Origin of the sequence: Pseudomonas sp. xss_4 (genome assembly GCF_043104125.1) — a bacterium.
Taxonomy (GTDB): Bacteria; Pseudomonadota; Gammaproteobacteria; order Pseudomonadales; family Pseudomonadaceae; genus Aquipseudomonas; species Aquipseudomonas parafulva_B.
On the sequence record NZ_JBICKJ010000071.1, the window covers coordinates 1 to 112,515 of the forward strand.

At 62.5% G+C, this 112,515-nt stretch carries 102 protein-coding genes and 5 pseudogenes (1 of these 107 only partly in view); 62 read left to right on the forward strand and 45 right to left on the reverse strand.

Features of this window, described 5'->3' with window-relative positions; translation table 11 throughout:
• The first annotated feature begins 200 nt into the window (after positions 1-200).
• Genes recC through recD form a run of 3 tightly spaced genes read left to right on the forward strand, consistent with a single transcriptional unit; the run spans position 201 to position 9,426 of the window.
• Positions 201-3,680, forward strand: coding sequence for an exodeoxyribonuclease V subunit gamma (recC, locus tag ACF8GB_RS14865; protein WP_392527260.1), 3,480 nt, complete (start codon positions 201-203; stop codon positions 3,678-3,680).
• On the forward strand, positions 3,677-7,354 hold the full coding sequence (recB, locus tag ACF8GB_RS14870) for an exodeoxyribonuclease V subunit beta (protein ID WP_392527261.1): 3,678 nt from the start codon (positions 3,677-3,679) through the stop codon (positions 7,352-7,354). The genes recC and recB overlap by 4 nt, the downstream gene beginning before the upstream one ends.
• Positions 7,351-9,426: an exodeoxyribonuclease V subunit alpha gene (recD, locus tag ACF8GB_RS14875; protein WP_392527262.1), complete on the forward strand. Its 2,076-nt coding sequence runs from the start codon at positions 7,351-7,353 to the stop codon at positions 9,424-9,426. Before recB ends, recD begins: the two co-directional genes overlap by 4 nt.
• A 12-nt stretch (positions 9,427-9,438) precedes the next feature.
• Here the strand turns inward: recD and ACF8GB_RS14880 are convergent, their stop codons facing one another.
• Positions 9,439-10,401 (reverse strand): LysR family transcriptional regulator, encoded by a 963-nt coding sequence (locus tag ACF8GB_RS14880; protein WP_392527263.1) that lies wholly within the window; start codon positions 10,399-10,401, stop codon positions 9,439-9,441.
• A gap of 133 nt (positions 10,402-10,534) precedes the next feature.
• Between ACF8GB_RS14880 and ACF8GB_RS14885 the strand changes: the two genes are divergently transcribed.
• Entirely contained in the window at positions 10,535-12,061 is a 1,527-nt protein-coding gene (locus ACF8GB_RS14885; RefSeq protein ID WP_392527264.1) for a CoA-acylating methylmalonate-semialdehyde dehydrogenase, read from the forward strand.
• 10 nt (positions 12,062-12,071) lie between these two features.
• Entirely contained in the window at positions 12,072-12,959 is an 888-nt protein-coding gene (gene mmsB, locus ACF8GB_RS14890; RefSeq protein ID WP_197843727.1) for a 3-hydroxyisobutyrate dehydrogenase, read from the forward strand.
• Positions 12,960-13,019: 60 nt separating this feature from the next.
• On the opposite strand, the gene ACF8GB_RS14895 is transcribed toward mmsB, so the two are convergent.
• The 7 genes from ACF8GB_RS14895 to ACF8GB_RS14925 form a co-directional block, all read right to left on the reverse strand.
• The gene (locus ACF8GB_RS14895; RefSeq protein ID WP_023534343.1) at positions 13,020-13,364 is read right to left on the reverse strand and encodes a cupin domain-containing protein; all 345 of its coding nucleotides are present in this window, start codon (positions 13,362-13,364) and stop codon (positions 13,020-13,022) included.
• Positions 13,365-13,519: 155 nt separating this feature from the next.
• Positions 13,520-14,452 (reverse strand): phosphatidate cytidylyltransferase, encoded by a 933-nt coding sequence (locus ACF8GB_RS14900; protein ID WP_058639891.1) that lies wholly within the window; start codon positions 14,450-14,452, stop codon positions 13,520-13,522.
• Position 14,453: 1 nt separating this feature from the next.
• Positions 14,454-15,077 (reverse strand): lysophospholipid acyltransferase family protein, encoded by a 624-nt coding sequence (locus tag ACF8GB_RS14905; protein WP_196121616.1) that lies wholly within the window; start codon positions 15,075-15,077, stop codon positions 14,454-14,456.
• Positions 15,078-15,087: 10 nt separating this feature from the next.
• The gene (locus ACF8GB_RS14910) at positions 15,088-15,519 is read right to left on the reverse strand and encodes a hypothetical protein (protein WP_078477996.1); all 432 of its coding nucleotides are present in this window, start codon (positions 15,517-15,519) and stop codon (positions 15,088-15,090) included.
• Positions 15,520-17,274, reverse strand: a complete 1,755-nt coding sequence (locus ACF8GB_RS14915; protein ID WP_392527265.1) for a bifunctional alpha/beta hydrolase/class I SAM-dependent methyltransferase — start codon at positions 17,272-17,274, stop codon at positions 15,520-15,522.
• 30 nt (positions 17,275-17,304) lie between these two features.
• On the reverse strand, positions 17,305-17,910 hold the full coding sequence (locus ACF8GB_RS14920) for a CDP-alcohol phosphatidyltransferase family protein (protein WP_392527266.1): 606 nt from the start codon (positions 17,908-17,910) through the stop codon (positions 17,305-17,307).
• Between the two features lie 95 nt (positions 17,911-18,005).
• The gene (locus ACF8GB_RS14925; protein WP_058604853.1) at positions 18,006-18,893 is read right to left on the reverse strand and encodes a LysR substrate-binding domain-containing protein; all 888 of its coding nucleotides are present in this window, start codon (positions 18,891-18,893) and stop codon (positions 18,006-18,008) included.
• 77 nt (positions 18,894-18,970) lie between these two features.
• Between ACF8GB_RS14925 and ACF8GB_RS14930 the strand changes: the two genes are divergently transcribed.
• Complete coding sequence (locus ACF8GB_RS14930) at positions 18,971-19,735, forward strand: sulfite exporter TauE/SafE family protein (RefSeq protein ID WP_197843725.1); 765 nt, start codon at positions 18,971-18,973, stop codon at positions 19,733-19,735.
• On the opposite strand, the gene ACF8GB_RS14935 is transcribed toward ACF8GB_RS14930, so the two are convergent.
• Positions 19,725-20,039: a putative quinol monooxygenase gene (locus tag ACF8GB_RS14935; RefSeq protein ID WP_058604855.1), complete on the reverse strand. Its 315-nt coding sequence runs from the start codon at positions 20,037-20,039 to the stop codon at positions 19,725-19,727. The genes ACF8GB_RS14930 and ACF8GB_RS14935 overlap by 11 nt on opposite strands.
• A 159-nt stretch (positions 20,040-20,198) precedes the next feature.
• Between ACF8GB_RS14935 and ACF8GB_RS14940 the strand changes: the two genes are divergently transcribed.
• From ACF8GB_RS14940 to ggt, 3 genes are all read left to right on the forward strand, one after another.
• Positions 20,199-20,789 (forward strand): NAD(P)H-dependent oxidoreductase, encoded by a 591-nt coding sequence (locus tag ACF8GB_RS14940; RefSeq protein WP_078477999.1) that lies wholly within the window; start codon positions 20,199-20,201, stop codon positions 20,787-20,789.
• An 82-nt stretch (positions 20,790-20,871) separates the two neighbouring features.
• Complete coding sequence (locus ACF8GB_RS14945; protein ID WP_058639884.1) at positions 20,872-21,777, forward strand: LysR family transcriptional regulator; 906 nt, start codon at positions 20,872-20,874, stop codon at positions 21,775-21,777.
• A 110-nt stretch (positions 21,778-21,887) separates the two neighbouring features.
• Entirely contained in the window at positions 21,888-23,555 is a 1,668-nt protein-coding gene (gene ggt / locus ACF8GB_RS14950; RefSeq protein ID WP_058639883.1) for a gamma-glutamyltransferase, read from the forward strand.
• Positions 23,556-23,829: 274 nt separating this feature from the next.
• Here ggt and ACF8GB_RS14955 read toward each other — a convergent pair whose 3' ends face one another.
• The 6 genes and pseudogenes from ACF8GB_RS14955 to ACF8GB_RS14980 all read right to left on the reverse strand — a co-directional run bounded on the left by ACF8GB_RS14955 (position 23,830) and on the right by ACF8GB_RS14980 (position 30,777).
• Complete coding sequence (locus ACF8GB_RS14955; RefSeq protein WP_392475719.1) at positions 23,830-24,693, reverse strand: methyl-accepting chemotaxis protein; 864 nt, start codon at positions 24,691-24,693, stop codon at positions 23,830-23,832.
• Positions 24,685-25,749, reverse strand: a pseudogene (locus ACF8GB_RS14960) (methyl-accepting chemotaxis protein); the annotation flags it as partial. The gene ACF8GB_RS14955 and the pseudogene ACF8GB_RS14960, both read right to left, overlap by 9 nt.
• Before the next feature lie 204 nt (positions 25,750-25,953).
• A complete protein-coding gene (locus ACF8GB_RS14965; RefSeq protein WP_058604860.1) occupies positions 25,954-26,829 on the reverse strand; it encodes a neutral zinc metallopeptidase in 876 nt (291 codons plus the stop codon).
• Positions 26,830-26,977: 148 nt separating this feature from the next.
• A complete protein-coding gene (gene trmA / locus ACF8GB_RS14970) occupies positions 26,978-28,063 on the reverse strand; it encodes a tRNA (uridine(54)-C5)-methyltransferase TrmA (RefSeq protein ID WP_058604861.1) in 1,086 nt (361 codons plus the stop codon).
• Positions 28,060-29,355 (reverse strand): NCS2 family permease, encoded by a 1,296-nt coding sequence (locus tag ACF8GB_RS14975; protein ID WP_023534351.1) that lies wholly within the window; start codon positions 29,353-29,355, stop codon positions 28,060-28,062. The genes trmA and ACF8GB_RS14975 overlap by 4 nt, the downstream gene beginning before the upstream one ends.
• Before the next feature lie 201 nt (positions 29,356-29,556).
• On the reverse strand, positions 29,557-30,777 hold the full coding sequence (locus ACF8GB_RS14980) for an MFS transporter (protein ID WP_196141352.1): 1,221 nt from the start codon (positions 30,775-30,777) through the stop codon (positions 29,557-29,559).
• A gap of 354 nt (positions 30,778-31,131) precedes the next feature.
• Between ACF8GB_RS14980 and ACF8GB_RS14985 the strand changes: the two genes are divergently transcribed.
• The 3 genes from ACF8GB_RS14985 to ACF8GB_RS14995 are packed head-to-tail and all read left to right on the forward strand — an operon-like array spanning position 31,132 to position 33,743.
• Positions 31,132-32,568: a cytochrome ubiquinol oxidase subunit I gene (locus tag ACF8GB_RS14985; RefSeq protein ID WP_078478006.1), complete on the forward strand. Its 1,437-nt coding sequence runs from the start codon at positions 31,132-31,134 to the stop codon at positions 32,566-32,568.
• Positions 32,569-32,571: 3 nt separating this feature from the next.
• Positions 32,572-33,579 (forward strand): cytochrome d ubiquinol oxidase subunit II, encoded by a 1,008-nt coding sequence (gene cydB / locus ACF8GB_RS14990; RefSeq protein ID WP_058604864.1) that lies wholly within the window; start codon positions 32,572-32,574, stop codon positions 33,577-33,579.
• An 11-nt stretch (positions 33,580-33,590) separates the two neighbouring features.
• On the forward strand, positions 33,591-33,743 hold the full coding sequence (locus tag ACF8GB_RS14995) for a DUF2474 domain-containing protein (protein WP_058637221.1): 153 nt from the start codon (positions 33,591-33,593) through the stop codon (positions 33,741-33,743).
• A 76-nt stretch (positions 33,744-33,819) separates the two neighbouring features.
• On the opposite strand, the gene ACF8GB_RS15000 is transcribed toward ACF8GB_RS14995, so the two are convergent.
• Positions 33,820-34,944 carry a methyltransferase gene (locus tag ACF8GB_RS15000; RefSeq protein ID WP_392527267.1) on the reverse strand — a complete coding sequence of 375 codons (1,125 nt, stop codon included), beginning with the start codon at positions 34,942-34,944 and terminating at the stop codon, positions 33,820-33,822.
• A 96-nt stretch (positions 34,945-35,040) separates the two neighbouring features.
• Positions 35,041-35,748, reverse strand: coding sequence for an autoinducer binding domain-containing protein (locus ACF8GB_RS15005; RefSeq protein ID WP_196186422.1), 708 nt, complete (start codon positions 35,746-35,748; stop codon positions 35,041-35,043).
• Between the two features lie 205 nt (positions 35,749-35,953).
• On the opposite strand from ACF8GB_RS15005, the gene ACF8GB_RS15010 reads away from it, so the two are divergent.
• A complete protein-coding gene (locus ACF8GB_RS15010) occupies positions 35,954-36,730 on the forward strand; it encodes a ferredoxin--NADP reductase (protein WP_058637218.1) in 777 nt (258 codons plus the stop codon).
• Positions 36,731-36,808: 78 nt separating this feature from the next.
• Here the strand turns inward: ACF8GB_RS15010 and mscL are convergent, their stop codons facing one another.
• Complete coding sequence (mscL, locus tag ACF8GB_RS15015; protein WP_023534347.1) at positions 36,809-37,219, reverse strand: large-conductance mechanosensitive channel protein MscL; 411 nt, start codon at positions 37,217-37,219, stop codon at positions 36,809-36,811.
• A gap of 178 nt (positions 37,220-37,397) precedes the next feature.
• Here mscL and radA point away from each other — a divergent pair, with 178 nt between their 5' ends.
• Positions 37,398-38,768: a DNA repair protein RadA gene (gene radA, locus ACF8GB_RS15020; RefSeq protein ID WP_023534442.1), complete on the forward strand. Its 1,371-nt coding sequence runs from the start codon at positions 37,398-37,400 to the stop codon at positions 38,766-38,768.
• 62 nt (positions 38,769-38,830) lie between these two features.
• Here radA and ACF8GB_RS15025 read toward each other — a convergent pair whose 3' ends face one another.
• Positions 38,831-40,348 carry a nucleobase:cation symporter-2 family protein gene (locus tag ACF8GB_RS15025; RefSeq protein WP_392527268.1) on the reverse strand — a complete coding sequence of 506 codons (1,518 nt, stop codon included), beginning with the start codon at positions 40,346-40,348 and terminating at the stop codon, positions 38,831-38,833.
• Positions 40,349-40,609: 261 nt separating this feature from the next.
• Entirely contained in the window at positions 40,610-40,975 is a 366-nt protein-coding gene (locus tag ACF8GB_RS15030; protein WP_392527269.1) for a PilZ domain-containing protein, read from the reverse strand.
• Positions 40,976-41,365: 390 nt separating this feature from the next.
• Here ACF8GB_RS15030 and ACF8GB_RS15035 point away from each other — a divergent pair, with 390 nt between their 5' ends.
• The 3 genes from ACF8GB_RS15035 (at position 41,366) to yjiA (ending at position 44,765) form a co-directional block, all read left to right on the forward strand.
• Complete coding sequence (locus tag ACF8GB_RS15035) at positions 41,366-43,432, forward strand: carbon starvation CstA family protein (RefSeq protein ID WP_058637213.1); 2,067 nt, start codon at positions 41,366-41,368, stop codon at positions 43,430-43,432.
• 13 nt (positions 43,433-43,445) lie between these two features.
• On the forward strand, positions 43,446-43,643 hold the full coding sequence (locus tag ACF8GB_RS15040; protein WP_023534469.1) for a YbdD/YjiX family protein: 198 nt from the start codon (positions 43,446-43,448) through the stop codon (positions 43,641-43,643).
• Between the two features lie 144 nt (positions 43,644-43,787).
• Positions 43,788-44,765: a GTPase gene (gene yjiA, locus ACF8GB_RS15045; protein WP_058637236.1), complete on the forward strand. Its 978-nt coding sequence runs from the start codon at positions 43,788-43,790 to the stop codon at positions 44,763-44,765.
• Here the strand turns inward: yjiA and ACF8GB_RS15050 are convergent.
• Positions 44,725-46,209 carry a methylenetetrahydrofolate reductase C-terminal domain-containing protein gene (locus ACF8GB_RS15050; protein WP_392527270.1) on the reverse strand — a complete coding sequence of 495 codons (1,485 nt, stop codon included), beginning with the start codon at positions 46,207-46,209 and terminating at the stop codon, positions 44,725-44,727. The genes yjiA and ACF8GB_RS15050 overlap by 41 nt on opposite strands.
• 228 nt (positions 46,210-46,437) lie before the next feature.
• Between ACF8GB_RS15050 and ACF8GB_RS15055 the strand changes: the two genes are divergently transcribed.
• The gene (locus tag ACF8GB_RS15055) at positions 46,438-47,310 is read left to right on the forward strand and encodes a 5-methyltetrahydropteroyltriglutamate--homocysteine methyltransferase (RefSeq protein WP_392527316.1); all 873 of its coding nucleotides are present in this window, start codon (positions 46,438-46,440) and stop codon (positions 47,308-47,310) included.
• Positions 47,311-47,376: 66 nt separating this feature from the next.
• Here ACF8GB_RS15055 and ACF8GB_RS15060 read toward each other — a convergent pair whose 3' ends face one another.
• Entirely contained in the window at positions 47,377-48,555 is a 1,179-nt protein-coding gene (locus ACF8GB_RS15060; protein WP_058604874.1) for an acetyl-CoA C-acetyltransferase, read from the reverse strand.
• Positions 48,556-48,842: 287 nt separating this feature from the next.
• Here ACF8GB_RS15060 and fabV point away from each other — a divergent pair, with 287 nt between their 5' ends.
• The gene (fabV, locus tag ACF8GB_RS15065; protein WP_196186425.1) at positions 48,843-50,054 is read left to right on the forward strand and encodes an enoyl-ACP reductase FabV; all 1,212 of its coding nucleotides are present in this window, start codon (positions 48,843-48,845) and stop codon (positions 50,052-50,054) included.
• 97 nt (positions 50,055-50,151) lie between these two features.
• Here fabV and ACF8GB_RS15070 read toward each other — a convergent pair whose 3' ends face one another.
• From ACF8GB_RS15070 to ACF8GB_RS15095, 6 genes are all read right to left on the reverse strand, one after another.
• On the reverse strand, positions 50,152-50,493 hold the full coding sequence (locus tag ACF8GB_RS15070) for a HopJ type III effector protein (RefSeq protein WP_058637210.1): 342 nt from the start codon (positions 50,491-50,493) through the stop codon (positions 50,152-50,154).
• Positions 50,486-50,782 carry a DUF1244 domain-containing protein gene (locus tag ACF8GB_RS15075; RefSeq protein ID WP_058637209.1) on the reverse strand — a complete coding sequence of 99 codons (297 nt, stop codon included), beginning with the start codon at positions 50,780-50,782 and terminating at the stop codon, positions 50,486-50,488. The genes ACF8GB_RS15070 and ACF8GB_RS15075 overlap by 8 nt, the downstream gene beginning before the upstream one ends.
• Before the next feature lie 9 nt (positions 50,783-50,791).
• The gene (folM, locus tag ACF8GB_RS15080) at positions 50,792-51,529 is read right to left on the reverse strand and encodes a dihydromonapterin reductase (RefSeq protein ID WP_058637208.1); all 738 of its coding nucleotides are present in this window, start codon (positions 51,527-51,529) and stop codon (positions 50,792-50,794) included.
• 33 nt (positions 51,530-51,562) lie between these two features.
• A complete protein-coding gene (locus ACF8GB_RS15085) occupies positions 51,563-52,123 on the reverse strand; it encodes an antibiotic biosynthesis monooxygenase (RefSeq protein WP_078478012.1) in 561 nt (186 codons plus the stop codon).
• Between the two features lie 173 nt (positions 52,124-52,296).
• The gene (locus ACF8GB_RS15090) at positions 52,297-52,914 is read right to left on the reverse strand and encodes a PilZ domain-containing protein (RefSeq protein ID WP_058637206.1); all 618 of its coding nucleotides are present in this window, start codon (positions 52,912-52,914) and stop codon (positions 52,297-52,299) included.
• A gap of 55 nt (positions 52,915-52,969) precedes the next feature.
• Complete coding sequence (locus ACF8GB_RS15095) at positions 52,970-53,398, reverse strand: PAS domain S-box protein (RefSeq protein WP_058637205.1); 429 nt, start codon at positions 53,396-53,398, stop codon at positions 52,970-52,972.
• Positions 53,399-53,508: 110 nt separating this feature from the next.
• Between ACF8GB_RS15095 and ACF8GB_RS15100 the strand changes: the two genes are divergently transcribed.
• Together ACF8GB_RS15100 and ACF8GB_RS15105 are read left to right on the forward strand one after the other, a co-directional pair.
• Positions 53,509-53,964, forward strand: a complete 456-nt coding sequence (locus tag ACF8GB_RS15100) for a flavodoxin (RefSeq protein WP_058637204.1) — start codon at positions 53,509-53,511, stop codon at positions 53,962-53,964.
• 224 nt (positions 53,965-54,188) lie between these two features.
• Entirely contained in the window at positions 54,189-55,091 is a 903-nt protein-coding gene (locus tag ACF8GB_RS15105; protein ID WP_058604882.1) for an alpha/beta fold hydrolase, read from the forward strand.
• 250 nt (positions 55,092-55,341) lie between these two features.
• Here ACF8GB_RS15105 and ACF8GB_RS15110 read toward each other — a convergent pair whose 3' ends face one another.
• Complete coding sequence (locus ACF8GB_RS15110; RefSeq protein WP_392475677.1) at positions 55,342-56,124, reverse strand: IclR family transcriptional regulator; 783 nt, start codon at positions 56,122-56,124, stop codon at positions 55,342-55,344.
• Between the two features lie 169 nt (positions 56,125-56,293).
• Between ACF8GB_RS15110 and hmgA the strand changes: the two genes are divergently transcribed.
• The 3 genes from hmgA to maiA are packed head-to-tail and all read left to right on the forward strand — an operon-like array spanning position 56,294 to position 59,530.
• Positions 56,294-57,595: a homogentisate 1,2-dioxygenase gene (gene hmgA, locus ACF8GB_RS15115; protein ID WP_392527271.1), complete on the forward strand. Its 1,302-nt coding sequence runs from the start codon at positions 56,294-56,296 to the stop codon at positions 57,593-57,595.
• 3 nt (positions 57,596-57,598) lie between these two features.
• Entirely contained in the window at positions 57,599-58,891 is a 1,293-nt protein-coding gene (gene fahA / locus ACF8GB_RS15120) for a fumarylacetoacetase (protein ID WP_196186414.1), read from the forward strand.
• Positions 58,892-58,903: 12 nt separating this feature from the next.
• A complete protein-coding gene (gene maiA, locus ACF8GB_RS15125; RefSeq protein WP_392527272.1) occupies positions 58,904-59,530 on the forward strand; it encodes a maleylacetoacetate isomerase in 627 nt (208 codons plus the stop codon).
• Between the two features lie 22 nt (positions 59,531-59,552).
• On the opposite strand, the gene ACF8GB_RS15130 is transcribed toward maiA, so the two are convergent.
• Positions 59,553-60,359 (reverse strand): SirB1 family protein, encoded by an 807-nt coding sequence (locus ACF8GB_RS15130; RefSeq protein WP_058604887.1) that lies wholly within the window; start codon positions 60,357-60,359, stop codon positions 59,553-59,555.
• Positions 60,360-60,481: 122 nt separating this feature from the next.
• On the opposite strand from ACF8GB_RS15130, the gene ACF8GB_RS15135 reads away from it, so the two are divergent.
• Positions 60,482-61,501 carry a Glu/Leu/Phe/Val dehydrogenase gene (locus ACF8GB_RS15135; RefSeq protein ID WP_196186412.1) on the forward strand — a complete coding sequence of 340 codons (1,020 nt, stop codon included), beginning with the start codon at positions 60,482-60,484 and terminating at the stop codon, positions 61,499-61,501.
• Between the two features lie 43 nt (positions 61,502-61,544).
• On the opposite strand, the gene ACF8GB_RS15140 is transcribed toward ACF8GB_RS15135, so the two are convergent.
• Positions 61,545-61,808: a YebG family protein gene (locus tag ACF8GB_RS15140; RefSeq protein ID WP_058604888.1), complete on the reverse strand. Its 264-nt coding sequence runs from the start codon at positions 61,806-61,808 to the stop codon at positions 61,545-61,547.
• A gap of 218 nt (positions 61,809-62,026) precedes the next feature.
• Between ACF8GB_RS15140 and ACF8GB_RS15145 the strand changes: the two are divergent.
• The 4 genes and pseudogenes from ACF8GB_RS15145 to ACF8GB_RS15160 form a co-directional block, all read left to right on the forward strand.
• A pseudogene (locus ACF8GB_RS15145) lies at positions 62,027-62,272 on the forward strand (phosphate-starvation-inducible protein PsiE); the annotation flags it as partial.
• Between the two features lie 148 nt (positions 62,273-62,420).
• Entirely contained in the window at positions 62,421-62,858 is a 438-nt protein-coding gene (locus ACF8GB_RS15150; RefSeq protein WP_392527273.1) for a phosphate-starvation-inducible protein PsiE, read from the forward strand.
• Between the two features lie 241 nt (positions 62,859-63,099).
• The gene (locus ACF8GB_RS15155) at positions 63,100-64,944 is read left to right on the forward strand and encodes a UvrD-helicase domain-containing protein (RefSeq protein WP_392527274.1); all 1,845 of its coding nucleotides are present in this window, start codon (positions 63,100-63,102) and stop codon (positions 64,942-64,944) included.
• A 211-nt stretch (positions 64,945-65,155) separates the two neighbouring features.
• Positions 65,156-65,389: pseudogene (locus ACF8GB_RS15160) on the forward strand (phosphate-starvation-inducible PsiE family protein); the annotation flags it as partial.
• 3 nt (positions 65,390-65,392) lie between these two features.
• Here ACF8GB_RS15160 and ACF8GB_RS15165 read toward each other — a convergent pair.
• The 3 genes from ACF8GB_RS15165 to ACF8GB_RS15175 all read right to left on the reverse strand — a co-directional run bounded on the left by ACF8GB_RS15165 (position 65,393) and on the right by ACF8GB_RS15175 (position 66,432).
• A complete protein-coding gene (locus tag ACF8GB_RS15165) occupies positions 65,393-65,683 on the reverse strand; it encodes a DUF3509 domain-containing protein (protein ID WP_058637196.1) in 291 nt (96 codons plus the stop codon).
• Between the two features lie 160 nt (positions 65,684-65,843).
• Entirely contained in the window at positions 65,844-66,191 is a 348-nt protein-coding gene (locus ACF8GB_RS15170) for an HPF/RaiA family ribosome-associated protein (protein WP_058604891.1), read from the reverse strand.
• A gap of 10 nt (positions 66,192-66,201) precedes the next feature.
• Positions 66,202-66,432, reverse strand: a complete 231-nt coding sequence (locus tag ACF8GB_RS15175; protein ID WP_392475682.1) for a hypothetical protein — start codon at positions 66,430-66,432, stop codon at positions 66,202-66,204.
• Here ACF8GB_RS15175 and ACF8GB_RS15180 point away from each other — a divergent pair.
• The 6 genes from ACF8GB_RS15180 to ACF8GB_RS15205 all read left to right on the forward strand — a co-directional run bounded on the left by ACF8GB_RS15180 (position 66,431) and on the right by ACF8GB_RS15205 (position 72,722).
• The gene (locus ACF8GB_RS15180; RefSeq protein ID WP_058604892.1) at positions 66,431-66,736 is read left to right on the forward strand and encodes a DUF3649 domain-containing protein; all 306 of its coding nucleotides are present in this window, start codon (positions 66,431-66,433) and stop codon (positions 66,734-66,736) included. The two genes, ACF8GB_RS15175 and ACF8GB_RS15180, sit on opposite strands and share 2 nt — an antisense overlap.
• Positions 66,733-68,310, forward strand: coding sequence for a PepSY-associated TM helix domain-containing protein (locus tag ACF8GB_RS15185; RefSeq protein ID WP_392527276.1), 1,578 nt, complete (start codon positions 66,733-66,735; stop codon positions 68,308-68,310). The genes ACF8GB_RS15180 and ACF8GB_RS15185 overlap by 4 nt, the downstream gene beginning before the upstream one ends.
• Entirely contained in the window at positions 68,310-68,636 is a 327-nt protein-coding gene (locus ACF8GB_RS15190) for a DUF3325 domain-containing protein (RefSeq protein WP_326383618.1), read from the forward strand. The genes ACF8GB_RS15185 and ACF8GB_RS15190 overlap by 1 nt, the downstream gene beginning before the upstream one ends.
• A 4-nt stretch (positions 68,637-68,640) precedes the next feature.
• On the forward strand, positions 68,641-69,210 hold the full coding sequence (locus ACF8GB_RS15195) for an RNA polymerase sigma factor (RefSeq protein WP_196186409.1): 570 nt from the start codon (positions 68,641-68,643) through the stop codon (positions 69,208-69,210).
• On the forward strand, positions 69,207-70,193 hold the full coding sequence (locus ACF8GB_RS15200) for a FecR family protein (RefSeq protein ID WP_326383619.1): 987 nt from the start codon (positions 69,207-69,209) through the stop codon (positions 70,191-70,193). The genes ACF8GB_RS15195 and ACF8GB_RS15200 overlap by 4 nt, the downstream gene beginning before the upstream one ends.
• Before the next feature lie 138 nt (positions 70,194-70,331).
• Positions 70,332-72,722: a TonB-dependent siderophore receptor gene (locus tag ACF8GB_RS15205; protein WP_392527277.1), complete on the forward strand. Its 2,391-nt coding sequence runs from the start codon at positions 70,332-70,334 to the stop codon at positions 72,720-72,722.
• On the opposite strand, the gene ACF8GB_RS15210 is transcribed toward ACF8GB_RS15205, so the two are convergent.
• Positions 72,719-73,606 carry a helix-turn-helix domain-containing protein gene (locus tag ACF8GB_RS15210; protein ID WP_392527278.1) on the reverse strand — a complete coding sequence of 296 codons (888 nt, stop codon included), beginning with the start codon at positions 73,604-73,606 and terminating at the stop codon, positions 72,719-72,721. The genes ACF8GB_RS15205 and ACF8GB_RS15210 overlap by 4 nt on opposite strands.
• A gap of 182 nt (positions 73,607-73,788) precedes the next feature.
• Between ACF8GB_RS15210 and ACF8GB_RS15215 the strand changes: the two genes are divergently transcribed.
• Positions 73,789-74,691, forward strand: coding sequence for a DMT family transporter (locus ACF8GB_RS15215; RefSeq protein WP_058637189.1), 903 nt, complete (start codon positions 73,789-73,791; stop codon positions 74,689-74,691).
• A gap of 56 nt (positions 74,692-74,747) precedes the next feature.
• Here the strand turns inward: ACF8GB_RS15215 and ACF8GB_RS15220 are convergent, their stop codons facing one another.
• The gene (locus ACF8GB_RS15220) at positions 74,748-75,722 is read right to left on the reverse strand and encodes a D-glycerate dehydrogenase (RefSeq protein ID WP_058637188.1); all 975 of its coding nucleotides are present in this window, start codon (positions 75,720-75,722) and stop codon (positions 74,748-74,750) included.
• A 73-nt stretch (positions 75,723-75,795) separates the two neighbouring features.
• Positions 75,796-76,725 (reverse strand): LysR family transcriptional regulator, encoded by a 930-nt coding sequence (locus ACF8GB_RS15225; protein ID WP_058604901.1) that lies wholly within the window; start codon positions 76,723-76,725, stop codon positions 75,796-75,798.
• A 191-nt stretch (positions 76,726-76,916) separates the two neighbouring features.
• On the opposite strand from ACF8GB_RS15225, the gene ACF8GB_RS15230 reads away from it, so the two are divergent.
• From ACF8GB_RS15230 to ACF8GB_RS15245, 4 genes are read left to right on the forward strand one after another with little or no spacing between them, the layout of a single operon-like run.
• The gene (locus ACF8GB_RS15230; protein WP_392527279.1) at positions 76,917-78,446 is read left to right on the forward strand and encodes an efflux transporter outer membrane subunit; all 1,530 of its coding nucleotides are present in this window, start codon (positions 76,917-76,919) and stop codon (positions 78,444-78,446) included.
• Entirely contained in the window at positions 78,443-80,620 is a 2,178-nt protein-coding gene (locus ACF8GB_RS15235; RefSeq protein ID WP_325942535.1) for an FUSC family protein, read from the forward strand. Before ACF8GB_RS15230 ends, ACF8GB_RS15235 begins: the two co-directional genes overlap by 4 nt.
• Entirely contained in the window at positions 80,610-80,810 is a 201-nt protein-coding gene (locus tag ACF8GB_RS15240; RefSeq protein WP_023534307.1) for a DUF1656 domain-containing protein, read from the forward strand. The genes ACF8GB_RS15235 and ACF8GB_RS15240 overlap by 11 nt, the downstream gene beginning before the upstream one ends.
• Positions 80,811-80,820: 10 nt before the next feature.
• Positions 80,821-81,675 (forward strand): HlyD family secretion protein, encoded by an 855-nt coding sequence (locus ACF8GB_RS15245; protein ID WP_058604904.1) that lies wholly within the window; start codon positions 80,821-80,823, stop codon positions 81,673-81,675.
• Positions 81,676-81,868: 193 nt separating this feature from the next.
• Here the strand turns inward: ACF8GB_RS15245 and ACF8GB_RS15250 are convergent, their stop codons facing one another.
• Positions 81,869-82,315: a universal stress protein gene (locus ACF8GB_RS15250; protein WP_392527280.1), complete on the reverse strand. Its 447-nt coding sequence runs from the start codon at positions 82,313-82,315 to the stop codon at positions 81,869-81,871.
• A 181-nt stretch (positions 82,316-82,496) separates the two neighbouring features.
• Between ACF8GB_RS15250 and ACF8GB_RS15255 the strand changes: the two genes are divergently transcribed.
• From ACF8GB_RS15255 to ACF8GB_RS15270, 4 genes and pseudogenes are all read left to right on the forward strand, one after another.
• A complete protein-coding gene (locus ACF8GB_RS15255; protein WP_392527281.1) occupies positions 82,497-83,402 on the forward strand; it encodes a LysR family transcriptional regulator in 906 nt (301 codons plus the stop codon).
• A 115-nt stretch (positions 83,403-83,517) separates the two neighbouring features.
• On the forward strand, positions 83,518-85,059 hold the full coding sequence (locus tag ACF8GB_RS15260) for an MFS transporter (protein WP_078478026.1): 1,542 nt from the start codon (positions 83,518-83,520) through the stop codon (positions 85,057-85,059).
• A gap of 27 nt (positions 85,060-85,086) precedes the next feature.
• A complete protein-coding gene (locus ACF8GB_RS15265; RefSeq protein ID WP_196135126.1) occupies positions 85,087-86,160 on the forward strand; it encodes an HlyD family secretion protein in 1,074 nt (357 codons plus the stop codon).
• A 98-nt stretch (positions 86,161-86,258) separates the two neighbouring features.
• Positions 86,259-87,664, forward strand: a pseudogene (locus tag ACF8GB_RS15270) (efflux transporter outer membrane subunit).
• 21 nt (positions 87,665-87,685) lie between these two features.
• On the opposite strand, the gene ACF8GB_RS15275 reads toward ACF8GB_RS15270, so the two are convergent.
• On the reverse strand, positions 87,686-88,498 hold the full coding sequence (locus ACF8GB_RS15275; protein ID WP_392527282.1) for an SDR family oxidoreductase: 813 nt from the start codon (positions 88,496-88,498) through the stop codon (positions 87,686-87,688).
• An 87-nt stretch (positions 88,499-88,585) separates the two neighbouring features.
• On the reverse strand, positions 88,586-89,050 hold the full coding sequence (locus tag ACF8GB_RS15280) for a hypothetical protein (RefSeq protein WP_058604910.1): 465 nt from the start codon (positions 89,048-89,050) through the stop codon (positions 88,586-88,588).
• Between the two features lie 355 nt (positions 89,051-89,405).
• Here ACF8GB_RS15280 and ACF8GB_RS15285 point away from each other — a divergent pair, with 355 nt between their 5' ends.
• The 6 genes and pseudogenes from ACF8GB_RS15285 (at position 89,406) to ACF8GB_RS15310 (ending at position 95,170) form a co-directional block, all read left to right on the forward strand.
• Positions 89,406-89,843: a hypothetical protein gene (locus tag ACF8GB_RS15285; RefSeq protein ID WP_196185153.1), complete on the forward strand. Its 438-nt coding sequence runs from the start codon at positions 89,406-89,408 to the stop codon at positions 89,841-89,843.
• A gap of 201 nt (positions 89,844-90,044) precedes the next feature.
• Positions 90,045-90,725: a hypothetical protein gene (locus ACF8GB_RS15290; RefSeq protein ID WP_196185154.1), complete on the forward strand. Its 681-nt coding sequence runs from the start codon at positions 90,045-90,047 to the stop codon at positions 90,723-90,725.
• Positions 90,725-91,213: pseudogene (locus ACF8GB_RS15295) on the forward strand (ABC transporter ATP-binding protein); the annotation flags it as partial. The gene ACF8GB_RS15290 and the pseudogene ACF8GB_RS15295, both read left to right, overlap by 1 nt.
• Positions 91,214-91,379: 166 nt before the next feature.
• Complete coding sequence (locus ACF8GB_RS15300) at positions 91,380-92,549, forward strand: ABC transporter permease (RefSeq protein WP_392527283.1); 1,170 nt, start codon at positions 91,380-91,382, stop codon at positions 92,547-92,549.
• Positions 92,539-93,963, forward strand: a complete 1,425-nt coding sequence (locus ACF8GB_RS15305) for a TolC family protein (protein ID WP_197843699.1) — start codon at positions 92,539-92,541, stop codon at positions 93,961-93,963. The genes ACF8GB_RS15300 and ACF8GB_RS15305 overlap by 11 nt, the downstream gene beginning before the upstream one ends.
• A complete protein-coding gene (locus ACF8GB_RS15310) occupies positions 93,956-95,170 on the forward strand; it encodes an efflux RND transporter periplasmic adaptor subunit (protein WP_197843698.1) in 1,215 nt (404 codons plus the stop codon). The genes ACF8GB_RS15305 and ACF8GB_RS15310 overlap by 8 nt, the downstream gene beginning before the upstream one ends.
• Before the next feature lie 21 nt (positions 95,171-95,191).
• On the opposite strand, the gene yaaA is transcribed toward ACF8GB_RS15310, so the two are convergent.
• Positions 95,192-95,971, reverse strand: coding sequence for a peroxide stress protein YaaA (yaaA, locus tag ACF8GB_RS15315; protein ID WP_058637179.1), 780 nt, complete (start codon positions 95,969-95,971; stop codon positions 95,192-95,194).
• A 136-nt stretch (positions 95,972-96,107) separates the two neighbouring features.
• On the opposite strand from yaaA, the gene ACF8GB_RS15320 reads away from it, so the two are divergent.
• The 5 genes from ACF8GB_RS15320 to moaE all read left to right on the forward strand — a co-directional run bounded on the left by ACF8GB_RS15320 (position 96,108) and on the right by moaE (position 100,198).
• Positions 96,108-97,250 carry a polysaccharide deacetylase family protein gene (locus tag ACF8GB_RS15320; protein WP_196185159.1) on the forward strand — a complete coding sequence of 381 codons (1,143 nt, stop codon included), beginning with the start codon at positions 96,108-96,110 and terminating at the stop codon, positions 97,248-97,250.
• A 264-nt stretch (positions 97,251-97,514) separates the two neighbouring features.
• A complete protein-coding gene (locus ACF8GB_RS15325; RefSeq protein ID WP_023534350.1) occupies positions 97,515-98,909 on the forward strand; it encodes a PhoH family protein in 1,395 nt (464 codons plus the stop codon).
• 121 nt (positions 98,910-99,030) lie between these two features.
• Positions 99,031-99,501: a cyclic pyranopterin monophosphate synthase MoaC gene (gene moaC / locus ACF8GB_RS15330; RefSeq protein WP_023534451.1), complete on the forward strand. Its 471-nt coding sequence runs from the start codon at positions 99,031-99,033 to the stop codon at positions 99,499-99,501.
• On the forward strand, positions 99,501-99,746 hold the full coding sequence (locus ACF8GB_RS15335; RefSeq protein WP_058637177.1) for a MoaD/ThiS family protein: 246 nt from the start codon (positions 99,501-99,503) through the stop codon (positions 99,744-99,746). The genes moaC and ACF8GB_RS15335 overlap by 1 nt, the downstream gene beginning before the upstream one ends.
• 2 nt (positions 99,747-99,748) lie before the next feature.
• Entirely contained in the window at positions 99,749-100,198 is a 450-nt protein-coding gene (gene moaE, locus ACF8GB_RS15340; RefSeq protein ID WP_392527284.1) for a molybdopterin synthase catalytic subunit MoaE, read from the forward strand.
• A gap of 131 nt (positions 100,199-100,329) precedes the next feature.
• Here moaE and rhlB read toward each other — a convergent pair whose 3' ends face one another.
• Together rhlB and ACF8GB_RS15350 are read right to left on the reverse strand one after the other, a co-directional pair.
• Positions 100,330-101,778: an ATP-dependent RNA helicase RhlB gene (gene rhlB / locus ACF8GB_RS15345; protein ID WP_058637232.1), complete on the reverse strand. Its 1,449-nt coding sequence runs from the start codon at positions 101,776-101,778 to the stop codon at positions 100,330-100,332.
• Positions 101,779-101,878: 100 nt separating this feature from the next.
• Entirely contained in the window at positions 101,879-102,535 is a 657-nt protein-coding gene (locus tag ACF8GB_RS15350) for an alpha/beta hydrolase (protein ID WP_058637175.1), read from the reverse strand.
• A 331-nt stretch (positions 102,536-102,866) separates the two neighbouring features.
• Here ACF8GB_RS15350 and ACF8GB_RS15355 point away from each other — a divergent pair, with 331 nt between their 5' ends.
• The 4 genes from ACF8GB_RS15355 (at position 102,867) to ACF8GB_RS15370 (ending at position 107,023) form a co-directional block, all read left to right on the forward strand.
• Positions 102,867-103,895: an amino acid ABC transporter substrate-binding protein gene (locus ACF8GB_RS15355; RefSeq protein WP_058604931.1), complete on the forward strand. Its 1,029-nt coding sequence runs from the start codon at positions 102,867-102,869 to the stop codon at positions 103,893-103,895.
• Positions 103,896-103,961: 66 nt separating this feature from the next.
• Positions 103,962-105,140: an amino acid ABC transporter permease gene (locus ACF8GB_RS15360; protein WP_058637174.1), complete on the forward strand. Its 1,179-nt coding sequence runs from the start codon at positions 103,962-103,964 to the stop codon at positions 105,138-105,140.
• A gap of 10 nt (positions 105,141-105,150) precedes the next feature.
• Entirely contained in the window at positions 105,151-106,248 is a 1,098-nt protein-coding gene (locus ACF8GB_RS15365) for an amino acid ABC transporter permease (protein ID WP_058604933.1), read from the forward strand.
• A 10-nt stretch (positions 106,249-106,258) separates the two neighbouring features.
• Positions 106,259-107,023, forward strand: a complete 765-nt coding sequence (locus ACF8GB_RS15370) for an amino acid ABC transporter ATP-binding protein (RefSeq protein ID WP_058637173.1) — start codon at positions 106,259-106,261, stop codon at positions 107,021-107,023.
• A gap of 72 nt (positions 107,024-107,095) precedes the next feature.
• On the opposite strand, the gene algW is transcribed toward ACF8GB_RS15370, so the two are convergent.
• Positions 107,096-108,256 carry a Do family serine endopeptidase AlgW gene (gene algW / locus ACF8GB_RS15375; protein WP_023534328.1) on the reverse strand — a complete coding sequence of 387 codons (1,161 nt, stop codon included), beginning with the start codon at positions 108,254-108,256 and terminating at the stop codon, positions 107,096-107,098.
• A gap of 169 nt (positions 108,257-108,425) precedes the next feature.
• Between algW and ACF8GB_RS15380 the strand changes: the two genes are divergently transcribed.
• From ACF8GB_RS15380 to cysN, 3 genes are all read left to right on the forward strand, one after another.
• Positions 108,426-109,184, forward strand: coding sequence for a Nif3-like dinuclear metal center hexameric protein (locus ACF8GB_RS15380; RefSeq protein ID WP_049696503.1), 759 nt, complete (start codon positions 108,426-108,428; stop codon positions 109,182-109,184).
• Between the two features lie 193 nt (positions 109,185-109,377).
• Complete coding sequence (cysD, locus tag ACF8GB_RS15385; protein WP_058604935.1) at positions 109,378-110,295, forward strand: sulfate adenylyltransferase subunit CysD; 918 nt, start codon at positions 109,378-109,380, stop codon at positions 110,293-110,295.
• Positions 110,296-110,472: 177 nt separating this feature from the next.
• Positions 110,473-112,374: a sulfate adenylyltransferase subunit CysN gene (gene cysN, locus ACF8GB_RS15390; RefSeq protein ID WP_392527285.1), complete on the forward strand. Its 1,902-nt coding sequence runs from the start codon at positions 110,473-110,475 to the stop codon at positions 112,372-112,374.
• Between the two features lie 91 nt (positions 112,375-112,465).
• On the opposite strand, the gene ACF8GB_RS15395 is transcribed toward cysN, so the two are convergent.
• Positions 112,466-112,515: the end of an Lrp/AsnC family transcriptional regulator gene (locus ACF8GB_RS15395; RefSeq protein WP_196185161.1), read on the reverse strand. Its footprint extends 418 nt past the window's final position; only the last 50 of its 468 coding nucleotides appear in the window; its start codon lies off the right edge, out of view — the gene reads right to left on this strand; its stop codon occupies positions 112,466-112,468.

The window sequence follows — 112,515 nt, forward strand, 5'->3', positions numbered from 1 at the left end:
GCTGAAAAACTTACGTATCAGCGTCGGTGTCGTCAAACGAGCAACCGCCATTGAGCAGCAGGTGTGAGCACGCGACTGCTATGCCTTGGAGCATTAAATACCCCGCATCAACGCTTCCACACCTTGCTACGGCCCCCCCCTTGACCCGCGCCGTGATATCGTTCCTGCCCAAGTCAACTCGCCCTTAAAGAGACCTGCCGATGTCCAGTACTCACCTCCAGCCTGGCTTCATGATCGTCCACGGCAATCGCCCCGACGACCTGCGCAGCCTGGTGGTGAGCTGGATGCGCCGTTACCCCCTGGCGCCTCTAGAGAACGAAATCGCGCTGGTTCAGAGCAATGGTATCGCCCAATGGCTCAAGCTCGCTTTGGCCGAAGACCCCCTAGAGGATGACCAGGGCGGTTGTGGCATTGCCGCTGCCATCGAGATGCAGCTCCCGGGTAGTTTCATGTGGCAGCTGTACCGCACCGTGTTGGGCCGCGATCAGATACCGGAAGTGTCGCTGCTCGACAAGGCACCGCTCACCTGGCGCTTGATGCGCCTATTACCCGAGCTGATTGAGCGGCCGCACTTCGAGCCGTTGCGGCGTTTTCTGACTGACGACAGCGATCTGCGCAAACGCTATCAGCTCGCCGAGCGCCTGGCCGACCTGTTCGACCAATATCAGGTATACCGCGCCGACTGGTTGAAAGAGTGGGCCGCAGGACGGCATGTGCTCAATACTGCACGCAGCGAACGCAAGCCATTGCCTGTGGATAACTGCTGGCAGGCAGAGCTGTGGCGTGCCTTGTTGGAGGACGTAGGCGAGCAGGGCATGGCCCAGAGCCGTGCCGGCGTCCACCAGCGGTTCATGGCCTGTATCGACGACCTGAAGCAGGCCCCGGCAAACCTGCCCGCGCGGGTCATCGTGTTCGGTATCTCCTCGCTGCCGGCCCAGACGCTCGAAGCGCTGGCCGGTCTCGCCCGTTTCAGCCAGGTGTTGTTATGCGTGCACAATCCTTGTCGCCATCACTGGGCCGATATCGTGGCCGACAAGGACTTGCTGCGGCACCAGTACAAGCGTCAGCAACGCCGGCCCGGCATGCCATTGGAACTCGATGACCAGTCACTGCACCAACACGCACATCCCCTGTTGGCAGCCTGGGGCAAGCAAGGCCGCGACTACATCAATCTGCTCGACAGCTACGACGACCCAGGAAGTTACCAGGGTGTCTTCAGCGATGGACGCATCGACCTGTTCACCGAAGGCTCACCCGTAACGCTGCTCAACCAGCTACAGGACGATATCCTTCAATTGCGCCCGCTGGCCGAATCCCGTGAGCAGTGGCCGCCGGTCAATGCACGCCGCGACCGTTCGGTGCGCTTTCACGTTGCGCACAGCCCGCAACGGGAAGTCGAGATTCTCCACGATCAGTTGTTGGCTCGCTTCAGCGCAGATCCCACACTGCGTCCACGCGACGTCATCGTCATGTTGCCCGACGTGGATAGCTACGCACCGCACATACGGGCCGTCTTCGGCCAGGTGCAGCGTAAAGACCCTCGCTACATCCCTTTTACCTTGACCGACCAGGGCCAGCGTGGCCGCGAGCCGCTGCTGATCGCCCTGGAGCACCTGCTCAAACTTCCCGAAAGCCGCTTTGCCGTCAGCGAAGTGCTGGACCTGCTGGACGTGCCGGCAGTACGGGCTCGGTTTGGCATTCGCGAAGGCGACTTGCCCACCCTACACCGCTGGATCGAAGGGGCCGGCATTCGCTGGGGGCTCAATGCCGAGCAACGGGCCAGCCTTGGCTTGCCGGAAGGTCTCGAGCAGAACTCCTGGCGCTTTGGTTTGCGGCGGATGTTGCTGGGGTATGCCGTGGGTGTGGGTGATGCCTGCGATGGCATCGAGCCTTATGACGAGATAGGCGGGCTGGACGCTGCGCTGATTGGCCCGCTTGTCGCGTTGCTCGATGCGCTGGAAGTGGCGTGCCAAACCTTGTCATCCCCGGCCAACGCCGGCGAGTGGAGCGAACGCCTCAATGCCCTGCTGCACGTCTTCTTCCTGGCCGAGGATGAGCAGGACGAGTTCTTGCTGATCCAGTTGCAGGACCTGCGCGAATCGTGGCTGGATGTCTGCGAAACCGTGGACCTGCAAGATCCACTGCCCCTTACGGTGGTGCGCGAGGCCTGGTTGTCGGGCCTGGATCAAGGCAAATTGTCCCAGCGCTTTCTGGCAGGCTCGGTGAATTTCTGTACCCTCATGCCCATGCGGGCCATCCCGTTTCGCGTGGTCTGCCTGCTGGGCATGAACGACGGTGACTATCCTCGCGCGCAGCCACCGCTGGATTTCGACCTGATGGCCACCGACTATCGCCCAGGTGATCGTTCGCGTCGGGAAGATGATCGCTACCTGTTGCTCGAAGCCCTATTGTCGGCCCAGGACCAGCTCTACGTGAGCTGGGTGGGCCACAGTATCCGCGACAACAGCGAGCGTCCTGCCTCGGTACTGATCGGCCAGCTTCGCGATCACATCGCGGCGGGATGGCAACTGGCCGATGCGCAAGCCGACACCAAACACGATCCGGGCCAGCAACTGCTTCACGCCCTGACCCAGGAACACCCGTTGCAGCCGTTCAGCCTGCGCTATTTCGAACAAGGCAGCGTGCTGTTCAGTTACGCGCACGAGTGGCAAGTGCTACACCAGGCCCACAGCGACGACCCTCACGACCTGTCCGAGCTGACGCCCTACCAGGATGATGAGCCGCTGACATTGAACCAGCTGGCCGATTTTCTGAGGCACCCAGTGCGGCACTTCTTCAGTCAGCGGCTCAAGGTCTACTTCGAAGCGCTCGAAGCGCCCACGCCGGACGAAGAGCCTTTCGTACTCGACGCCTTGCAACGTTATGGCGCAAGTGAAGCATTACTCAGCGCAGCCTTGAGCGCACCCGAGGATGCCCAGCGTGCCCTGCATCAGCAAGCACGCCGCCTGCAGGCCCAGGGCCTGTTGCCCTTGGCCGGTTTTGGCGAGCTCTTGCAGCACGACCTCATCGAGCCGCTGCCTGACTTGTTGCAACGCCATGGGCAGTTGCTCGAACGCTGGCCGCGGCAGGTTGAGGGCGCACTGCCCGTGCATTTCGAACACGGTCCTCATCGGCTGGAGGGCTGGCTGGGCCGCGTGTTCCAAGGCGATGACCCGAGCGTGCTGAGCATCACCACGGTCCCCAACACCATCAGTGCAGGGCGCAACAGCCTCAAATGGCATCGCCTCATCGCGCCATGGGTGACACACCTTGCCGCCTGCGCCGCAGGATACGCCTATCACACTGCGCTGGTAGCCAGTGACGTGACCCTGCTACTGGCGCCAGTCGGCCAGCAAGCGGCAGCACAGCTGTTGGGAGAACTGCTGGTGGCACGCCAGGCAGGCATGTGTGCACCGCTGCCAGTGGCGCCTAAGACGGCATTCGCCTGGCTCGCCCAGGACGAGCCGGACAAAGCCATGGCTGCCGCTGCCCGTGCTTACGAAGGCGACGAACGCACGGGTGCCGGCGAGCGCGGTGAAAGCGTTGCCCTGGCCCGGCAGTTCCGCGATTTCGCCGCGCTCACGGCCGACGAAACCTTCGAGGGATGGTGCGAGGCCTTGTACCGCCCCCTGTTCGACGCCCCCTGGCAAACCCTGGGCAACCCGGAGAAAAACGCATGACCCAGGCTCGGCCATTGGCCCTGAATTTCCCCTTGCATGGCAGTCAGCTGATCGAGGCCAGCGCGGGAACCGGCAAGACATTCACCATTTCGGCCTTGTACCTGCGCCTTATCCTCGGCCATGGTGGCGAGCAGGGTTTCGAACGAGAGCTGCTGCCGCCGCAGATTCTGGTGGTCACGTTCACCGACGCTGCCACCAAGGAGTTGCGCGAGCGTATCCGGACTCGGTTGGCCGAGGCGGCGCGGTTTTTCCGCGGTGAACTCGAAGCCGTCGACCCGCTGCTGGCGCAACTGCGTGACGATTATCCAGAGCACGCTTGGCCAAGCAGCGCCGCCCGGCTGGAAACGGCTGTGCAGTGGATGGACGAGGCTGCCGTATCGACCATTCACGGCTGGTGCCAGCGCATGCTGCGTGAGCACGCATTCGACAGCGGTAGCCTGTTCACCCAGAGTCTGGAAACCGATCACAGTGAACTGCTGGGGCAGGTGGTGCGCGATTACTGGCGGCGTTTCTGCTACGGCATGCAAAGCCAGGCCCTGGCGTGGGTACGTAGCCACTGGGTCAGCCCTGCCGCGCTCTTGCCCCGCATTCGCCCGTTGTTTGGCAGGGTGCGTGCCGCCCACCAAGGGCCTGAGCCCGAGACATTGATCCTTGAGGCGTTGCAGGCCCGCGATGAGCAGTTGGCCCGGCTCAAGAGGCCTTGGGCTGCCTGGGCACAGGAGCTGCGACAGCTCTGTCGCGACGCCGTGGCCGCCAAGCACGTGGATGGCAGGAAGATGCAGGCCCGCTACTTCGAACCCTGGTTCGACAAGTTGTGCCTGTGGTGCAACGACGAGCAGTGCGTAGAACTTGACCTGGGCACAGGTTTCACCCGTTTGACCCCTGCGGGCCTGGCCGAGGCCTGGAAAGTCGGCGAGCCGCCAGCGCACCCTGCACTCGATGCCATGCAAACCCTGCAACAGGACCTGCAGGGCCTAGCCAGTCCGGATGCAGCGCTGCTCGAACATGCCGCCAGTTGGGTTTCGGCGCAGTTCGAAGTGGAGAAGCGGCGCCGCGCGGAAATGGGCTTTGATGACATGCTCCTGCGGTTGCAGCAGGCACTGCACAGCGAGGCAGGCGAGCGTCTGGCCGGATTGATTCGCGAGCAGTTCCCGGTGGCGATGATCGATGAATTCCAGGACACCGATCCGATCCAGTACGGCATCTTCGAACGCATCTACCGCATCGGCGAGAACCACGGCGACACCGGCCTGTTCATGATCGGCGACCCCAAGCAAGCGATCTACGCCTTCCGCGGTGCCGATATCTACACCTACCTCGCTGCCCGGCGCGCGACCCAAGGGCGCTTGCACAGCCTGGACACCAACTACCGCTCCAGCGAAGGCATGGTCGCGGCGGTCAACCAGGTGTTCCAGCAAGCCGAGGCGCGTCCCGGCGGGCGTGGCGCCTTCCTCTTTCGGGAGGCGCACGACAACCCTCTGCCCTTCGTTGCCGTGCGCGCCCAGGGCCGCAGCGAGCAATTGATGCTTCAAGGGCAACCCTGCGCCGCACTTCAGTGCTGGCAACTACCCAGCGACGAGCCGGTTTCGGTGGGCGTTTACCGGCAGCAGATGGCCGCCAGTTGCGCGAGCCACATCGTGGGCCTGCTCAACGCCAGTCAACGCGGCGCGGCAGGCTTTGCGCACGCCAATGGCCAATTGCGCCCGTGCCTGCCTTCGGACATCGCCATCCTGGTGCGCGATGGCCACGAGGCGCAACGCATCCGCACGGAGCTCGCTGCCCGAGGCGTGCGCAGCGTCTACCTCTCCGACAAGGACTCGGTGTTCGCCGCCCAGGAAGCCCATGACCTGCTGGCCTGGCTCAAAGCCTGCGCAGAGCCGGACTCCGAGCGTCTGCTCAAGGCGGCGTTGGCCAGCTTGACGCTCGACCTGTCGCTGCCGGCGCTTGATCGCCTGAACCAGGACGAACGGGTGTGGGAAAGCTGGGTGATGCGGTTTCGCGCCTACCGCGACACGTGGCAGCGCCAGGGCGTACTGCCCATGCTGCGCCAGTTACTGCATGACTTCGAACTGCCGCGAACGCTCATTCGCCGCACGGACGGCGAGCGAGTGCTCACCAACCTCTTGCACTTGGCCGAGTTGCTCCAGCAGGCCGCAGGCGAGCTGGACGGTGAACAGGCGCTGATCCGGCACTTGGCCGATCATCTGGCCAGTTCAGGCCAGGCTGGCGAGGAGCAGATCCTGCGCCTGGAGAGTGACGAGCAACTGGTCAAGGTGGTGACCATCCACAAGTCCAAAGGCCTGGAATACCCCTTGGTATATCTCCCGTTCATCTGCTCCAGCAAACCGGTGGACGGTAGCCGCCTGCCGCTCGCCTGGCATGACAGCCAAGGCAATGCGCACTTGACCCTGACGCCGGACGCCACGCAGATCGAGCGCGCCGATGACGAGCGTTTGGCCGAAGACTTGCGCCTTTTGTATGTGGCGCTTACCCGTGCCCAGCACGCCTGCTGGCTGGGGGTGGCCGACCTCAAGCGCGGGAATCACAAGCGCTCGAACCTGCATCGCTCGGCGCTCGGCTACCTGCTGGGCGGCGGCACTGAGCTTGCCGACTCCAAGCAACTGGCAGACTGGTTGCAAGCACTGGCCGATACCAGCGCGCACATTACCTGCCCAGGGCTTCCGGAGGCGGACCGGGCGCCCTACCAGACACCGCAGTTGCAGCATCAGCTGGTTCCAGCCCGTATGCCCCGCCGCGCGGCGGCCGAACAGTGGTGGATCGCCTCTTACAGCGCCCTGCGGATCGGCGAACAGGCGCTGGGCGTCGACAGTTCCCTGGCGCAACAACTGCTCGATGATGAGCGCGTCGATACCCAGGTTCTGCGCGAGGTCCCGGCCGATAGCGGAGACATCCACCGTTTCCCCCGCGGTCCCAACCCCGGCACGTTCCTCCACGGTTTGCTGGAGTGGGCCGGGCGCGAAGGCTTTGCCCAGGTGCGCGACAACCCGCAAGCGCTGGCCCGCACCGTGGGCCAGCGCTGTAACCGGCGCGGCTGGGAGGGCTGGATACCGACGCTGACCCAGTGGCTTACAGGCCTGCTCGACACACCGATGCCAGTGGCGCAAAACGGCCTGACCGTGACCCTCAGCCAGCTCACCCACTATCAGGTCGAGATGGAGTTCTGGTTTGCCAGTCACCAGGTCGATGCCCAGCAGCTCGACCGCCTGGTGGCCCACTACACCCATCCAGGGCTACTGCGCCCAGCCGCGCAGCCGACGTTGCTCAACGGCATGTTCAAGGGCTTCATCGACCTGGCGTTCGAGCTGCAGGGGCGCTACTACGTGACCGATTACAAATCCAACTGGCTGGGCCCGGACATCCAGGCATATGACCCTGCCGCGATGCAGCAAGCCATCCTCGAGCATCGTTACGACCTGCAGTACGTGCTGTACCTGTTGGCCCTGCATCGACAGCTGCGCGCCCGCCTGCCGGACTATGACTATGACCTTCATGTCGGCGGGGCCCTTTTCATTTTCCTGCGAGGGGCCAACGGCAGCGGGCATGGCATTTATCACGCCAAGCCCCCACGCGAGTTGATCGAAACCCTCGATGCGTTGTTTCGCGGCGAGCACGCGCCTGCTGCGCATGACCTGTTTGCCGGAGACGCCCCATGAGCCGAAGCCTCCTCGACCTGCTGCCCAGCCCCCTGCAAGCCGAGCATTTGCTGGCCCTGGCCCCTCAGCACCGCAGCAGTGACCTGTTGCAACTGCTCGATCGCTGGGTCGAACGCGGTTGGTTGCGTGCGCTGGACCGTGCTTTCGTGTCATTTCTGGAGACGCTTGCGCCGGGCAGTGACCCGCTGTTGCTGTTGGCCGCCGCCCTTGCCAGCCATCAGCTGGGGCATGGGCACGTCTGCCTGGACTTGCAGCAGACCTTGGCCGAACCTGACTTCGCGCTCTCGTTACCGCCTGAGGGTGATGCATTGACCGGCCCGCTGCTGTTGCCCTCCCAGCTGCTGGCCGGCCTTGACCTGGACGCCTGGCGCCAGCGCATTGCCGCAAGCCCGCTGGTGGCAGCCGCCGATGCGCCCGGGCAGCACACACGGCCTTTGGTCCTCAGCGGCGAACGCCTCTACCTGCGCCGCTACTGGAGTTATGAACGACGCATCGACAGCACATTGCGCCAACGCCTGACCCAGGCCGACGCCATACCCCCAGACCTGGCGGCGCGTCTGGACGCCCTGTTCGAGGGCGGCAGCCTCGCAGGGCAGGTGGACTGGCAGAAGCTTGCCTGCGCCCTGGCCACGCGCGCCGGGTTCAGCATCATCACCGGTGGGCCTGGCACCGGCAAGACCACCACCGTGGTACGCCTGCTTGCCTTGCTCCAGGCCCCGGCAGTGGAAGCGGGCAGGCCGTTGCGCATCCGCCTGGCGGCGCCCACGGGCAAGGCCGCTGCTCGCCTGACCGAATCCATTGGCCAGCAAGTCGAGCGTCTGCAGGTCAGCAGCGCCGTGCGTGGCCATATCCCCACTGAAGTCAGCACCGTGCACCGCCTGCTCGGCAGCCGTCCAGGCTCGCGACATTTCCGTCACAATGCCGCCAACCCGCTGCCCCTGGACGTACTGGTGGTCGATGAAGCCTCGATGATCGACCTGGAGATGATGGCCAACCTGCTCGATGCCATGCCGCCAAAGGCACGGCTGGTGCTGCTGGGTGACAAGGATCAGCTGGCCTCGGTGGAGGCCGGTGCGGTGCTGGGTGATTTGTGCCGGGATGCCGAGCAGGGCCGCTACTCCCCAGCGACCCAAGCATGGCTGGAGCATATTGGCGGGCAATCGCTGTCTGAAAGCGGTCTTGAGCCAGGTGATGAACAGCGCCACCCACTGGCTCAGCAGGTGGTCATGCTGCGCTTTTCCCGGCGCTTCGGCGAAGGCAGCGGCATCGGCCAGCTCGCCCGGTTGGTCAACCGCCAGCAAAGCCATGCGGCGCGCAACCTGCTGGCCATGCCGCCGCCCGACGTCCACAGCCTGGCCCTGAAACAGGAGCATGACCGCGCCTTCGATCGCCTGCTGCTCGACGGCCTGGACCGCGGCGCAGAAGGCCCCCAGGGCTATCGCAGCTACCTGCGTACACTGGGCAGCCAGCGTCCGGCGCTGGACACTCCCTTTGACGACCCTGCGTGGGAGCGCTGGGCTGCCAAGGTCTTGCACAGTTTCGAGGATTTCCAGCTGTTGTGCGCCGTGCGCCGCGGCGCCTGGGGCGTTGAAGGGTTGAACGAGCGCGTGGCGCGGGTGCTGCACAACGCCCGCCTGATCGACAGCCAGCAGCCTTGGTACGAGGGCCGCCCGGTGTTGGTCACGCGCAACGACTATGGGCTGGGTTTGATGAACGGCGACATCGGCATCGCCCTGTGCCTGCCGGACGAACAGGGCAAGCCATTGCTGCGCGTGGCCTTTCCCCGCAACGATGGCAAGGGTGGCGTACGCTTTGTACTGCCCAGCCGCTTGAACGAGGTGGAAACCGTGTTCGCCATGACCGTGCACAAATCCCAGGGCTCGGAATTCGGCCATACCGCACTGGTCCTGCCCGACGCACTCAATCCGGTGCTGACCAAGGAGCTGATCTACACCGGCATCACCCGTGCCAAGCACTGCTTCAGCCTGGTGGAACCTCGCCAGGGCATCTTCGAGGAAGCCGTGGAGCGCAAGGTTCGACGTATCTCGGGGTTGATGCTCGAGCAGGTGTGAGGGCGAGCGCCGTCAGGGCTGGGTGCAGGCCTCGGCAAAACGCATCACCGTATCCTGCCCCATCATCAGTGGGGCATTGGCTTCGGTCACCTCGCGGATGTAGTCCCACAACAAGGTGATGCGCTTGAGTTTGCGCAGGTCTTCGCGGCAATACATCCAGAATTGCCGCGTCACCTCCACCTGATCGGGCAGCACCGTGACCAGCCGCGGGTCCTGCGCGGCCAGAAAACACGGCAGAATGGCCAGCCCCCGACCTTGAAGCGCCGCGGTGTACTGGGCAATCACGCTGGTACTGCGCAGGTGGGCCGTGGCCCCAGGGATCAGGTTGGCCAGGTACAGCAGCTCGGAGCTGAAAGCCAGGTCGTCGACATAGCTGATGAAGGGATGCCCGGCCAGGTCGGCAACGGCCTGGATCGGCGCGTGGCTGTCCAGGTAGGCCTGGGTGGCGTACAGGCGCAGCCGGTAGTCGCACAGCTTGCAGCATACATAGGGCCCGTGTTCCGGGCGTTCCAGGGCGATGACGATGTCTGCCTCGCGCTTGGACAGGCTGATGAAGTGCGGCAGCGGCAGGATATCCACTGAAATCGCCGGGTATGCATCGACGAAGTGGCTCAGCTGCGGGGTGATGAAGAAGCTGCCGAAGCCTTCGGTGCAGCCCATGCGCACATGCCCCGACAGCGCCACCCCGGAGCCTGACACCTGCTCACACGCCATGTGCAGCGTACTCTCGATGGCCTCGGCATAACCGAGCAGGCGTTGGCCTTCTGCCGTCAGCACAAAACCGCTGGTGCGCGATTTTTCGAACAACAAGGTGCCAAGCGCCCCCTCCAGCGACGTGATGCGCCGCGAGACGGTGGTGTAGTCCACGCTCAGGCGTTTGGCCGCGCTGCTGGCCTTGCGGGTGCGGGCTACTTCAAGAAAGAACTTCAAGTCGTCCCAGTTGAGCGCGCTCAGGGATGTGAGGTCTTTTTGCATGATGATCCGGAATTTTTATGCGTTCTTGTAGGATGTTTGCACATCTATACTCGAAACATGCCCTCTTACGCCACCCCGCGTTAGCGACGGCGCTGGCGATCTCGTCCTGACAATAATTCCAAGGAGAACGCAGATGAACGCACCCCAGTCCCCTGATCAGACCAAGGTCGAGCAGGCCAAGCTGCTGATCGATGGCCAATGGGTGGAGTCCCGAACGAGCGAGTGGCGCGATATCGTCAACCCGGCCACCCAGGCCGTGCTGGCGCGTGTTCCGTTCGCCACCACCGAGGAGGTGGACGCCGCCGTGGCAGCGGCCCAGCGTGCCTTCTCGACCTGGCGGCATACGCCGATTGGCGCGCGCATGCGCATCATGCTCAAGCTCCAGGCGCTGATTCGTGAGCACAGCAAGCGCATCGCCCAGGTGCTGAGCGCCGAGCAGGGTAAAACACTGGCCGACGCCGAGGGCGATATCTTCCGTGGCCTGGAAGTGGTTGAGCACGCGGCTTCCATCGGCACCCTGCAAATGGGCGAATTCGCCGAAAACGTGGCAGGCGGTGTCGATACCTACACCTTGCGCCAGCCGATCGGGGTGTGCGCCGGCATCACACCGTTCAACTTCCCCGCGATGATCCCGCTGTGGATGTTCCCCATGGCCATCGTCTGTGGCAATACGTTCGTGCTCAAGCCCTCCGAGCAGGACCCGTTGTCCACGCTGTTGCTGGTCGAGCTGGCCGTGGAGGCCGGGGTGCCGGCCGGTGTGCTCAACGTCGTCCATGGGGGCAAGGCCGTGGTCGATGCCCTGTGCACGCACCAGGACATCAAGGCGATTTCCTTCGTCGGCTCGACCGAAGTGGGTACCCATGTCTACAACCTGGCCAGCCAGCATGGCAAGCGCGTGCAGTCGATGATGGGCGCCAAGAACCATGCCGTGGTGCTGCCGGACGCCAACCGTACGCAGACCGTGAATGCCCTTGTAGGGGCGGCCTTTGGTGCCGCAGGCCAGCGCTGCATGGCCACCTCGGTCGCGGTGCTGGTGGGCAAGGCCCGCGAATGGCTGCCGGACATCAAGCAGGCGGCGAGCAAGCTCAGCGTCAACGCTGGCTGCGAGCCGGGTACCGATGTGGGGCCGGTGGTGTCCAAGCGGGCCAAGGAGCGTGTACTGAGCCTGATCGAGAGCGGCATCCGAGAAGGCGCCACGTTGGAGCTCGATGGCCGCGACGTCAAGGTGCCGGGCTATGAGCAAGGCAACTTCGTCGGCCCCACCTTGTTCTCGGGCGTGACCACCGACATGCAGGTCTATACCCAGGAAATCTTCGGGCCGGTGCTGGTCACGCTCGAGGTCGATACCCTCGACGAGGCCATCGCACTGGTCAACGCCAACCCGTTCGGCAACGGGACCGGTCTGTTCACCCAGAGCGGCGCGGCGGCGCGCAAGTTCCAGAGCGAGATCGACGTCGGGCAGGTGGGCATCAACATCCCGATCCCGGTACCCGTACCGTTCTTCAGCTTCACCGGCTCGCGCGGCTCCAAGCTGGGAGACCTGGGGCCGTACGGCAAGCAGGTGGTGCAGTTCTACACCCAGACCAAGACGGTTACCGCCCGCTGGTTCGATGACGACAGTATCAACGACGGCGTGAACACCACCATCAGCCTGCGCTAAGGAGCACGACATGCGTATCGCATTCATTGGCTTGGGCAACATGGGCGCCCCCATGGCCCGCAACCTGATCAAGGCCGGTCACCACCTTGCCCTGTTCGACCTGAACAAGGAGGTACTGGCAGAACTCGGCGCCCTGGGTGGGCAGGCCAGCGCCTCACCACGCGAGGCGGTGGCCGAAAGCGACCTGGTCATCACCATGTTGCCGGCCGCCGCGCACGTACGCAGCGTCTACCTCGATGACGATGGGGTATTGGCCGGGATCCGAGCTGGCACGCCTACCGTCGATTGCAGCACCATCGACCCGCAAACCGCCCGCGAGGTGTCCAAGGCGGCGGCCGCCAGGGGCGTGGACATGGGCGATGCACCGGTCTCAGGGGGCACGGGTGGGGCGGCGGCCGGTACGCTGACGTTCATGGTCGGGGCCAGCGACGCACTGTTCGCAGCGCTCAAGCCGGTGCTCGAGCAAATGGGCCGCAACATCGTGCACTGCGGCGAAGTGGGGACGGGGCAGATCGCCAAGATCTGCAACAACCTGCTGCTGGGCATTTCGATGATCGGTGTGTCCGAGGCCATGGCACTGGGCAATGCCTTGGGTATCGACACCCAGGTGCTGGCAGGGATCATCAACAGCTCCACCGGACGCTGTTGGAGCTCCGACACCTATAATCCCTGGCCTGGCGTGATCGAAACGGCGCCGTCTTCGCGTGGCTACACCGGCGGCTTCGGCGCCGAATTGATGCTCAAGGACCTGGGGCTGGCCACTGAAGCTGCGCGTCAGGCCCGCCAGCCTGTGATCCTTGGCGCCGTTGCGCAACAGCTGTACCAGGCCATGAGCCTGCGCGGGGAGGGGGGCAAGGACTTCTCGGCCATCATCGAGGCCTACCGCAAGCCACAGTGAGCAAAGGGGCACGTCATGAACGTGCAGGGGGCGGCTCATTGCGCCCCCTGCGCCTGCGAATCAGGCGAAGACGAAGTACTTGCGCACTGTCTCGACCACTTCCCAGGTGCCCTTCATTCCTGGCTCGATCACGAACACGTCACCTGCCTTGAGGTGCTTCGGTTCCTCGCCTTCCGGGGTGACGATGCAGTAGCCATCGAGGAAGTGGCAGTATTCCCACTTGTCATAGTTGACTTCGAACTTGCCTGGGGTGCAGATCCAGGTGCCCATGATCTTGCTGCCGTCGGCTGACAGGTAGGCGTTCAGGTTCACGGTGTGCGGGTCGCCCCCGATGCGTTTCCACTTGGTAGCGTCCACGACCGGGGTGGGGCAGGTCTCACGCAGCACGGTGATGAAATCGGACATGGCACAACTCCTGTGACTGGTTGAATGACCCGTCACCATAGGTGTTGAAGCGCCCGTGCAGTTGCCTGAAGTCGACGTCCAGGTGCCTGGTCGCGCTGTTCATGCAGGTTCAGCTCAGGCTACAGGCTAGTTCGCTACCAGGCCTTGGCGCCGCTTCAAGCCCACCAGTAACGCACGAAGTGGAAAAATACCGGTGCAGCGAAGCAGACCGAGTCGATGCGGTCGAGCATGCCGCCATGGCCTTCGATCATGTGCCCCCAGTCCTTCACGCCACGGTCGCGCTTGATCGCCGACATCACCAGCCCACCAAAGAAGCCCATGGCATTGACCGCCAGGGCCATCAGGGCAGCCTGCCAGAAGCTGAACGGCGTGATCCAGCACAGCAGCGCGCCGATCAGCGTGGCCAGTGCCACGCCGCCCACCAGGCCCTCGAGGGTTTTGGAGGGCGAGAGGTTTGGCGCCACCTTGCGCTTGCCGAACAGCTTGCCGCACACGTACTGCAGCACATCACTGAGCTGCACCACCACGATCAGCCAGGCGATAAGCAGCAGGTTGCGCCCTTCAAAACCGGGAATCTCCAGGGTCATCAGCGCCGGTACCGCCGACACGCAGTACACCGCGATCATCAAGCCCCACTGCACCTTGGAAGCCCGCTCCAGAAAGCGCGTGGTGTCGCCCCCCAGGCTTGCCAGGATCGGCAGCAACAGGAACAGGTAGACCGGAATGAAGATGCTGAACAGGCCATACCAGTCCATGGCGATCAGCACGTACTGGACGGGCAGCGCAATGTAGAACGCCGCTGCCAGGGCGGGGTAGTCACTGCGCCGGGTGGGGGTGAGGGTCATGAATTCGCGCAAGGCGTAGAACGACACGCCGTAGAACAACACGATCACGCCGTATTTGCCGAAGACGAAGGCGATGCCGATCACCAGCACCATGACCCACCAGGCATTGATGCGGGCGTTGAGGTTGTCGATCACCGCATGGGGCCCGGGGCCTGCGCGCCATTTCAGGACACGGCCGATCACACTGGCGAGCAGCAGCAGGGCGCCGATGCCGGCGAACAGCGCGAAGGTATTGTCGTGCATGTCAAACGTCCTTGGGGGCTAGATCGAGCAGGGCCTGGCCAGCCCGCTCCAGAAAGGCTTGCTTGCTTTCGTCGGCCTGCAGGCGCAAGGGTTCGCCGAAACTCAGGGTGCACAGCAACGGTAACGGCAAGGCGCGTCCCTTGGGCATCACACGATTGAGGTTGGCGATCCACACCGGCACCAGCTCGACCTGTGGGTGGGCCGCCGCCAGGTGATACAGGCCACTTCGCAACGGCAACAAGGGCTCATCGCTGAGGTTGCGTGTGCCTTCGGGAAAGAAGATCAGCGAATCGCCCTGGGCCACGGCATCGAGCACCGGTTGCAAGGGGTGACCCTGGCCTTCGTCGCGTTGTCGCTGGATCAGCACGCCATTGAACACCTTGCGGATGAGAAAATCGCGAATACCCGGCTTGGCCCAGTAGTCGGCGCCAGCTACCGGCCGAGTGCGACGCCGCAGCGTCTGGGGCAGCGATGCCCACAGCAGGACGAAATCGCCGTGGCTGCTGTGGTTGGCAAAGTACAGCCGCTGCACCGGAAGGGGCGTGCACCCCAGCCAGAGGGCTCGCGCCCCGGTAATCAGGCGTGCGGCCGAAGTGATCAGGTAGGCGGTGAGGTTGGCGAGCATGGAGCGTTCATCATCCTTTGATAGACAGTATCAGCACGGTAGCCAAGGCCACCGTGAGTTGCAGGCCCAGGCACAGGGCCTGGCGACGCAGCAGGCCGAGCGCAGCCCGGCTGCGCAGCGGCCAGGTACGCGCATCGGTCGGCTGCGGCTTGAGCCCATGGTCGAACAACGCGCGGTCCAGCGCCTGCATGTCTGCCGCCAGGTCTTGGCTTTGGGCCAGGTGCGCGAACAGCTCGGCATCGAGCGCAACGCGAATGGCCCAGTACTTGTGCAGCATGCCCAGGCCAACGAGCAGCAGGCACGGCACAACCGACCAGGGCGACAGCGCCGCGCCAAGCAACGGCACCAGGCCGAACCCGAGCGCCAGCAGGGTCATGCCGTCCGAGAGCCCTGCCAGTTGCCGGCCCCGGCGCAACAGGCTGGCGACCAACACAAGGTCCACTCAGCGCACCCGTTGAGCGAGGCTGACACTGAAAATCCCCCACTCGTCGATGCGTTGGGTCACCTTGCGAAAGCCCGCTGCTTCAACCAGCTGGTCCATTTCTGCCTGGCTGCGGCGACGCATCACCCAAGCCTGGCCACCCCGGTGGCTGGTCAAGGCGCGCGCAATCATCTCCAGTTGCGGATGCCACGGTTGACCGGTGTAGACCAGGTAACCGCCATCCTCCATCGCCTGGGCCAGGCCAGCCAGTGAATGGCTCACCAGGGTGTTGCTGGCGAACAGTTCATACAGGCCTGATACCACTGCCAGCGTCGGAGGCTGCTCCAGCGTCGCCAGGCTATGACGGTCGAAGGCATCGCCCTGAACGAAACGGGCAATGTCACCCAGGCCCTTTTCCTGGATCAGTGCGGCGCCTTGTTGCACGTTGAGCGGGCTGTAGTCGCGCAGCAGGATTGACTCAGGGCGCTGATCGACCTGTTGCAGGGCTTCGAGAATGTAGCGGCCATGGCCGGCTGCGATATCCACGATGTGCACCGGGCGGCCGGCATCGCGCAGACGATCCATGGCCAGGCGCAGCAGCGCTTCGACATGCACCTTGCGCTGGCGAATGCCACGCCAACCGATGGCATTGAGGTAGTTCTGGTCGACCAGGCGGCCCAGCCCGCCTTTGCCCGCAGGCTGGTTGCGGTACACATAATCCAGTGTGCTGCCCGAATCGAAACCCGTGTCGAAGCCAAGCCGCACGCCGTCCGCTACCTTGCTGCCCAAGCGCAGCCCGGCACGGGTGGCGCGCCAGTAAAGCCCGCGCAGCGAGTGGCGGGGCAAGGGCGCGGCCAGGCTCTCGGCCTCGGCGCAACTGGCGCCGATCTTGTCCGCATCGAGCAGCGAAAGCCGTTCGACCGGGCAGGCGAAGCAATGCTCGACGAATCGCTCAATACGGCGCAAGGCGTGTGTCCGCTCGCGCTCGCCCAAGGTGTCGTGGAAGAACCCTGGCAGCACGTGCATCTCCTTGCGCGCACTGCCCAGCCGGTCGAAGAAGCGCTGCTGAGGTGCGCGCTCGACCACCAGGTCTGCACCGGAGACCAGCAGTTGCGTGGGTAGCTGAATCGCCTGGGCGTCGGCCACCACTCGCTCGGCGGCTTCATACAGGCCTAGCAGCATGGTCACCGAAATGGGCCGGCTGATCAGCGGGTCTGCCTTGTACGACATGACCCGTTCCGGATCATGGGTCAGCAGTTGTGGCTTGACGTAGCTGTTGACGAAGAAATTGCCGCGCACGGCCTTGAGCAGCTTCAGGCCAGGGCGTGCAAAAGGTACATACAGCTTGACCTTGAACGCCGGAGACGCCAGCACCAGGCAACGTACCTTGGGTGCGTAATCATGCGCCCAGGTGGCCACCAGCACCGCGCCGACACTCTGCGCCAGCACCACCAGGTCCTGTTCGGCCAGCCCGTGGCGGGCCTGAATGTGCTCGATGAACGTCTGCACATCGCGCACGCTGGTCGCAAAGCCTGGGCTGTCCCCGCGTGCGCCGGGCGACAGGCCGTGGCCGCGGGCATCCCAGGCAAAAAAGTCATAGCCCGGCATGGCCAGCTCATCGGCCAGGTGGGCCATTCGCCCGCCGTGTTCATGGCCGCGGTGGAACATCACCACCGCCCGACGCGGCTGGTGTTCGTTGCGCGTGGCAGGCCAGTGACGGTAGTGCAGCTCGACACCGTCATGGGTGGAAAAATGCAGGCTTTGCGCTTGGCGCATGGTCGATATCCTTATGCGACGAGCGAAGACTCAGCGGGTTTCAGCCAGCCCGTGACGCACCCGGTTGTAGAGGGTATAGAGGCAGAGCGCCAGGATCACAAGCAGCAATCCATTGACCCAGGTGCCGTCAAGCAAACCCAGGGCGACACCGGTACCCAGTACGCCGAAGGCGAAGGCGCGGTCGCTCTTGCCCATGGGCCCGTCGTAACGGCGCGATGCACCTGCCAAGGGGCCCATTACGCCCGCGTATTCGCTGACCGTCGCCAGCAGCACCACCAGCACCACCAGCGCCGGCCACACGCCCACCAAGAGCGCGAACGGCAGGTACAAGGCGGCATCGGCGATCACGTCGCACAGCTCGTTCAGATAGGCGCCAAGGGTGGATTGCTGGGCAAATTCGCGCGCCAGCATGCCGTCGATGGCATTGAGTGCCATGCGCAGCAGCATCCATATTGGCACCAGGATGAACAAACCGTGGAGGTGAGGCAGGGCCGCTAGCAACAACCCTAGCGCAACGGAGATGACGGCAGCGGCGAGCGTGACTTGGTTGGCCGTGATGCCCCGGTCATACAGGCGCTGCACCAGAGGCCGCAGCAGGGCCTGGAAACGGGGTTTGAGCTGGTAGATCGATGCCACTGGCAAGTCCTTTTTGGTGGGGCGTTGTCGCGCATTCTGGTGCAGTCCTGGTGGCCGGTAAAGCCGCAGGTACCATGACTGCGCTGCAAGAAGTTTCAGGTCCGCTCGGTGAATACCCCCACCAATGCCGCTGCATAGCCTGGCAGGGCCGCGAAGTCCCGCGCGCACAACAGCAACCTCCGGTTAGCCCAGGGTTCCTGCAGTGCCATGGCCCGCAGCGGCAACACCCCTTGCCAGCGCTGCACCGCCGCCAGGGGTACGACGCCGACGCCGGCACCGCCTGCGACCATGCGCAACACACCCTCCAAGCCCTCGGCGCGGACCCTGACGCGCATGCGCTGGCCTGCACGCAGCGCCTGCTCTTCCAGGTAAAGGGCCAGGGCACTGGCCGGCCCGAGACCGACATGACCATGGGCCAGGCTGTCGACGAAGCGCGGCGTGGGAAGGTTGGCGAGCGGGTGATCATTCGGCGTCACCAGTACCAACGGGTCGTCACGAAAGGGTCGTGTCTGTAGATGCTCGCTAGGGGCTGCGCTGGAGATGATACCCAGGTCGGCCATGCCCTGGGTGATGGCCTGCACGATGCGCAAGCTCGGGTGCTCCTGCACATCCACGCTCATCCCAGGGTTCTCGGCCAGATAGGCCGCCAGCAGTTCGGGCAGGTATTGGGTCAGGGCCGCGGTGTTACACAGCAAGCGCACCTGGCCCTGATGCCCTTGCGCGTACTGACCCAGGTCGAATTGCAAGCGCTCGACCTGTTGCGCGATGAGCCGGGCATGTTGCAGCAAGGCCTGCCCCGCAGGCGTGGGGCAGACACCCCGGCGATTGCGCAGCAAGAGTGCAACGCCCAGGGACGCTTCCATGGCACGAATCCGGGCGCTGGCTGCCGGCAGCGAAAGGTGGCTGCGCCCAGCGCCGGCGGTGATATTGCCGCACTCGACGGTGTGCCGGAAAAGCGTCAGGTCAACGAGGTCAAAATGCATGAGGCTCTGTCTGGGCAATAGGCTGACCACGAATATGACAGATGTTCAGCACGTCATGCATTGACCATGATGGGCACATGATGACCTTCACAGCGTTTTACCAAGACCTTGGCCCATTGTTGACTGCGCTGGTATTTGCCACCTTTCTTCTGGCAGGTGCCGTCAAAGGCGTGATCGGGCTCGGCCTGCCAACTGTTGCCATGGGGCTGCTGGGCCTGGCTATGCCACCTGCGCAGGCTGCTGCGTTGCTGATCGTCCCCTCCACGGTGACCAACCTCTGGCAACTGGCGGCAGGGGGGCATTTGCAGGCGTTGCTGCGCAGGCTGGGCCCGATGCTGGCCATGATTTTCATCGGCACCTTGCTGGGCAGTATGTGGCTGGGCATCAGCAGTGGCCCCTGGGCCGCGCATGCACTGGGGGGCGCACTGATGCTCTATGCCGTTTACGGGCTGGCTGGGCCGGCCTTGCGCGTTGCGCGGAAACGGGAAGGGTGGCTAGGTCCTGTCTGCGGCCTGGCTACCGGGGTGATCAGTGCGGCCACGGGCGTGTTCGTGATGCCGGCAGTGCCTTACCTGCAAAGCCTTGGTCTTAACCGTGATGAGATGATTCAGGCCCTTGGGCTGGCATTTACGGTGTCCACCCTGGCGCTGGCCTTCGGCCTTGCCGGGCAGGGCGTACTCGGCGGTCCGGCGCTGGGTGCCTCTTTACTGGTGGTGGTGCCCGCCCTGCTTGGCATGCAGGCGGGCCAGTGGCTGCGTCGACGCGTCAGCGCACAGGTGTTTCGCCGCTGTTTCTTCGTGGGCCTGATGCTGCTGGGCGTGCATTTGCTGATCAACGGTTAGCGGATGAGCCGCTGAGCATGTCGACCCGTTGGATTTCGAAGTCGCGCTCCAGGTAATCCATGCGCCGGTCGAAAAAAGCGGCCATGTGCGGCAGGGCCGAGTGCACATCCAGTGCCGCCTTGTTCGCCCAGACTTCGAAGAACACGAACAGGCTCGGGTCCTGCTGATCGCGCAGCATGTGGTATTCGATACAGCCGGGTTCGCGGCGGCTGGGCTCGACATAGGGCCGGAACAGTTGCTCGAAGGCTTCTGCCATTTCCGGGCGTGTCTTGGCTTTAAGGATGAAGGCGTACTGCTCGTTCATGACGTTCTCCTGCTTCGGGAGTGCTAGAGATTAAAGCAATAATCCCTGCCGATTCGTGATCTTGAGGCAAATGTATTTTGCCTTTTATTGGCTGTTTCCCAACCGGGCCTGACTTTAACCTGCTTGCCTGCAATCAGTGTCCAGGTCCGGGAGGCCCCTATGAAAAACATCCTGCTACTCAACGGCGGCAAACAGTTTGCCCATTCCGCCGGGCAGCTCAATACCACCCTGCACGAGGCCGCACTGGCGCACCTTGACCGTGCAGGTTTCGACGTACGTCAGACCTTTATCGACGGGGGCTATGACGTGCAGGAGGAGGTGGAGAAATTCCTCTGGGCTGACGTGGTGATCTACCAGATGCCAGGCTGGTGGATGGGCGCCCCCTGGACCGTCAAGAAGTACCTCGATGAGGTCTTCACTGCCGGGCATGGCAGCTTGTATGCCAGTGATGGTCGTACTCGCTCGGATCACACGCAAAAATACGGCAGTGGCGGGCTCATTCAAGGCAAGCAGTACATGCTGTCGCTCACGTGGAATGCTCCGCAGCAAGCGTTCGACGAGGCTGACGACTTCTTCGAGGGCAAAGGTGTGGATGCGGTGTACTTCCCTTTCCACAAGGCGCAGCAGTTCCTGGGCATGAGCGGCTTGCCGACCTTCCTGGCCACCGACGTCATGAAGCGCCCGGATGTCCCGGCCGCGTTGGCGGCCTATCAAGCGCACCTGGACCGCGTGTTTGGCAAGGCTCAGTAGGCCTCTGCATTGTGGGCATCGCTGGACTTCCCTCGCGCAAGCGGCTATCTAGACCCTGGCGACTCTATCCACAGGCCTTGATGTGAAAACCCGATCCGAAGAACTCCAGGTGTTCGTCGCCGTCATCGACGGTGGGTCGATCTCAGCAGCGGCCGCGCAGATGGGCCAGACGCCCTCGGCAGTCAGCCGAACCCTGGCGCGCCTGGAGGCCAAGCTGGGCACCACGCTGGTCAACCGCACCACCCGGCGCATGGACCTGACCGAGGAAGGACGGTTCTTTCTCGAACAGGCAAGGCAGGTGCTGCGGCAGATGGACGAGCTGGAAGAGCGCCTGGCGATGAACCGGCAGACGCCCACCGGTCGCCTGCGGGTCAACGCGGCCACGCCATTCATGCTTCACGCCATCGTGCCCTGGATAGGCGAGTTCCGGCAGCAGTACCCTGGCATCGAGTTGGCGCTCAACACCGACGACCTGATCATCGACCTGCTTGAGCACAGTACCGACGTGGCCATTCGCATCGGCGAGCTGGCCGATTCCAGCCTGCACGCGCGCAACCTGGGTTGCAGCCCGGTGCAGGTACTCGCCAGCCCGGCTTATCTGAGGCGTCACGGCACACCGCAGCGGGTCGAGGATCTGGCCGATCACTGCCTGCTTGGCTTCAGCCAACCCGAGACGTTGAACCAATGGCCTCTGCGCCATGCTCAGGGCGAGCACTGGACCATTCGGCCCACGCTGGTCGCGTCCAGCGGCGAGACGCTGCGCCAGCTGGCGCTGGCCGGGGAGGGCATCGTCAGCCTGTCGCACTTCATGACCCACGAAGACATTCGCAGCGGCCGTCTTCAGGTCGTGCTGCCCCAGGCCAGTAACGGCCACCGTCAGCCCATCCATGCGGTGTACTACCGCAATACCCAACTGGCCCTGCGCATTCAATGCTTCCTGGATTTCATCCAGCGCAAGTTGGCGATCTACGCCTGTTCAGTTGCCTGAACGCGACATCTGCTGCCTAGGGGCGGCGCGTGCTGGACGATGAGATTGCACAGGCCTGACGCTTGGGTCTTACTGACGGTCCCACAAGAACAACACCCAAGGAATGTGTCATGCGTAGCGTCCCTTTCCAATACCTGGCTCTGGCAGCCGCGCTGTTGGGCAGCTCATCGGTGTACGCCGTTGCCCTGGAGGGCGGGGCTGTCGCCGCGCCTGATCAGTACGGCGCCCAGGTAGCCGCCGATATCCTGAAAAAAGGCGGCAACGCGGTCGATGCCGCGGTAGCCACCGCATTCACGCTGGCAGTCACTTACCCCGAGGCCGGCAACATTGGCGGTGGTGGTTTCATGACGTTGTTCGTGGACGGCAAGCCCTATTTCCTCGACTACCGTGAAGTGGCGCCCAAGGCGGCCACGCGCAACATGTACCTGGATGACAAGGGCGAAGTGATCGAGAACCTGAGCCTGGTGGGGGCCCGTGCTGCGGGCGTACCAGGCACGGTGATGGGCTTGTGGGAGGCCCATCGCAAGTTCGGCAAGCTACCATGGAGCGAGCTGCTGACGCCGGCCATCGGCTACGCTAAAAACGGCTTCAAGGTCGCGGACAAGCAGTATCAGTACCGCAACGATGCCCAGGGCATGTTCAAGACCGCCACCAACTTCAACGACTACTTCGGCAGCATGAAGGTCGGTGAGCTGTTCAAACAACCCGAGATGGCCCAGACCCTCGAGCGCATCGCCGACAAGGGCGTGAGCGAGTTCTACCAGGGTAAGACCGCCGACCTGCTGGTGGCGCAGATGCAGGCCGATAAGGGGCTGATCACCAAGCAGGACCTGAAGGACTACAAGGCCGTGTGGCGCGAGCCAATGGCCGTCAGCTGGCGCGGCAATGTGGTGTACACCGCGCCTCCGCCCAGTTCCGGTGGGGTTGCCCTGGCCCAGCTGTTGGGCATCAAGGAGGACCGTGCCGCCGATTTCAAGGGTGTGGCGCACAACTCTGCGCAGTACATCCACCTGTTGGCCGAGATTGAAAAGCGCGTCTTCGCCGATCGGGCCGACTACCTTGGCGACCCGGCTTTTACAAAAGTGCCCGTGGACCAGTTGGTGGCCAAGGATTACCTGGCTAAGCGCGCAGCGCAGGTCAATCCCAAGGCCATTTCCGCCACCGATCAGGTCAAGCCAGGGCTGGAGCCGCACCAGACCACGCATTTCTCCATCGTCGACAAGGCCGGCAATGCAGTCAGCAACACCTACACGCTCAACCTCGATTACGGCAGTGGCGTGGTGGTCAAGGGGGCCGGGTTCCTGCTCAATGACGAGATGGACGACTTCAGCGCCAAGCCAGGTGCTGCCAATGCGTTCGGCGTAATCGGTGGCGATGCCAATGCCATCGAGCCGGGCAAGCGCATGCTGTCTTCAATGAGCCCCAGCCTCATGACCCGTGACGGCAAGGTGGAGCTGGTGATCGGCACGCCGGGTGGGTCGCGTATTTTCACCTCGATTTTCCAGGTGATGAACAACCTGTACGACTACGGCATGCCGCTGGACAAGGCAGTGGCTGCGCAGCGGGTGCACCACCAGTTGCTGCCCAAGGACACGATCTATTTCGACAGCTATGCGCCGCTGACCGGGCAGGTGGCCGCTGATCTGAACAAGATGGGTTATGTGTTGGAGGACCAAGGCTGGGAGATGGGCGACATCCAGGCCATTCGGGTCAATGGACAGACGCTTGAGACCGCGTCCGACCCACGTGGTCGTGGGGTAGGGATGGTAGTGAAGTGAAAAGGCTGATGGCGCGCCGGAGTGCTGGCATTCAGCCAATGGCTGGGGACCGCAACAAAAGCTGAGGCCGCTGTGCGGCCTATCGCGGCACAAGGCCGCTCCCACAGGATTCGGGTAGCCTCTGGATACGCAAACCCGTGGGAGCGGCCTTGCCGGGGCGCCGGACCGGCCGCGATGGGCCGCAAAGCGGCCCCATGTAACCAGCTCCACGACAGGCTGCACAAACTGCTGCGGCGCCTCTGCTACGGCCCCCCGTCCAACCCTTTGCTTCAGGTCAAACCCGGAACCGGCTGACCAGCATTTGCAACTCACCCCCAAGCCGCGCCAGCTCAACGCTCGACGCCGCCGTCTCGTCGCTGGCCGAGGCCGTCTGCTCCGACACATCGCGCACATTCAGGATGCTGCGGCTGATCTCTTCAGCCACCGCGCTCTGCTGCTCGGCCGCAGCGGCAATCTGCTGGTTCATCGACTGGATGCTCGACACGGTGCCTGTGATGTTCTCCAGCGACTCACCCGCCTTGCGCGCCAGTTCGACGCTGCTGTCGGTCAAGGCGCGGCTGCCCTGCATGGCATTGGCCACCTGCTGGGTGCCATGCTGCAGGCTGGCGATCAGCTCCTCGATTTCCTCGGTCGACTTCTGCGTACGCTGGGCCAGCCCGCGCACTTCATCTGCCACCACGGCAAAACCGCGCCCGGCTTCACCCGCACGCGCCGCCTCGATGGCCGCGTTGAGGGCTAGCAGGTTGGTCTGCTCGGCCACCGACTTGATCACGTCCATGACGCTGCCGATTTTCTGGCTTTCCTGCTGCAACGCGGTCATGGCCTCGGTGGAGCGGTGCATGTCCTGCGCCAGGCGCTCGATCTGGCAGATTGCCTCGCCCACCACCCGATCCCCGGCCCGCGCTTCGCCATCGGCACCTGTGGCCGCCTGCGAAGCCTGTTCGGCATTGCGCGCCACTTCCTGAACCGTGGCGGCCATCTCGTGCATCGCCGTAGCCACTTGGTCGGTTTCGACTTTCTGGCTGTTGGCACCGGCACTGGTCTGTTCGGTCACGGCTGACAGCTCCTCGGCAGCGCTGGCGATCTGGGTCACGCCATCGCGAATGCCGCCGATCAGCTCGCGCAGGGTCGTGCCCATGCGGGCAATGCCTTGCTGCAGCACCCCCAGCTCGTCGCGGCGGGTGACATGCAACTGCTGGGTCAGGTCACCGCTGGCGATTTTCTCAACCGCGGCCAGGGTGTCCTGCAACGGCCGGGTGATCTGCCGGGTGATCAGGACGGCTGCCACGATGCCCACCAGCAATGCCAGCAGGGTGGCGATGGTCTGCAAGGTGCGCGCCTGGCTGCTTTCGACGTCGCGACGCTCCAGCTGGATCTTGTACAGCGCATCGCTGTGCTTGACGATGTCCGCGCCCTGAACCGTCATCTCGGCGCGCGCACTGGTAATGGTGGCCACGGCATCGCGGAATTGACGCGTAGCTTCACGGTAGTCGGTGACTGCGCGCTCGAGCTGTTGCACCCGCTCGCTTGGGCCGGACAGCTCACGCTTGAGACTATCGACCACCGCAAGCGCCGCATCGAGCTGGCGCAGAGCCGCTTGCTCATTGTCCGCCGTGTTGTCGGCGATGTAGCCGCGTACATCGATACGCACCTGCATCAGTTGCTGGCGGGCCTTGCTGATCAGCTGGTACTGCGCAAGGCGCACGCTGTCGGCCTCTGGGCGAGCCATGACTTCCTGGCTCAATGCCTCCATGGCTTGGTCAGCCTGGTTACCGGCGCGGGTCATGGCGGCGCGGGCGGCACGGCTGGCGTCATAGCCCTGGCGCATCTTGGACAGCGATACCTTGTAGGCGCTGATGATGTCGCCCAGTTCGCCCAGCAACTTGACGTTTTCAGGGCTCTTGAACGTGTGCTCCAGGTAAGCCTGCTGCTTGCTGAAGGTGTCGAGCTTGGCCAAGGTGTTGGCAGCAGCGGCGTCATCGCCGTTGGCGATCATGTATTGCAGGCGGGCGATACGCAGGTCGGTAAGGTCCTTGTTCAACTGGCCGATGTCGCTCATCCAGTTGCTGCGGTCGATGAGACCGCCCAGGCTCGTCCAGCCCACCAGGGCCAGCAGGCCGGTCAGGATCAGCACCAAGCCGAAGCCCAGGCCGAGTTTGAGGTTGACGCTGATATTGGCAAACCAGCTGTTCATGCACGCACTCCAGAAGTTGTTTTCGCTCTTTTGATCTCCGATCGCAAGGCGTTGTTATTCTGGATGCCCGCTCAATCGTGCTGGAGTTATCGGCCGTTGGCGAGGAAGCTGAAACGCTTTTTCAGCCGTAAGGGCGATACGGCGCGTTTCAGCGACCACAGGTGCTGCAATAGTCGAATCAATCAGGTGCAACGCTGAACATGTTCAGAGATTACGCGCGCTGAAGGTGTCGCAGCTGTCGACGTCGCCTTGAGCGAACCCGGCCTTGAACCAGCGTACGCGTTGCGCCGAGGTGCCGTGGGTGAACGAATCCGGCACCACGCGCCCTTGACCTTGTTGCTGCAGCCGGTCGTCACCGATGGCATTGGCGGCATTGAGCGCTTCCTCCACATCGCCAGGTTCCAACCAGTTCAGGCGTTTTTGTGCCTGGTAGGCCCACACGCCAGCAAAACAGTCAGCTTGCAGTTCCTGGCGCACCAGCAGGCCATTGCTGCCTTCCATGCGCTGGCCGCTGCGTCTTGCCGCATCCACCTTGGCCGAGACGCCAAGCAGGGTCTGCACGTGGTGGCCGATTTCATGGGCGATCACGTACGCCTGGGCGAAGTCGCCGGCAGCCGAGAAGCGTGTTTCCATTTCCCGGAAGAACGACATGTCCAGGTACACCTGCTGATCCGCCGGGCAGTAGAACGGCCCGACCGCCGCGGTGGCAAAGCCGCAGGCAGAATTCACCTGACCACTGAACAGCACCAGCTTGGGGTCCCTGTACTGTTTGCCGGACTGGGCGAACAGGGCTTGCCAGGTGTCTTCGGTGTCGCCCAATACGGAGGCGACGAATTCTGCCTGCTGGTCATTGGCCGGTGGCGCCTTGCCATCGGTCACGGCAGGCGCTTGCTGCTGCATCTGGCCAGTCAGTTGACCGAGGATCTGCAAGGGATCCTGGCCCGTCAGCCAGCCGATCCCGACAATCAGCAAGATGGCGCCAAGCCCCAGCCCTTTGCCACCGCCAAAGCGCATGCCACCGCCACCTGCGCCCCGTGCATCGACCACATTGTCGCTACGCCGGCCTTTTCGCCATTCCATGAGTGCTCTCCAGAGCGTGAAACAAGAAGACAAATATTAGTTCAACACAGCCTCAGGTGTCAGAGCACCGGCAGCTGTCTAGCGCATTGGAGATTGCCGGGGCGGCTGAATTCAATTTCATCGGCCCCGACCTGCACAGGGTCCAGGCTCAGCGCCGCACCAGCAGCACACCGCTTTCCATGTGGTGGGTGTAGGGGAACTGATCGAACAACGCGCAACGCTCGATCCGGTGGGTATCGTGGAGCTGGGCAATGTTCGCCGCGAGTGTTTCCGGGTTGCACGAAATGTACAGGATCCGCTCGAAGCGCCGTGTCAGCTCGCAGGTGTCCGGGTCCATGCCGGCGCGCGGCGGATCGACGAAGACCGTGCCGAATGCGTAGCTTTTCAGATCGATGCCTTCCAGGCGGCGGAACGGGCGCACCTCGTTCAGCGCCTGGGTCAGCTCTTCAGCCGACAAGCGCACCAGCCGCACGTTATCCACAGCGTTTTCGGCCAGATTGCTCAGTGCAGCATTGACCGAGGTCTTGCTGATCTCCGTGGCCAGCACCTGGCGCACCCGGGTGGCCAGCGGCAAGGTGAAGTTGCCGTTGCCGCAGTACAGCTCGAGCAGGTCGTCATCGCGCTCGCCAATGGCCTCGAAGGCCCAGCTCAGCATCTTTTGGTTCACGGCGCCGTTAGGCTGGGTGAATGCACCTTCAGGCTGGCGATAGCTGAACACACGGCCGGCCACGTCGAGCTTTTCAACCGCATAGTCACGGCCGATGACCAGGCGCTTGCCCTTGGAGCGGCCGACAAGGCTCACTCCCAGGTCTTCAGCCAGTTGCCGCGCAGCCACTTCCCACGCTTCGTCCAGCGGGCGGTGGTAGCACAGGGTGACCATCGCATCACCGGCCAGGGTGGTGAGGAATTCCACCTGGAACAGGCGATTGCTCAATGCCTCGCTGGCCTGCCAGGCCGCCTTCAGGCGCGGCATCAGGTCGTTGATGCGCTCGCTGGCAATCGGAAAATCGTCGATCAGGATAGCCTTGTGCTTCTCGCCAGGGGCGAACATCGCATAGTGGCGCTGGCCGTCCTCGCGCCACAGGCGGAACTCCGCACGCAGACGATAGTGCGCGCGCGGCGAGTCGAACACGGCAGGCTCTGGCGCACCAAAGGGGGCCAGCAGCGCACGCAAGCGGGCGGCCTTATCCTGCAGTTGCGCGTCGTAGGCGCTAGGGTCGAATGCAGCACTCATGCGTTGAACCAACCCAATTTGATGACGAACAGGATGGAAAGAATCACCAGGGCCGCGTTCAGGTCATGGCGACGCCCGGAAATAAGCTTCACGGCGGTCCAGGCGATGAAGCCGAAGGCAATGCCGTTGGCAATCGAATAGGTCAGCGGCATGGCCAGCGCGGTAACCACCACCGGGGCGGCTTCGGTGACATCGTCCCAGTTGATTTCCGCCAGGCCCGAGGCCATCAGCACGGCAACGAACAGCAACGCTGGCGCAGTGGCGAATGCCGGTACGCTGCCGGCCAGCGGCGCGAAGAACAGGGCCAGCAGGAACAGCACGGCGACCACGATGGCCGTTAGGCCCGTACGGCCCCCGGCGCTTACGCCAGCCGCAGACTCGATGTAGCTGGTGGTGGTCGAGGTGCCCAGCAGCGAGCCGGCCATGGCGGCGGTGCTGTCGGCAATCAGGGCACGGCCCATCTTCGGCATGTGGCCGTCCTTGCCCATCAGCCCGGCGCGCTTGGCTACGCCAATCAGGGTGCCGGAGTTGTCGAACAGGTCGACGAACAGGAAAGCGAAGATGACGCTCACCAGGCCCACATCCAGCGCCCCGGCGATGTCCAGCTGCAGGAAGGTCGGCGCCAGCGAAGGCGGCATGGACACGATGCCCCCGAATGGCGTCACGCCCATGGCAATGGCGGCCACGGTCACGGCCAGGATGCCGATCAACACGGCGCCGCGCACCTTCAGCGCTTCCAGGCCTACGATCAGGAAGAAGCCCAGGGTGGCCAGGATCGGTGCCGGCTGGCGCAGGTCACCCAGGCCAACCAAAGTCGCAGGGTTATCCACGACGATGCCCGCGTTGTGCAGCGCGATCAACGCCAGGAACAACCCGATACCCGCCGCAATGGCCGAGCGCAGGGGCAGGGGAATGCTGTTCACGATCCATTCCCGGATCCGGAAGATCGACAGCAGGAAGAACATCACCGCCGACAGGAATACCGCGCCCAGGGCCACCTGCCAGGTGTGCCCCATGTGCAGCACCACGGTGTAGGTGAAGAATGCGTTCAGGCCCATGCCCGGCGCCAAGGCGATCGGGTAGTTGGCGATCAGGCCCATGGTGGTCGAGCCAATGGCCGCCGCCAGGCAGGTCGCGACGAACAGCGCACCCTTGTCCATGCCCGTCTCGCCGAGGATGCTCGGGTTGACGAAGAGAATGTAGGCCATGGCCAGGAAGGTGGTGACGCCCGCCAGTATCTCGGTGCGCACATTGGTGTTGTGTGCTTTTAGTTGAAACAGCCTTTCCAGCATGCCCGCTCCCCGAGGCGCCCCCGGCGCCATGAATATGTCGACCCCATCAGCAAAGCACAGACCGTACCGGCTGCCGTGATTTCTATGGGGCAGAAAAAAGCCGCGCATCATACCAGCATGCCGTGCAGGGGCCTATGGCCGTCTGGGAATAGACCGGCCCCGCCCGGTGCGCATGGCGTGCAGGGCCGCTGGGGTGGCTTTTCAGCCTTCGTGCAAACGGTCTCGGTTGGCCAAGGTGGGGAACAGTTTTATCCACACCCCCGTCACCACCAGGGTCCCCACCCCACCCATGACGACGGCCGGGACCGTACCAAACCAGTGCGCGGTGACCCCCGATTCGAATTCGCCGAGCTGATTGGAGGCACCGATGAACAGCCCGTTGACGGCGCTGACGCGCCCGCGCATTTCATCCGGGGTATGCAACTGCACGAAGGCGCCTCGAATGACCATGCTGATCATGTCGGCAGCGCCCAGCACCACCAGGACCGCCAGGGAAAACCAGAAGGACGTCGAGAGGCCGAACGCAACAGTGGCCACGCCAAAGACGCCAACTGCCGTGAACATGGTTCGGCCCACCTTGCGCTCGAAGGGAAAGCGCGCCAACCACACCGACATGAGCAACGCGCCCACCGCGGGCGCCGAACGCAGCAGCCCAAGGCCCAGCGGGCCTGTCAGCAGGATGTCCTTGGCAAATACCGGCAGCAGCGCCGTGGCCCCGCCCAGTAGCACGGCGAACAAGTCCAGCGAGATGGCGCCCAGGATATCCGGTCGGCTGCGAATGAAACGAATGCCGGCCAGCAGCGACTCGACGGTGGCACGGCCGCGTTGAACGACCTGTCCTCGCACGTGCAGGCTCAGGGTCAGCCCACAGGCTATGGCATACAGCACCACGGTCGGGCCGTAGACCCAGCCGCTGCCGAAGGCATACAGGAACCCACCCACGGCGGGGGCCACGATGGTGGCCGACTGAGTCGCAGAGGCCGAAGCGGCGACCGCCCGTGGAAACAGGCCCGCGGGCACGACGTTGGGCAACAGCGCCTGGGTCGCCGGCATCTCGAACGAACGGGTGGCGCCGAGCAGAAACGCCAGCACGAAAATCAACTCGCGGCTGACCTGGTCCGTGGCGCTGCCCAGCGCCAGGGCCAGTGCGATCAGCCCTTGCAGGCATTGGCACAGGGCGGCGACCTTGCGCCGGTCATAGCGGTCGGCCACATGGCCGGTATGCAGCATGAACAGCACACGGGGTGCAAATTCCACCAGCCCCACAAGCCCCAGGTCCAGCACGTTGCCGGTCAGCTGATACAGGTGCCAGCCAATCGCCACGGTCAACATCTGGAATCCGCTGGCGGTGAAGACCCGTGCCAGCCAGAACGCCAGAAAAGGGCGATGATGACGCAACAGCAGCGGTTCAGTCTCGGACATCGGACACCTGTGACCTCGATGCAAGGAAGCTCCGCAGCCTATCATCTGTATGTAACAAATAGTTGCTGTTTACCGTGTTCGACACAGTTTCCGTGCCGCTGAACAGGGGGTGGGGCAACCGGTCACGCGGCAAACAACCACACCTCGCACCGGGCTGTTCGGGGCTATGCTTGACTCATATCGTTGACCTGGATCAATCGTTACGTTTGCAACGATCCCCGACGATTTCGGCCTTTGGCCGCAATCCCTGCACATCGAACAGAACAATTCCAACATGCCGTACTCGACTATGTGGGGGCAGTGGGCGAAAGGGCCGAGTGCCCGACCGCCGGATTATCTGATGAGGTAGCACCTATGTTCGGTCTGGAGGCACTGGATCTTGCCCGGATCCAGTTCGCGTTTACCGTATCCTTCCATATCCTGTTTCCTGCCATCACCATCGGCCTGGCCAGTTACCTGGCGGTGCTCGAAGGGCTGTGGCTCAAGACAGACAGGCAGGTCTATCGAGACCTGTACCACTTCTGGTCGAAAATCTTCGCAGTCAACTTCGGCATGGGCGTGGTCTCGGGCCTGGTCATGGCCTATCAGTTCGGCACCAACTGGAGCCGTTTCTCCGAATTTGCAGGTTCGGTCACCGGGCCCTTGTTGACCTACGAGGTGCTGACTGCTTTCTTCCTCGAAGCAGGTTTCTTGGGAGTGATGCTCTTTGGCTGGAACCGCGTGGGCCGTGGGCTGCATTTCTTCGCTACCTGCATGGTGGCGCTCGGAACGCTGGTTTCCACGTTCTGGATCCTGGCCTCGAACAGCTGGATGCATACCCCGCAAGGTCACGAAATCATCGACGGTCGCGTGATTCCGGTCGACTGGTTCGCTGTCATTTTCAACCCTTCGTTCCCGTTCCGCTTGATGCACATGGCCACGGCGGCGTTCGTCGCCACCGCCTTCTTCGTGGGCGCGTCGGCCGCCTGGCACCTGCTGCGGGGGCGCGACAACCCTTCAGTGCGCAAGATGCTCTCCATGGCCATGTGGATGGCGTTGATCGTCGCGCCGATCCAGGCAGTGATCGGCGACTTCCACGGCCTCAATACCCTCAAGCATCAACCGGCGAAGATCGCCGCTATCGAGGGGCATTGGGAGAACCGCCCCGGCGAGCCTACTCCGTTGATCCTCTTCGGCATCCCGGACATGCAAGCTGAAACGACACGGTTCAAGATCGAGATCCCGGTGCTCGGTAGCCTCATCCTCACCCACAGCCTTGACAAGCAGGTGCCGGCCTTGAAGGAGTTCCCGCCTGAAGACCGGCCCAACTCCACCATCATCTTCTGGTCCTTCCGCATCATGGTGGCGCTGGGCATGCTGATGATCGCCGCTGGCGTGTGGAGCCTTGTATTGCGCAAGGGCGGCAAGCTGTACACCTCGCGGCCGTTCCTGCACTTCGTGACCTGGATGGGGCCTTCCGGGTTGCTGGCAATCCTCGCCGGCTGGTTCACCACCGAAATCGGCCGCCAGCCCTGGGTGGTCTACGGGCTGATGCGCACAGCCGACGGCGTTTCCAACCACAGCTATACCCAGCTGGGGTTCACCCTGGTGGCGTTCGTGGTGGTGTACTTCGCGCTGTTCGGCACCGGGTTCGCCTACATGATGCGCCTGGTGCGCAAGGGCCCGCATACCGGCGAAGGCGATCAGCAGCGTCCGGGCGGTCCTGGCCGCAAACGCACGCCGGCGCGGCCATTGTCCGCCGCCGACGAAGGCAGCGATGCCACCACTGCAGACCTGAGCAAGGGGAACTGAGCCATGGGTATCGATCTTCCACTGATCTGGGCCGTCATTATCATCTTCGGCGTCATGATGTACGTGGTGATGGACGGTTTCGACCTGGGCATCGGCATGCTCTTCCCCTTCGTCAAACAAGAGCGTGACCGGGACGTGATGATGAACACAGTCGCACCGGTCTGGGATGGCAACGAGACCTGGCTCGTGCTGGGTGGCGCGGGGCTGTTCGGCGCGTTCCCGATGGCTTACGCGGTCGTGCTCGAAGCGCTCTATCTACCGCTGATCCTGATGCTGATCGGCCTGATCTTCCGTGGCGTGGCCTTCGAATTTCGCTTCAAGGCCACCGATGCTGGCCGCCATCTATGGGACAAGGCGTTCATCTGGGGTTCTCTGGTGGCGACGTTCTTCCAAGGCGTAGCGCTGGGCGCCTTCATCGAAGGCTTCAAGGTGGTGGATCGGCATTACGCCGGCGGCTCGCTGGACTGGCTGACACCTTTCAGCATGTTCTGCGGCCTGGGGCTGATCGTGGCCTATGCACTGCTGGGGTGTACCTGGCTGATCATGAAGACCGAAGGGCCGCTTCAGGAGCAGATGCACAAGCTGGGGCGGCCGCTGGCGCTCGTGTTGCTGGCCGTCATGGGTGTCGTCAGCCTGTGGACGCCAATCGCCTATCCGCAGATTGCCGACCGCTGGTTCAGCATGCCCAACCTTGTGTGGTTCATGCCGGTGCCGATCCTGGTGCTGTTGACCTTCTACAACCTGTTCAAGGCAGTAGCCCGCAGCGCGAACTACACACCGTTTCTGTTGACGCTGGGGCTGATCTTCCTGGGTTACAGTGGCTTGGGCATCAGTCTGTGGCCCAATATCATCCCGCCATCGATCTCGATCTGGGAGGCTGCCGCGCCACCGCAAAGCCAAGGCTTCATGTTGGTGGGAACGCTGTTCATTCTCCCGCTGATCCTGGGTTACACCTTCTGGAGCTACTACGTGTTCCGCGGCAAGGTCACCCATGACCAAGGCTATCACTAGGAGACTGCACCATGACCCGTGATCAGGACGTGGCAAGCAAGAAACCGCTGTGGCAGCGCCTGGGCTGGCTGGTGCTGATCTGGGCGTTGAGTGTGGCCGCGCTGGGTGTAGCGGCATGGTTGATGCGCCTGTTCATGAGCGCAGCCGGCTTGACCACCCACTGAACCCCGGCATCAGCCGGTAGTACGCCGAACGCGCCTGCTCACCCAGGCGCCGTACGCTGTTCCACCTAGTCGACAGTTACTTGCGCGCCTTGAGCACCACGAATTTGGGCGTTGCCGCCACCTGCTCCACGCCCCGGAACAGGCGGGCAAGCTTGCTGTGATAGCCCAGGTGGCGGTTGCCCACGATGTACAAGGCGCCGCTGACCACCAGCGCCTCGCGGGCCTGCTGGAACATACGCCAGGCCAGCACGTCACCCACCACTTGCTGCTGGTGGAAGGGCGGATTGCACAGCACTACATCCAATGACTGTTTTTCGATGCCGGCCAGGCCGTCTGCGGCCAGGAAGTCGGCTGGGCGATCACCCAGCGCACGCTGCCAGTTTTCCCGTGCCGATTGCACGGCCATATACGACTCGTCCACCAAGGTGTACTGGGCGTCTGGATTTTTTAGAGCGCTGGCGATGGCCAGCACGCCATTGCCGCAACCCAGGTCCGCGACCCGGGCGTTGCCCAGGTTATCCGGCAGATGCGGAAGAAATGCCCGTGTGCCAATGTCCAGGCCTTCACGACAGAAGACATTGGCATGGTTGAGCAACTCCAGCGCTGGCGATTCGAGGCGATAGCGGCTGGGGTAGGGCGATGTAAAGGCAGGGCGCGCATCCACCGTGGCGGTCAGTAGCCGGGCTTTTTTACGTGCCAGCGAGGCTTGCACAGGGCCGACATACTTTTCCAGCAAGTCGCCGGCAGCACGGGGAAGGTGCTTGATCATAGCCCCGGCAATCACCTGCGCCTGCGGCGCCAGGTGCCCTTGCAGCCTAATGAGTTGATCTTCGAGCAAGGCAAGCGTCTTGGGCACCCTGACCACTACCCGATCAAAGGGGCCGTTCCAGGTTTGACAGGCAGGCACGAACGAAACGCTGTCGGCAGGCAGGCCGTTACGTGCCAGGTTCTTGGCCAGCGCGAGTTGAGCAAGGTAGGAGTCGCCGCTGCTGGTCACCTGCAGGTGCCTGGCGAGGCTTGCCGCCAGCGCCCCGAAACTGTCGTTGAGCACTAGCACACGGCTGCCGGCTGGCAACGCCTGGGCATGCAATTGTTCGAGCAGGTACTCATCGGCGGCGTCAAAGGCCTGCAAGGGATCGTTGGCCTGGTCCGGCTGGCGGATCAGATCGAGTTCGGCGAAGGGCGTGGTCAACAGGGGCATGGCAATCTGGCTCGGGTACAAAGCTGCCCGCAACCGTTCGCTGCGGGCCTAGTCGAGCGATTCTACAGGGCTTTGGCTGGGCTCGCAGGTCCGGGATCAGATCCAGCCGCGCAACGCGGCGATGGCGACAGCGCCCGCTTTGTTGGCGGCGTTGGTCTTGGCAATCACGCTGCGAATGTGAAAATTCACCGTACTCTGCGACAGTGACAGGATGCAGGCGACATCGGAAGCAGTCTTGCCTGCCGCCGACCACTTCAGCACTTCCAACTCGCGTTCGCTCATTTTGGGCTGGGAGGGGCACAGTGCATCGAGGTGATGCGCGCTCAGCACCGCATGTAAGGTATGGCACAACCACTGGATGGCCCCGGCTTTTTCGAACAGCTCGGCGGTCTCGACGGTGCGCAGCGGCCTGGACACGCTCATCTGGCTTTCGTTGTGCTGCAGATCATGCAAGGTCTGGGTCCAGCCATGACGCAGGCCATGCTCGCAGGCTGCCTCGCGAAAATGCGGTGCCTCGCGGTAGACCTCATCGCTCCATACCACAGGATTGGTCGAGCGGTGGCTGAGCGCAGCCGCTGCGTCCTGCTTGTAGAATTCTTCGCGCTGGTAGCGCTCGATCCATGCCCTGGGGTAATTGCTGTACAAGTAATGCCGTGGTGTCTGGGTAGCAATCTGAATGCGAAGCTTAAGTCCCACATACTCGAAACCCAGATCCTGAACCAGATGCACCGCGATGTCGAACAGCTTCCGAGGATTACGCTCACTCACCAGGGCGTGTAGGTGCTCGGGGTTCCAGTGAAACATGTGAGTCTCCAAGGGCGACGCGGCCCAATCCGTATGGGTTCGAAGGCAGTGTAGATAGCTCCAAACCGGTGTGTCCGTCTTTTTCGCTATAACTGTGCTGTGCTTCTGTATATCTTTGTACAACTTTCGAAGCCGCAAAAATCCAGTGGTTTTTATCGCGGGCGCTTTGCGCGACACTGTAGGGCCCCAAGATATGGAGCCCGACATGACCGCCAGCGACGAAAAATTCACCCGCCAGACCTTGCTCGAGGTTCAGCCGCTCACGCCGAACCTCTTCAGCCTGCGGGTCACCCGTGATGCGGGTTTTCGCTTTCGCTCCGGTCAGTTTGCTCGCCTGGGCGTGACCAAGGCTGATGGCAGTGTGGTTTGGCGCGCCTACTCCATGGTCAGTGCACCCCACGACGAATACCTTGAGTTCTTTTCAATCGTAGTGCCGGGTGGCGAATTCACCAGTGAGCTTAGCCGACTGGGTGAGGGCGATTCGCTCCTGGTGGAGCGGCAAGCCTTTGGCTTTCTCACCCTCGACCGTTTTGTCGACGGACGCGACCTGTGGTTGCTGGCCACGGGTACAGGCATCGCGCCGTTCATGTCGATTTTGCAGGACTTCGAAGCCTGGGAACGCTTCGACAACATCAAGCTGGTGTATTCGGTGCGTGAGGCCAAGGAGTTGGCCTATCTGGACGAGATTGCTGGCTTGGAGCAGCGTGAGTACCTGGCCGAGCATGCCGGCAAGTTGCAGTTCATCCCGGTCGTGACACGTGAGCGACATCCAGGCGCCCTGAATCAGCGCATCACCACCTTGATCGAAAGCGGCGAGTTGGAAAGGGCGGCAGGGCTTGAGCTGTCACCGGAGCATTCGCGAATCATGCTGTGCGGCAACCCTGAAATGATCGATGAAACGCGCAAGGTGCTCAAGGCCCGTGATCTGCAATTGAGCCTTAGCAAACGGCCGGGCCAGGTGGCCGTCGAGACGTACTGGTAGCCGGCGTGCCGCTACAGGCTACAGGGGCGCAGCGGTGCATGAAGCTTTGCCGCTTCCTGCAGCCTGTAACGGTGCACTTCAGGGCCGGTTCTGAGCCTTGAGCAGGTCGCGAATCTCGGTAAGCAGGGTCTGCTCGGGGGACGGCGCGGGCGGTACGCTTGGCGCCACGGCCTCTTCGCGCTTGAGCCGGTTGATGGCCTTGACGCCCATGAAGATCGCAAAGGCGATGATCACGAAATCGATCACGGTCTGGATGAACTTGCCATAGGCCAGCACCACGGCCGGGACGTCGCCTTGCGCCGCCTTCAAGGTGATGGCCAGGTCGCTGAAGTCAACGCCGCCGATCAGCAGGCCCAACGGTGGCATGACCACGTCGCCGACGAAGGACGAGACGATCTTGCCGAAGGCCGCGCCGATGATGATACCTACCGCCATGTCGACGACATTGCCTTTGACCGCGAAGGCCTTGAACTCACTGATCATGCCCATGTTTCGATTCCTTTGTAACAAATGGTGAGGTAAACGCAGTGTAAGCCACTTAAACGCTTCATGCGCTGCATTCAGGGGTAGTGACTTCCGTCGCACCGAATAGTTTTGTCGCATCCCAAGGCATTCGGGGCACGGCCAGCCTCGGGTATCATGCAGGTTTTGCCCGGAGGCACTCCCCATGGCCAAGGCCAAGCGCTTGTATGGCTGCACCGAGTGCGGCGCGACTTTTCCGAAATGGGCTGGCCAGTGCGGCGAGTGTGGCGCCTGGAACACGCTGGTCGAAACCATGATCGAGAGCGGCGGCGCCGCAGCACCCAGCACGGGCCGCGCCGGCTGGACGGGGCAGCAGGCACAGATCAAGACCCTGGCTGAGGTCAGCGTCGAGGAGATCCCGCGCTTCACCACCAGCAGCACCGAGCTCGACCGGGTGCTGGGCGGTGGCCTGGTTGATGGCTCTGTGGTGTTGATCGGTGGCGACCCTGGGATCGGCAAATCGACGATCCTGCTGCAGACCCTGTGCAACATCGCCGTCGGCATGCCGGCGCTGTACGTCACCGGCGAGGAATCCCAGCAGCAGGTGGCCATGCGCTCCAGGCGTCTGGGCCTTCCCCAGGACCAGCTCAAGGTGATGACCGAAACCTGCATCGAGACCATCATCGCCACCGCCCGTCAGGAAAAACCACGGGTAATGGTGATCGATTCCATCCAGACCATTTTCACCGAACAGTTGCAATCGGCCCCAGGCGGGGTCGCGCAGGTGCGTGAAAGTACGGCGCTGCTCGTGCGTTATGCCAAGCAAAGTGGCACGGCGATCTTCCTGGTGGGCCACGTGACCAAGGAAGGCTCGCTGGCAGGCCCGCGGGTACTGGAGCACATGGTCGATACCGTGCTGTATTTCGAAGGCGAATCCGACGGTCGCCTGCGGCTGCTGCGGGCGGTGAAGAACCGCTTCGGCGCGGTCAACGAGCTGGGCGTGTTCGGCATGACCGACCGAGGTTTGAAAGAAGTCTCCAACCCCTCGGCGATCTTTCTCAATCGCACCCAGGAAGAAGTCCCCGGCAGCGTCGTGATGGCCACCTGGGAAGGCACTCGGCCAATGCTGGTCGAGGTCCAGGCACTGGTCGATGACAGCCACCTGGCCAACCCGCGCCGCGTGACCCTGGGCCTGGATCAGAACCGCCTGGCCATGCTGCTGGCCGTTCTGCACCGGCACGGGGGCATCCCGACCCACGATCAGGATGTGTTCCTGAACGTGGTGGGCGGTGTGAAAGTACTGGAAACGGCTTCGGACCTGGCGTTGCTCGCTGCCGTCATGTCCAGCCTGCGCAATCGGCCGCTGGCCCATGGCCTGCTGGTGTTCGGGGAAATCGGCCTGTCTGGTGAGGTGCGGCCTGTGCCCAGTGGCCAGGAGCGGCTGAAGGAAGCTGCCAAGCACGGCTTCAAGCGCGCCATCGTGCCCAAGGGCAATGCACCCAAGGAGGCGCCTGCAGGGTTGCAGGTGATCGCCGTGACGCGCCTTGAGCAGGCGCTGGACGCCTTGTTCGAATAATCCACAAGCGAAAAAAAGGGCCGACGATGCGCATCGGCCCTGTACAACTCCCACGTGATGGGTCAGTGCTCGACGACTGCCGCGCGCTTGACCGGCTCACTGCCGTGCTCGTCCTGGCCCTTCATCGGTACCTCATGGCCTTCGGCATCGAACAGCCTGCCATCCTTGAAATAGTCCCCGTCGCGTAGTGCGGAGATATCCGAGTAGCGAATGGTGCGTTCGTAGCCGGCAGCGAACACCGACTGCTGGTCCGAGTTGCCTGCCGTGAAATGGTTGAAGATCAGGTTCAGCAGGATGGCCATGATCGCCGCCGAGCTGATGCCTGAGTGGAAGATGGTTTCGAACCAGTTGGGGAACTGATGGTAGAAGGCCGGTGCGGCGATCGGGATCATGCCAAAGCCCAGGGAAGCGGCGACGATGATCAGGTTGACGTTGTTCTGGTAGCTGACCTTGGACAAGGTGCGAATGCCGCTGGCTGCCACCGTGCCGAACAACACGATGCCCGCGCCGCCCAGCACGGGGGTAGGCACCGCAGCGATGATGCGCCCCATGATCGGTAGCAGGCCCAGTACCACCAGAATCACACCGCCGGTGGCCACCACGTAGCGGCTGCGCACGCCGGTGACCGCCACCAGGCCGACGTTCTGGGCGAATGCACTTTGCGTGAATGAGCCGAACACCGGCGCGAGGATGCTCGAGGCCATGTCGGCACGCAGGCCATTGCCCAGGCGCTTGGAGTCGACCTTGGTACCGATGATCTCACCCACGGCCAGGATGTCGGCCGAGGTTTCGACCAGCGTCACCATGATGACGATACACATCGACAGGATGGCGGCGATGTGGAATTCCGGCATGCCGAAGTGAAAGGGCGTGGGGAAGGCGAAAACAGGGCCTTCGGTAACCTTGCTGAAGTCGGTCATGCCCAGTGCCCAGGCGATCAGCGTACCGACCACCATCGCCAGCAGGATGGACAACCGGGATATAGTCGCGCTGCCCAGTTTGCTCAACAGCAGCACGATGGCGAAAGTGAGGGCGGCCAGGCCAATGTTGGCCATGCTGCCGAAGTCAGGTGAGGCGCTGTTGCCACCCATCACCCAGCGCGCGGCCACCGGCATCAGCGTCAGGCCGATGGTGGTGATCACGATGCCGGTGACCAGCGGTGGGAAGAACTTGGTGATGCGTGAGAATACCGGGGTGATCAGCAGCCCTATCAGCGAGGCGGCCATCACCGCGCCCAGCACCCCCGGCAGCCCGCCCCCACTCTCACTGCTGAGGATGGCGCCCATGGTGGCGACGCCGGCAAACGACACCCCTTGTACCAGGGGTAGTTGGCAGCCGAAGAACGGCAGGCCGAGGGTTTGCAACAAGGTCGCCAAGCCACCTGCAAACAGCGAAGCGGCGATGAGCATACCGATTTCTGCGCCATTGAGGCCTGCGGCCTGCCCCAGGATCAGGGGTACGGCAACGATTCCCCCATACATGGTCAACACGTGCTGCAGGCCATAGGCCAGATTGGCACCCAGGCCGAGGTTTTCGTCCTCTGGCCGCTGGGCGGGAGACGTGTTTGTGGACGTAGTCATGGCGCAGGCTCTCTGTTTATTGTTGTGGAGCTACTGTAGTCAGTTATTGCCTACAGGTACTACACAAATTGTATACAATTTTTTGATCCAAGCGCCGTCATGGGCAGCCTTGGGGCGTACGCGTCCTCGTTGCAGGAGGCATACCAACCCAAAGCGCTTGTACGAAAGGGTGTATACAACGGTGCCTGAGACAGGCAGGAAGCTGTCTAGATGGACAGGAAAGGGGCGGTGGTCGGGCAGTTAGCCAGCTAATAGATCCTGTTATTCGATCAATTCACGCAGCTCACGCATCATTTCGGTGCTGTCGGCAATGTTCAGTTCCACAAGACGGTGCAGGTGGCTCATGGAGTCGATGTCGATGTACAGGCAAACGAAGCCCAGCCGCGTGAGTTCTTCATGGCGCAGTTCGACTTGCATCTTCACCCAGGTATCGGCGTCAAGTTGGATGACCGCCTCGTAGTTCTGGGTTGGGTCTGGGTTCCAGTCGGTCGGGCGCTCGACCAGAAGGCCTTTGAGGGATAGATCGATGAGCCTGGCAGGCGAGCGCTGCTCGCCTTGGCGAAGTTCGGCAGGTGCGTCGAAATCGATGCGTTGGAAGCGGCGGCGCTCGGAATGTGGCGGGGTCATGGCGAGTCCTCATCTGATGTTCAGACTATAGACCAGCCATATGTACGTCATTGTTTGCCACCCAGGCTATTTGAAGAAGTCCAGGCCCACTGCCTGATGAAAAGCTTTATCGGTTCAAGCAATTTTCCAGAGGCCAAGTAGCACATGGTAGCCTTCGCGCTCCGGCAGTTGCAGGTTATGAACCATAGAATTACCACGCCACATCTCTGCCAGGAGCGCCAGTTGCCAAACCCAGCTGTAGGTTGAAGGGGCGCTGGCACCCGAGGATGAGCCCCGCACTAGAGCGGGTTCTGGCCTGTGGCATCTGGCGTAATTGGAGATGGTAAAGCCGGCAGGCAGGCCCTAGACTCAGAGGGCCATCCATTCCAACCTCTCAGCTGGAAGCCAACTATGAACAATAACAACAGCCTGCTACGCCACCTCCCGTGGCTGGTGCTGGCAGTCCTGGGAGCCTGCGCGCTGGGTGTCGTCGCCCTGCGCCGTGGCGAAGCGATCAATGCCTTGTGGATCGTGGTCGCGGCAGTGGCCATTTATCTGGTCGCCTACCGCTATTACAGTCTGTTCATCGCCACCAAAGTGATGCAACTCGATCCACGCCGCGCCACCCCTGCGGTGCTCAACAATGACGGTCTGGACTATGTTCCAACCAACAAGCACATCCTCTTCGGCCACCACTTCGCGGCCATCGCTGGCGCAGGCCCCTTGGTCGGCCCGGTACTGGCGGCGCAGATGGGCTATCTGCCCGGCACCCTGTGGCTGATTGCCGGTGTGGTACTGGCCGGTGCCGTCCAGGACTTCATGGTCCTGTTCTTGTCCACACGCCGCAACGGCCGCTCGCTGGGCGACATGGTGCGCGAAGAGATGGGCCGCATTCCGGGCACCATCGCCCTGTTCGGCTGTTTCCTGATCATGATCATCATCCTCGCGGTGCTGGCGCTGATCGTGGTCAAGGCCCTGGCCGAGAGCCCCTGGGGCATGTTCACGGTGATGGCGACCATCCCGATCGCCATGTTCATGGGCGTGTACATGCGCTACATCCGCCCCGGCCGCATTGGTGAGATTTCCCTCATCGGCGTGGTGCTGCTGCTGGCTTCCATCTGGCTGGGCGGCCAGATTGCCGCGGATCCGGTTTGGGGCCCAGCCTTCACCTTCACCGGTGTTCAAATCACTTGGATGCTGGTGGGCTACGGCTTCGTCGCAGCCGTGCTGCCGGTCTGGCTGGTGTTGGCCCCGCGTGACTACCTGTCCACCTTCCTCAAGATTGGCACCATCGTGGGCCTTGCCATCGGCATCCTGATCATCGCCCCTGAGCTCAAGATGCCAGCGCTGACCCAGTTCACCGATGGCACCGGCCCGGTCTGGAAAGGCACGCTGTTCCCGTTCCTGTTCATCACCATCGCCTGTGGCGCGGTCTCTGGGTTCCATGCCCTGATCTCGTCGGGCACCACGCCCAAGCTGCTGGACAACGAAACCAACGCCCGCTACATCGGCTACGGCGGCATGCTGATGGAATCGTTCGTGGCGATCATGGCCATGGTCGCGGCCTCGGTGATCGAGCCGGGCGTGTATTTCGCCATGAACAGCCCGGCTGCCGTGGTCGGTGCAGACGCGGTTTCGGTGGCTCAGACAGTCAGTAGCTGGGGCTTCTTGATCACGCCTGAGCAGCTCGAGGCGGTTGCCCGTGACATCGGCGAGCACACCATCCTGGCCCGCGCCGGCGGTGCGCCGACATTGGCCGTGGGTATCGCGCAGATTCTTCACCAAGTACTGCCTGGCGAGAACACCATGGCGTTCTGGTATCACTTCGCTATTTTGTTCGAGGCCTTGTTCATCCTCACCGCCGTGGACGCCGGTACCCGTGCCGGGCGCTTCATGCTGCAGGACCTGCTGGGCAGCTTCGTGCCAGCGCTCAAGCGCACCGAATCGTGGGGCGCGAACCTGCTGGCCACCGCAGGTTGCGTCGCCATGTGGGGCTACTTGCTCTACCAAGGCGTGATCGACCCGCTCGGGGGTATCAATACGCTGTGGCCGCTGTTCGGCATCTCCAACCAGATGCTGGCCGGTATTGCGTTGATGCTGGGCACCGTGGTGCTGATCAAGATGAAGCGCCAGCGCTACATCTGGGTCACGCTGCTGCCAGCCACCTGGTTGCTGATCTGCACCACGGCGGCCGGCCTGATCAAGCTGTTCGATCCCAACCCGGCCGTGGGCTTCCTGGCCTTGGCCAAGAAATACAGCACCGCACTGGACGCTGGTCAGGTGCTGGCACCGGCCAAGGACATCGGGCAGATGCAGCACGTGATCTACAACGCCTACACCAACGCCGGGCTGACCATCCTGTTCCTGCTGGTGGTATTCAGCATTCTGTTCTTCGCGATCAAGGTGGGTTACGCCGCCTGGGGTCGCAAAGAGCGGACCGACAAGGAAACCCCGTTCCAGGCTCTGCCTGACGCTTGAGAGGACTGCTGCGATGTTCAATGACCTGGGTCGGCTGGGCAAATACCTGGGGCAGGCTGCACGCTTGATGGTGGGCATGCCTGACTACGACAATTACGTCGAACACATGAACAAGACGCATCCGGACAAACCGGTCATGACGTACGAAGCGTTCTTCCGAGAGCGCCAGGAAGCACGTTATGGTGGCAAGTCCGGGCCAAAGTGCTGTTAAGCCCAAAGCGTTAAGCTGTACCGGCCCCATCGTCGGCAGCCTGTGGTCATCGACAAGCCCGCTCCTCTTGGGGGCAGGTGCTGGTGATGAGCGCAGGCCTGTCGCGGTGGGGCCTGTGTTTTTTCCGAACAGGAGATGTTCTGCGTGCAGACCCCGATTCCCGTAACCGTACTGACCGGCTTTCTCGGTGCCGGCAAGACCACGCTGCTCAAGCACATGCTCAAGGCCGAGCACGGCCTGCGGCTGGCCGTGATCGAAAACGAGTTCAGCGAAGCAGGCATCGACAGCCAGTTGCTCGGCGACGAGCCGGTGCAGGTCATGACCCTGGCCAACGGCTGTGTGTGCTGCAGCATCCATGGCGACCTTACCCGTGCGCTGTTCCTGCTGCTGGAGCGGCTCGATGCTGGCGAAATTGCCTTTGATCGGCTGGTGATCGAGTGCACAGGGCTGGCCGACCCCGCGCCTGTGGCTCAAACGTTCTTCATCGACGAAGAGCTGCGCGAGCGGTACATCCTGGACGGCATCATCACCCTGGTCGACGCCGCTCACGCCGACGTCCACCTGACCCAGACCATCGCCCAGGCCCAGGTGGGCTTTGCCGATCGCCTGCTGCTGAGCAAGACCGACCTGGTGGAACCGGCCACCGTGCAAGCCTTGCGCGAGCGCCTGGCCCGCATCAATGGGCGGGCCGCCATGCATGTGGTCGAACAAGGCCGCATCGACTTGGGTGCACTGCTCGATGTACGCGGCTTCAACCTCAACCCGGACCTGGGCGCCAACCTCAAACCCACCCTGCGTCCAGTACTCAAAGCCGCCACCCCGGACCGTATCGCCACCTTGGTGTTGCGCACCGACAAGGCGCTGGACATCGACCGCCTCAGCGACTTCATGAATGGCCTGTTGGAAACCCATGGCACGCAACTGTTGCGTTACAAGGGCGTGCTCAATATCGCGGGCGAGGATCGCAAGCTGGTGTTTCAGGGCGTGCTCAAGCTCTACGGGTTCGACTGGGACGCTGAATGGGCTGAGGCCGAACCGCGCGAGAGCGTCATGGTGTTCATTGCCGATGATCTTCCCGAAGCTACGATTCGCGCCGGCTTCGAGGCGCTGACGGCCGAGTGACGGGCTGAACCTTTCCACCGAACCAACCCGGCCAGGAGCTTCGATGGCGGTTGTGCTGCTCCACGCAAGGGATCAAGCGCTGGGCCAGCACATCGGTTTGCCGCACCGCCTTGGCCGTGCGGTACTTGGCACTGTGGATGCACTCACGATCGCCAAACTCGCACCGGTTCAAGGTGGTACCGCCGCAGGGGCCGTTCGCCAGGCCCTTGGGGCAGGTCTCGGGGCAGGTGTACAAGGTGTCTTCCAGGCGGCAACGACCGCAGGTGTCGCAGCCAAGCAGTGGTCGCTTCACGGCCCGCTCCACGCTGTGCAGCACCTGGGCGCCCAGGCCTGTCGTCCACATCGGCTGGCGAACCGCCCACCCGAACAACTGACTCACCGGGTTGCGACGACTGAATAACAGGCCATGCATGCCATGCATGGCGTGGTAGCGGGCTTTCTGGGCAAACGAAGCCACGACACGCGACTCTCCCTCGCGCCATGCCGCCTGCGGTGGGTGAAACGTCACTGCCGGTAGGCTAGGCATTTGCCAGCTGGCCTGCCAGGCAGGCGCCCATTGCTCCAGCGTGGCCACTTGCGTCTGCCAGTGCGCAAGGCGTGCCTCCAAGGCAAGCAGCTGGCTGGGCTCATGGATGCCCGACAGATGCACGCCGGCGTAGCCCATCAGCTTAACCCCAATGACCTGCAGGGCCAGGCGGTCGATGCTGCGAGCCTGGGCAAAGGCCTTGGATTGCGCCGCCTCGGCTTCCAGCATTTGCCGCATCGACGGGGTGACGGTCACGCCTGCGACATGATCGAGCATGCCCGCACGGCCTTGGGTAAGGCTCATAAGACAAGCCAGCATAGGTTTAGGTGCGCGCTGGCGGCGCATCCAGTGCATGGCTTCCTGGTGCTTGGCAGCATCGAAACCTAGCTGCAGGATGAAAAAGTCGGCACCGGCTGCCAATTTCTTTTCAGCCTTCAGGTACTGAGCGGCGCCTTCTTCTTCACGGTATTTAAACGGGTTGAGCGCTGCGCCCAGCCACCAGTGCGGATAAGTTTGCCGGGCGATCTGCAGCGCTGCCACCGATTCCAGGTAGCGCACCGGGCGCTTGCCTGGGGTATGGCCTGGCAGGCGGTCCCCTGTCAGCATCAGCAACTGGTGCTGGCCCGCAGCATCCATGCGCCGCATCTGAGCGAGCAGGTGATGGCGCTCCCGGTCCTTGCCGGAAAAGTGGGGCAGGGCTGGTACCGGATGCTCGAAACAGGCCAAGGCATCCAGGGGTGACATGTCCAGCGGGCTGCTCACCCGGTCGCCAATGGCGAGTGTCATCGGCCAGCCACACAGCTGCCTGCGGGCCATTATGGCGTCCATCGCCGCAAAACGCTCTGCTGACGGCTTGGGGACGAACTCCATGACGCAAGCGAATTGCTGTTGTTGCAGGGCAGTTTTGAGCACGCTCATGACGGAACACCGAGTGTGGGCAGGCTGGCATTGTGCGCCAGCCCTGTGAATGGGTCATGCCCGGTTGCGCAGCGCATTGATCTGATCAAGACACGGCTAGGCGTCACGGGTGCGCCAGCGCGAGTAACATGAGGGAAACTTGAGTTGATCTCAAATTTATTGAGTTTGTTTCAAACGCTCATCGATCTGAAAATGCCCCCATCATTTCTGCACATTGGGGACATACACATGGCACTGGCGCATAACCTGGGCTTTCCACGCACTGGCAACGACCATGCGCTTCGCGCACGTCATTGGCAGATGCAGAAAGACGCCGGTATCGAGCTGTTGCCTGTGGGCGATGTAGACTGGCAGGGCGGGGCAATGCGCGATCCACATGCACCTGTGACGCGGCATTTCACCCTGCTTGCCGATCAGCTGCTACAGGAAGTGGCCCAGGCCAGCGCGCTGGGCCACACCGTCAAACCTGTTCTCGTCGGCCCCCTGACCTATTTGTGGCAAAGCGCGGCGCAAGACGGGCACAGCCTGGCGCTGGAATCTGTCGACGAACTGCTTCCGTACTACGACGCCGTTCTCAATCGCCTGGCCGAACAAGGCGTGCAGTGGGTGCAGATCGATGAGCCGATCCTTGCCCAGGCGCTGCCGCAGGACTGGAAGAACGCCTACGAGCGGGTTTACAACATCCTGCAGCGCGCCCCGTTGAAAAAGCTGATCGCGACGTGGGCCGGTGGCTTGCAGGGCAACCTTGGCCTGGCCGCGCACCTGCCGGTGGACGGCTTGCACATCGACCTGGTGAGCGACCCTGAGCAGCTGACGAGCACCCTGGACCGCCTGCCTGCCTACAAAGTGCTGTCGTTGGGCCTGGTCGACGCAGAAAACGATGCCCAGCATGCCCTGGACAGCAAGTGGCACTGGCTGTGTGAAGCCAATGAGCGTCTGGGGGAGCGACTGTGGATCGGTACGGCGTGCTCACTGCTGCACAGCCCGCTGGGCGTCGCCGTGCAGGCCTGTGAGGAAGTGGTCCGGCTGGTCAAGGCGCTCAATGATCCGATCAAGGTCACGCCACCCGCGTTCCACGCCCTGCAGGTAGCCAACGCCTGATTGTGCATGGCAGATGCCGCCGCTAGGGCGTGCACGGCGGCGTCCAAGTGCCCATGGCTCGGTTGATCAGCGCTCGATCGCCAGGGCCACGCCTTGCCCCCCCCCGATACACAGCGTTGCCAGACCTTTCTTGGCATCGCGCTTGATCATCTCGTGCAGCAGGGTGACCAGCACGCGGCACCCGGATGCACCGATGGGATGACCCAACGCAATCGCCCCACCGTTCACGTTGACCCGCGAAGCATCCCACGCCAGCGCCTTGCCAACGGCCAGCGCCTGGGCCGCGAACGCCTCGTTGGCTTCGATCAGGTCCAGGTCGGCCAGTTGCCAGCCTGCTTTGCCCAGGCAGCGTTCAGTCGCCGAGACAGGGGCGATCCCCATCACGGCGGGGTCGACCCCAGCGCTGGCATAGGCCGCGATCCTGGCCAGCACGGGCAAGCCCAATGCCTGGGCCTTTGCAGCGTTCATCAGCAGCACTGCCGCGGCCCCATCGTTGAGGCTGGAGGCATTGCCTGCCGTCACGCTGCCGTCCTTCTTGAAGGCAGGGCGCAGTTTGGCAAGGGATTGGGCCGTGGTGTCCGAACGTGGCTGTTCGTCCTGGGCGAAAACCTTGGGCTCGCCTTTTTTCTGTGGCAGCACGATCGGGGTGATTTCGGCCTCGAAGCGGCCAGCGGCGATGGCTGCCACCGCCTTGCGCTGCGACTCGGCCGCGAAGGCGTCCTGCTGTTCACGGCTCAGCGCGTACTCCTGCACCAGATTTTCAGCCGTGATGCCCATGTGGTAGTCGTTGAACGCGTCCCATAGGCCGTCGCTGATCATGCTGTCGATCAGCTGGCCATGGCCCATGCGCTGGCCGGTGCGGGCAGAAGGCATTACATAAGGGGCAAGACTCATGTTTTCCTGGCCGCCGGCGATCACCACCTCAGCGTCGCCGCAGCGAATGGCCTGGGCGCCCAGGTGCAGTGCCTTGAGACCGGAGCCGCAGACCTTGTTCAGGGTCAGGGCAGGCACGCTGAACGGCAGGCCTGCCTTGATCGCTGCCTGACGTGCAGGGTTTTGCCCGGCGCCGGCCGTGAGCACCTGGCCCATGATCACCTCGTCGACCTGAGCCGGCTCCAGCCCGGTCTGCTCCAATAGACGCTTGATCACGGCTGCCCCCAGGTCGACGGCCGGGACGCCCGCCAGGGCGCCCTGGAAGCTACCGATGGCGGTGCGGGTCGCGGCGACGATCACCACTTCGTTCATGTTGTTGTTCTCCGTCTGAAGGTGAGGGCAACCAGCATCGGCGCATTTTGCTTATTTGTTAAGTTTGTTTTTATTGCCCATTGATAGGAAAACCGAATCAATGCCTCGGCGTTGGGAGGGTGCGTCCGGACAGCGCGCCGTGTCGCCAACCGCCCACCGATTTTGCATCGCTGCGTTCAACCCTTAAGATGTGTCGCCTAACCTGCGGGGTGAGTCTTACCCCTCAGTCCACATTTGAAAACGCCCTGAGTGGCGTTTTCGTGCATAAACCAGACGAGGTACAGACATTGGCCATCATTCATCCTAAGGTCCGCGGTTTCATCTGCACCACGACTCACCCCAAGGGCTGCGAGCTCAACGTCCGTGACCAGATCGAAGCCACCCGCAAACTGGGCGTGCGCGAGGATGGTCCGAAGAAGGTGTTGGTCATCGGTGCTTCCAGTGGCTACGGCCTGGCCGCGCGCATCACTGCAGCCTTCGGTTTCAAGGCCGACACCCTGGGCGTGTTCTTCGAGAAGCCAGGCACCGAAACCAAGGCCGGCACCGCAGGCTGGTACAACGCGGCGGCGTTCGACAAGTTCGCCAAGGCCGAGGGCCTGTACAGCAAGTCGATCAACGGTGACGCTTTCTCCGACGAAGCGCGGGCCAAGGTTATCGAGCTGATCAAGAACGACATGGGCGGCAAGGTCGACCTGGTCATCTATTCGCTGGCCTCGCCGGTGCGCAAGCTGCCACAGACGGGCGAACTGGTGCGCTCGGCGCTCAAGCCCATCGGCCAGCCGTACAAGTCGACGGCCATCGACACCAACAAGGACGCCATCATCGAGGCCAGCATCGAGCCGGCCACCGAGCAGGAAATCGCCGACACCGTGACCGTCATGGGTGGCCAGGACTGGCAGCTGTGGATCGACGCCCTGGCCGGTGCCGATGTGCTGGCCGAAGGCGCTCGCACCGTCGCCTTCAGCTACATTGGCACCGAAATCACCTGGCCCATCTACTGGCACGGCGCCCTGGGCAAGGCCAAGCAGGACCTGGACGACACTGCCCTGCGCCTGGACCAGAAGCTGGCAGCTGAGGCCAAGGGCGGCGCCAATGTGGCCGTGCTCAAGTCGGTGGTGACCCAGGCCAGTTCGGCCATCCCGGTCATGCCGCTGTACCTGTCGATGGTGTTCAAGATCATGCAGGAGAAGGGTGTCCACGAAGGTACCCAGGATCAGCTCGATCGCATGTTCCGTGACCGTATGTATCGCACCGACGGCGCCCCGGCGCAGGTCGACGAAAAAGGCCGCCTGCGCCTGGACGACTGGGAACTGCGTGATGATGTGCAGGATGCCTGCAAGGCCATGTGGCCACAGGTGACCACCGAGAACCTGTTCGAGCTGACCGACTATGCCGGTTACAAGAAGCAGTTCCTGAACCTGTTCGGCTTCGAGCGCACGGACGTCGATTACGACGAAGATGTGGCGACCGACGTGCAGTTCGATTGCGTGCAGCTGTAACGCTCTGAGGTCAGGTTACTGGGGCTGCCAAGCAGCCCCAGTCTTCATGCTGCCGTGCGCGACTCCAGGGCGCAGACCGCTGGATGGACAACCCCCATCAAGCCTTGCGCGACAGTGGTAATGCCTCGAACTTGACGCCTGCCAGGCCGTACGCGATCAGCGCACGGATATTCCCATGGTCGTGGCCCTCGGGTGTGGCCTGCACATCTCGATAATGCTCGCCAAAGGCCAGCAGCGCCTCACGATCAGTCAATCCCTCTAGCAACGCCAGGCCCAAGGTCTTGCATGAACCTTCGTTCTGCCCGGCCGCGTTTTCGACGCCACCGTTGCTGAAGGCCTGGGGCTGATAGGCATAGTGTTCGGCAATGAATGCCAAGGTGTCGGCGAACACATGTTCACCACTGTCCAGGCTGGCGCGCAGGGTAGTCAGATCAGTCACGGGGTTTTCCTTGTTCGAATGCGGCCTGCTGCTGAGGGCTGGCCTCTTTTTGATACTGGGCCTTCCACTCGCCGTAAGGCATGCCGTAGACGGCTTCGCGGGCGTCATCCAGGCTCAGGTCCACCTGGCGCTCGTCAGCTGCCGCCTTGTACCACTTGGACAGGCAGTTACGGCAGAACCCGGACAGGTTCATCAGGTCGATGTTCTGCACGTCGGTGCGTGAGCGCAGGTGTTCCACGAGCCGGCGGAAAGCGGCGGCTTCCAGTTCGAGCTGTTGCTGTGGGGTCATGGGCTTCTCTCAAATGATGCGGTTTTTCAGGTGGCGGCCACCGTTGATGACCACTTGGCTGCCGGTGCTGTATTGGCTGGCAAGCAGGTACTTGACCGTCTCGATCAGCGGCCCGGCGCCCGGTTCGAATTCCAGCAGTGCCTTCTTCAGCGTCTGCTGGCGATAGGCTTCGTCGCCGCCCTCCTTGAGGATCAGCAGCCCAGGCAGAATACCGTTGACGTGTACCGTGGGTGCGTACTTTTCGGCAAACGACAACACCATGTTCTGCAACGCGGCCTTGGTGGCGGCGTAGCCGATGTGGCTCTTGCTGCCGCGTGAGGACGTTTCGTCGCAGACGTGGATGATGTCGGCCTTGTCGACCTTGGCCAAGAGCTCGCCCAGGGCCAGATTGAGATGATAGGGCGCTTCGACATGAAGGCGGAACATGGTGTCGAGGTTGGCCAGGTCATCGTCGAGCCACAGCGAAGCGTTGTGGATGACGGCGCGCAGGCCATCGTAATGGCTGTAGAGGTAGTCGATCAGTGCCTGGCGATCGGCCGCCTGGCACAAGTCTGCGGTGAACGGAATGATATTGGGGTGTGGCGATTGAGGCTGGACGCTGCGGCTGGCACTGACCACCGTATGGCCGGCCTGGGCCAGTTCCATGGCCAGGGCCAGCCCGACGCGTTGGCTGGCTCCGGTTATCAGGATAGGGCTGTTCATGTTCGGGGCGGTCAACTGTATGAGTCGAAGGTTGTCGCCCAGCATACCCCAACTGCCCAACGCGTGTGTGGCCTGCGCCTACCGGCTACGCCAGGCGTGTTCGCGTGCCGCCGCCCCCTGCAGCCAGCCCGCCAGCAGGTGCGTTGAAAGGGGGATGAACAGGTACACCATCAGGGGGGTGAGCGCCAGGGTGCTGACAAGCACGCGTGGCAACAGGTCCATGCCTGCCAGCCAGTGACCGAACAGCATGTTAAAGGCCAGTGACACCGGAAAGAATGCCAGCCAGATCGCCGTGGCCTGTTTCCAACGGGGTGGTTTACGCACCAAGGCAGTGCCGAACCAGTCGTTTATGCCACTGACCCGTGCCTCCCTGGGGCGCTCGAACAGCCCGTTGCCGCGCTTGAGCCAGGCGCGCCGCGAGGCCGAATGTTCCCAGGCATGCAAGGTCGGCTCATCGCTGAAGCGGAAGATGATCTGGAATTCATCGCCGTCGCGCGGCGGTGCGAGAATCCCTGAGCCCAGGTAGCCGGGGAAATCGGTGGCCAGCTGTTCGCCCTCATGGAGCCAGGCCAGCAGTTCTTCATAGCGGCCATCGGCGGCGCGCCGCGACACCATCAAGGTGACGGGGGATCTAGACATCGTGTATCTCCTGACGACGAGGCTGGCGGGTAGCTGGCCCCTTGGCTGTGTCGGCCGGGGTGGTGGTCGACTCAGTTAGGCATGCAAGAAGTGGGCGCGGATTATGGCGTATCGACCGAGCGGGCGTAAGCCACCGCCGTGGGAGAACACGGTGCGTTCGTCGGGTGTCGTCTTCAGCCGGGCATTTGCGTATGCAACTCAGGGTGAGCAAGCCGGTGCTTGTGGAGGATGAAATCGCGCAGGCGTTCGATGTCTTCCTGGGCAGTGCCACTTAGGTCATAGGCGGCCTTGGAGCCGTCGATACGCCGGCCCAGCTTGCCGTGAAGCTCGATGGGGCAGACACCGTCCGGGGCGAATCGGAGCGTGAAGACATCAGGAGCGTCTAGCAGGTCGCGCACATGCACAAGCACACCTTTGACAGAGATATCGCACACCCAGAGCCCGCTCTCCTCACCGTGGGCGTCGAGCAATGCACAGGGCGGATCAAGGGTCAGCCGCCATGGGCGCAGCCTGGGGCCTATCTCGAAGATATCGGGCGCGCCCAGTTGCAATTGCAGCGTATGAAACTCGTCCTCGATCAGCTGAAGCGGAATGCTGATCTGCTGGTTGTCGACATGGGCCTGCAAGGTAACCTGCTCATGAGCGACCAGGCGCGTGAGCAGACCCTGAATGCGGCTGTCCCCATTGACCAGGAGGCTCGTCATGGCTTCGGTCATGTCAAACTGCGGGGAGTGCTGGACATCCTGGATATAGTCCAGCTCATCCTGGGTCAGAAGTGTGTCGGGGGGCATGTTGAAACTCGATGTGGAGGGTTCTACGGCCCGATTGACTCCAAAGCGCATTGGTTCACGCACCATCACCGGCTTTCTGACGAGCGCGCAGCTCAGCCAGTTCGCGTTCCGTTTCCACTTGCCGGGTAACGTCCCTCTGAATGCCGATGTAGTACAGGCGCTGGTCAGCCGCGTGCCTTAGCGGGGTAATGGACAGCTCGTTCCAGAAAGCGGTGCCGTCCTTGCGGTAGTTACGCAGCACTTCACGGCATGCCCGGCCCTCGGTCAGCGCTTTGCGGATGCGCGCGCGGCCCAATTGGTCACGGTCGTCCCCCTGCAGAAAGCGGCAGTCCTGGTACAGGATTTCATCCCGGCTGTAGCCGGTGAGACGCTCGAAAGCCGCGTTCACGTAGATGAGGATGGTGTCGTCGCCTTCCTGTTCAGCGACCACGATACCGTCGTCCGAGGCATCGACCATCGATTGCAGCAACTGCGCATTGATCATGTCTGGGTCATGCAGTGAGGAATGAGGGCCGCGGGCGTTGCCACGGCCTTGTGCCAGCGCTGGGTGCTAGTATCCTACGATTTCACTCAGTATCGGAATCCTTTTCCCTGATGAAAGTCGTCATTATTTCCGGATCGGTGTACGGCACCGCCGAAGAAGTTGCCCGTCACGCCGAATCGCTGCTCAAGGCCGCTGGCCTGGAAGCCTGGCACGCCAACCGAGCCTCTTTGCAAGACTTGCAGGCGTTCGGCCCGCAGGCCGTACTGGCGGTGACCTCCACCACAGGCATGGGCGAGTTACCCGACAACCTCATGCCCCTCTACAGCGCCCTGCGCGACACCCTGCCGGCCGACTGGCGTGGCCTGCCGGGTGCAGTCATCGCCTTGGGCGATTCCAGTTATGGCGATACCTATTGCGGTGGCGGCGAACAGATGCGCGAACTGTTTGCCGAACTTGGCGTGCAGGAGGTGCTGCCCATGCTGCGGCTTGATGCCAGCGAAACCGTGACACCGGAAACCGATGCCGAGCCGTGGCTGGCTGAACTGGTGCAGGCACTGAGCGCCTGACGTTTTTGCAGGAAGGATACGCAGCCGGCAACCAGTCAGGCTGCGCCTACCGCTGGTGCAGGTGACTCGCTCAGTCATCAAGCTGGCTGGCAACGCAAGTTCAAGCGCCTCGGCCGCTGGCTAGACTGTGTCTCGCACAGAGAGCACATGCAAGTGCCGAGGTGACATGCAATGACAGCAGCCTTGCCTTATCGCGTCCACATCCCTTAACCCGGTGCCTTCCGATGCCCATGGCCGAAATTCCATTGTGCGTCTGGCGTACCCGGGGACAGAGTTTCACATTCCGGGGCCAGAGCATCCGCTACTGGACCGCAGGGCAAGGAACGCCCCTGCTTTTGCTACATGGTTTTCCTACAGGCAGCTGGGACTGGCATTACTTGTGGGGCCCTCTGGCCCAGCGCTATCGGGTGGTGGCCTGCGACATGCTGGGGTTCGGCGATTCGGCCAAGCCAGTTGATCACGCCTATAGCCTGATGGAGCAGGCCGACTTGCAGCAGGCCTTGCTGGCTCACCTGCAGATCGACCAGCCGGTGGATGTGCTGGCTCATGATTACGGAGGTAGCGTGGCCCAGGAGCTGCTGGCTCGGCATCATGAGCAGCGCGCCAATATCGCCAGCTGCGTCTTTCTCAACAGCGGCCTGTTTCCTGAAGGTTGTCGCATGCTGTTACTGCAGAAGCTGCTGCTAAGTCGCCTGGGCTGGCTGGTGGCGCGCTCGTTCAGCCGCGATGACCTGGTGCGTCACCTGACCCGTGTCTATGGGCCATGTACCCACCCGAGCGAAAGCGTGCTCGACGACTTCTGGAGCATGCTGGCTGCCAATCGCGGCACGCGCGTGCTGCACAGGCTTGCCGGCTACGTGCCTGAACGCTTGCAGCACCGTGATCGCTGGACGCAGGCGCTGCAGGGGGCGGTGCCGTTGCGTTTGATCGCCGGCGCAGTCGATCCCCTTTATGGCGCGCACATGGTCGAGCACTACCGTCGACACGTTCCGACCGCCGATGTCGTGCTGTTGCAGGGTATTGGCCACCATCCGCATACCGAGGCGCCGCAACAGGTATTGCGTCATTACCTGGCGTTCAGGGAACCCGCCCAAGGGTTCGGCTCGCTCAAAGTGGCCAGGTTTTGACCCGATGACGTGGCAACCGGGCTCCTGAGGATCAAACGGCAGGCAAAAAAAACCGCTGCCTTTCGCAGCGGTCAATCGAGACGTCAGATCAAGGAGCTTCAAAATCTACGTCGATACACCTGACTGGCACCGCGAGCGGGGGGAGAGCCCTCGGTGCCAGCCAGTGATCCGATAATAAGCAATTGAATCGACTGGAAAAACCGCATACGGCGACATTCACCGTTACATACCAGGCAACAGTCTGCGGTGCTCAAGAGGCTGGGCAGTACCCCATGCGCCAGCTTGCCTCGCGCGTAGCAGCCAAAAGCCGCTGCGCCGCAGGGCCTTGTTCATCGGCATGAAACATCGACGTGGGCCCCACCACCGTCATCACCGCAGCGATCTGCCCCATGGCGTTGAAGATCGGCGCCGACAGCGCATCCACACCCGGCATCAGCAGCCCATGGATGTGGTGCAGGCCGCGTTCACGTATACCTGCCAGCACCGTCTGATAATCCCCAGGCCCTTGCTTGAGCTGGGTCAGCTCGCGCGCCATCAAGTCCACGGTTTCCCGCTCAGGCAAATGGGCCGCGAACACCAGCCCGGTGGACGAGGTCAGCAGCGGCAATACCGAGCCAATCTGCGTCACCACGGTGACGGCGCGTACGGCCGGTTCGATGCTTACCACGGTCGCCCCCTGATTGCCCCACACCGCAATGAAGCAACTCTCGTTCAGTTCATCACGCAGCTGGGAGAGCGGCAGCGCGGCGACTTTCAGCACATCGATGCTGCCCAGCGCGGCCATGCCCACGCGCAAGGCTTCGCGCCCCAGGCCGTAATGATTGGTAGCCGCATTCTGTTCGGCGAACCCGCTGGCAATCAGGGCTTGCAGGTAACGATGCACCTTGCTCGCCGGCATCTGGACATGCTCTGCAAGCCTGGACAGTGACGTGGAGGGTGAGAGTTCGGCCAATGCCTTGAGGATGTCGGTGCCTACCTCGGCTGAGCGGACCTTCTGCTTGCCGTTGTCGGTAGGGGAGCTGGCTTTGGCCATCGGTAGGGTCATCCGCGAGTCATCGAGTCGCGCCTTTATAGCTTGACGCCTGGCGCAGAGCAAATTACGTTATTCGTAATCTGATTACGATAAAAACAATGCAGATGCGCCGCCGTTCCCTCGGGCAGCAGCAACTGCTCCCACAGGCCGCCCCGGCCCGGAGGCATCGATGAATCGCGACCCTGCACCTGACCTTCACTACCTCAGCGGTTTCGGCAACGAATTCACCAGCGAAGCGTTGCCAGGCGCCTTGCCGGTCGGGCAGAACTCGCCACAGAAAACCCCCTATAGGCTCTATGCCGAACTGCTCTCCGGCACGGCGTTCACCATGGCCCGTCATGAGCTGCGCCGCACCTGGATGTACCGCATCCGGCCGTCAGCCGCCCATCCGCGTTTCGAGCGCCTGGCGCGCCAGCCCCTGAACCAGGTGGGGGGCACGATCACGCCCAACCGCCTGCGCTGGAACCCGCAGCCCATCCCGCAAGCGCCAACCGACTTCATCGAGGGTTGGCTGCCCATGGCGGCCAATGGCCCTGCCAACGCGCCTGGCGGTGTGAGCATCTACATCTACAGCGCCAACCGCTCCATGGAGCGCGTGTTCTTCAACGCCGATGGCGAGCTGTTGCTGGTGCCTGAGCAAGGTCGGCTGCGCCTTGCCACCGAGCTGGGTGTGATGCAGGTGGGCCCGCTTGAAATTGCAGTGATTCCCCGCGGCATGAAGTTTCGTGTCGAACTGCTCGATGGCCATGCCCGTGGCTACCTGGCTGAAAACCACGGCGCGCCCTTGCGCCTGCCGGACCTGGGGCCTATTGGCAGCAATGGGCTGGCCAACCCCCGCGATTTCGAAACGCCGGTGGCCGCTTATGAACACACCACTGGGCCGGTACAGCTGGTACAGAAATTTCTGGGAGAGCACTGGGCGTGCGAGCTCCAGCATTCCCCATTGGACGTGGTGGCCTGGCACGGTAGCAACGTGCCTTACAAATACGACCTGCGTCGCTTCAATACCTTGGGCACAGTCAGCTTCGACCACCCGGACCCCTCGATTTTCACCGTGCTCACCTCACCGACCAGCGTGCATGGCCTTGCCAACATGGACTTCGTGATCTTCCCCCCGCGCTGGATGGTGGCCGAGAACACCTTCCGTCCGCCATGGTTCCACCGCAACCTGATGAACGAGTTCATGGGGCTGATCGACGGTGCCTACGATGCCAAGGCCGAAGGCTTCGTGCCCGGTGGCGCGTCCCTGCACAGCGTGATGAGTGCCCATGGCCCGGATGCCGAGACCTGCGACAGGGCCATCGCGGCCGAGCTTGCCCCGCACAAGATCGAGAACACCATGGCGTTCATGTTCGAGACCAGCCAGGTGCTGCGCCCGAGCCAGTACGCCATGTCCTGCCCGCAGTTGCAGGCCGACTACGACAGCTGCTGGGCCACCTTGCCCAGCGCCTTCAACCCGAACCGGAGATAACCCATGAACCAACCCGCCATTGCTCGCAGCTGGGTGAGCCACGCCAATGGGCACAGTGACTTCCCGCTGCAGAACCTGCCCTTGGGTATCTTCAGTCGTGGCAGCGAAGCCAAGCGCTGTGGCGTGGCCATCGGCGATGCCATCCTCGACCTTGAGGCGGTGCTGGCCATGGGTTTGTTCGAAGGTCAGGCCAAGGCGGCGGTACTTGCCACCCAGGGCGGCACCTTGAACGCGTTTTTCGCACTCGGGCGCGCTGCGCGCGTGGCGCTGCGGGAGCGGCTGCTCGAGTTGCTCGGTGAGCAATCCGAGCACCAGGCAATGCTGGAGGGCGCGCTTTATCCCGCCAGCACCTGCCAGTTGCATGTGCCGGCCCAGATCGGCGATTACACCGACTTCTACGTGGGCATCGAGCATGCCCGCAACATTGGCAAGTTGTTCCGCCCCGACAACCCCTTGCTCCCCAACTACAAGTATGTGCCCATCGGCTATCACGGCCGCGCATCGACCATTCGCCCCTCCGGGACGGATGTCCGCCGGCCCAAGGGCCAGACATTGCCTGCCGGCCAGAGCGAACCAAGCTTCGGCCCCTGTGCGCGGCTGGACTACGAGCTGGAGCTGGGCATCTGGATCGGGCAGGGCAACGACATCGGCCAGGCCATCCCCATCGGCGATGCCGCCGAGCACATCGCGGGCCTGTGCCTGCTCAACGACTGGTCGGCGCGGGACATCCAGGCGTGGGAATACCAGCCGCTGGGCCCGTTCCTGTCCAAAAGCTTCGTGACCACGATTTCGCCCTGGGTCGTCACGGCCGAGGCGCTGGCGCCCTTGCGCTGCGCTCAGCCGCCAAGGCCTCAAGGTGACCCCCAGCCGCTGTCCTATCTGCTCGACAAGCGGGATCAGGCAGCGGGTGCATTCGACATCGAACTGGAAGTGTTGCTGCTCACCGAGCGCATGCGCGAGGAGGGGGGGGCGCCGCACCGCCTGGCCCTGAGCAACACCCGCAGCATGTACTGGACGGTGGCCCAGTTGGTGGCGCACCACAGTGTCAACGGTTGCCAGTTGCAACCCGGCGACCTGTTCGGCTCCGGCACCCTGTCAGGTGCAACCCCAGGGTCCTATGGCAGCTTGCTGGAAATCACCGAGGGCGGTAAGCACCCGGTCGAGCTGCCCAATGGCGAAGTGCGCAAGTTTCTGGAGGACGGCGACGAAATCATCCTGCGGGCACGGGGTGTGTGCGACGGTGGGGTGAGCATCGGGTTCGGCGAGTGCCGTGGTCGGGTCATTGCGGCCAACTGAGGAGACGCAGGCATGGAGCTGTATACCTATTACCGTTCCACCTCGTCCTACCGAGTGCGGATTGCCTTGGCCCTCAAAGGGCTGAGCTTCAGGGCACTCCCCATCAATCTGCTGCAAGGCGAGCATCGGCAAGCCGGTTATCTGGGTATCAATGCCCAGGGCCGGGTGCCCACTCTGCGTACCGACGATGGTGAGGTTCTGGTGCAATCTCCAGCCATCATCGAGTACCTGGAAGAGGCCTATCCGCTGCCCGCGCTGCTACCGGCAGGGGCGGCGCAGCGCGCCAAGGCGCGTGGGGTGGCGGCGATCATCGGCTGCGACATCCACCCCCTGCACAACGTGAGCGTGCTCAACCGCCTGCGTGAAGCGGGCCAGGATGAAGTGCAGATCAACCAATGGATCGGCCATTGGATAAGCCAGGGGTTGGGGGCTGTCGAACAGGTGATCGGCGAGGGTGGCTATTGCCTGGGCGATGCGCCTGGCCTGGCGGATGTCTACCTGATACCGCAGCTCTATGCCGCCGAGCGATTCGGGGTCGACCTTGGGGGTTACCCGCGCATTCGCAGGGTGGCGGCGTTGGCGCAGCAGCATCCGGCGTTCATGCAGGCTCATCCTTCGCGTCAACCCGATACGCCGTAGTGTGCAGCGTTAGATTGCGCGATCAATGAAGGGAGCGGCTTGTCGCGGGCAACTGCTCCAGCCGCTCGCTCAATACCAGCCGCTGCACAGGGTCTTCCGTCAGCAGTAATGCATGTTCCAGGTCGAAGCGCTCGGCGTGTGGGCAATCAAGCTGCCTGTACAGGCTTGCCCGGGCCAGGTAGTCGCCGACCTGGGCAGGCCCCAGTTGCATGACGCGCTCGGCGTCGATCAGCGCCGCGAGTGGGGCATCATTGCTGGTGTGCAACTGGCGCAGGTTGCGTGACAGCCGTTGCAGCATCTGCATGGCGCTGGCCGGGCGCAAGTGCTCGGCGCTCAAGGCGGTGCCCGGACCGTACTGGCGGACCAGCAGCTCCCGGCAATCATTGGGGTAAAGACGCCGACCGCCGCAGGGGTCGAGCAAATGGTCGGCACCCGGCACGCGCAACAGGAAATGCCCAGGGAAGGCGACGCCTTCGAGTGGAATGGACAGTCGCTGCGCAAACTCCAGTGCCAGGATGGCCAAGGCCAGCGGTTGGCCGCGTCGCCTTGTCAGCACATGGTTCATCAAGGCAGCGTGAGGACGCAGCGGCAGGTATTCATCCTGTTGGAAACCCAACGCGTTGAGCTGGCGCAAGAGCGGCTGGGCAAGTTCAGTGACGCCAATCATGGGCAGGTGAATGCTGATGGTGTGCTGCATGTTCTGGAACACGGCCTGGCAGGCATCAGGATCGACGCTTGGGTCATGTTCGGCGGCGATCCACAGCGCAGCTTGCAGCAGGGCGGCAGGCGTGTTTTCAAGGCAGGCCAGGCAGGCTTGACGTGGCTTCATGGGCTTCTCCACTCACCCTTGAGTAATAGCCGGCCAGAGCGGTTTCGTCCAGTTGTCCGGTAGCCCGGCCCGCCCGTTTCAGGTGCCTATACTGGATGCTGCACCTCATGGGGAGCTAGGCCATGTTCGCACTGATGCAATGCACCCGTACTCAGTCACTGCATGTGTTCAACGATCCGCAGACAGGCCTTGAGGCCGTCGTGGTCATTCACAGCGAGCGGTTCGGGCCGGCCATGGGCGGTTGTCGCTACCTTGCCTACACCGATCATGAGAGTGCGATCAACGACGCAGTCACCCTGGCCCAGGGCATGAGCTACAAGGCGGCAATGGCGGGCCTGCCTTTCGGGGGCGGCATGGCGGTCATGCTGCGCAGCCCGCAGGTGAACGACCGCGCTGCCTTGTTCGAAGCATTCGGCCGCTGTATCGATAGCTTGCAAGGGCGGCTACTCATCGCCCTGGACAGCGGCACCTCGACACTGGACATGGATTGCTTGGCGCAAGGCACCCCCCATGTTGTCAGCACGACAGCGCTGGGTGACCCTGCTCCACATGCGGCGATGGGGGTATTCGCGGGCCTGCGCGCCACCGCCCATGCGCGGCTGGGCAGCCACAACCTGGAAGGGCTGCGTGTCGCCATCCAGGGGTTGGGAAGTGTAGGGTACGCGCTGGCCGAACACCTGCACGCAGCAGGTGCAGACCTGCTGGTCAGCGACCTGGAGCCTGGCCGAGTGCGACTTGCAGTAGAGCAGTTCGACGCACAACCGATTGCCCACGATGCGCTCCCCAGTACACCGTGCGACATCTTCGCCCCCTGCGGCATAGGCCCGGGATTGAATGGGCAAAGCGTGATGCAGTTGAGGTGCGCGGCAGTGGCGGGTGCTGCAAACAACCAACTGGCATCGTTGCACGTTGCCGACCAGTTGGAAGGGCGGGGGATTCTGTATGCACCTGATTACGTGATCAACGCGGGTGCCCTGATCTACTCAGCGCTGGCCCATAGGGGCGAAAAAGCGGAGGCGATCACCGCCCACATTGCCCGTATACCCACCCGCCTGACCGAAGTGTTCGGCCATGCCCAGGCTGAAAAGCGTTCGCCTGCACGTGTGGCGCAGGCGCTGGCGGAACGTTTGTTGTACGACTGAATACAACGCCCTCAGGCCTCGTCGCTCAAAGGCCCAGCGATCGCTATTGAGCAGCATCGCCCTCGAGCAGTTCACCCAGCGCGTCGGGCTGGCTCTTGAACGCCCTGGCGAACACATCGCGGTTCTTGGCCATGTAGATACCGGCTTCTTCTACCTGCTGTTCGCTCAACGATGGCACAGCCTTGTGCAGGACTTCTGCCAGGCGCTCAGCCAGTTCGAGCATCTTGTCGTGACGGTCTGCTTCGGCCTTATCCATGAACAAGCGCTCCGGGTCGCGGCTGCTGCGATACACCACTTCGACGGCCATTCATCACCTCTATGCCTTTTTGCTGTTAACGATTTACTGTATCGATATACAGTAATGGCATTCCCTGAATCGCGCAACCCTGAATTTCCCAGGGGGTGTGCGTGTCCTGCATCGCTCGACCACCTTCCAAGCCCCTGTGCCTGGCCCTTTAACTGCATGGCACAAGCGTCATACAGGCAGCGGATCATTTTTCAGAGAGCTTCGGGGAGTCATCGATCATGAACATCAAATGGGCAGAAAAACTGCGCAAAGGCCTGCACGGCTCAGCCGATTCGCTGGGCAACCTGTGCGTCGAAGGCTTTCACTACCTGGCCTTGTTCGGCATCGGTGCGATAACGGCCTATGCCGCTGTGGTGACGTTTCTGGACATGCTCGGCAAAGGTGGGATCAGCGTGGATGACATCCTGCTGCTGTTCATCTACCTGGAGTTGGGCGCCATGGTGGGTATCTACTTCAAGACCAACCCACCTATAACTAACATTTTTCCTCAGAACTCTGCTCTCTTAAAATTCAAACAAAATCATTGGGTTATGGCGTAATCTTTCGTTTTCGCGGAACTGATTTGCTGCTTGGATGTTTTTTCGGTTTGGTGTATGAGAGGAGGGTGTAGGTATGAAATGGGCGGATCGGATGCGCGTAAGGCTTCATGCTGGGGCAAACAGCCTTGGAAACCTCGGCGTTGAGCTTTTCCATTATCTTGCGCTTTTTGGGATCGGTGCGATCACAATCTACGCAGGCGTCACCACCTTCATCGAAATGCTTCATCAGGAAAAAATCAGCGTCGATGACATCCTGCTGCTGTTTATCTATCTCGAACTGCTTGCTATGAGCGGAATCTATTTCCGCACAAACCATATGCCATTGCGGTTCCTGCTTTACATTGGAGTGACTGCCCTGATTCGGCTGCTGATTAGCGATGTGTCACATCACAAATCCCCTGACGAGGGCATTCTTTACCTAACGGGCGGTGTGGTGCTGCTCTCTGTTTCCATTCTCGTCGTGCGATATGCATCTGCGCGGTTCCCGTCGGTCAAAGAAAACACAGACTGATATAGTTAATGATTAAAAGGTCGCTAAAAAGCGGCCTTTTTTATTATCAAATTTTTGATGCGCTTACGCTTATTGGTCTGGCTTGAATGTTAGTGCGTCTTGTCATTTGTTGTAGCAAAAGTGGCTTCGTGCTATCGTGTTTTATTTGCATTCAAGGGAGTGAAAAATTTTGGCAGTTATAATACCGGATTTAGATCAGATAAATAGATCTCGACAAGCGCCAACGTCCGGAGAACTTCATTTGCTTGACGCTCTTGGTGGGATGTTCGATGAGAGCACGAGCGTATATTTCCAACCATGCTTCAATGGTGATCGGCCTGACATTGTATTACTGAATAAAAAGCTAGGCGTAGTCGTTGTTGAAGTAAAAGATTGGGATCTTGATAGGTATAGGGTTTCTTCGGATAATAAATGGAGTTTAAAGAGTAATGGGCATATAGTAAAGTCTCCGTTTGAGCAGGTATTCGCTTATAAAAAGAATTTTTTTGATGTTCATGTGAATGGTCTGCTGGAAAAGGTGGTCAGGGATGACAGGTTTTTTAATATTATTAGTGTTAATGTTTATTTCCATTGTGCAACAAAAAAACAATTGAGTGATTTTTATAATCCGGCGATTTCTGAAATTGGTCAGCAGTTACGGGATAATGAAGCAAGTTTTAAAGCGGGGAGGGTAGCTCACGAAGGCTATGAAAAGCGACGGGAATATTTGGAGCGAAAGAGAAAGAAGCTGCTTCGTGATCTGAATATGCTGTCAATTACAAAAGATAATATAAATAAGATTTCATTCGGAAAAAATTTAAAAGGGATTGATTTCTACGAAACGGTTTACGATGAGTTTTACCGTCTTTTGTCTCCCCCATACCATTACGCTAACGAAGGGAAAGAGCTGCAATATAGTAAGCTTCAAACGAGGCTGTCTGAAAGCTTAGACGGATCCAGAGCAAAAATTTGCGGGGTTGCTGGATCAGGTAAGACTACGGTTTTAGCAAAGCGTGCTGTTAATGCATATAAAAGGCATGAGGAGGTGGTGTTAATACTGACCTTCAATATAACCTTGCGGATGTATATAAAAGGAAGGATTAACGAAGTCCGTGAAGACTTTTCGTGGGGCAATTTTGAAATTGCACACTATCATGGTTTTATGACTGATGCATTTAATAATTATGGTGTGCATGTCGATTTCAAAGATCTTGATTGGGAAGGAGTAGAAGCGCAATATTTTTCTAATCAGAATATATTTGATCAGGTTGAGGTTCAGCAGAAATACGCCACTATTTTGATAGATGAGGTCCAGGATTATAAGCCGGAATGGCTAAAAATTATTAGAGATAATTTCTTAGCCCCGCAAGGTGAAATGGTTCTCTTTGGTGATGAAAAGCAAAACATATATTCACGGGCGATAGACACTGACAGGCGTTCTAAGCTTATAGAAGGTTTTGGACGATGGGAAAAGCTCAGTAAGAGCTTTAGGTTCAAGCAAGACAGCCATATTTTGAAAGTGGCAGCTCTTTTTCAGGAGAGCTTCCTTCAACAAAACTATGATGTTGACGTAGATGAATCCTACCAGCCGTCTCTTACAATGCTAGGTATTAACGCATATTCCACATATCATGAAAATGATTTAGAAGCTTGTGTGAAACAGGTAGTGGACCTCACAAGAAATGAGCGATTACATCCAAATGACGTGACAATAATTTGCTCGAAGGAAAGCATTCTCCAAAATTTGGATTATCATCTGCGTAATGGTAGTGGGTTCAAGCAGCGCACACTCACTACTTTTGCTACTTTGGAAATGATGCAGCATCCAAGGTTTAAAAAATCATACAAGACTTTTGGAAATGCAAAAAAAATAGGATTTAATTTGAATAGTGGAGTGACAAAGTTATCCACAATTCACAGTTTTAAGGGTTATGAGTCTCCTCTCATAATTTTATTTGTCTGTGATAAGGACTCTGCGGAAATAATTTACACTGGGCTTACTCGGGCGAAGGAAAGTATTGTCGTGTTTTTTCCAGAGCGAAGTGTTTATAGTGATTTCTTTGAGAAAAACTTTGATCGTCTGGGCGGAGTCTTGAATAATAGTTAGTAGAATGAGGTGTCATAATTTATAGAGCGAAGGGTTTGTTTTTAATTAGGATGGTTTTTTACCATTTTTGGTATGTTTTTTATTTACTGTCTCGCATATCCACATCATAGCTAGCGAAGCTTCAGGTAAATATTTTCGTAAAAATCATGAAAGAATTTTTCACGGTTTTAAAAATGTCTTTTTTGTGACGGCGCAGGATTTCGGTGTCGTCAAGACCAACCACATGCCCATCCGCTTTCTGCTGTACGTGGCCATCACCGCGCTCACCCGCCTGTTGATTGGCGACGTGTCGCACCACAAGGCGCCCGATGTGGGGCTGCTGTACGTGTGCGGAGGTATCCTGCTGCTGGCATTCGCCATTCTTGTGGTGCGCTACGCGTCGTATCGCTATCCGTCGACCAAGGTCCTGGACGCCAGCGGCAAGGATGTGGAAGAGGGTAAGTGACCCTCAGTTGGCCACGACGTTGCGTGCTTGACCACCACTGGGGCGCGTAAGGGCGGCGAGGACTTGCATGGGGTTCTGGCTGCGGTCTATCGCCAGGCCCAGGCGGATGCTGTCGATGACCCGTTGCAAGCGAGCGGGGTCGTTGCGTTGCGCCTGGCTGATCAAGCGTTTGGCGGCGATGCCCGCCTCGTCAGACAAGGTGAGCATGATGCTCCCGTCGAGCGCCTCGATGCTCAGATTTACCCGGTACTGGGGGCTGAACGCTGCACTGATCTGATCGAATGGGTTGGTCATGATGGCGCTTCTGCAACGTGATGATGCAGAAATTGACTGGTGGGGGTGGGACCGGGTTCCAACCGTTTATCGGTCGCGGCACGGCGGCAGTGGTGCAAGGCTGAGCCCTTGCGCTTGGATAAGGCAAGGGCCGCTGCGCGGCCCCGTTCCGGTCAGGCGATCAAGCCTCCGGGTCGCTCAGCTCCAGCACGCCACGCTTGCTACGCAACTTGCCGTACAGGTGCTCCAGCGCATGGGTCAGCTTGGTGGCCGCGCCTTCCACCGCCTGGTCAAGCGAGTTGGCCGTGTGGGTCACCGAGATCGGCTGATGGCCTTTTGGGCGAGCCTCCATCTGGCAGCGCTTGTCCTGTGGTCCGGGTTTGCCGCCGTTTTCATCGCGCAGGTGCACCTCGATACGGGTGAGGTCTTCCTCGTAGCGCTCCAGCGTGTCTTGCACCGTGTTGCGGACCCACTCGTCGAGCCGGGCATTGCCATCGATGTGGTTGCTGCTGTTGACCTGGATTTGCATGATTCAATCCTTATTCAGCTTGCTCGCATGGAGACACCAGGTCCTTGAGACCCTTGGAATTTCTGCGCCTCTTGACTCTAAGGTCAGGCAAGCCAATAGCGAATTCAACCCCCTCGTGAAAATAAATGTCTTGTAGCAAAGCCGATTGCTCACTTTTGCCCAGCATGCTGTCGGCCAGGCTTTGCATATGAGAATCCATATCATTATTATTGCTGGCTTCAACATTTCCGGACTTGGCCATGACCCGTAAACCCGCCAGCCTCACGCCCAGCTATCGCCTGGCCGTGGCTTCACGCAGCCTGGCGGCGTTGCTTGGCGGTTATCTGTTGGCGTCTACGGCCAGTTTCTGCGTGGCTGTGTCGCTGCCCATAGCGCCGGTCGACGCCACGCTGATCGGCCTGATGCTGTCGTTCGTGTTCTACGTGTTGGCCTTCATCGGTTGCTTTGCCTGCCGTGACGCTTGGCGGGCGTGGCTGGGTGTGTTGATACCGAGCCTGGTGCTCGGGCTGCTCGGCGCGCTGGTCCATTGGATGAAATTGTCATGAAAGACGGCTTTCGCCAGGCGATGGCCTGGCTGCATACCTGGACGGGCCTGCTGTTCGGCTGGTTGCTCTTTGCCATCTTCCTCACCGGCACCCTGTCGTATTTCAAGGAAGAAATCACCCACTGGATGCAGCCTGAGATAGGCCACTACGCACCCAACCCGCAAGCCGCGCTGGGCGCGGCGCAGCGCTATCTGCAAGGTCAGGCGCCCGCTTCGCAAAGCTGGTTCATCCGCCTGCCCAATGAGCGTGAAGCAGGGGTGAAGGTCGGGTACCGGGATGCGAGCGGAGGGCCTCGCGGCTTCGTCACCCAGACCCTCGATGCCAAGACGGGCGAGCCCGTCACGGCGCGCGACAGTCGCGGCGGGGAGTTCTTCTACCGGTTCCACTTCCAGCTGCAGATGCCTTATCCGTATGGCCGCTGGCTGTCGACATTCTGCGCTCTGATCATGCTGCTCGGCCTGGTCACCGGCATCATCACCCACAAGAAACTGTTCAAGGAGTTCTTCACCTTTCGCCCTGGCAAGGGCCAGCGCTCCTGGCTGGACGGCCACAACGCCATCGGCGTGCTGGTGCTGCCGTTTCACCTGATGATCAGCTACAGCAGCCTGGTGCTGTTCATGTACCTGGTCATGCCCGCAGGGCTGATGGCGCATTACGGTGATGACACCTCGAAGTACTTCAATGATTTGTTTGGGGCAGGGGAGGCGCCCAGGGCAGCTCAGGTCGCCGCGCCGCTTGCCCCACTGCCGGCGCTCTATGCCCAGGTCCAGGCGCTGCAACCGGGGGCGCGGGTGGGCAACATTCGGGTCGAGAACCCGGGCGACAGCAACGCACGGGTCACCTTCACCCAGTCTGCCGCCGACCACGTTGCCTATCGGCGCAGTGCCAACTGGACCTTCGACGGCGCCACAGGCGCGCTGCTCGAACAAGGCAAGCCCGAAAGTGGCGCCATGCTGACGGCATTCAGTTTTGCCGGGTTGCACATGGGCAATTTTGCCGGCCCTTGGCTGCGGTGGCTGTATTTCTGCTTCGGGCTGGCAGGCACTGCCGTGATCGGGACCGGCCTGGTGATGTGGTTGGACAAGCGCCAGCTCAAGCATGCCAAGGCCCCGCGCGTTCCGCGTGAGCTGCGTCTGGTGGAGGTGCTCAACATCGTCAGCATGAGCGGGCTGCTGTTAGCAGTGGCCAGCTTTTTCTGGGCTAACCGGCTGCTGCCGGCGGCGCTTGAAACCCGTGCCGACTGGGAGGTCAATGCGTTCTTCATGGCATGGGGCCTGGCGCTGGTGCACGCGATGGCGCGTAGCGGTCGCCGGGCCTGGGGCGAGCAGCTGGCGCTCGGGGCGCTGGCCTTCACGCTGTTGCCACTGCTCAATGCGCTGACGACCGCGCACGGGCTCAACCACGCCATCATCGATGGCGATTGGAGCATGGCTGGGTTCGATCTCACCGCATTGGGCTGCGGCCTGTTCCTGGCCTGGCTGGCAAGCAAGAAGCTGCGCCCTGCGCTGGCCTTGGCCAAGCCTTCCCGTTCACGCGCCAGCCAGGTTGGCCATGAAACGGCGCAGGTCCAGTGATGCTCGGTATCGCCCTGATCGCCTTCGCGGGGTTCGCCGCCTTGTCTCTGGCCATGCCCAAGCACTTCGAAGCGCTTTTGGGCCTCACGCCGGTCCCAGGACAACCGCGGCTGTTACGAGCGACCGGCTGGCTCATGCTGCTGGTCTCATTGGCCCTTGGCGTGCAGGCGCGGGGCTGGACTCACGGTCTTGTGGAGTGGACGGCCGTTGCGATGGCAGGTGTGACCTTGTGGGTGTTCGGGCTGGCGTACCTGCCTCGCTTGCTGGTCGGCATGGCCGCTGTCAGTGCATTGCTGGGGCCGTTGTTGGTCCTGTTAGCCGGATGATGCCATGAGCCCTACGACGCAGAACGACGGCTCAGAGGGTGAATCGAGCGCTCGTGCCCGCTTTATCCAAGTGTTCATGGCCCAGCGCGCGCGCATGGAGGCGCTGGTCAGTCGCCGGGTAGGTTGCCGAGCCACCGCGTCCGACTTGGTCCAGGAGCTGTTCCTGCGCTTCTGGGGGCGTGCGCAAGTGAAGGTCGAAGCCCTGGACACCTACTTGATGCGCTGCGCCGGCAACCTGGCCATCGATCACCTGCGCAGCGAAAGCAGCCGCCAGCGTGCTTTGGCCGATGTTTCACAGGGCAGCGTGCACCTTGTGAGCCAGACGCTGGAGCAGACCCTGGAGGTGGACGACGATCTGCAACGCATCGAAAACGCCTTGCGTGCGTTGCCCGAGCGTACCCGGCAAATCTTTCTGCTCAACCGTGTCCACGGCTGCACGTACAGCGAAATAGCACGCGCCATGCAACTGTCCCAAAGCGCTGTGGAAAAACATATGATGCGTGCCCTGCAAGCGTGCAAGGCCAGTGTCGCCCAGGCCGCGCCCATTCCACGACGACCACGGGGCACGCCGTGACCACCACGTTACTTGCTGTCACTCAGGCACAATCCGATGCCGCCCTGCAGTGGCTTGTACGCATCAACGGGCAGCCCGAGCAAGCCCGCAGTGCGGCGTTCAGGCGTTGGCTGCTGGCCGACCCGCGGCATCCGGTTGCGTACGAGCAGGCGCAGGCGCTGTGGAACCACAGCGCCCCCGCTGCGGCGACCCTGGCCGATGAAGACCGGCTGGCCCTGCAACATTACCTCGACCGGATGAGCCCGCCCGCTGTCAGGCGCCCCGGACGTTGGCGTGCAGGGGCGTTGGCCATGGCCGCTTGCCTGATCATGGCCATCGGCATGCTCGGTGGGTGGCAGCCCGGTCATTGGCTGCTGGACCTGCGTGCCGACTACAGCACGTCGGCCGACCGGCGCGAAGTGACCTTGCCAGACCACTCGGCGGTCACGCTGGACGCCCACAGTGCGGTTGCCGTGCAATTCGAAAACGGCCAGCGCCGCGTGCGGTTGCTGCACGGCGCTGCGTTCTTCAAGGTCACCCACACCGGCGAGCCCTTTGTGGTGCAGGCCGCCGATGGGCAGGTGCGAGTGCTGGGCACCGAGTTCGAAGTGCGCGAGCAGGGCGCCGCCACCCAGGTCACCGTCCGCGCCGGTCGCGTGGCGGTCAGCCCGTCCAAGGGGGCCGTGGCACGTGAGTTGATTGCCAATCAGCAGGTGAGCTACGGCGCGGGGCAGGTCAGCCATACGTTGTCGGTCGACAGCGAGCAGCACCTGGCATGGCGCGAGGGTTGGCTGACCTATTCCCAGGCGCCCCTGGCCCAGGTGGTTGAGGATCTGGGTCGCTATTACCCCGGCCACATCGTGCTGCTGAACGAGGCATTGGGGCGGCGTGAAGTCAGTGGCAGCTTCCCCATTGCCGAACCCTTGCAGGCGCTGGACTCACTGGGCGCAGTGCTCGGCTTTTCGCGTCAGACAGTGCTTGGTCGGTTCACGGTTATCCGTTGATTGCTGGTCGTTGACCACCCTATTTCATGCCCTCCAAAAAAACTTCCTACCGCAGGTGAGGTAACAGCACGCCATAACCGTGTAGTGCGTGAAAGTGCGATTCATTCGCACTCAATACCCCCTCTCAGGTCAGCGTCCATGAAGTCTACCTTGCGTTGCGTTCCCCTTTGGCTCGGTCTTGCAGTACTCCCGCCGTTCATCTACATCCAGGCGGCGAGTGCGGCGCAACGCGCGCAAGCTTATACCTTCGACCAACCTGCCCAGCCACTGCTCCAGGCCCTCGCCGCCTTCAGCCGCGTCACCGGGCAGAGCGTGGTCCATACCCTGACGCTGCCTGCCGTGCAAGCGCCTGCGCTGCACGGGGCCTTGAGCGCCGAGCAGGCGTTGCAGCGCTTGTTGGGTAATGCCGGGCTGACCTGGCAACGGGTCGATGCCCATACCTTCACCCTGCAGGCATTGGACACCGCCGGTGCCTTGAACCTGCAGGCCACCACCGTGACTTCGCAGCTCGACAGCTTGAGCTATCAGCCGCCGACCACCACCTCGATCATGCGCGGCCAGGGCCCCACCCAGGACATCCCCCAGGCGATCAACGTGGTGCCCGCCCAAGTGCTGCGCGATCAGGCGCCGCGCAACCTGGACGATGCCCTGGCCAATGTCAGCGGCATTACCCAAGGCAACAATTTCGGCGGTACCTCCGACACTGTCATGAAGCGGGGCTTTGGCGATAACCGCGACGGTTCGATCATGCGCGATGGCATGCCGTTGGTGCAGGGCCGCAGCCTCAGCGCCAGCACCGAGCGGGTCGAGGTGCTCAAGGGGCCGGCTTCGCTGTTGTACGGCATCCAGGATCCAGGCGGGGTGATCAACGTGGTCAGCAAGCGGCCCCAGCTGCAGGCCTACAACGCACTGACTGCACGCGGCTCGACCTACGGCGATGGCAAGAACGGCAGCGGTGGTGGTTTCGACAGCACCGGTGCGCTGGGCGACAGCAACTTGGCCTACCGCCTGATTGCCGACCACACGGACGAAGACTACTGGCGCAACTACGGCGTGCGCCGCGAGACACTGCTGGCCCCCTCGCTGGCCTGGCTGGGCGAGGATACCCAAGTAGTAGTGGCCTACGAGCACCGTGAATTTCTTTACCCGTTCGACCGCGGCACGGCCTTCGGCAACGACGGCCATCCGCTCAACATCCCGGCCACCCGGCGCCTGGATGAGCCGTTCAACGACATGCAGGGCCGCTCCGACCTCTACAGCCTGCAACTGGACCATCAGCTTGCCGACGACTGGAAGCTGCACCTGGGCTACAGCTTCAACCGGGAAACCTATGACGCCAGCCAGGTCCGCGTGACCGGGGTCAACCCGCGCACCGGCACACTGACGCGCAGCATCGATGGCACGCGCGGTGCCATGAGCCGAGACCAGTTCGTCACGGCGAGCCTGGCCGGCACAGTCCAGAAGGCAGGCCTGCAGCATGATCTGCTGGTGGGCCTGGACCATGAAGACCGCAAGGTGTACCGCGCCGACCTGATCCGCCAGACGCCGCGCACCCCCTTCAGCTACCTGAACCCTGTGTATGGGCGTGAAGTGGAGGGCAGCACAGTGCGCGCCTCCGACAGTGACCAGACCGACGAGCTGCGCACCGACGCCTTGTTCATGCAGGATGCGCTGCACCTGGACGATCACTGGATCCTGGTGGCCGGTGGGCGCTTCCAGCAATATGACCAGTACGCCGGTCGCGGGCGCCCGTTCAAGGCCAACACCGACATCAGCGGGCAAACCTGGGTCCCCCATGCGGGGGTGGTGTACAAGTTCGATGAACAGCTCTCGTTCTACGGCAGCTACAGCGAATCGTTCAAGCCCAACTCGACCATCGCACCACTGGCCGGCAACGTGGTGCTCGACGGCGCCATCGCCCCGGAAGAGAGCAAGTCGTGGGAGCTTGGGGCCAAGCTCGACGTACCAGGGCGCATCACCGGCACCTTGGCCTTGTTCGACATCACCAAGCGCAACGTTCTGGTGTCCAACTTCGATTCGAGCACCCGCGAGACGGTCTACAGCAATGCCGGTGAAGTGAACTCCCGGGGCGTCGAGCTGGACCTGACCGGCCAGTTGAGCGAGCGCTGGAGCCTGATCGGCAGCTACGCCTTCACCGATGCCAAGGTCACCCAGGACCCGGCCCTCAAGGGCAACCGCCTGCAGAACGTGGCGCGGCACGGCGCTTCGTTGTCCGCCGTCTACGATTTCGGCAGCCTGTTCGGTGGCGACAGCCTGCGCGCCGGTGCCGGGGCGCGTTATGTGGGCGAGCGTACCGGCAATGCCACCAACACCTTCGACCTGCCGTCCTACACGGTGGCCGACGCCTTCGCCAGCTACGAGACCCAGCTGGACGCGCACACCGTTCGCCTGCAACTGAACGTCAAGAACCTGTTCGACAAGGTGTACTACAGCTCGTCGGTCAACCAGTACTTCGTGGCGGTGGGCGATGCGCGGCAGGTGAGCGTATCGGGCACCTTCGAATTCTAGCGACCAGCCCTGCGGCCCAGGGCCTGGCGATACTCCCCAGGCGTGGCCGCCAGCACCTGGCGGAAGCGATTGCTGAAATGGCTGGCACTGGCGAACCCGCAGGCCAGGGCCACCTCGCCCAAGGGCGCATGGCCCAGCCGCAGCAGCAGGCACGCCCGGTGCAGGCGCCGGGCCAGCAGGTATTGGTGGGGGGGCAAGCCGAAGCTCACGCGAAACATGCGTGCGAAATGGTACTCGGACAGGTTGCAGCGCACGGCCAGCTCGCCCAGGGTAAGGGCATGCTCCAGGTGTGCTTCGATGTAGTCGACCAACTGCCGGCGCTGGCTGGGCGCCAGCCCGCCCTTCAGGCGCAGCCCCTTGCGCAGGCCCACTTGGCTGAGCAAGGCATGGTCGACGATCTCGTGGGCCAGGCTGCTGGCCAGCAAACGTTCGGCCGGCTCGTTCCAGTCAAGGCCTAACAGCTGGCGAAAGCGCAGGGCCTGCCTGGGGTCGTCCATGAAGGTCGCCTCCTGCAGTTGCAGCGCCCGCGGCTCCCGGTCGAGCAGGCGTATGCACCCCAGCGCGAACTGCGCCGGGCTCACATACAGGTGGGCCATGCGGATGGCCCCGTTGATCACCCAGTTCGATTCGTGCTCGGCCGGCAATACGCACAGCTTGTCCGGAGCACCCTTGTCGGCCGGGCGTTGGCGCCGAAAGGTGCCGGTACCGTCGGCCAGGTAGCAGGACAGGGTGTGGTGGCTGGGTGCCTGGTAGTCGCGGGCATCGTCGCGGTTGCGCCACAGCGCAGCCGCCAGCCCATCGCCCAGGTGCGCGCTGAGCTCCAGCCGGGCGTTGGGGGATGCATGCATGACATTGAACACTTGCAGCTGCGTGAATGGCGTCATCGGGGCCTACCTCTGCTGCACATGCTACTGCGGCCAAGGGCAGGTGACAGCGCCCTGATGCGCAAAAGCGCAAGTTTATGCAAGCAGGGCAGGGCTACCTGGCGAAACACTGGCGGTGCCCGTTACTCCAGGCATGCCTGCCTTGGCCGGGACACCTGTGGAAGGCCCAAAGGAAACACACCATGAACCTGTCGCTCTACCTGCTCACCGTGCTGATCTGGGGTACGACTTGGATTGCCCTGAAATTCCAGCTGGGTGGGGTCGCCATCCCCGTATCCATCGTCTATCGCTTTGCCTTGGCAGCACTGATCCTGTTTGCCATGCTGTTGCTCACCCGGCGCCTGCAGCCCATGGGTCGGCGCGGCCACCAGATCTGCCTGGCCCAGGGACTATGCCTGTTCTGCATCAACTTCATCTGCTTTCTCAGCGCCAGCCAATGGATCGCCAGCGGCCTCATTGCCGTGGTGTTCTCCACCGCCACCTTGTGGAACGCGATCAATGCCCGGCTGTTTTTTGGCCGTCAGGTGGCCCCGCATGTACTAGGCGGTGGCGCCTTGGGATTGCTGGGCCTGGGCCTGCTGTTCTGGCCGGAGCTGTCGCACCATGCAGCCAGCCGCCAAACCCTGTACGGCCTTGGTCTAGCGCTGCTTGGCACCTTGTGTTTTTCGGCAGGCAACATGCTTTCGAGTGTTCAGCAGGCGGCCGGGCTCAAGCCCATGACCACCAATGCCTGGGGCATGGCTTATGGGGCAGGCATGCTGGCAATTGCCTGCCTGGTGGGTGGGATTCCGTTCGAGATGGAGTGGAGCGCACGCTACGTGGGCTCATTGCTGTACCTGGCGGTGCCGGGCTCGGTGATCGCGTTCACCGCATACCTGACCTTGGTCGGGCGCATGGGGCCGGAGCGTGCGGCCTACTGCACGGTGCTTTTCCCGCTGGTGGCCCTGAACGTGTCGGCGGCCGTCGAAGGCTATCAATGGACGCCCACCGCCTTGCTTGGCCTGGTAGCGGTGATGGCGGGCAATGTGCTGGTGTTTCGCAAACCCAAGGCTGCGCGCGGCCCCGAGGTGCCTCGGCCTGCCTAGGCCTGTTCATGAAACAGGGCCGCATTGATTGCGGCCCGTGTCAGCTACGCCCGTGCTCAGCCTTTCCACACCTGAGGATTGACCAGGTCCCTGGGCCGTTCGCCCAGCAGCGCCGCGCGCAGGTTGTCGATGGCGCGGTTGGCCATGGCCTCACGCGTCTCGGCGGTGGCCGAACCAATGTGGGGCAGGGTCAGGGCATTGGGCAGGCTGAACAGCGGGGAGTCGGCCAGGGGTTCCTTTTCATACACGTCCAGGCCGGCACCGCGGATCGTGCCGTCCTGCAGGGCCTGGATCAGTGCCGCCTCGTCCACCACTGGCCCGCGGGCGATGTTGATCAAAAACGCCGAGGGCTTCATCAGCTTCAATTCGCGGGCGCCGATCAACTGGCGCGTGGCATCGGACAGCGGCACCACGATGCAGACGAAATCGGCTTCGCCCAGCAGTTGCTCGAGGCTACGCATCTGCGCACCCAATTCCTGCTCCAGGGCCGTCTTGCGGCTGTTGCCGCTGTAGATGACCGACATGTTGAAGCCAAGGCGACCCCGCCGGGCGATGGCCGCGCCGATGTTGCCCATGCCGACGATGCCCAGGGTCTTGCCATGCACGTCACTGCCGAAAAGCGCAGGCCCCACGCTGGCCTGCCAATGGCCGGCCTTGGTCCAGGCGTCGAGCTCCGCGGTTCGCCTGGCGCAGCCCATGATCAAGGAAAAGCCCAGGTCAGCCGTACTTTCAGTGAGCACGTCCGGCGTATTGGTCAGGGCGATGCCGCGCTCGTTGAAGTAGTCCAGATCGTAGTTGTCGTAGCCCACCGACACGCTGGACACCACTTCGAGCTTGCCGGCCCCTTCGAGCTGGGTACGCCCCAGCTTGCGGCCCACGCCAATCAGGCCGTGGGCATGCGGCAGGGCTTCGTTGAACTGCGCGTTGACGTCACCGCGTTTGGGATCGGGCATGATCACGGTGAAATCGTGCTGCAAGCGCTCGGCCATGGCCGGGGTGATCCGGCTGAAGGCAAGGACGGTCTTTTTCATCGTTCACCTGAAGGCAAAAGCCTGAAGCTACAGGTTGTGCGCAGCAGGCTGCAACCCTTGGCCCGGTGGTGGCTCAGTGCGCTTTCAAGTCGGCTTCATGGGCCGCGAGGATTTCCGGCAGCGAGTTACGCAGGTACTCCACCCACGTCTTGATCTTCGCGTCCAGGTACTGGCGCGACGGGTAGATGGCATACAGGTTCAGTTCCTGCAGCCGGTATTGCGGCAGGATTCGCACCAGGGTGCCGTTACGCAAGCCTTCGATGGCCGAATAGATCGGCAATACCCCCACCCCCATGCCACTGCGAATGGCTGTGCGCATCGCATCGGCCGTGTTGACCATGAACGGCGAGCTGGTGATGTTGACCATTTCCTGGCCTTCGGGGCCGTCAAACAGCCATTTTTCAAGCGGTATCACCGGGCTAACCATGCGCAGGCAGGCATGCTTGAGCAGATCGGCCGGTTTGTGCGGCACGCCATGACGGGCGATATAGGCCGGCGACGCGCAGACGATGCTGTAGGTGATGCCCAGCCGTTGCGACACGAAGCCTGAATCCGGCAGCTCGGTGGCCAGCACGATGGACACGTCGTAGCCCTCGTCGAGCAGGTCGGGTACACGGTTGGCCATGGTCAGGTCGAAGGTCACGTCCGGGTGCGATTCGCGGTAGCGGGCAATGGCATCGACCACGAAATGCTGGCCCACCCCGGTCATCGAGTGCACCTTCAACTGCCCGGCAGGGCGGGCATGGGCGTCGCTGGCCTCGGCCTCGGCTTCTTCGACGTAGGTCAGAATCTGTTCGCAGCGCATCAGGTAGCGCTTGCCGGCTTCGGTCAGCGCGATGCGGCGCGTGGTGCGGTTGAGCAGGCGTGTTTGCAGATGAGCTTCCAGGTTGGAGACGGCTCGCGAGACGTTCGCGGTGGTGGTATCCAACTGGCCCGCTGCGGCCGTGAAGCTGCCGAGCTGGGCCACGCAACTGAAGGCACGCATGTTTTGCAGGGTGTCCATGGGTCACTCTCGATGTAGAGGACAAAATTGTGTCACGAAGTCGCGCAACCAGGATGAAAAGTTGCCTTCGACCAAAGGCTGATTATCGCCGTTTCAGTAACAAAGATTCGCAGGAATCAGCGCTTATCGCCAGTGTGGCCGCCCCCTAGAATTGCCCAGCCCCTCCACCTCTTCCTCGGGATATCGCAGCTGTGCCGCGTTGCATCATCGGAACGCTTCAAGCGTTCAGTGCCTGTGCCCTTGCCCTCACCTTGAGCGGCTGTATCGGAACCTGGGGCATTGCCCCGCAGACCCAAACGCTGCAAGCCAACACCCTGAGCCCCAGTGCAGCCATCGAACAGGCCGCCACCGATGCCCACTGGCCGGACCAGCAATGGTGGCGCGCCTACCGCGACCCCCAGCTTGATCACTGGATAGCACTGGCGCTGGCCGCCAACCCTAGCCTTGCCATCGCCGCAGCACGGGTGCGTCAAGCGCGTGCCCTGGCTGGCCTTGCCGAGTCGGCCGAACACCTGCAAGGCAACGGTCAGGCGACGCTCAACCGGCACAACTGGCCTGACGACCCCTTCTATGGCCCTGGCGACTTGTCCGGTGCCACCACCTGGGATAACAACGCAACCCTTGGCTTGAGCTACGCCCTCGATCTCTGGGGGCGCGAGCGCAATGCCAGCGAGCAGGCCGTGGACCAGGCCCATCGACAGGTAGCAGAGGCCAGGCAGGCCCAGTTGGAGCTGCAGCACACGGTAGTGAGCGTGTACATCGAGCTGAGCCTGCATTACGCCCGGCGCGACATCATCAAGGCTCAACTGGCGCAGCAAGAGCAGATCCTGGACCTGGCCCAGCGTCGCCTGGACGCGGGCATCGGCACCCATCTGGAGGTCAGCCAGGCCCAGGCGCCGCTGCCGGAAACCCATCGCCAGCTCGACAGCCTGGACGAGGCTATCGTCCTGGCCACCCATCAAATGGCCGCCCTGGCGGGCAAGGGGCCAGGGGAGGGCGCGCAGCTGCAGCGCCCCAGCCTGACCCTTGCCACACCGCTGACGCTGCCCTCCAGGCTACCCGCCGAACTGGTCGGCCAGCGCCCCGATGTGGTCGCCAGCCGCTGGCAGGTCGCTGCCCAGGCGCGTGGGATCGACATGGCCCACGCCGGCTTCTTCCCCAACGTGGACCTGGTCGGCAGCCTGGGTTTCGTCGCCACCGGCGGCGGCCCGCTGGCGTTTCTCACCGGGCGCAAGTTCAACTACACCGTCGGCCCGGCCGTCACCCTGCCGATCTTCGATGGCGGGCGTCTGCGCGCGCAACTGGGGGCCGCCGCCGCCGACTATGATGTGGCCGTGGCGCGCTACAACCAGACGGTGATCGGCGCGCTCAAGGACATCTCCGATCAGTTGGTGCGTCGCGAATCGATGCAGGCGCAGGCGCACTTCGCGGCCGAGTCGGTCGCCGCCGCGCAGAAAACCTACGACATCGCCATGGTCGCCTACCAGCGGGGCCTTACCGACTACCTGAACGTGCTCAACGCGCAAACGCTGCTGTTTCGTCAGCAACAGGTTCAGCAGCAGGTGCAGGCCGCGCGCCTGATCGCCCACGCCGCCCTGGTGACGGCGCTGGGCGGCGGTCTGCAAGCCGGCTCGGATGTACCGGACCAAGAGCGCCAGGCGCCGCCAGCCACGCCGGCAACCCTCGCCATTCTCAACGCCAAGCCGAGAGCACGCCCATGAGCACATGGGGTTTACCCCTGCGCTGGTCGCAGAGCCTGCAATGGCGGCGCGGTTTCCATGCCTGGGTGCGGACCGATGGTGTCACCTGGGTGTACATCTTCAAGGTGCTGGCTGCAGCCTTCATCACCTTGTGGCTGGCCATGCGCCTGGAGTTGCCGCAGCCGCGTACCGCCATGATCACGGTGTTCATCGTCATGCAGCCGCAAAGCGGGCATGTGTTCGCCAAGAGCTTCTACCGGGTGCTGGGCACCCTGGCCGGCTCTGTGATGATGGTCGCATTGATGGCCGTCTTCCCGCAGAACACCGAACTGTTTCTGCCCAGCCTGGCCGTCTGGGTGGGCCTGTGCTCGGCAGGCGCCATGCGCTACCGCACCTTCCAGGCGTATGGCTTCGTGCTGGCCGGCTACACCGCGGCGATGATCGGCCTGCCGGTGTTGCAGCACCCCGACCAGGCATTCATGGCCGCGGTCTGGCGAGTGCTGGAGATTGCCCTGGGCATCCTGGTGTCCACCTTCGTCAGCGCCGCCATCCTGCCGCAGTCGGCCAGTGCCGCCATGCGCAACGCCCTGTACCAGCGCTTTGGCGCGTTCGCGGCGGTAGTCGTCGAAGCCTTGCGCGGCGACAGTCAGCGTGAGCGTTTCGAAAGCAGCAATGTGCGCTTCGTGGCCGAGGCGGTGGGGTTGGAAAGCCTGCGCAACGTGACTGCCTTCGAGGACCCGCACATGCGTCGGCGCAGTGGCCGGCTGGTGCGCATGAACAGCGAATTCATGGCCATCACCACCCGCTTCAACGCCCTGCACCGTCTGATCGAGCGGCTTCGCGCACGCGGGCCTGTGCAGATCGTCAGCGCCATCGAGCCCGGCCTGCACACCCTCGTCGCCCTGCTCGAACCCTACGTGGGGCGCGCGCTGACCGACGCCGACGCCTTGCGCCTGACCCTAGAGCTCGGTGCCTACCGCGAAGGGTTGCAGGCCCAGGTCCGCAGCTTGCGCGCCGACTACCTGGCCACCGCGCCCGGCGAAGCCGACCTGCTGGACTTCCACACCGCCTTCGAGTTGCTTTACCGCTTCGTGGACGAAATGTACAGCTACGCCGAAACCCACGCCTCCCTGGCCGTGCACAACCACGCGCGGGAGCAGTGGGACGAACCCTACGTGGCACAGACCAGTACGCTGGTATGCCTGGCAGCCGGGCTGCGTTCGGCGGCGGTGCTGTTGCTGCTGGGCAGCTACTGGCTGATCAGCGACTGGCCAAGCGGCGCCATGATGACCTTGATCGCCACGGTCACCGCCGGGCTGTCGGCGGCCTCGCCCAACCCCAAGCGGCTGTCGTTCCAGATGGCCTGCGGCACGGCGATCGGCGCGGTGGTCGGTTTTTTCGAAACCTTCTTCGTGTTTCCCTGGATCGACGGCTTCCCTTTGCTGTGCATGGTCCTGGCGCCGGTGTTCGTGCTGGGTGCGTTTCTCTCGTCGCGCCCGGCCTACTCGGGCTACGGCATTGGCCTGCTGGTGTTTTTCGCCATTGGCTCGGTGCCCAACAACCTGACGGTGTATGACCCGTACAGCTTCATCAACGACTACATCGCCATGGTCGTCGGCATGTTCGTGTGCGCGGCTGCCGGGGCGATCATCCTGCCACCCAATAGCCGCTGGTTGTGGAGCCGGCTGGAGCAGGCCTTGCGTGAACAAGTGCTGTTTGCCATCAGCGGGCGCCTGCGCGGCATCGGCACGGCTTTCGAAAGCCGCACGCGCGACTTGCTGCACCAGGCCTATGGCCTGGCGGCCGGCAAGCCCCAGGTGCAAAGCCAGTTGATGGGCTGGATGTTCAGCGTGCTGGAAATTGGCCATGCGGTGATCGAGCTGCGCAAGGAGCAGGCGCGGGCCCCCGTGCACCCGGCCTATGCCGAGTCCCAGCCGTGGCGCCAGGCTATCCGGGTCATGGGCCGTGCCCTGGCGCGCCTGTTCCTGCAGCCCAGCGTCGGGAATCATGAGCGTGCCCTGGTGGCGGTGGACCATGCCATTTCCCGGGTCCAGGCCACCGACGAGCCGTTTGCGCGGCACTTCGACACGTCAGTGCTACGCCGTGTGCAGAGCTACCTGCACTTCATCCGCTCGTCCTTGCTCGACCCCCACTCACCGCTTGCGCCACCCAAAGGGTTGCCCCATGCCTCGTGAAATCGCCTTCCACGGCGTGTACATGCCCACCCTGACCCTGATGTTCCTGTTTGCGCTAGGCCTGGCCTGGGGGCTTGACCGGTTCATTGCCAGCGTTGATGGCTACCGTTTCTTCTGGCACCCGGCGCTGCTGCGCCTGAGCCTGTTCGTCTGCCTGTTCGGCGCCCTGGCGCTGTCGCTCTACTGGTGAGAATCCTTCGATGAAAAAGTTCTTCAGCCTTGTCGCCACGTTGCTGGTCCTGACGGCCGCCGTGGTGATCGGTCGTCAGCTGTGGTTGCATTACATGACCACCCCCTGGACCCGGGATGGCCGGGTACGCGCCGACATCATCAACGTGGCGGCCGATGTGCCTGGCTACGTGGTCGATGTGCCGGTCAAGGACAACCAGCGGGTCAGCAAGGGCGACCTGTTGATCCAGATCGACCCGGAACACTACCGCTTGGCGGTCGAACAGGCCAAGGCCCTGGTCGCCGCCCGCAAGGCCACCTGGGAGATGCGCCGGGTCAATGCCAGGCGCCGTGCCGACCTGGACAACCTGGTGATCTCCAAGGAAAACCGCGACGATGCCAGCAACATTGCCAGCGCTGCTCTGGCCGACTACCAGCAGGCCCAGGCGGCCCTGGCGGCCGCCGAATTGAACCTCAAACGTACCCGGATCGTGGCCACGGTCGATGGCTATGTGACCAACCTGAACGTTCACAAGGGCGATTACGCACGCACCGGCGAGGCGGTGATGGCGGTGGTCGATGAGGCGTCATTCTGGGTGTACGGGTTTTTTGAAGAAACCAAGTTGCCCCATGTGAAGGTAGGCGACCCTGCCGAACTGCAGATGATGAGCGGGGAACGCTTGCAGGGCCATGTGGAGAGCATCGCCCGGGGTATCTACGACCGCGACAACCCCCAGAGCCGCGAGCTGATTGCCGATGTGAACCCCACCTTCAACTGGGTGCGCCTGGCCCAGCGGGTGCCGGTGCGCATCCATATCGACCAGGTGCCCGAAGGCTTCTTCCTGGCAGCGGGGACTACCTGTACGGTGGTGGTCGATCCGCAGTGAAGCACTCGGCGGCCTGACACTGCGGCACGTTACCCCTGTAGGAGCGGCCTCGTGCCGCGATGGGCCGCGCAGCGGCCCCAAGATTTCAGCTTCGCAGCAAATATCCCTGGGGCCGCTGCGCGGCCCATCGCGGTACAAGACCGCTCCTACAGGTCCCGCATTCACCTGATGTTCAGCTTCTCAAGCGCTACGTTCAGCCGGCACCTACCAGCACCGGCACCTGGACCTGATCGATCACCTTGGCACTGATCGAGGGGTCCAGCAGTCGCCCCAGCCGCGACAGATGACGGTGCCCCATGATGATCAGTTCACATTCCAGTGCCTGGGCCCTGGCCACGATGACCTCCACAGGCTGACCGGCCACCATGCAGCCCTGGCAGGTGAAACCTGCCTGCTGCAAGGCACGGACCGCCTCGCCCAGGGCATGATCGGCCTGTTGCTGTTCCTCGCACGCGGCAGGGTACTGCGCTTGTTCGTCGGCCGTGTAGGGCGCCGGTTGTTCGTGCACGGCAAAGGTGGCATCGATGGCCAGCAGTACATGCAAGGTATGGTCTTCAGGACGACACCAGTGGCAGGCCAGGGCGAGCAGCGCTTGAGTGGCAGGGGAGGCGTCGATGGCAATGAGCACGGGGCTGGGCATGCGGGATCCTTTATCGTCAGTGGTGGCTAGTCTGCCGGCATGGGGCCGAACCTGCTGCTGCCATTCTCGACCTCAGCTGGGCTGCGAATAAAGGCCCTGCCACGCACGAGCACATTGCGTCGGGCGCAATCGAGCAACCTGCTAACATCGCCGTTTCCCAACGTCGTCTCGGAAAACGGCCATGCAACTCCCTGACATGAACCTGCTGGTCGCCCTCGACGTGCTGCTCGATGAAGGCAGCGTGGTAGGCGCGGCACAACGCATGAACCTCAGCCCAGCCGCCATGAGCCGCACGCTGGGGCGCATACGCGAGGCCATGGGCGACCCCATCCTGGTGCGCGCCGGTCGCGGGCTGGTGCCAACGCCACGGGCCCTGGCCCTGCGCGAGCAGGTGCATGGCCTGGTTGAGCAGGCCGGGCAGGTGTTTCGCAGCCGTGAAGGCGTCGACCTGTCCAAGCTGCACCGTGCCTTCAACGTGCGTACCAACGATTTGTTCATCGCCCTCTACGGGGCCAAGCTGCTGCGCATGATGCTGGCCGACGCGCCCAATACCGTGCTGCGCTTCGTGCCCGAAGGCAGCAGTGACGACGATGCCATGTTGCGCAACGGCCACATCGACCTGATCGTCAGCTCCTCCGTGGAGCTGGGGCCGGAGATCAAGGTGCAGAGTTTGTTCAGCACCTATTTCGTCGGCTTGGCGCGCATGGAACATCCGATCTTCGACCAGGACATCACCCCACAACGCTTCGCCGCGTTCCCACAGATCAGCGTGTCGCGTCGCGGCCGTGCCAACGGTCCGATCGATGTGGCCCTGGCCAACCATCGGGTGGAGCGCCGGGTGGCGCTGATCACCACCAGCTTTCACTCGGCGATGTTCTCGTTACCCGATTCGGACCTGATCCTGCCGATTCCGGCCAACATCCTGAACAGTGTCCAGCGTCTGAAGCTGCCCCTGCGCGCCTTCGAGATTCCCGTACCGCTTGAAAAAGTGAACGTGATGCAGGCCTGGCACCCACGTTTCGACAACGACCCGGCCCACCAGTGGCTGCGTCAGACGATCAAGGCGTGTACCCGAAGCGATCCCTGAACAGGCCATCGTTGCGTTTGGCGCAATATAAAACTGCTAATAATTCAGTTTTCGTCAGCATTTACCCTGCCTAAAATCGCTCCAGTCGTAAAAGTGTTGCTGGAGATGTCTTGAAATGAATGCCGTTTCTGCCCCTGCTAGCGGGCTGGCTGCCACGCCTGCATCGACCGCCCCTGCACAGGGCGCGTTCGGCCTGCAGGTGGTGGTCGGGCTGTTCGGCGTGTTGCTGGCGGTGCTGTGTGCGGGCCTCAACGAGTCCGTGACCAAGATTTCCCTGGCCGATATCCGCGGGGCCATGGCTATCGGTGCCGATGAGGGGGCCTGGCTGCTGGCGGTGTACAGCGCAGCCTCCGTCTCGGCAATGGCCTTCTCGCCCTGGTTGGCGACTACCTTTTCCCTGCGGCGCTTCACCCTGGCAGCCATCGGTGCCTTCGCAGTGCTGGGTCTGCTGCAACCCTTCGCCCCCAACCTGCACAGCCTGATGCTGCTGCGGGTGCTGCAAGGGCTTGCCTCGGGGGCACTGCCGCCGATGCTGATGAGCGTGGCGCTGCGCTTCCTGCCCCCTGGCATCAAGGTCTACGGCCTGGCGTGCTATGCCTTGACTGCCACCTTCGGCCCCAACCTGGGTACACCGTTGGCCGGCTTGTGGACCGAATACGTCGGCTGGCGCTGGGCGTTCTGGCAGATCATCCTGCCGTCGCTGGTGGCCGGTGGCTGCGTGGCGTGGGGGCTGCCGCAGGACCCATTGCGCCTGGAGCGTTTCAGGCAGTTCGACTGGCGTGGTGTGCTGCTTGGGTTACCGGCGATCTGCGGTATCGTGCTGGGGTTGTCTTTGGGTGATCGCTGGGGCTGGTTCGATTCGCCGTTGATCTGCTGGCTGCTGGGCGGTGGGCTGCTGTTGTTGGTGCTGTTCATGTTCAACGAGTGGTCCGAGCCCTTGCCGTTTTTCCAGCTGCGCTTGCTGGGCCGGCGTAACCTGGCCTTTGCCCTGTTGACCGTCGCGGGCGTGCTCATCGTCCTCTCGGGTGTGGGTAGTTTGCCGTCCGCCTACCTGGCACAGCTCCAGGGCTACCGGCCCGCCCAGACCAGCCCGCTGATGCTGCTGGTGGCCATGCCACAATTGATCGCCCTGCCGCTGACCGCCGCGCTTTGCAATATCCGCGCAGTCGACTGTCGCTGGGTGCTGGGCATCGGCCTGGGGATGCTGGCCGCCTCCTGCATCGGCAGCAGCCTGCTCACCAGCCAGTGGATTCGCACCGACTTCTACCCGTTCTACCTGTTGCAGGTGTTCGGCCAGCCGATGGCGGTGCTGCCGTTGCTGATGCTCTCGACCACGGGCATGAGCCCCCAGGAAGGCCCCTTCGCCTCGGCCTGGTTCAACACCGTCAAGGGCTTGTCCGCCGTCGTGGCGGGCGGGCTGCTCGATGCCCTGGGCACGCTGCGCCGGCATTTCCATTCCAATCACCTGGTCGACAGCCTGGGCAATGCCCCGTTGCTGGACGACCACGCTGCCAGCCTTGCCAGGCGCATCCATGACCAGGCGCTGGTACTGACCTCGGCCGACCTCTACCTGGTCCTGGCCGTAATCGCCGTAGCCCTGATCTGCCTGATTCCTGTCATGCCCACCCGGGTTTATCCACCGCGTGCGGTGGCCTGACCCCTGTCTGAATTCGAGAAACGCCAAATGACCACCCACCGTAAAACCCTGTTCATCGGCGCTGTGCTGGCCGTGGCCGTGCTGGCCGCCCTCGTCGGTCCCTGGCTGCTGGGCAGCGACCACCGGCAGAGCACCAACGACGCCTACGTGACCGCCGACTACACCGTGGTCGCGCCCAAGGTCGCCGGCTTCATCACCCAGGTGCTGGTCGAGGACAACCAGCAAGTCAAGGCCGGCCAACTGCTGGCCACCATCGATGCCCGCGACTACCAGGCTGCCCTGGACGCTGCCCAGGCGCAGCTGCTAGTGGCCCAGGCCCAGAGCACCGATGCCCGTGCCACCCTCGACCGCCAGGACGCGCTGATTGCTCAGGCCCAGGCAGCGGTGAAAGCCGCCGAGGCCGAGGCGGCGTTCGCCGATCATGAAGTTCGCCGCTACGGGCGCCTGGCCGAGCAGGGCGCCGGTACCGTGCAAAACGCCCAGCAGGCACGCAGCGCCGTGGATCAGGCCCGTGCTCGCCTGGCCAATGCCCGTGCAGCTTGGGTAGCTGCGCGCAAGCAGGTGGACATCCTCGCCGCTCAGGTCGCCAGCGCCGATGGCCAGCTCAAGCGCGCCGAAGCCGGGGTGGAAAAGGCCCGGCTGGACCTCTCCTATACCCGCATCACGGCGCCGGTGGACGGTATGGTCGGTGAACGCGCGTTGCGCATCGGGGCCTATGTCAACCCCGGGGCGCGGCTGTTGTCGGTGGTGCCCCTGCAGCAGGCCTATGTGGTAGGCAACTTCCAGGAAACCCAATTGACCCACGTGCAGCCCGGTCAGCCGGTCAGCATCAGCGTCGATACCTTTGCCGATGAACGACTCCATGGGCACGTCGAAAGCATCGCTCCGGCCACGGGGGTGACGTTCGCCGCGGTGAAGCCGGACAACGCCACCGGCAATTTCACCAAGGTGGTGCAGCGCATCCCGGTGAAGATCGTCTTCGATGACGGGCAGCCGTTGTTGACGCGCTTGCGTGTGGGCATGTCGGTCGAAGCGATCATCGACACGACCAGCGATACCCAAGGCGATAAGCTGGCCGGTAGCGAGGTGACGGCCCGATGAACATCACCTACGCGCAGAGCCCTGCACCCGCCGGCCCACAGGCAGCCCGTTCATCGCGGCCCATCACGCGTTTGGGGGGCAAGGCCCCTGCGGCCATAATGCTCGCTGCACTGCTCACGGGCTGTACCCTTGGCCCTGACTTCCAGCAGCCCGATACCCACGCGCCCCAGCAGTGGGACCAATTGGAGGGTGAGCACGCGCCCAGCCAACCTGTGGCCGAGCCCATGCAGTTGCGCTGGTGGGACAGCTTTCACGACCCACGGCTCAGCGCACTGATCGAACAGGTCGCCGCGCGCAACCTTGATCTGCAGATCGCCAGTGCCCGCTTGCTGCAAAGCCGTGCGCTGCGCAGCACCGTGGCCGCCGACCAGCAGCCGTCGGTGGACGCCAATGCCGGCTACAGCCGTGCCCGCAACAGCGCCGAAGGGCTCAGCGACCCCTCCGGCAACGCGGGCAAATCGGCTTTCAACCTGTGGCAGGGTGACTGGTAGCAGGTTGGGAGCTGGATGTCTGGGGACGTGTGCGGCGTCAGGTCGAAGCAGCCGACGCCAGTGTCGAGGTGGCCGAGAACGACCGAAACGGCGTCCTGCTGGCCCTGCTCGCCGAAACGGCCGGTGATTACATCCAGCTGCGCGCGGTGCAGCATACGTTGCAGGTGACCGAGGACAACCTCAAGGTCGCGCGGCACAGCCTGAAGTTGTCCGAAGACCGTCAGGCCGAAGGCGTGGCCACCCGGCTCGACGTGGCCCAGGCCAACGCCCAGGTCGCCTTGATCGAGTCGCGCCTGCCCACTTTGCAGGCGCGCCGTGACGATCTGATCAATGCCTTGAGCCTGCTGGCGGCCGAGCCCCCACGCAGCCTGCAGGGCAGCTTGCTGCAAGCCGGTGAGCTGCCCGCCCCGCAGCAGACGTTCGCCATCGGCGTGCCGTCGGAGCTGGCCGAGCGTCGTCCGGACATTCGCCAGGCCCAGGCGCGCCTGCATGCTGCCACGGCCAGCATCGGCGTGGCCAAGGCTGATTTTTATCCACGTATCCGGCTGTCTGGCAACGTGGGTTTCCAGGCCATGCAGCTGGCTGACTTCGGTGCTTGGGATGCTCGCCGCTTCGCCTTCGGGCCGCAGCTGTCGCTGCCGATTTTCGAAGGCGGTCGCCTCAAGGGCACCTTGGCCCTGCGCCAGGCGCAGCAGCAGGAAGCGGCCCTGCACTACCGCAAGGTGGTGCTGGGGGCCTGGCATGAAATCGATGATGTGCTGCGCCTGTACAACGCCAGCCAGCTGCGTCGCGATCACCTCGCCGAAGCCGTGCGCCAGAACCGCATCGCCCTGGAAACGGCCCAGCGTCAATACGTGGAAGGCGCGGTGGATTTTCTCAATGTACTGACCGTGCAGTCGGCCTTGCTGGCCAGCGAAGAGCAGTGGATCGACAGCGCTGCCGCGGTATCCCAGGCGCTCGTGGGGCTGTACAAAGCGCTCGGCGGTGGGTGGCAGGCATTCGACAAGGTCTGAACGCGTAGGCTCGTGACCGGCCTACAACGTTCGTGACAAGCCAAACCGTTTGCGCAGCACCTTGTCCAGTAAACGCTGCGGCACCAGGCGGGCCATCAGCGGCAGGGCCGTGCTGCCATTGCCCAGCCGCACCCGTACCGGCACTGGCGAACGCTGGGTCGCTTTCAGCACGCCTTGGGCAAAGGTCGCCGTCGGTGTCGGCCTGTCGAGCGAGGCGCGGGCCCGGGCTTGGATGTGTTCACGCAGTGACCACCACGGCGATTGCGGCGCCAGCACCTGCTGCGCCTGCTGCTGAGCGTGGCTGGCGAACTGCGAGGCGATGGCCCCAGGCTGCACCTCCATCACGCGGATGCCGAACGGCGCCAGTTCCAGGCGCAGGGCGTCGCTCAGGGCCTTCACGGCAGCCTTGGAGGCGCAGTAGGCGCCGGCGAACGGCGTGACCAGCACGCCGGAGACACTGCCGATGTTCACCACCAGGCCTTGGGCGCGACGCAGCTGGGGGAACAGCGCGCGTGTCACGCCGACCAGCGCGAACACGTTTGTCTGGAACTGGCGCTGCAGGGCGTCGACCCCGCCATCGAGCAGCGGCCCCATGGCGCCGTAGCCGGCGTTGTTGATCAGGATGTCCAGTGCCTCGAGTTCCTGCGCGAGCAGGGCCAGGGCGTGTGGGTCGTTGACATCCAGTTGCCGGGCAACGAAGCCCGCAGCGGCCAGGCGCGCCACATCTTCAGCCTGGCGGGCGGTGGCCCAGACCTGATGGCCGGCATCGCGAAACGCATCGGCCAGGGCGCGGCCAATGCCGCTGGAGCAACCGGTGATCAGGACTGTCGACATGCAGAAGGCCTTTGGGTCTGTGTGGAGGGGCAGCGGGTCTGCGCCGAGTCGCCAACCGGTCGCCAGCCGTTGGGCGTCGACAATGAGTCAGTTGGCAAAGCTGCCTTGCAGGTGCTCGGCCCTGAATTCCAACGTCTGTGCACGGTAGCCCGAGCGCAGCGCAGGCAATGGCAGGCAATCGGACCACTGCGCGCCCGGCTGCAATTCGCCAGGCCCACGGTAGCGCGGTGCATTGTAGGTATTTTCTGCCAGGTTGACTGTGTCGCCTGGCGCATAGGCCGCCACACGCCAGCGCAGCTCGGTGAGCGGCACCTTGTTGCCGTTCTTCAGGGTGACCTGCAAGGGGCGGTCGGCGGGGCATTGGGTGGGGGCATAGGCAAGGCGCATGTCCAAGCGGGCCAGTTGCGAGGTTTCGCGAGTGTCCTGCCAGATGACGAACAAGGCCACCAGGCCCAGACCACCCACGGCGGCCAGCGAAATCGGCAAGGCCTTGGCAGGGTAGCGCAGCAACAGCACCAGCCAGGTGAGGATAAGGAGAGCGCCGATGATCATGAGCCTTGCAGACCTTGGTTGCGCGAGGGTTGAAGCATCGTAGCGTGAAATGGGTGAACGCTCAAAACGAGGGGGGTGGCCGGCTGTGGATTAAGATGGCGATCTAAAAAATTTTTGCCGCTGTTTATTGCTTGACGTCAATAAACGGTCCTTCGCGCCTGGGCTCCACGATTTCTCAGCACATCCCGTAACGTTTGAAGACCCTTCAGTTCCTAAGGTTTTTCAGCGCCGGGCCGCCAACATGGCCAGACGTCGTGATTGGCGGCTGTGAACGAAGGATCGTCGCAGTCAATGCGTGGCCGGCCCACGCAGGCGTCTGATCCCTAACCACATGGAAGAGACGAGACTTGAAACGATGAAGAACTGCATGCGAATCCTCTCTGCCACCGCAGTCATGCTGGCAGCGGCCCCAGCCCTTGCGGGGCCGCCCGTTGAAGTGACGTTCAGAAACCTTGGAACCGAGCCGGTGAAGCTCCAGCTGACCAATGCGAACGAGACCAGTACGTATCAGATTGCTAACCCTAAGCCGCACGACGAGGTAAAACCGGGTGAGAGCATCCGGTTCACTGTGCAGCGTTTGGTTAGCCCTGATACCAATGGTGCAATGCTCCGCTACTCGCAAGGGCGCAAGTCATGCGCCTTCAGCACGACGTTCGTCATGATGATGTCGGGAGGTATCAAACAGCCCAAGTGGAACAAGACTGCCACGCCGGCGGGCGGTGCGACTTGCACTGCGGTTAACTCGGGGTTTAGTGCCAACTACGCATGGAAGGCCGAATTCACCATGAAATAACCCGGCTCTGTAGCCTGCTTTGCTGTTGGACTGGTGCTGGCGGCAAAGGCACGCACTTTCACCGATTGAGCTCACTGAATTTCAAATCGAGGTGCGGCTATGGAATATATTTCGAGAACGGCAAGTTCTTCAGTAGGGCCTGTCCCTATAGCGCGGGCAAAGGAGACAACGACCTCTACGAACTCGGGCAGCGTCTCGTCCGTGTCTGAAGTACATGAGCCAAGTTCTGAAGTTTCGGCGTTGGGCCGTCAACTCGCGGCGGCGGCGGAGCGAGCGGCTGCCCGAGATAGCCAGCTGAGTCGGCAGGAGTTGGCAGAGCTTGCGTCTCGCATTCGGATGGATCTTGGCGGCCAAGGTTATGTATATACAAAGGCGCTGCATGATGCCTTCATTCCGGATACTCAAGATCAGGCGCTCTTAGCCAGGGCGCGGCAAGCGACTGATTTCATCAATGGGAAAGATGCTAATCCCTTCAAGCATCTCACCACGGAGCAATTGGCGCTGATCGGTTACGATGAGGGCGAAGACTTCACCTACAACGAGCGGCTCGCCGCCAGTGCTGAATTAGGTCATCGTTATTCGCAGTGGACGCACTACATCGTTGACAAAGCCAATGCGGAATACGACAGGACAGGCTTCAGGGACGATGCGCTGAGGGAAATGATCGATTATTACAAAAACCTTCCTCCTATCCTGGAAGCGGGTTTTAGAAACTACGAATTCGATTTAACTGCGATGATAGGCAAAACCGACCCCCCTCGCAGCGATGATCCCGATTCTCTGATCGACACCCTCCTGAAAACCGCCCGCAAGCTTGAAGAACAGGCAAAAAAAGATCACCCGCCGCTCGAAGGCCCTGACGAACCAGGCAAGCCCGCATGATGCCCGCTGTACAGCTGTGCAATGTCAGCCGTTTTCAGGATGACGTGCCGGTGCTTCACGGCATCGACCTGTTGATCCCCAGCGGGCAGACGTGCGCTGTCATCTGCCCGTCCGGTTCGGGCAAGAGCACGTTGCTGAACCTCATTGGGCTGCTGGACCGCCCTTGCGCAGGCCAGGTATGGATCGGCGGTACCGACATGACAGGGGCCAGCGCCGAGCAGGGCGCCGTGATGCGTAACCGCCTGATCGGCTTCGTCTTCCAGAGCTTCAACCTGCTGCCGCGGTTATGCGCCCTGGACAACGTGGCGTTGCCGCTGTCGTATCGAGGGCTGCGCTTGCCCGTTGCCCGCCAGCTCGCCGAGGTGCAATTGCGTGCCGTTGGCCTTGCCAGTCAGGCTGGCAAGCGGCCCGTCGAGATGTCCGGTGGTCAGCGCCAACGTGTGGCGATCGCGCGTGCGTTGGTCACCGAGCCGAACCTGCTGGTGGCCGATGAGCCCACCGGGAGTCTTGACGCCCAGACCGGTGAGCAGGTCCTGCAACTGCTGCTGACGCTCAACCGGGAGAGGGGCACGACTTTGCTGGTGGTCACCCATGACGCCAAAGTGGCGCACAGACTGCAGCGGCGTGTGCGCGTCGATCAAGGCAGGCTGACCGATGCACGAGCCCTACGGCCCTGGCTGGCAGCAACGTCTGAGCGAGGCATTGGACAACGTGCGGTTGATGGGGCGTCGTGCCTGGCTGGCCTTGCTGGGTATCGGCGTCGGCTGCGCGTCGGTGGTGGCGTTGCTGAACATGGGGCAAAGCGCAGCGCAGCATGCGCAGCAGCTGTATGAGGGCCTTGGCAGTGAGCTGATGGTCGCTGAACTGCAGCGCGAGGGCACGGCAGGCTCGAAAGCCGAACCTGATCTGACCGCCATGCCGGCGTCCGTACGGGCGGCCGTCGCGATCAGCGTGGCTGCGGCCAGCATTCGCCGTGCTGGCCTGCAGCAGGAGGCGATGATAATCGGCAGCGGCGCTGGCCTTGCCAGGTTGTTGAAGCTGGGCGTGGACGAAGGTCGCTTGCTGTCGGCGCATGACGACAAGGCACCCCACGTGGTGCTGGGCAGCATCCTGGCCAGGCAGCTGGACGCCAAGACGGGCGATCGGTTGCAGATAGGCGGTTACGTGTATGACGTCGTTGGCTTGTTGGTCTCGACCGGTGACAACCCGCTGTTGCCGGTCATGCTCGACCAGGCCGTGTGGATGCCATTGGCAGGCATGCGCCGATTGACGCCGACGCCGGAGGTGAGCCTGGTGCTGGCACTGGGGCGCGACGTGCAGTCCCTGGCGTTGGCAGCCGATCACCTGTCCGCTTACCTGCAGATGCAGTTGCCGCGCCACCAGGTGCTCGTCAGGTTGCCCAGTCAACTGTTGGCGGGCATGACCGCTCAATCGCAAATGCTCACGTGGCTGTTGGCCGGGTTTGCCGGCATCGCCTTGTTGCTGGGCGGCATCGGGGTGATGAACATCATGCTCATGACGGTGGCCGAACGACGCCGAGAAATCGGTATTCGCCTTGCATTGGGCGCGCGGGCACAGGATATCGGCTGGTCATTTCTGCTCGAAGCCATGTTGCTGTCAGGCACGGGGGCGGTTGGCGGTGCCTTGATCGGCGTACTGGCCGCCTGGATTTTTGCCCTGCTGTCCGGGTGGCCTACTGGGCTGGCCCTGGCCGCGGTGCCGCTTGGCATGGTCAGTTCAGTGACCGTAGGGGTTGCCTGCGGGGTATACCCAGCGGTTGCGGCAGCAAGGTTGCAGCCGGTGGAGGCGCTGCGTGAAGACTAGTTGGCTGGCGCTGGCCTGGGTGTTGTCCATTCCCATCGCAGCCCGGGCAGATGCGGTCAGCGCGTTGGCCCTGGCTCGGACCGATCCAGTGCCGCTTCAACTCGATGAAGCCGTGGCCTTGGCATTGCGTGAAAACCGTGCCATTCGAAGCGCCCACCTCAAGCGTGTGGCGGACAGGTTCGACCTGCGCGTGGCGCGCGACCGATACGCCCCGCAGTTGCTGCTCAAGGCGCGTTACCTGCGTCATCGCGATCAGAACGACCGCCAGCGCGATGTGCAGCTCGTGCCTGCCGCCAGCCTGCTGACCCCCTTCGGTACACGCCTGGACCTTGACTGGTCTTATGACCACATCGAGATTGAGGGCCAACGGCCCCGCCAACGGGACGGGGCGAACCTGACCGTGGTCCAGCCCTTGCTGCGGGGCGCTGGCGTGGACGTCGCCACCGCCCCCTTGCGTCAGGCGCAACTGTCGGAGCAGCTCAACCGATTGGCCTTGCGCGAAACCGTGGGGCAGACCATCAGTCAGGTCATCCTGCTTTATCGAGCCTTGCTCCGTGCCCAGGAGCAGCAAAAGATCGCCGACCAGGCCTTGCAGCGTGCCCGGCGTTTGGTCGACGTGAACCGGGCGCTCATCGAAACCGGCCGCATGGCAGCGTTCGACATTGTTCAGACGCAAGCGGAAGTGGCCAACCAGGAGTTGGCCCGGGAGAACAGTCACCGGCAACTGGAAGAAAGTCGCCTGGCACTGGCCCAGACCTTGGCCATTGACTTGAGCACGCCACTGCTGGCCGTGGATGAGATCGAGCCACGCCAGGTCCACCTTGACGCTACCCGTGCGCTCGCCCGGGCCAAGGCTCTGCAACCGGCCTACCTCATGCAGCAGCTCACAGGCGAGCAGCTTGCCGTGGATCTGCTGTTGGCCAAGGACCAGCAGCGCTGGGACCTGTCGCTGGTTGCCGGCGCCGCGCAGGCCCACGAAAGGCCCGGCCTGCAGGCCAGCTGGCGGCATTACGTCGGGCTGGAGCTGGCGATCCCCATCGGTGACCTTCAGGTACGACAAGCTCAGGTGCGCACGCAGGTTGCGCTGCAAGAACATGCCCTGGGGCAGGCCGAAACAGACCAACAGCTGCAACGCGAAATCTTCAACGCCGTGAAGGATATTCAGGGGCGATGGCGGCAGTTGCAGATCGCCGGCCGGGCGCTGGCGTTATCCCGGTGCAAGCTTGCGATCGAGCAGGAAAAACTGTCGCTCGGCCGCTCAAGCAACTTCGAGGTCCTGAGCTTTGAAAGTGACCTTCGCTATGCTCAGCATGCGCGTCTGGATGCGGCTATCGCCTATCTCAATGGTCAGACAAGCCTTGACCAACTGCTGGGCACGACCCTCGAGCGCTGGGGGGTTGTACTCCATGACTAACTGGCGCAACGGTCTGCTGCTGCTAGTGCTGAGCGTCGGATTCGGCGCGTGGTATCAGGGGGGCCGCTCAGTGCAGCCTGAGACGGCGCGATGGGTGCGCATCGAGCCGCAAACGCTCGAGCAACGACTGGGCTTGGTCGGTCGCCTCCAGGCTGCGCGTCAGGTGACGGTGAATGCGCCCTTCGAGGGACGGGTGGCAGCGGTTTTGGCACAGCCCGGGCAGCAGGTAGGCGCGGGTGATCCACTGTTCACCCTCGATACCGAACAGCTCGACATCGAATTGCGCATGGCTCAGGCAGCCTGGTTGAAAGCCCGCCGCTACGCGGACGTACTGGAGCACTGGACCACCGGTCCCGAGGTGGCCAGGGCGAAACGGAACCTGAGCAGCACCCGCAATGCGCTGTCCACAAGTCAGCTGGACCTGGAGGAAAACCGGCGCCTTTTCGAGCGCGGTATCGTCGCGGGTATGGAAGTTCGTAGCCTGATCCAGCTGGTCGACATGCATGCGCAGGCGGTGCTTGAGGCCGAGCAGGCGTTGGAGCAGACCCTTGCACAAGGTCAAGGCGACGCCCTTCAGATTGCCCGTATGGAACTGCTGAACGCCGAAGCTCAGTACCATGCGCTGCTCGCGCTGCATGGACAACGCACCGTCAATGCGCCTTTGAGCGGCGTTGTCGTCCCTGCCAAGACCGCAGGCGTCAATCAGGTCGTGCCCTTGCAGGCTGGCCAACACGTCGCGCGCGGCGTGCCAGTGCTCGAGCTCATCGGCCTGGACCGATTGCAGGTGCTGGCAACAGTCGAGGAGCAGGACTTGCCTAACGTACAGCAAGGGCAGCAGGTGCGAGTCAGCGTGGCCGGGCAGCACCTTGAAGGCAAACTAGGCCCCATCGCTCAGCAACCCAAGACGCTGGATGGCGCAGGGGCCTGGTATGAGGTGGTGGCCGAACTCGAGCTGCCCGCCGAGCCAGCCCGCTCTAGCTTGCGCCTGGGCATGAGCGCGCAGGTGGACATACGTATCTCGAGCAAGGCCCAGGCGTTGGTCATCCCGCCAGAGGCGCTGCAGCGCAGCAGCGCAGGTGAGCACGTTGTGTGGTTTCGTGAGGACCCTGGCCAAGCGCCGAGCGAGGTGACCGTCAGCGTGGACGGCATAGGGCCGCAGGGGGTCGAGGTGTCAGGGCTGGGGGCAGGGTACGTCAGGTTACCCTGATGCCCCGCCGCGCTCGGCGCCCTATGCTTCGGGCTGATCGCGCAAGAACACCAGGTGATCGACCTTCGACTGCTCGGCGCTGTAGTAATACCCCTGCACGTCGAACTGCTTGAGCTGCGTTGGGTCACTGATGCGCTCTTCGATGACGAAGCGGCTCATCATGCCGCGCGCCTTCTTGGCGTAGAAGCTGATGATTTTGTGCTGGCCGTTTTTCAGGTCCTTGAAGTCCACATTGATCACCCGGGCCTTCAGGGCGCTGCGCTTGACCGCGCTGAAATATTCGTTGCTGGCCAGGTTCAGCAGCAGATCATCGCCCTGTTCGGCCAGGGCCTCGTTGAGCCACTCGCTGATACGCGTGCCCCAGAACGCGTAAAGGTCCTTGCCGCGGGCGTTGGCCAGCTTGGTGCCCATTTCCAGGCGGTAGGGCTGCATCAGGTCCAGCGGGCGCAGCAGGCCGTAGAGGCCGGAGAGCATGCGCAGGTGATCCTGGGCGTAGCTGAGGTCGTCTTCACCCAAGGTCTGGGCGTCCAGGCCGGTGTAGACGTCACCTTTGAAGGCCAGCAGGGCCTGCTTGGCGTTCTCTGGCGTGAACGTGGGTGTCCAGCTGCCGAAACGCGCGGCGTTCAGGCCCGCGAGCTTGTCGGACAGGTGCATCAGTTCGCTGATCTGCGCCGGGCTCATTTCTCGCAGCTGCTCGATCAGTTCCTGGGAATGGTCGAGGTGGCGGGGCAGGGTGAAGCGCTCGGTCACCGGTGGGGTGTCGTAGTCGAGGGTCTTGGCGGGGGAAATCACCGTCAGCATCGGATCTGCTCCTGGCATCAAAGAGCGGGGATTCTAAGGGTTGGACGAGGCAAGTCCAAACTATGGCGACAATAGTCAACGCCCATGGCCGACGCAGCGGCTATAGTGCCTGTTTTCCTTGAACGGAGCCCTGACCGTGCGCGTCGTTTCAGCCCTGCTGACTGGCCTGTTGAGCCTGGCCGTGCAAGCCGCCCCTTCCACGCCGGCCAGCCTGGACCGTGGCCTGTGGCCCGAGCAACTGGACAGCCCTGCGCTGTTCGATGTGGCGTCGCGGGCCGAAATCCTCTCGTTCGCCCGGGTACTGCACGAGAACGAGCTGCTCGACGAGAACGCCCTGGCAGCCCGATTAGGCCTGCGGCAGGTCAACTTGCAGAAGATCAGGCAGGTGCGGGCGCGGCTGTGGCAGCGTCTTTGGCAGGGTTATCAACAGGCGCAACGCAGTTGCGAGCAAGATGCGTCCTTTTGCTATGCGGTGACGTCGATGGCCGAACTGCGCTTGCAAGCTGCGACCTTCGCCACCGATGTGGGTGAGTTCTACACCGGCTGGATCGAGCCCAGCCGGCAATTTCATGAGCAGTACCTGAACGAGCAACTGCGCAAGGCGGCGTTGTTGCCCCAGACCAGCAGCGAAGTACAGCGGCTGTCTGCAGCCGAGCGCAACGGCGATGAACTCAATGACCGGCTGTTTCTGCTCACCTTTGCCGGTGGGCCGGGCGCGGCGGCAGGCACCACCGACGAGCTGACTGCCTACTTGCGCAAGCAGAAACTCGATGGGACGTTCTTCGTGCTCGGCAGCCGTTTGCAGCAACGTCGCGACGGCGAGTCGCTGGCGGCCCTGCGGCGCTTGTATGCTGGCCAGTGCGTAGGCATTCAGGGGTGGGAATACCGGTCCCATGCGCAGTGGACGGATTGGCAGGCCTCGATCAGCCGCAGCCAGGCACGGGTGCGGGCAGACCTGCCCGAGCAGTATGTGCCGCTGTTTCGCCCACCGTATGGCCAGCGGCGGGCCGACGGCCAGGCGTTCATGCAGCGTCAGCAATTGCAGGTCTCGCTGTGGGACATCGATGCGCAGGACGACTCGGGCTTGAGTGCGCAGGCCTCAGCCGAGCGTGTGTTGACCTTGATGCTGCTATGGCGCAAAGGCGTGATCCAGTTTCACGACGCCTTGCCCAAGGCCAGGCCTGCGGTGCAATGGCTGCTTGAGCACACCGCGCAAAGCGGCATTGGTTGGCAGGATTGTCGCGAATATGGACAGGGCGAGCAGCAACCTGACTTCTGACTGTAGACCTGCTTGGCGCTGGCGCCAAGGCCTGTTCGTCAATCGGAAAAATAAAGTTGGCAATCGCATGAAAATGCTTTTTCCGGTCATGGCTTTTGCGGTATGAAGAAACCAGACAGCCGATTCCTGCAGCACAGGTGGCGTCACATCGGTCCACCTGGCCAGATCGCTTCCCGCCCGTAACAACGCGGATACGGGAAGAACGGCAGTCACTCCGCGGCGTAACAGACCACGCCGTGCCGCTTCGACATAAGGTGACCGAGTATGGATGACCAAGGACGCACCCCTTCCTCCAGCAAGCCAATCCTCTATGTGCTCGATACCAACGTCCTGATTCACGACCCCAACGCATTACTCAACTTCGAGGAGCACCACGTCGCCATTCCCATGACGGTGCTGGAGGAACTCGACAAGCTCAAGGCCGGTAAGCAAAGCATCGCTGCCGAATGCCGCCAGGCCATCCGCCTGATCGACCAGACGCTGGGTGATGCCTCGCCCAGCGTGGTGGAGCAGGGGGTACCCATCCAGCGTGGCAAGAGTGGGCCAAAAGGGTATCTGTCCATCCTGATGACTCCGCGCAACGAGCCGAACAAGCTGTTGCCCGAAACCCTCAACGACAACATCATCATCAATCAGCTGCTCGAAGTCAGGGCACGGCGCACCGACCTGGACGTGGTGCTGGTCACCAAGGACATCAACATGCGCCTGAAGGCGCGCGCCTGCGGCATCGCCGCCGAGGACTACAGCACCGACCAGCTGGTCGACGACGTGTCGCTGTTGTCCAAGGGCTATCATTCGGTCACCGGCTCGTTCTGGGACCGGGTCAGCAAGGTCGACACGCGTCAGGAACGTGGCCGTACCTGGCACCGGGTGCAACTGGCCGAGCCGCTGCCTGCGGTGCACGTGAACGAGTTCATCATCGATGAGCAAGGGTTCGTCGGCTGGATCAAGGGCACGCGCGAGGGCGAACTGCTGCTGCTCGACCTGCACCAGGAGCCGCTGCTGCATCAGGAAGCCTGGGGCCTGAAACCGCGTGACATTCATCAGAGCCTGGCGCTGTTGGCGCTGCTCGATCCGGATATCCACCTGGTCAACCTGACCGGGGCGGCGGGGTCGGGCAAGACCATCCTGGCACTGGCGGCGGCCATCGAGCAGACCATGGTCAGCAAGCGTTACCGGCGCATCATCGCCACCCGAAGCGTGCAGGGGCTCGACCAGGAGATCGGTTTTCTGCCGGGAACAGAGGCCGAGAAGATGGAGCCCTGGCTGGGCGCCATTACCGATAACCTCGAAGCCTTGCACATGGACGATGAAAGCACCCACGGCAGTGTCGAGTACATCCTCGAACGTGTGCCGCTGCAGTTCAAATCGCTCAACTACATCCGTGGTCGCAGCTTCCAGCAGAGCCTGATCCTCATCGATGAGTGCCAGAACCTCACGCCGCACCAGATGAAGACCATCATCACCCGTGCTGGCGCGGGATCGAAGGTGGTGTGCCTGGGTAACCTGGCGCAGATCGATACACCGTACCTGTCCGCGACCAGTTCGGGCCTGACCTACCTGACCGAACGCTTCAAGGACTTCCCCCATGGCGTGCACATCACCCTGCAAGGGGTGCCTCGGTCGGTGTTGGCCGAGTTCGCCGAGTCACACATGTAGTAGCCCCGCACGCCGGGCGGTTCACCGCCCGGCGGCTTCGGGCCGCAATGCGTCGGCCTGGCCCCTGCTCAAACCTGACCCACCGGTTTACACTCTCAGCTCCCTTCACAGGAGCAGAGCAGTGCTGACACATCTTGATTCCCAAGGGCGGGCCAACATGGTCGACGTCACTGAAAAAGCCGTGACCGAGCGCGAGGCCACGGCCGAAGCGCGCGTGCGCATGTTGCCGCACACCCTGCAGATGATCGTTGACGGTGAGCACCCCAAGGGTGATGTCTTCGCCGTGGCGCGCATCGCCGGCATCCAGGCGGCGAAGAAGACCAGCGACCTGATTCCGTTGTGTCATCCGCTGATGCTGACCAGTGTCAAGGTCGAGCTCAGCGCCGAGGGCAGTGATGCAGTGCGTATCGTCGCCCGGTGCAAGCTGGCCGGGCAGACCGGTGTGGAGATGGAAGCGCTGACGGCGGCCAGCGTAGCCGCGTTGACCCTCTATGACATGTGCAAGGCCGTGGACAAGGGCATGGTCATCGAGCAAGTGCGCCTGCTGGAGAAGCTGGGCGGCAAAAGCGGCCCGTACAAGGTGCAAGGCTGATGAAGATCAAGGTGATGTATTTCGCTCGCTACCGGGAGCGGCTGGAGCGCGGCAGCGAGTCGCTCGAAGGGACGTTCAGAGTAGTGGACGATGTGCGCCTGGCGTTGGTGGGTAGAGGCGAGCCTTACCAGGTGCTGGCCGAGCAAAACCTGATGTGCGCGCGCAACGAGGAATTGTGCAGGCTGGATGAGCCTGTGCAAGACGGCGACGAAGTGGCCTTCTTTCCGCCTGTGACTGGAGGTTGAGCATGGCCGTTCGGGTACAGGAAGGCGCTTTCGATCCGGGCGTTGAGACCAACGCCTTGCATGCGGCCAACGTAGGTGTCGGGGCAGTGGTCAGTTTCATCGGCTACGTGCGGGACTTCAACGACGGCCAGGAGGTGGCGGGCATGGTGCTCGAGCATTATCCCGGCATGACCGAGAAGGCCCTGGCCAAGATCGTGGCCGAGGCACGGCAGCGCTGGCCGTTGTTGAAGGTCGAGGTGCTGCACCGCGTGGGGCATTTGGCGCCCGGCGAGCCGATCGTGTTCGTCGGCGTGGCCAGTGCCCATCGGCAGGCCTCGTTCGAGGCTTGCAACTTCATCATGGATTACCTGAAGACCCGGGCACCGTTCTGGAAGAAGGAAACGACCGGGCAAGGGGAACGATGGGTGGAAGGACGTCAGAGCGATCAGGACGCGGCAGGGCGATGGGGATAGGGGGGAGCGATTGACCTTGGGCGCTGCACGAACGCCCGGGGAGCTGTGATGTTCAGGGCCGCTGCGCGGCCCATCGAGGCCGGTCCGGCGGCCAGGAGCATGGGCAGATCGATCTGACCGACCCAACCCGATCAGGCGTGCTTGCGCGGCACCGGCTTGAGCAACTCCTCAGGTGGCATCTCGCACTTGATCTTGCGCCCCAGCAGCGTCTCGATCGCAGGCAACTGGTACGAATCATCTTCGCCAGCAAAGCTGATCGATACGCCACTGGTGCCTGCCCGGCCGGTACGGCCGATCCGGTGCACGTAGTCGTCAGGGTCTTCCGGCAGGGTGAAATTGATGACATGGCTGATGCCGTCGATATGGATCCCGCGTCCAGCCACATCGGTCGCCACCAGCACCGTGATGCGCCCCTCACGGAAGTTCTCGAGGGTACGGATACGCTTGTGCTGAGGTACATCGCCGGACAACTGCGCGGCATTGACGCCATCGCGTACCAGTTTTTCCTCGATACGGCGTACTTCGTCCTTGCGGTTGGCGAACACCATCACCCGTTCCCACTTGTTCTGGGTCACCAGGTTGTACAGCAGCTTGTACTTGTCGCTGCCAGCCACCGCATAAACGTGCTGCTCGACCGTTTCGCTGGCCACGTTCTCGGGCTCGATCTCGACGATGGCGGGATTGGTCGTCCACTGCTTGGCCAGGTTCATCACGTCATCGGTAAAAGTGGCCGAAAACAGCAGCGTCTGGCGCTCGCTCTTGGGCGGCGTCTGGCGAATGATCTGGCGCACCTGCGGGATGAAGCCCATGTCCAGCATGCGGTCGGCTTCGTCCAGCACCATCACCTCGACCATGTCCAGGTGCACCTCGCCACGCTGGTTGAAATCCAGCAGGCGGCCGGGCGTAGCCACCAGGATGTCGCAGTGCCGTGCTTCCAGAGCCTTGAGCTGCTTGTCGAAGTCCATGCCGCCGACGAAGCTCATCACGTTCAAGCCGGTGTATTTGGTCAAGGCGACCGCGTCCTTGGCGATCTGCACCACCAGTTCGCGGGTGGGGGCGATGATCAGTGCGCGTGGCTCGCCCATGTAGCGTTCCTTGGGCGGGGGCGTCTGTTGCAGCTGGGAAATGATCGAGATCAGGAACGCGGCAGTCTTGCCCGTACCGGTCTGGGCCCTGCCGATCGCATCCTGGCCGCGCAGCGTGAAGCCCAGCACTTGCGCCTGGATCGGCGTGCAGTAAGGAAAACCCAGGTCGTGAATGGCGTGCATTAGCTCGTTGGAAAGTTTGAAATCGTGGAAACGCGTCTTGCCCTCCTGGGGCTCGACCACGAAGTCCTCCGGTTTCCACAGGCTGGCCTGGGGCTTGGGTTTTGGCTTGCGCTCTCGACGCGGTTTGTCGCTGGCAGGCTTGGTAGCGGCAGGTTGTACAACCTGGGCGGCAGGCTGGCTGCGCGCAACGGCAGGGGCCGATGGCGCATGGGCCTGGGGGGCCGCTGGCGCCGGGGCAATGCTGGCAGCGGGCGCAGTGGCCTGGGGGGCAATGTCTCCCTTGCCGAATATTTTCTTGAGTGCCTTGAGCACGGTCATCTCGTCAATTGGTTAAGGAATGTACGCCGGGCAGTGTAATGCAAGATCCCTGCTCGGCGTAGTGCAATGGCCTTGAACGACTCGTGCGCGCGGCTTACTGAAGTTGCGTGGTCAGCCATTGGAGGATGTCGTTCAGCTCTTCGACGACCACTTCATGTTCCATTGGGTACTCGTGCCAGCGGGCAGCGACGCCCCAGGTGTTCAGGTACTCGAAGGCCGTACGTCCCATCGATGGGATCACCACCGGGTCGTGCACGCCATGCAGGCACAGGGCCGGGGTGCGTTGCTGGCACGCGCTCAGCGTGTGCTCGTCAGCGAAGGTGGGGGCATAGGTGGAGAGGGCCAGCACGCCACCCAGGGCTTCCTGCCACTTTATATAGGCCGTGTGCAGCACCACGGCGCCCCCTTGGGAGAACCCGGCCAGGAAGATGCGCGACAGGCTGATGCCCTTGGCCTGCTCGGCCTTGATCAAGGCGATGACCTGCTCGGCCGAGGCATCGAGCTCGGCCTCGTCGATGGCCCTGGCCGGCGTCATGGCCTTGATGTCGTACCAACTGGGCATGGCGTAGCCGCCGTTGATGGTCACCGACCGGGTCGGCGCCTGGGGCATGACGAACCGGGTCGTGAGCAGATGCTGCTGCATGAATTCGGCCACCGGTAGGAAGTCGTAACGGTCCGCGCCCAGGCCGTGCAACCAGATCACACAGGCATCTGCGGCTTTTTGAGGTTCGAGAATGAGTGGGTCAGTCATGGCTGCTCCGAAAACGTGCGTGTGGAAGAGGTCGTGCTTGAAAAGAAGGCGCGCGCCCGGCGAGTCGGAAAAAGAATGTCGCAACGATGCAACTTTCCCTACTTGACTCGTGCTTAAACGCTCAAGCCACGCAATCTGGTACGCGGTTTGCACTTCCATCTGTGATGCAAAGGACAGGCCGAGACGGTAACACCCTTTGCACGCGAAGGCTGTCACAGAACAGCCCATTGCGCCAAGTGACCCAATAACAAGCCAATACGGGTCGGATGCGCCTCAAAAGGGTGCGGTGCAATTCCGGCTCGATACAACAAGAGCGATTTGGAGGTTGTGAATGAAGATGTTGAAAACCACCCTGGCAGTCCTGACCGCTGCCGCTGCCCTGGGCGCTGTGAGTACGGCCCAGGCCGGGGCGACGCTCGATGCGGTTAAGAAGAAGGGCTTCGTCCAGTGTGGCGTGAGTGACGGTCTTCCTGGCTTCTCGGTTCCGGATGCACAAGGCAAGATCGTCGGGATCGACGCCGATGTCTGCCGCGCCGTGGCGGCAGCCGTGTTCGGGGACGCGACCAAGGTCAAGTTCAGCCAGCTCAACGCCAAGGAACGCTTCACCGCGCTGCAATCGGGCGAAGTCGACGTGCTGTCGCGCAACACCACCTGGACCAGTTCGCGCGATGCCGGCATGGGCCTGATGTTCACCGGGGTCACCTATTACGACGGCGTAGGTTTCCTGGTCAACAAGAAGCTTGGCGTATCCAGTGCCAAGGAGCTCGATGGCGCGACCATCTGCATCCAGGCCGGCACCACGACCGAACTGAACGTATCGGACTTCTTCCGCGCCAACGGCCTGAAATACACTCCCATCACCTTCGACACCTCGGATGAAAGCGCCAAGTCCCTGGAGTCTGGCCGTTGCGATGTGCTGACGTCGGACAAATCTCAACTGTTCGCCCAGCGTTCCAAGCTGGCTGCCCCAGCTGACTACGTGGTACTGCCGGAAACCATTTCCAAGGAACCGTTGGGGCCGGTCGTGCGCAAGGGTGACGAGGAGTGGTTCAGCATCGTCAAGTGGACCCTGTTCGCCATGCTCAATGCCGAAGAAGCCGGCATCACCTCCAAGAACGTCGAGGCCGAGGCCAAGGGCACCAAGAACCCGGACGTGGCGCGTCTGCTCGGTGGCGACGGCGAGTACGGCAAGGACCTCAAGCTGCCCAAAGACTGGGTAGTGCAGATCGTCAAGCAAGTGGGCAACTACGGCGAAGTGTTCGAGAAGAACCTTGGCCAGAGCACCGACCTGAAGATCGACCGTGGCATGAATGCCTTGTGGAACAACGGCGGCATCCAGTACGCACCCCCTGTGCGCTGATGGTTGCACCTGCGGCGGCATCCCGCCGCCGCAGGCGGTCCGCTACCCTTTTCTTCGGGGCATTTCATGCAAAATCCAATTGGCGCACGAAAGGGTTTATCCCTGAGCGATCCACGTGTGCGCGCGTGGCTGTTCCAGCTACTGACCATCGTCTTCGTGGTCGGTCTGGGCTGGTACCTGTTTCACAACACGCAAACCAACCTGCAGCACCGGGGCATCACCTCGGGGTTTGACTTTCTTGACCGCAGTGCCGGCTTCGGCATCGCCCAGCACCTGATTCCCTACGTGGAGTCGGACAGCTACGCGCGGGTGTTCGTCATCGGGCTGCTTAACACCTTGCTGGTGACCCTCATCGGCGTGGTGCTGGCCACCCTGCTGGGCTTCATCATCGGTGTCGCCAGGCTGTCGCCGAACTGGATGATCAACAAGCTGGCTACCGTGTATGTGGAAACCTTCCGCAACATCCCGCCGCTGTTGCAGATCCTGTTCTGGTACTTCGCCGTGTTCCTGACCCTGCCAGGGCCGCGGGGCAGCATCAACATCGACGACGCGTTCTTCATCAGCAACCGCGGCCTGAACATGCCTGGGGCCTCCATGGCAGAAGGCTTCTGGCCCTTCGTGGCTGCCCTGCTGATAGCTGTGCTGGCGACCGTGCTGATGGTGCGCCGAGCCAACCGGCGCTTCGAAGAAACCGGCCAGCCGTTTCACAAGTTCTGGGTAGGGCTGGCGCTGATGATCGCCATCCCAAGTGCCTGTGTGCTGTTGTTCGGCAGCCCCGTGCAGTGGGAGGTGCCGCAACTCAAGGGCTTCAACTTTGTCGGCGGCTGGGTACTGATCCCTGAACTGCTGGCGTTGACCCTGGCCTTGACGATCTACACGGCGGCGTTCATCGCTGAAATCGTGCGCTCGGGCATCCGTTCGGTCAGCCACGGCCAGACCGAGGCTGCGCGTTCGCTAGGGCTGCGCGAAGGGCCAACCTTGCGCAAGGTAATCATCCCGCAGGCGCTGCGCGTGATCATTCCACCGCTCACCAGCCAGTACCTGAACCTGGCGAAGAACTCCTCGCTGGCCGCAGGCATCGGCTACCCGGAAATGGTTTCGTTGTTCGCCGGCACCGTACTCAACCAGACGGGCCAGGCCATCGAAGTGATCGCCATCACCATGAGCGTCTACCTGGCCATCAGCATCAGCATTTCGCTGTTGATGAATTGGTACAACAAGCGCATCGCGCTGATCGAACGGTGAGGACACGCCTGTGAATGCTCATGTTTTCAAACCTGACATGCCGCCTCCGGTCAAGACCGTCGGTGTGCTCGCCTGGATGCGTGCCAACCTGTTCTCCAGCTGGCTCAACACCCTGCTTACCCTGTTCGCCATCTACCTGGTCTGGCTGATCGTGCCGCCGCTGCTGCAGTGGGCGTTGATCGACGCGAACTGGGTGGGCACCACCCGTGCCGACTGCACCAAGGAAGGCGCCTGCTGGGTGTTCATCCAGCAGCGTTTCGGCCAGTTCATGTATGGCTACTACCCATCCGAGATGCGCTGGCGGGTGGACCTGACGGTATGGCTGGCGGTGCTGGGCGCAGCGCCGCTGTTCATCCGCAGCTTCCCGCGCAAGGCGGTCTACGGCCTGGGGTTCCTGGTGCTGTACCCGTTGGTGGCCTACACCCTGCTGCACGGCGGACTGTTCGGCCTGGAGACGGTACCGACCAGCCAGTGGGGTGGCCTGATGCTGACGCTGGTGATCGCCACCGTGGGCATCGTCGGGGCCTTGCCCCTGGGGATCGTACTGGCACTGGGGCGGCGCTCGCGCATGCCGGCGGTGAAAGTGGTGTGCGTAACCTTCATCGAGTTCTGGCGAGGCGTGCCACTGATCACGGTGTTGTTCATGTCGTCGGTGATGCTGCCGCTGTTTCTGCCCGAGGGCATGAGCTTCGACAAGCTGCTACGGGCCATGATCGGGGTGATCCTGTTCCAGTCGGCGTACATCGCCGAAGTGGTACGTGGGGGCCTGCAAGCCATCCCCAAGGGGCAGTACGAAGCCGCCGCCGCCATGGGGCTGGGCTACTGGCGCTCGATGGGGCTGGTGATCCTGCCCCAGGCGCTCAAGCTGGTTATCCCTGGCATCGTCAACACCTTCATCGCCCTGTTCAAGGACACCAGCCTTGTGATCATCATCGGCCTGTTCGACCTGCTCAACAGCGTCAAGCAAGCTGCCGCCGACCCGGCCTGGCTGGGCATGGCCACCGAAGGCTATGTGTTCGCCGCCTTGGTTTTCTGGATTTTCTGTTTCGGTATGTCCCGCTACTCCATGCACCTGGAGCGCAAGCTGGACACTGGCCACAAGCGTTAGGAGTTTCGAAATGAGTGAAGCGATCAAGCAGCCTGCCGGCCCCGAAGGCATCATCCAGATGCAGGGCGTGAACAAGTGGTATGGCCAGTTCCATGTGCTCAAGGACATCAACCTCAATGTTCGCCAGGGCGAGCGCATCGTGCTGTGCGGGCCCTCGGGCTCGGGCAAGTCCACCACCATCCGCTGCCTGAACCGCCTGGAAGAACACCAGCAAGGGCGAATTGTGGTTGACGGTGTGGAGCTGACCAACGACCTCAAGCAGATCGAGGCCATCCGCCGCGAAGTGGGCATGGTGTTCCAGCACTTCAACCTGTTTCCGCACCTGAGCATCCTGGAAAACTGCACTTTGGCGCCCATGTGGGTGCGCAAGATGCCCAAGCGCAAGGCCGAGGAAATCGCCATGCACTACCTGGAGCGAGTGCGTATCCCGGAGCAGGCGCACAAGTACCCAGGGCAGTTGTCCGGTGGTCAGCAGCAGCGCGTGGCCATCGCCCGGGCGTTGTGCATGAAGCCCAAGATCATGCTGTTCGATGAGCCGACCTCGGCGCTGGATCCGGAAATGGTCAAGGAAGTGCTCGATACCATGGTTGGCCTGGCCGAAGATGGCATGACCATGCTCTGCGTGACCCACGAAATGGGCTTTGCCCGCACTGTGGCGAATCGGGTGATCTTCATGGACAAGGGCGAGATCGTCGAGCAGGCGTCACCGGACGATTTCTTCGACCGGCCACAGAGCGACCGCACGCGCTTGTTCCTCAGCCAGATTCTGCATTGATGCAGTAAAGGGGCGATTGGCCTGCGTGGCACCGCAGGCCAATCCCAAGCGCCCACGTGCGGGGCACTTGCGTTACTTTTCTTCCTGCTTGGCCACCGGCGCTGGCGGTGGCCGCAGGCCTACCTCGGCGATCAGCTTGAGCTGCTGACCGTTGCGCATTACCTCGATGGTGATCTTTTCGTTGGGCTTGATGCGCGCCACCTGGTTCATCGACCGGCGGCCATCGCCCGCCGGCTCGCCGTTGATGCTCAGGATCACATCCCCCAACTGCAGACCGGCCTTGGCTGCCGGGCCTTCGCGGAATATGCCCGCCACCACGATGCCTGGCCGGTCCTTCATGCCGAACGACTCGGCAAGCTCTGCGCTTAGCGGCTGAACTTCGATGCCCAGCCAGCCCCGGATGACCTGGCCGTGCTCGACGATCGACTTCATCACCTCAAGGGCCAGCTTCACTGGAATGGCGAAGCCGATGCCTTGCGAGCCACCTGACTTGGAGAAGATGGCAGTGTTGATGCCGATCAGGTTGCCGTTGGCATCCACCAAAGCGCCGCCCGAATTGCCCGGGTTGATCGCCGCGTCGGTCTGGATGAAATCTTCGTAGTTGTTCAGGCCCAGCTGGTTACGGCCGGTGGCGCTGATGATACCCATGGTCACGGTCTGGCCGACCCCGAACGGGTTGCCGATCGCAAGGGACACGTCGCCGATGCGAATGGTATCGGAGCGCCCGATGGTGATGGCCGGCAGTTTCTTCAGGTCGATCTTGAGCACCGCCAGGTCCGTCTCCGGGTCGCTGCCGATCACCCTGGCCAAGGTTTCCCGGCCATCCTTGAGCGCCACGACGATCTGGTCGGCGCCGCTGGTCACATGGTTGTTGGTCAGCAGATAGCCCTCGGGGCTCATGATCACCGCCGAGCCCAGGCTGGACTCCCAGCGGCGTTGCTTGGGCAGGTTGTCGCCGAAGAACCGGCGGAACTGCGGGTCTTCGAACAGCGGGTGCGAACTCTTGTTCACCACCTTGGTGGTGTACAGGTTGGCCACCGCAGGCGCAGCCAGGGTAACGGCATCGGCATAGGAGACCGGGCCCTGCACCACCTGCGTGGACTGGGGCGCCTGTTGCAGGTTGACATCCTGACTGGGCAAGCCGACCCACTCCGGAAAGCGTTGGATGATCAGGGCGGCGATGAGCACGCCGGTGAGCAGGGGCCAGCCAAAGTAACGCAGAGCCTTGAACATGAACGAATCCTGGAAAGAGCCGCGGCCTGGGGCCGCGCAGTGGAGCGTGGGCGCGCGATCATACACCGGTTCCCCCAGTGCCGACGACGGCCCATAATGGCCGGCATTATACGGACCTTCTCCAGGCCTTGCGCCTGGCAGGCACGCAGTTTTTTCGAGGAGATTTCCCATGGCCGTCGCGCTGAGTACATTGGTCGAAGAAGCCGAGCGCTACCTGGGCAGCAGCAGGATCCAGGACTATTGCCCCAACGGCTTGCAGGTCGAAGGCCGGCCGCAGGTCGGGCGCATCGTCACTGGCGTGACCGCCAGCCAGGCCTTGCTCGATGCAGCCGTTGAGGCTCAAGCCGATCTCGTGCTGGTGCACCATGGTTATTTCTGGAAGGGGGAAAACCCCTGCATCACCGGCATTCGCCAGCGACGCCTGAAAACCCTGCTCAACAACGACATCAGCCTGCTGGCCTTTCACCTGCCGCTCGACGTCCATCCGGAAGTGGGCAACAACGTGCAGCTGGCGCAACAGCTTCAGATCACCGTAGAGGGCCCGCTAGACCCAGACAACCCCAAGGTGGTCGGGCTGGTCGGGTCGCTGGCCCAACCCATGACTGCCCGCGATTTTGCCCGCCGTGTGCAGGATGTGCTGGGGCGTGAGCCGTTGCTGGTCGAAGAAGACAGAGTCGTTCGTCGTGTGGGGTGGTGCACCGGCGGCGGGCAGGGGTACATCGACACGGCGATCGCGGCCGGGGTGGACTTGTACCTGACCGGCGAAGCGTCGGAACAGACCTACCACAGCGCCCGCGAAAACGGCGTGAGCTTCATCGCCGCAGGGCACCATGCGACCGAGCGCTACGGCGTGCAGGCATTGGGCGATTACCTGGCACGGCGTTTTGCCGTGGAGCACCTGTTCATCGACTGCCCCAATCCGATCTGACCGACCTGTCGGCGCAGGCCGCGTGGCAATGGGTTGGCAGGCTTGAGCGCCGACCCGCAGCCCAAACCCTCAGTCATATGGTTAGACGCTTTCGATCTATCCAGGCGCCTAAATAGAAGCATCTGCTGTGATAGAGTGGCTCGCTCGAACACGGCCCGCTGGCCGTCCATAAGATCGTTTTTCGTGAGTAGCCATGGTCGACAAACTGACGCACTTGAAACAGCTGGAGGCGGAAAGCATCCATATCATCCGCGAGGTGGCCGCCGAGTTCGACAACCCGGTCATGCTGTACTCGATCGGCAAGGATTCCGCCGTGATGCTGCACCTGGCGCGCAAGGCTTTCTTCCCGGGCAAGCTGCCGTTCCCGGTGATGCACGTCGACACCCAGTGGAAATTCCAGGAGATGTACCGCTTCCGCGACAAGATGGTCGAGGAAATGGGGCTCGACCTGATCACCCACGTCAACCCCGAGGGTGTGGCCCAGGGCATCAACCCGTTCACCCATGGCAGCTCCAAGCATACCGACATCATGAAGACCCAGGGCCTCAAGCAGGCGCTGGACAAGCATGGTTTCGATGCCGCTTTCGGTGGCGCGCGCCGCGACGAAGAAAAGTCGCGTGCCAAGGAGCGCGTGTACTCCTTCCGTGACAGCAAGCACCGCTGGGATCCGAAGAACCAGCGCCCTGAGCTGTGGAACGTGTACAACGGCAAGGTTAACAAAGGCGAGTCCATTCGTGTGTTCCCTCTGTCGAACTGGACCGAGCTGGACATCTGGCAGTACATCTACCTCGAAGGCATCCCGATCGTGCCGCTGTACTTCGCCGCCGAGCGCGAAGTCATCGAGAAGAATGGCACCCTGATCATGATCGACGACGCGCGCATCCTCGAGCACCTGTCCGAGGAAGAAAAAGCCCGCATCGTCAAGAAGAAGGTGCGTTTCCGTACCCTGGGCTGCTACCCGTTGACGGGCGCCGTGGAGTCCGAAGCCGAGACGCTCACCGACATCATTCAGGAAATGCTCCTGACCCGCACCTCCGAGCGCCAGGGCCGGGTCATCGACCACGACGGCGCCGGGTCCATGGAAGACAAGAAACGCCAGGGCTATTTCTAAGCTTCAAGCGGCAAGCTGCAAGAGCAATCGAGCGCGCAGCGTTCGAACCTTGTGGATTGCCGCCTGCATGGCCCGCGAGCGCTCCAGAATGCCAAGTGGGTTGATCAACCTAATTTCTAACTAGTTGTACGCCGACAAGCTTGCCGCTTGAAGCTGACAGCTTGGAGCTTGAATGAGATGAGTCACCAATCCGATTTGATCAGCGAAGACATCCTCGCTTATCTGGCTCAGCACGAGCGCAAAGAACTGCTGCGTTTCCTGACCTGCGGCAACGTGGATGACGGCAAGAGCACCTTGATCGGGCGCCTGCTGCATGACTCGAAGATGATCTACGAGGATCACCTCGAAGCCATCACCCGTGATTCGAAGAAGTCCGGCACCACAGGCGAGGAAGTGGACCTGGCGCTGCTGGTCGATGGCCTGCAGGCCGAGCGTGAGCAGGGCATCACCATCGACGTGGCCTACCGTTACTTCTCCACGGCCAAGCGCAAGTTCATCATTGCCGACACCCCGGGCCACGAGCAGTACACACGTAACATGGCGACCGGCGCATCCACCTGCGACCTGGCCATCATCCTGGTCGATGCCCGCTACGGTGTGCAGACCCAGACCCGGCGCCACAGCTACATCGCCTCGTTGCTGGGCATCAAGCACATCGTGGTCGCCGTCAACAAGATGGACCTCAAGGGCTTCGATGAAGGCGTCTTCGAGTCGATCAAGGCCGACTACCTGGCCTTCGCCGAAGCCATCAACCTGACGCCGAGCAGCCTGCACTTCGTGCCGATGTCCGCGCTCAAGGGTGACAACGTGGTCAACCACAGCGAGCAGTCGCCGTGGTACACCGGCCCGACATTGATGGAAATCCTGGAAACCGTGGAAGTGGCGGCCGACCGCAACTTCACCGACCTGCGTTTCCCGGTGCAGTACGTCAACCGCCCCAACCTGAACTTCCGTGGTTTTGCAGGCACCCTGGCCAGCGGCGTGGTGCACAAGGGCGATGAAGTCGTCGTGCTGCCGTCGGGCAAGAGCAGCCGGGTGAAGTCCATCGTCACCTACGAAGGCGAGCTGGAAAGCGCAGGCCCGGGTCAGGCCGTGACCCTGACCATGGAAGACGAGATCGACATCTCCCGTGGTGACCTGCTGGTGCATGCCGACAATGTGCCGCCTGTGACCGACCAGTTCGAAGCCATGCTGGTGTGGATGGCCGAAGAGCCGATGCTGCCGGGCAAGAAGTACGACATCAAGCGTGCGACCAGCTACGTGCCGGGTTCGATTGCCAGCATCACCCACAAGGTGGACGTCAATACCTTGGAAAAAGGCGCTGCCAGCGCCTTGCAGCTGAACGAGATCGGTCGCGTCAAGGTATCCCTGGACAGCGCCATTGCGCTGGACGGCTACGAGAGCAACCGCACCACCGGTGCGTTCATCGTCATCGACCGCCTGACCAACGGCACCGTGGGCGCCGGCATGATCATCGCCCAGCCTGTACTGCCCCATGGCAGTGCCGGGCAGCATGGCAAGTCGGCGCATGTCTCGACCGAAGAGCGTGCCCTGCGCTTTGGCCAGCAGCCGGCGACCGTACTGTTCGGCGGCCTGTCCGGCGCTGGCAAGAGCACTCTGGCCTACGCTGTGGAGCGCAAACTGTTCGACATGGGCCGTGCCGTTTATGTACTCGACGGGCAGAACCTGCGCCATGACCTGAACAAGGGCCTGCCACAGGATCGCGCTGGCCGTACCGAGAACTGGCGCCGCGCCGCCCATGTGGCGCGCCAGTTCAACGAAGCCGGCTTGCTGACCCTGGCCGCCTTCGTGGCCCCAGATGCCGAAGGCCGCGAACAGGCCAAGGCCCTGATCGGCAAGGACCGCCTGGTGACCGTCTACGTTCAGGCCTCGCCACTGGTGTGCCGCGAACGCGATCCGCAGGGCCTGTATGCCGCCGAAGGCGACAACATCCCAGGCGAAAGCTTCCCGTTCGATGTGCCACTGGACGCCGATCTGGTGATCGATACCCAGGCCACCAGCGTGGAAGAAGGGGTCAAGCTCGTGCTGGATGTGTTGAGGCAGCGTGGGGCGATCTGACCGACGCTGGTCCCCGAGCATACCCCGCCCAGGCGGTAGTGTTGTTCACCTGGGGCCGCTTAGCGGCCCCAGTGATCTTGAATGAACAACATTACGACACCGGTATGAATCTTCCTTCCTTCACCGCCTTGTACGAAAAAC

What these genes read in the sequence shown, in the direction of transcription:
- recC (WP_392527260.1), top strand. Translation starts at nt 201, where the DNA reads ATGTCCAGTACTCACCTCCAGCCTGGCTTCATGATCGTCCACGGCAAT.
- recB (WP_392527261.1), top strand. Translation starts at nt 3,677, where the DNA reads ATGACCCAGGCTCGGCCATTGGCCCTGAATTTCCCCTTGCATGGCAGT.
- recD (WP_392527262.1), top strand. Translation starts at nt 7,351, where the DNA reads ATGAGCCGAAGCCTCCTCGACCTGCTGCCCAGCCCCCTGCAAGCCGAG.
- ACF8GB_RS14880 (WP_392527263.1), bottom strand. Translation starts at nt 10,401, where the DNA reads ATGCAAAAAGACCTCACATCCCTGAGCGCGCTCAACTGGGACGACTTG.
- ACF8GB_RS14885 (WP_392527264.1), top strand. Translation starts at nt 10,535, where the DNA reads ATGAACGCACCCCAGTCCCCTGATCAGACCAAGGTCGAGCAGGCCAAG.
- mmsB (WP_197843727.1), top strand. Translation starts at nt 12,072, where the DNA reads ATGCGTATCGCATTCATTGGCTTGGGCAACATGGGCGCCCCCATGGCC.
- ACF8GB_RS14895 (WP_023534343.1), bottom strand. Translation starts at nt 13,364, where the DNA reads ATGTCCGATTTCATCACCGTGCTGCGTGAGACCTGCCCCACCCCGGTC.
- ACF8GB_RS14900 (WP_058639891.1), bottom strand. Translation starts at nt 14,452, where the DNA reads ATGCACGACAATACCTTCGCGCTGTTCGCCGGCATCGGCGCCCTGCTG.
- ACF8GB_RS14905 (WP_196121616.1), bottom strand. Translation starts at nt 15,077, where the DNA reads ATGCTCGCCAACCTCACCGCCTACCTGATCACTTCGGCCGCACGCCTG.
- ACF8GB_RS14915 (WP_392527265.1), bottom strand. Translation starts at nt 17,274, where the DNA reads ATGCGCCAAGCGCAAAGCCTGCATTTTTCCACCCATGACGGTGTCGAG.
- ACF8GB_RS14925 (WP_058604853.1), bottom strand. Translation starts at nt 18,893, where the DNA reads ATGCATTTTGACCTCGTTGACCTGACGCTTTTCCGGCACACCGTCGAG.
- ACF8GB_RS14930 (WP_197843725.1), top strand. Translation starts at nt 18,971, where the DNA reads ATGATGACCTTCACAGCGTTTTACCAAGACCTTGGCCCATTGTTGACT.
- ACF8GB_RS14935 (WP_058604855.1), bottom strand. Translation starts at nt 20,039, where the DNA reads ATGAACGAGCAGTACGCCTTCATCCTTAAAGCCAAGACACGCCCGGAA.
- ACF8GB_RS14940 (WP_078477999.1), top strand. Translation starts at nt 20,199, where the DNA reads ATGAAAAACATCCTGCTACTCAACGGCGGCAAACAGTTTGCCCATTCC.
- ggt (WP_058639883.1), top strand. Translation starts at nt 21,888, where the DNA reads ATGCGTAGCGTCCCTTTCCAATACCTGGCTCTGGCAGCCGCGCTGTTG.
- ACF8GB_RS14955 (WP_392475719.1), bottom strand. Translation starts at nt 24,693, where the DNA reads ATGGGCACGACCCTGCGCGAGCTGATCGGCGGCATTCGCGATGGCGTG.
- ACF8GB_RS14965 (WP_058604860.1), bottom strand. Translation starts at nt 26,829, where the DNA reads ATGGAATGGCGAAAAGGCCGGCGTAGCGACAATGTGGTCGATGCACGG.
- trmA (WP_058604861.1), bottom strand. Translation starts at nt 28,063, where the DNA reads ATGAGTGCTGCATTCGACCCTAGCGCCTACGACGCGCAACTGCAGGAT.
- ACF8GB_RS14975 (WP_023534351.1), bottom strand. Translation starts at nt 29,355, where the DNA reads ATGCTGGAAAGGCTGTTTCAACTAAAAGCACACAACACCAATGTGCGC.
- ACF8GB_RS14980 (WP_196141352.1), bottom strand. Translation starts at nt 30,777, where the DNA reads ATGTCCGAGACTGAACCGCTGCTGTTGCGTCATCATCGCCCTTTTCTG.
- ACF8GB_RS14985 (WP_078478006.1), top strand. Translation starts at nt 31,132, where the DNA reads ATGTTCGGTCTGGAGGCACTGGATCTTGCCCGGATCCAGTTCGCGTTT.
- cydB (WP_058604864.1), top strand. Translation starts at nt 32,572, where the DNA reads ATGGGTATCGATCTTCCACTGATCTGGGCCGTCATTATCATCTTCGGC.
- ACF8GB_RS14995 (WP_058637221.1), top strand. Translation starts at nt 33,591, where the DNA reads ATGACCCGTGATCAGGACGTGGCAAGCAAGAAACCGCTGTGGCAGCGC.
- ACF8GB_RS15000 (WP_392527267.1), bottom strand. Translation starts at nt 34,944, where the DNA reads ATGCCCCTGTTGACCACGCCCTTCGCCGAACTCGATCTGATCCGCCAG.
- ACF8GB_RS15005 (WP_196186422.1), bottom strand. Translation starts at nt 35,748, where the DNA reads ATGTTTCACTGGAACCCCGAGCACCTACACGCCCTGGTGAGTGAGCGT.
- ACF8GB_RS15010 (WP_058637218.1), top strand. Translation starts at nt 35,954, where the DNA reads ATGACCGCCAGCGACGAAAAATTCACCCGCCAGACCTTGCTCGAGGTT.
- mscL (WP_023534347.1), bottom strand. Translation starts at nt 37,219, where the DNA reads ATGGGCATGATCAGTGAGTTCAAGGCCTTCGCGGTCAAAGGCAATGTC.
- radA (WP_023534442.1), top strand. Translation starts at nt 37,398, where the DNA reads ATGGCCAAGGCCAAGCGCTTGTATGGCTGCACCGAGTGCGGCGCGACT.
- ACF8GB_RS15025 (WP_392527268.1), bottom strand. Translation starts at nt 40,348, where the DNA reads ATGACTACGTCCACAAACACGTCTCCCGCCCAGCGGCCAGAGGACGAA.
- ACF8GB_RS15030 (WP_392527269.1), bottom strand. Translation starts at nt 40,975, where the DNA reads ATGACCCCGCCACATTCCGAGCGCCGCCGCTTCCAACGCATCGATTTC.
- ACF8GB_RS15035 (WP_058637213.1), top strand. Translation starts at nt 41,366, where the DNA reads ATGAACAATAACAACAGCCTGCTACGCCACCTCCCGTGGCTGGTGCTG.
- ACF8GB_RS15040 (WP_023534469.1), top strand. Translation starts at nt 43,446, where the DNA reads ATGTTCAATGACCTGGGTCGGCTGGGCAAATACCTGGGGCAGGCTGCA.
- ACF8GB_RS15050 (WP_392527270.1), bottom strand. Translation starts at nt 46,209, where the DNA reads ATGAGCGTGCTCAAAACTGCCCTGCAACAACAGCAATTCGCTTGCGTC.
- ACF8GB_RS15055 (WP_392527316.1), top strand. Translation starts at nt 46,438, where the DNA reads ATGGCACTGGCGCATAACCTGGGCTTTCCACGCACTGGCAACGACCAT.
- ACF8GB_RS15060 (WP_058604874.1), bottom strand. Translation starts at nt 48,555, where the DNA reads ATGAACGAAGTGGTGATCGTCGCCGCGACCCGCACCGCCATCGGTAGC.
- ACF8GB_RS15075 (WP_058637209.1), bottom strand. Translation starts at nt 50,782, where the DNA reads ATGACCCCACAGCAACAGCTCGAACTGGAAGCCGCCGCTTTCCGCCGG.
- folM (WP_058637208.1), bottom strand. Translation starts at nt 51,529, where the DNA reads ATGCTGGGCGACAACCTTCGACTCATACAGTTGACCGCCCCGAACATG.
- ACF8GB_RS15085 (WP_078478012.1), bottom strand. Translation starts at nt 52,123, where the DNA reads ATGTCTAGATCCCCCGTCACCTTGATGGTGTCGCGGCGCGCCGCCGAT.
- ACF8GB_RS15090 (WP_058637206.1), bottom strand. Translation starts at nt 52,914, where the DNA reads ATGCCCCCCGACACACTTCTGACCCAGGATGAGCTGGACTATATCCAG.
- ACF8GB_RS15095 (WP_058637205.1), bottom strand. Translation starts at nt 53,398, where the DNA reads ATGATCAATGCGCAGTTGCTGCAATCGATGGTCGATGCCTCGGACGAC.
- ACF8GB_RS15100 (WP_058637204.1), top strand. Translation starts at nt 53,509, where the DNA reads ATGAAAGTCGTCATTATTTCCGGATCGGTGTACGGCACCGCCGAAGAA.
- ACF8GB_RS15105 (WP_058604882.1), top strand. Translation starts at nt 54,189, where the DNA reads ATGCCCATGGCCGAAATTCCATTGTGCGTCTGGCGTACCCGGGGACAG.
- ACF8GB_RS15110 (WP_392475677.1), bottom strand. Translation starts at nt 56,124, where the DNA reads ATGGCCAAAGCCAGCTCCCCTACCGACAACGGCAAGCAGAAGGTCCGC.
- hmgA (WP_392527271.1), top strand. Translation starts at nt 56,294, where the DNA reads ATGAATCGCGACCCTGCACCTGACCTTCACTACCTCAGCGGTTTCGGC.
- fahA (WP_196186414.1), top strand. Translation starts at nt 57,599, where the DNA reads ATGAACCAACCCGCCATTGCTCGCAGCTGGGTGAGCCACGCCAATGGG.
- maiA (WP_392527272.1), top strand. Translation starts at nt 58,904, where the DNA reads ATGGAGCTGTATACCTATTACCGTTCCACCTCGTCCTACCGAGTGCGG.
- ACF8GB_RS15130 (WP_058604887.1), bottom strand. Translation starts at nt 60,359, where the DNA reads ATGAAGCCACGTCAAGCCTGCCTGGCCTGCCTTGAAAACACGCCTGCC.
- ACF8GB_RS15135 (WP_196186412.1), top strand. Translation starts at nt 60,482, where the DNA reads ATGTTCGCACTGATGCAATGCACCCGTACTCAGTCACTGCATGTGTTC.
- ACF8GB_RS15140 (WP_058604888.1), bottom strand. Translation starts at nt 61,808, where the DNA reads ATGGCCGTCGAAGTGGTGTATCGCAGCAGCCGCGACCCGGAGCGCTTG.
- ACF8GB_RS15150 (WP_392527273.1), top strand. Translation starts at nt 62,421, where the DNA reads ATGAAATGGGCGGATCGGATGCGCGTAAGGCTTCATGCTGGGGCAAAC.
- ACF8GB_RS15165 (WP_058637196.1), bottom strand. Translation starts at nt 65,683, where the DNA reads ATGACCAACCCATTCGATCAGATCAGTGCAGCGTTCAGCCCCCAGTAC.
- ACF8GB_RS15170 (WP_058604891.1), bottom strand. Translation starts at nt 66,191, where the DNA reads ATGCAAATCCAGGTCAACAGCAGCAACCACATCGATGGCAATGCCCGG.
- ACF8GB_RS15180 (WP_058604892.1), top strand. Translation starts at nt 66,431, where the DNA reads ATGACCCGTAAACCCGCCAGCCTCACGCCCAGCTATCGCCTGGCCGTG.
- ACF8GB_RS15175 (WP_392475682.1), bottom strand. Translation starts at nt 66,432, where the DNA reads ATGGCCAAGTCCGGAAATGTTGAAGCCAGCAATAATAATGATATGGAT.
- ACF8GB_RS15185 (WP_392527276.1), top strand. Translation starts at nt 66,733, where the DNA reads ATGAAAGACGGCTTTCGCCAGGCGATGGCCTGGCTGCATACCTGGACG.
- ACF8GB_RS15190 (WP_326383618.1), top strand. Translation starts at nt 68,310, where the DNA reads ATGCTCGGTATCGCCCTGATCGCCTTCGCGGGGTTCGCCGCCTTGTCT.
- ACF8GB_RS15195 (WP_196186409.1), top strand. Translation starts at nt 68,641, where the DNA reads ATGAGCCCTACGACGCAGAACGACGGCTCAGAGGGTGAATCGAGCGCT.
- ACF8GB_RS15205 (WP_392527277.1), top strand. Translation starts at nt 70,332, where the DNA reads ATGAAGTCTACCTTGCGTTGCGTTCCCCTTTGGCTCGGTCTTGCAGTA.
- ACF8GB_RS15210 (WP_392527278.1), bottom strand. Translation starts at nt 73,606, where the DNA reads ATGACGCCATTCACGCAGCTGCAAGTGTTCAATGTCATGCATGCATCC.
- ACF8GB_RS15215 (WP_058637189.1), top strand. Translation starts at nt 73,789, where the DNA reads ATGAACCTGTCGCTCTACCTGCTCACCGTGCTGATCTGGGGTACGACT.
- ACF8GB_RS15220 (WP_058637188.1), bottom strand. Translation starts at nt 75,722, where the DNA reads ATGAAAAAGACCGTCCTTGCCTTCAGCCGGATCACCCCGGCCATGGCC.
- ACF8GB_RS15225 (WP_058604901.1), bottom strand. Translation starts at nt 76,725, where the DNA reads ATGGACACCCTGCAAAACATGCGTGCCTTCAGTTGCGTGGCCCAGCTC.
- ACF8GB_RS15235 (WP_325942535.1), top strand. Translation starts at nt 78,443, where the DNA reads ATGAGCACATGGGGTTTACCCCTGCGCTGGTCGCAGAGCCTGCAATGG.
- ACF8GB_RS15240 (WP_023534307.1), top strand. Translation starts at nt 80,610, where the DNA reads ATGCCTCGTGAAATCGCCTTCCACGGCGTGTACATGCCCACCCTGACC.
- ACF8GB_RS15245 (WP_058604904.1), top strand. Translation starts at nt 80,821, where the DNA reads ATGAAAAAGTTCTTCAGCCTTGTCGCCACGTTGCTGGTCCTGACGGCC.
- ACF8GB_RS15250 (WP_392527280.1), bottom strand. Translation starts at nt 82,315, where the DNA reads ATGCCCAGCCCCGTGCTCATTGCCATCGACGCCTCCCCTGCCACTCAA.
- ACF8GB_RS15255 (WP_392527281.1), top strand. Translation starts at nt 82,497, where the DNA reads ATGCAACTCCCTGACATGAACCTGCTGGTCGCCCTCGACGTGCTGCTC.
- ACF8GB_RS15260 (WP_078478026.1), top strand. Translation starts at nt 83,518, where the DNA reads ATGAATGCCGTTTCTGCCCCTGCTAGCGGGCTGGCTGCCACGCCTGCA.
- ACF8GB_RS15265 (WP_196135126.1), top strand. Translation starts at nt 85,087, where the DNA reads ATGACCACCCACCGTAAAACCCTGTTCATCGGCGCTGTGCTGGCCGTG.
- ACF8GB_RS15275 (WP_392527282.1), bottom strand. Translation starts at nt 88,498, where the DNA reads ATGTCGACAGTCCTGATCACCGGTTGCTCCAGCGGCATTGGCCGCGCC.
- ACF8GB_RS15280 (WP_058604910.1), bottom strand. Translation starts at nt 89,050, where the DNA reads ATGATCATCGGCGCTCTCCTTATCCTCACCTGGCTGGTGCTGTTGCTG.
- ACF8GB_RS15285 (WP_196185153.1), top strand. Translation starts at nt 89,406, where the DNA reads ATGAAGAACTGCATGCGAATCCTCTCTGCCACCGCAGTCATGCTGGCA.
- ACF8GB_RS15300 (WP_392527283.1), top strand. Translation starts at nt 91,380, where the DNA reads ATGCACGAGCCCTACGGCCCTGGCTGGCAGCAACGTCTGAGCGAGGCA.
- ACF8GB_RS15310 (WP_197843698.1), top strand. Translation starts at nt 93,956, where the DNA reads ATGACTAACTGGCGCAACGGTCTGCTGCTGCTAGTGCTGAGCGTCGGA.
- yaaA (WP_058637179.1), bottom strand. Translation starts at nt 95,971, where the DNA reads ATGCTGACGGTGATTTCCCCCGCCAAGACCCTCGACTACGACACCCCA.
- ACF8GB_RS15325 (WP_023534350.1), top strand. Translation starts at nt 97,515, where the DNA reads ATGGATGACCAAGGACGCACCCCTTCCTCCAGCAAGCCAATCCTCTAT.
- ACF8GB_RS15335 (WP_058637177.1), top strand. Translation starts at nt 99,501, where the DNA reads ATGAAGATCAAGGTGATGTATTTCGCTCGCTACCGGGAGCGGCTGGAG.
- moaE (WP_392527284.1), top strand. Translation starts at nt 99,749, where the DNA reads ATGGCCGTTCGGGTACAGGAAGGCGCTTTCGATCCGGGCGTTGAGACC.
- ACF8GB_RS15350 (WP_058637175.1), bottom strand. Translation starts at nt 102,535, where the DNA reads ATGACTGACCCACTCATTCTCGAACCTCAAAAAGCCGCAGATGCCTGT.
- ACF8GB_RS15355 (WP_058604931.1), top strand. Translation starts at nt 102,867, where the DNA reads ATGAAGATGTTGAAAACCACCCTGGCAGTCCTGACCGCTGCCGCTGCC.
- ACF8GB_RS15360 (WP_058637174.1), top strand. Translation starts at nt 103,962, where the DNA reads ATGCAAAATCCAATTGGCGCACGAAAGGGTTTATCCCTGAGCGATCCA.
- ACF8GB_RS15370 (WP_058637173.1), top strand. Translation starts at nt 106,259, where the DNA reads ATGAGTGAAGCGATCAAGCAGCCTGCCGGCCCCGAAGGCATCATCCAG.
- algW (WP_023534328.1), bottom strand. Translation starts at nt 108,256, where the DNA reads ATGTTCAAGGCTCTGCGTTACTTTGGCTGGCCCCTGCTCACCGGCGTG.
- ACF8GB_RS15380 (WP_049696503.1), top strand. Translation starts at nt 108,426, where the DNA reads ATGGCCGTCGCGCTGAGTACATTGGTCGAAGAAGCCGAGCGCTACCTG.
- cysD (WP_058604935.1), top strand. Translation starts at nt 109,378, where the DNA reads ATGGTCGACAAACTGACGCACTTGAAACAGCTGGAGGCGGAAAGCATC.
- cysN (WP_392527285.1), top strand. Translation starts at nt 110,473, where the DNA reads ATGAGTCACCAATCCGATTTGATCAGCGAAGACATCCTCGCTTATCTG.